Raw genomic sequence first — 115,343 nt, forward strand, 5'->3', positions numbered from 1 at the left:
CCGGTAGTTATCCCAAGAACAACCCGTGATGCTTTTTTGTCCTGTTGATAACTTGCCATTTTGATCTCAGCTTATACGGATCAGGATCACCGATCATTCACAGCAAACGATCCTGCCCAATCCTCTGTTGCCTAAGCGCTTTTTCGGGTTATCAACAGATAACGGCGATCCTAATAAGAGATCTAACAGGAAGATCATACAAAAGAATAAAGATCCTTTCTTTTAAACCTCAGGATCCCGCGGCTTTCACCGCAGACAGAATTTCAGTAGAATCCACCGCCCAGGGCAACGATCCCTGTCCGAACATTTAACGAGGTACCACTTCATGTTTTATCCAGATCCTTTTGACGTCATCGTAATTGGTGGTGGTCATGCGGGCACAGAAGCCGCGATGGCTGCTGCCCGAATGGGTCAGCAAACCCTGTTACTCACCCATAACATTGATACGCTTGGACAAATGTCCTGCAATCCGGCGATCGGTGGCATCGGTAAAGGACACCTGGTGAAGGAAGTGGATGCCCTCGGCGGTTTGATGGCAACGGCAATCGACCATGCGGGTATCCAGTTTAGGATACTAAACGCCAGCAAAGGCCCGGCCGTACGTGCCACCCGCGCTCAGGCTGACCGCGTGTTGTATCGTCAGGCGGTGCGTACCGCGCTGGAGAATCAGCCTAACCTGATGATCTTCCAGCAGGCGGTTGAAGATCTGATTGTGGAAAACGATCGGGTCGTGGGTGCCGTTACCCAGATGGGGCTGAAATTCCGCGCCAAAACCGTGGTTCTGACGGTCGGAACTTTCCTCGACGGAAAAATTCATATCGGTCTGGATAATTACAGCGGTGGCCGTGCGGGCGATCCGCCGTCCATTCCGCTGTCAAAACGCCTGCGTGCTCTGCCGCTGCGCGTCAGCCGTCTGAAGACCGGTACACCGCCGCGTATTGATGCGCGCACCATCGATTTCAGCCAGCTTAGTCCTCAGCATGGCGATACCCCGATGCCGGTGTTCTCGTTTATGGGCAATGTCGCGCAGCATCCGCAGCAGGTGCCTTGCTGGATTACCCATACCAACGAGCAAACGCATGAAGTGATCCGTAACAACCTCGATCGCAGCCCGATGTATGCCGGGATCATCGAAGGGATCGGCCCACGTTACTGCCCATCGATCGAAGACAAAGTGATGCGCTTTGCCGATCGTAATGCGCATCAGATCTTCCTCGAACCGGAAGGGCTGACCAGCAACGAAATTTACCCGAACGGCATCTCGACCAGCCTGCCATTTGATGTGCAGATGCAAATCGTCCGTTCGATGAAAGGACTGGAAAACGCCAGGATCGTGCGTCCCGGTTATGCCATTGAGTATGACTTCTTCGATCCGCGCGATCTGAAACCGACGCTGGAGAGCAAATATATCCACGGCCTGTTCTTCGCTGGGCAGATCAACGGCACCACCGGCTACGAAGAAGCGGCGGCGCAGGGATTGCTGGCGGGTCTGAACGCGGCCCGTCACTCAGCGGACAAAGAGGGCTGGGCGCCGCGTCGCGATCAGGCCTATATGGGTGTGCTGGTTGATGACCTGTGCACGCTGGGTACCAAAGAGCCGTACCGCATGTTTACCTCCCGCGCCGAATATCGCCTGATGCTGCGCGAAGACAACGCCGATCTGCGTCTGACGGAAACCGGTCGCGAGCTGGGTCTGGTGGATGATGCACGCTGGGCGCGCTACAACCAGAAACTGGAAGCGATTGAACAGGAACGTCAGCGCCTGCGCGATCTGTGGGTGCATCCGAAATCGGACAACGTGGCGGAAGTGAACGGCATTATCAGCGCGCCGCTGACCAAAGAAGCCAGCGGTGAAGATTTGCTGCGCCGCCCGGAAATGACCTACGCGCTGCTGACCTCGCTGAATAGCTACGGTCCGTCACTGACTGACGCACAGGCGGCTGAGCAGGTTGAGATTCAGGTGAAATACGAAGGTTATATTGCGCGCCAGCAGGAAGAGATTGATCGCCAGCTGCGTAATGAAAACACCCTGTTGCCGGTGGATCTTGATTATCGCCAGGTGAATGGTTTGTCGAACGAAGTGATCGCGAAACTTAACGATCACAAACCCAGCTCGATTGGCCAGGCATCGCGCATTTCTGGCATCACGCCAGCTGCGATCTCCATTTTGCTGATTTACCTGAAAAAACAGGGTCTGCTGCGTAAAAGCGCCTGATTGACCACGGGGCGGGTCCGCTCGCCCCCGTTAATGGAATTCTCGTCGTGATTAACAAACTCTCCGCGCTGCTGAAAGCGGCAAACATTTCCCTCTCCGATCAACAAAAACACCAGCTGGTTGGCTATGTTGAGCTGCTGCATAAATGGAATAAGGCTTATAACCTGACATCGGTGCGTGATCCGCAACAGATGCTGGTGCGCCATATTCTCGACAGCGTCGTGGTGGAACCGCACCTACAGGGTGAACGTTTTATTGATGTCGGCACCGGACCGGGATTGCCCGGCATTCCGCTGGCGATTGTCCGCCCACAGGCGCATTTCACGCTGCTGGATAGCCTGGGTAAACGCGTGCGTTTCCTGCGTCAGGTGCAGCATGAGTTAGGACTTACTAACGTTACACCGGTGCAGAGCCGGGTGGAAGAGTTCCCATCGGAACCGCCATTTGATGGCGTGATCAGCCGCGCCTTCGCTTCGCTTGAGGATATGGTGAACTGGTGCCATCATTTGCCATCGCCTCAGGGGCGCTTTTATGCCCTGAAAGGTGTTCGTCCGGATGATGAAATTACCGCCTTACCCGCCGGATTTGCCGTGGAGCAGATTTATCCGCTTCGGGTACCGGAACTGGATGGTGAACGTCATCTGGTGGTTATTCACCGCCAGTAACCCCTAAAAGGGTATGGATTAATACGGATTCATACCCTTTGCAACCGCGAATGGGATGAATAAAAAAACAGCAATTGAACCGCCGACGATAAAGAGATTTATTCAACAGGGCAGGGGAGGCGAGTTAACAATCCTGTTGGAAATTATCCGAAAAGCTCTGTTACATTTAACGTTTAGTTCACATTTTATTATCAGTTAGATCACTTCTCTGGGTGTATTTACGCGAAAGAATAGTCACGGCTGAAAATATAACTCTGCAATAAATCGGCGTGCGTAATATCAATTTTGCGATTTTATTGTGCTGTGAGATGTCAATAGAGTGTTTTTATCGTTAATCCCGTCGATGTTGCGTAAATGTAATTTTATCTTTCTGATAAATAGCGACTTTTGGCTGGTTTTAATTAGGTGTTTCTTTGTTCAAAACAAAATCACAGCAAGCCCACATGCTTATAATGTGATCTGAAGCACGCTTTAAAAGCAAGTCGCAGGCGCAATTTCACCTCATGAATCCACCAATCGCTTCTGTGAATCTTTTGAAAAATAGCCATCCGGAAAGAAATTTAAATAATTGTTCACCTTTTCGCTACTTACCGATTGAAATCGCAGGTGCGGCCCGTATAATTTGCACGGCTTTTGCTGCTTGACTCAAATGAGTAAAGGCAGTCTTATACGACACGCGACATACCCCGTTCGGGGCAGGAGAGTTCAGCGTCATGTCAGTGTCTCTTTACAGTGTGAAATTAGCCCGAACCGTGCTGCTTATTCAGCTGGTGACTTTTGTCGTAATCGGCGCGCTGTTTGCCCTGAAAGATGTCACCTGGGGCGCCTCCGCCATGGCGGGTGGGCTAGCCGCCTGGCTGCCGAATGTGTTGTTTATGTTTTTAGCCTGGCGCCTGCAGGGGCAAACACCGGCCAAAGGGCGTGTAGCCTGGAGCTTTGCCTTCGGTGAAGTGTTGAAGGTGTTCGCCACCATTATTTTTCTCATTGTGGCGTTGGGTGTGTTTGGAGCGGTCTTCTGGCCTCTCGCAATCACCTGGTTATCGGTGCTGGTGGTGCAGATCGTCGCACCGGCTGTAATTAACAACAAAGGGTAAGAGGCATCATGGCTGCAGGAGAAATCTCTACTCCGCAAGAATACATAGGTCACCACCTGAATAACCTTCAGCTGGACCTGCGTACTTTCGAGTTAGTGAATCCGCACGACGCTCCCGCGACGTTCTGGGTATTAAATATCGATTCCATGTTTTTCTCTCTGGTGCTGGGACTGATTTTCCTGGTGTTGTTCCGTAAAGTAGCGAAAAGCGCTACCAGCGGTGTGCCAGGGAAATTGCAAGCGGCTATCGAACTGGTTGTCGGTTTCGTTGATAACAACGTACGCGACATGTATCACGGTAAGAGCAAACTTATCGCCCCGCTGGCTCTGACGATTTTCGTCTGGGTCTTCCTGATGAACTTCATGGATCTGCTGCCTATCGACCTGCTGCCGTTTATCGGCGAGCACTATTTAGGCCTGCCGGCGCTGCGCGTCGTGCCGTCTGCGGACGTGAACATCACGCTGTCTATGGCGCTGGGCGTATTTATTTTGATTCTGTTCTACAGCATCAAAATGAAAGGTGTAGGTGGCTTCGCCAAAGAGCTGACGCTGCAGCCTTTTAATCACCCGATCTTCATCCCCATCAACCTGATTCTTGAAGGTGTTAGCCTGCTGTCCAAACCGGTTTCACTCGGTCTGCGACTGTTCGGCAACATGTATGCGGGTGAGCTGATCTTTATCCTGATTGCCGGTCTGCTGCCGTGGTGGTCGCAGTGGGTGCTGAATGTGCCATGGGCCATTTTCCACATCCTGATCATTTCGCTGCAGGCTTTCATTTTCATGGTCCTCACGATTGTCTATCTGTCGATGGCATCTGAAGAACATTGATTTTTTTATCTCAACACTAAGCGTTTAACTGAAACAAACTGGAGACTGTCATGGAAAACCTGAATATGGATCTGCTGTACATGGCTGCCGCTGTGATGATGGGCCTGGCGGCAATCGGTGCTGCGATCGGTATCGGCATCCTCGGAGGAAAATTCCTGGAAGGCGCAGCGCGTCAGCCGGACCTGATTCCTCTGCTGCGCACGCAGTTCTTTGTTGTAATGGGTCTGGTGGATGCAATCCCGATGATCGCTGTTGGTCTGGGTCTCTACGTGATGTTTGCTGTCGCCTAAAGCCTGGTAGCCTTTGTTTCTCCTGGCACCCGGTGTAGTGAGAAACGGATTCTGCCGCTTATCATCGATAACGGCAGAGCAAGTTAACTTAATAAGAGGCATTGTGCTGTGAACATTAATGCAACAATCCTCGGCCAGGCCATCGCGTTCATCCTGTTTGTCGCGTTCTGCATGAAGTACGTATGGCCGCCGATTATGGCTGCCATCGAAAAGCGCCAGAAAGAAATTGCTGAAGGCCTTGCTTCTGCTGAACGCGCGAAGAAAGATTTGGATCTCGCGCAGGCCAATGCGACCGACCAGCTGAAAAAAGCGAAAGAAGAAGCTCAGGTCATTATCGAGCAGGCGAACAAACGCCGCGCTCAGATTCTGGACGAAGCGAAAACTGAAGCTGAGACTGAACGTAACCGCATCGTGGCACAGGCGCAGGCAGAAATTGATGCCGAGCGTAAACGTGCGCGTGAGGAACTGCGTAAGCAAGTCGCGTTGCTGGCAATGGCTGGCGCCGAGAAGATCATCGAACGTTCCGTGGATGAAGCTGCTAACAGCGACATCGTTGATAAACTGGTCGCTGAACTGTAAGGAGGGAGGGGCTGATGTCTGAACTAATTACTGTAGCTCGCCCCTACGCCAAAGCAGCTTTTGACTTTGCTGTTGAGCATCAAAGCATCCAACGCTGGCAAGATATGCTGGCGTTTGCCGCAGAAGTGGCTCGCAACGAACAGATGGCAGATCTCCTTTCCGGTGCCTTAGCACCGGAAGCCTTATCTGCATCTTTCATCGCAGTCTGTGGTGATCAACTGGATGAACACGCCCAAAACCTGATCAAGGTGATGGCGGAAAACGGACGTTTGACAGCGCTTCCAGCTGTACTGGAACAGTTCATTCAACTGCGTGACGCGTATGACGCGACGGCCGAAGTTGATGTGATTTCTGCCAGTACGCTGAGTGACAGCCAGCTGACAAAAATCAGCGCCGCGATGGAAAAACGTCTGTCACGCAAAGTTAAGCTGAATTGCAAAATTGATAAGTCTGTAATGGCAGGCGTGGTCATCCGTGCGGGTGATCTTGTGATTGATGGCAGCGTGCGCGGCCGTCTTGAGCGTCTGGCAGACGCCTTGCAGTCTTAAGGGGACTGGAGCATATGCAACTGAATTCCACCGAAATCAGCGAACTGATCAAGCAGCGCATTGCTCAGTTCAATGTAGTGAGCGAAGCTCACAATGAAGGTACTATTGTTTCTGTAAGTGACGGTATCATCCGCGTACACGGCCTGGCCGATGTCATGCAGGGTGAGATGATTGCCCTGCCGGGCAACCGTTACGCTATCGCCCTGAACCTCGAGCGTGACTCGGTTGGTGCGGTGGTGATGGGTCCGTACGCTGACCTCGCCGAAGGCATGAAGGTGAAGTGTACTGGCCGTATCCTGGAAGTACCGGTTGGTCGTGGCCTGCTGGGTCGCGTTGTGAACACCCTGGGTGCTCCGATCGACGGTAAAGGCGCAATCGACAACGACGGCTTCTCGCCGGTTGAAGTGATTGCTCCGGGCGTTATCGATCGTCAGTCAGTAGACCAGCCTGTTCAGACCGGTTACAAATCTGTCGATGCGATGATTCCAATCGGCCGTGGCCAGCGTGAGCTGATCATCGGTGACCGTCAGACCGGTAAAACCGCGATGGCGATCGACGCCATCATCAACCAGCGCGATTCCGGCATCAAATGCGTGTACGTCGCGATCGGTCAGAAAGCCTCTACCATCTCTAACGTGGTACGTAAGCTGGAAGAGCACGGTGCGCTGTCTAACACCATCGTGGTTGTCGCTTCTGCTTCTGAGTCTGCTGCTCTGCAGTACCTGGCTCCGTATGCTGGTTGCGCCATGGGTGAATACTTCCGTGACCGCGGTGAAGACGCGCTGATCGTGTACGATGACCTGTCTAAGCAGGCTGTTGCTTACCGTCAGATTTCTCTGCTGCTGCGTCGTCCGCCGGGTCGTGAAGCATTCCCTGGCGACGTGTTCTACCTCCACTCTCGTCTGCTGGAGCGTGCATCACGCGTTAGCGCTGACTACGTTGAGCGCTTCACTAACGGTGAAGTGAAAGGCCAGACCGGTTCTCTGACCGCACTGCCGATCATCGAAACTCAGGCGGGTGACGTTTCTGCGTTCGTTCCGACCAACGTAATCTCGATTACCGATGGTCAGATCTTCCTGGAATCTAACCTGTTCAACTCCGGTATCCGTCCGGCCGTTAACCCGGGTATCTCCGTATCCCGTGTTGGTGGTGCAGCGCAGACCAAGATCATCAAGAAACTGTCCGGTGGTATCCGTACCGCTCTGGCACAGTACCGTGAACTGGCGGCGTTCTCGCAGTTCGCTTCTGATCTGGACGATGCAACCCGCAAACAGCTGAGCCACGGTCAGAAAGTGACCGAGCTGCTGAAACAGAAACAGTATGCGCCGATGTCCGTTGCGCAGCAGGGTCTGGTGCTGTTTGCTGCTGAGCGCGGCTTCCTGAACGACGTTGAGCTGGCTAAAATTGGTAGCTTCGAAGCAGCGCTGCTGGCGTTTGCAGACCGCGACCACGCCGAGCTGATGGCTGAAATCAATCAGGCTGGTAACTACAACAACGAAATCGAAGAGAAGCTGAAAGGCCTCCTCGAAACGTTCAAAGCAACCCAGTCCTGGTAATGTCTGGCGGCTTGTCTGAAAAGGCAGGCCGCAAGGCTTTGAGGAGAAGCTAATGGCCGGCGCAAAAGAGATACGTACCAAGATCGGAAGCGTGAAAAACACGCAGAAGATCACCAAAGCGATGGAAATGGTCGCCGCCTCCAAGATGCGTAAAACGCAGGAACGCATGGCGGCCAGCCGTCCGTATGCAGATACCATGCGCAAAGTGATTGGTCACCTTGCGTTAGGCAATCTGGAATACAAGCACCCTTACCTGGATGAGCGTGACGTTAAGCGCGTCGGCTACCTGGTCGTTTCGACTGACCGCGGGCTTTGTGGTGGTTTGAACATTAACCTGTTCAAAAAATTGCTGGCAGAGATGAAAGCCTGGTCCGATAAAGGCGTACAGAGCGATCTGGCGATTATCGGTTCTAAAGGGCTGTCATTCTTCGGCTCTGTGGGTGGCAACATCGTGGCTCAGGTTTCAGGCATGGGCGATAAGCCTTCACTGTCTGAACTGATTGGCCCGGTAAAAGTGATGTTGCAGGCTTATGATGAAGGCCGCATCGACAAGCTGTATGTCGTCAGCAACAAATTTAATAACACCATGTCTCAGACTCCGACCATTACCCAACTGCTGCCGTTACCGCCAGCGGAAGGTGAAGAAGAGATGAAGGCGAAGACCTGGGATTACCTGTACGAACCCGATCCGAAAGCGCTGCTGGATACCCTGCTGCGTCGTTATGTCGAATCGCAGGTTTATCAGGGTGTGGTGGAAAACCTGGCCAGTGAGCAGGCCGCACGTATGGTAGCGATGAAAGCCGCAACCGATAACGGCGGAAATCTGATCAAAGAGCTGCAGTTGGTTTACAACAAAGCTCGTCAGGCCAGCATCACCCAGGAACTTACCGAGATCGTCTCGGGAGCCTCCGCGGTTTAACCAGGTTTGGAATTAGGTAGAGGATTCAAGATGGCAGCTGGAAAGATTGTCCAGATTATCGGCGCCGTAGTTGACGTCGAATTCCCTCAGGATGCCGTACCGCAAGTGTACAGCGCTCTTGAGGTTAAGAATGGTGATGCTCGTCTGGTGCTGGAAGTTCAGCAGCAGCTGGGTGGTGGCGTGGTGCGTACCATCGCCATGGGTACTTCTGACGGCCTGAAGCGCGGTCTGGAAGTAGCCGACCTGAAAAAACCGATCCAGGTACCGGTTGGTAAAGCAACCCTCGGCCGTATCATGAACGTGCTGGGCGAGCCTATCGACATGAAAGGCGACCTGACAGAAGAAGACGGCAGCGCAGTAGAGGTTTCCTCTATTCACCGCGCAGCACCTTCTTATGAAGATCAGTCTAACTCGCAGGAACTGCTGGAAACCGGCATCAAGGTTATCGACCTGATGTGTCCGTTCGCTAAGGGCGGTAAAGTCGGTCTGTTCGGTGGTGCGGGTGTGGGTAAAACCGTAAACATGATGGAGCTGATCCGTAACATCGCGGCTGAGCACTCAGGTTACTCGGTATTTGCCGGTGTGGGTGAGCGTACTCGTGAGGGTAACGACTTCTACCACGAAATGACTGACTCCAACGTTATCGATAAAGTAGCGCTGGTGTATGGCCAGATGAACGAGCCGCCGGGTAACCGTCTGCGCGTAGCACTGACCGGTCTGACCATGGCGGAAAAATTCCGTGATGAAGGCCGTGACGTTCTGCTGTTCATCGACAACATCTATCGTTACACCCTGGCCGGTACGGAAGTATCCGCACTGCTGGGTCGTATGCCTTCAGCGGTAGGTTATCAGCCGACGCTGGCAGAAGAGATGGGTGTGTTGCAGGAGCGTATTACCTCCACCAAGACTGGCTCAATCACCTCCGTACAGGCCGTTTACGTACCTGCGGATGACTTGACTGACCCGTCTCCGGCGACCACCTTCGCCCACCTGGACTCAACTGTTACTCTGAGCCGTCAGATCGCGTCTCTGGGTATCTACCCGGCCGTTGACCCGCTGGATTCCACCAGCCGTCAGCTGGATCCGCTGATCGTTGGCCAGGAGCACTACGACGTAGCGCGTGGCGTGCAGTCTCTGCTGCAGCGTTACCAGGAACTGAAAGACATCATCGCCATCCTCGGTATGGACGAGCTGTCTGAAGACGACAAACTGCTGGTGGCACGCGCGCGTAAGATTCAGCGCTTCCTGTCTCAGCCGTTCTTCGTTGCTGAAGTCTTCACCGGTTCTCCAGGTAAATACGTAACGCTGAAAGACACCATCCGTGGCTTTAAAGGCATCATGGAAGGTGAATTCGACCATCTGCCTGAGCAGGCTTTCTACATGGTTGGTTCAATCGACGAAGCCGTAGAAAAAGCGAAGAAACTGTAATAACGGTTTCCCGGGAGGAATGATATGGCTATGACTTATCACCTGGATGTGGTCAGCGCGGAGCAACAAATGTTCTCCGGTCTGGTGCAGAAAATCCAGGTGTCAGGTAGCGAAGGTGAGCTGGGGATCTTCCCTGGCCACGCACCGCTCCTGACTGCCATTAAGCCTGGTATGATTCGCATCGTAAAACAGCACGGCGAAGAGGAGTATATCTACCTCTCTGGCGGCGTGCTGGAAGTACAGCCGGGCAGCACCACCGTTCTGGCCGACACCGCGATTCGTGGTGAAGACCTTGACGAGGCGCGCGCGCTGGAAGCGAAACGTAAAGCAGAAGAGCATATGAGCAGCAGCCACGGCGACGTGGACTACGCTCAGGCCTCTGCGGAACTGGCGAAAGCTATCGCGAAACTGCGTGTTATCGAGCTGACCAAAAAAGCGATGTAATCAGGCTTTATGCGTCACGAAATGCCAGCCCTTTGGGCTGGCATTTTTTTTATCTGCAATTCTGAAACAAAACAACGCGATGAGTCGCGTCGCTACGGCGTCGTGCGCTTTTGCACCTACCTCAGCGGCGCCATTTATTGCGCACTGACTTTCGTCATCCTCTAATTTCGATCCGAGAAAAATGTAGTAATCTCAGGGGTAAACCTTAAACTTTCGAAAGCTAAAACTGAGTCAGGATGGTTATGTCTACAAGTGCGATGAGTGTGGTGATTCTTGCAGCAGGCAAGGGCACCCGTATGTATTCCGATCTCCCCAAAGTTCTGCACACCCTGGCAGGAAAACCGATGGTTCAGCATGTGATCGACGCCGCCACCGGGCTGGGCGCACAGCAAATCCATCTGGTTTACGGCCACGGCGGCGATCAACTCAAAGCTGAGCTTTCCGGCAACACCCTGAACTGGGTGCTACAGGCGCAACAGCTGGGCACCGGCCATGCGATGCAGCAGGCGGCCCCCTATTTTGCGGATGACGAAGACATTCTGATGTTGTACGGCGACGTACCGCTGATTGCCGAAGCGACCTTGCAACGTCTGCGTGAAGCCAAACCGGCGGGCGGCATTGGCCTGCTAACCGTGGTGCTCGATAACCCGACCGGCTATGGCCGCATCGTGCGTGAAAATGACACCATCACCGGCATCGTTGAACAGAAAGATGCTTCGGCGGAGCAGCTGAAGATCCAGGAAATCAACACCGGCATCCTGATTGCCAACGGCGGCGATCTTAAACGCTGGCTGGCGCAGCTGAACAACAACAATGCCCAGGGCGAGTTTTATATCACCGACATCATCGCCATGGCGCATCAGGAAGGCCGCGTGGTTAATGCGGTCCATCCGGCACGCATCAGCGAAACCGATGGCGTGAATAACCGCCTGCAACTGGCGACCCTGGAGCGGACTTATCAGGCGGAACAGGCCGAAAAACTGCTGCTGGCGGGCGTGATGCTGCGCGATCCGGCGCGTTTCGATCTGCGTGGCTCGCTGCAACATGGTCGTGATGTGGAAATCGATAGCAACGTGATTATCGAGGGCAACGTCACCCTGGGCCATCGCGTGAAAATCGCGGCGGGCTGCATCATCAAAAACAGCGTGATTGGCGATGATTGCGAAATCAGCGCTTATTCGGTGATCGAAGATGCCCGGCTGGCGGCGGCCTGTACCGTCGGCCCGTTTGCCCGTCTGCGTCCCGGCAGCGAGCTGGGCGAAAAGGCGCATGTCGGCAACTTCGTTGAAATGAAAAAAGCCACGCTTGGCAAAGGCTCCAAAGCGGGCCATCTCTCTTATCTCGGGGATGCCGAGATTGGCGCTGATGTGAATATCGGCGCTGGCACCATCACCTGCAATTACGATGGTGCCAACAAATTCAAAACCATCATTGGCGACAACGTGTTTGTTGGCTCCGATACCCAGCTGGTGGCGCCGGTTAGCGTCGCCAGCGGCGCCACCATCGCGGCGGGCACCACGGTGATGAAAGACGTCACCGCCGCCGATCTGGTTTATAACCGTAAAGAACAGAACCAGAAAGCAGGCTGGCAGCGCCCGGTGAAGAAAAAGTAATTTTTAATGGCCGGCAAAGACCGGCCTTTTGCAGTGCAAATAATACTATCCCCACTCTCTACAAGGCTCGGGGAACCGGCAATGCCGGATATCAGGTCAGATGACAACGCAATGGCCGAAAGCCATGAAGTCAGGAAACTATTATGTGTGGAATTGTTGGTGCAGTAGCGCAACGCGACATCGCAGAGATTCTGCTGGAAGGTCTGCGTCGTCTGGAGTATCGCGGTTACGATTCGGCTGGTCTGGCCGTCGTTGACCGCCAGGGTCATGTGACGCGTCTGCGTCGTCTTGGCAAAGTACAGAATCTGTCGGAAGCGGCGGAACAGCAGCCGCTGATTGGTGGCACCGGTATCGCTCACACCCGCTGGGCAACGCACGGTGAACCTTCAGAAGCCAATGCGCATCCGCATATCTCTGAACACATCATCATTGTCCATAACGGCATCATTGAGAACCATGAACCGCTGCGTGCGCAGATGATTGAGCGCGGCTACCAGTTTGCCTCCGAAACCGACACCGAAGTGGTGGCGCATCTGGTGCACTGGGAGCAGAAGCAGGGCGGTTCGCTGCGTGATGTGGTGCTGCGCGTCATCCCGCAGCTGCGCGGTGCTTACGGCATGGTGATTATGGATAGCCGCGATCCGTCGCTGCTGGTGGCCGCCCGTTCCGGCAGCCCGCTGGTGGTGGGACGTGGCGTGGGCGAAAACTTTATCGCCTCCGATCAGCTGGCCTTGCTGCCGGTGACCCGCCGCTTCATTTATCTGGAAGAGGGCGATATCGCGGAGATCACCCGCCGCGAAGTGACCATTGTCGATCGCGCTGGCAACCCCGTTAACCGTGCTGAGATCGAATCCAATGTGCAGTACGACGCCGGTGATAAAGGCGTTTACCGTCACTACATGCAGAAAGAGATTTATGAACAGCCGATGGCGATCAAAAACACCTTAACCGGTCGTTTCAGCCACGGTGAAGTGGATCTCAGCGAGCTGGGGCCGCAGGCAGAAACCTTGCTGAGCCAGGTTGAGCATATCCAGATTATCGCCTGCGGTACGTCATACAACTCTGGCATGGTGTCGCGCTACTGGTTTGAGTCGCTGGCTAACATTCCCTGTGATGTCGAAATCGCCTCTGAATTCCGCTATCGCAAATCCGCGGTACGTAAAAACAGCCTGCTGATCACCCTGTCGCAGTCGGGCGAGACCGCCGATACGCTGGCTGCGCTGCGTCTGTCGAAAGAGCTGGGTTATCTTGGCTCGCTGGCGATCTGTAACGTGGCTGGCTCGTCGCTGGTGCGTGAGTCCGATCTGGCGTTGATGACCAAAGCGGGCACTGAAATTGGCGTGGCGTCCACCAAAGCGTTCACCACGCAGCTGACAGTTCTGCTGATGCTGGTGGCGAAGCTGGGGCGTCTGCACGGTATGTCTGCCGACACCGAGCACGAGATTGTGCATGGGTTGCAGGCGCTGCCGAGCCGTATTGAGCAGATGCTGGCGCAGGATAAAGTGATCGAAAACCTGGCGGAAGGTTTCTCCGACAAACATCATGCGCTGTTCCTTGGCCGTGGCGATCAGTATCCGATTGCGATGGAAGGAGCGCTGAAGCTGAAGGAGATCTCCTACATCCATGCTGAAGCTTACGCCGCAGGCGAGCTGAAACACGGCCCGCTGGCGCTGATTGATGCCGATATGCCGGTCATCGTGGTTGCGCCGAACAATGAGCTGCTGGAGAAGCTGAAATCCAATATTGAAGAGGTGCGCGCACGCGGCGGTCTGCTGTATGTGTTTGCCGATCAGGATGCGGGCTTCAGCGACAGCGATGGTATGAAAATCATCTCCCTGCCGCATGTCGAAGAGGTGATTGCGCCGATTTTCTATACCGTGCCGCTCCAGCTGCTTTCTTACCATGTTGCGTTGATCAAAGGCACCGATGTCGATCAGCCGCGTAACCTGGCGAAATCAGTTACTGTTGAATAATCAATAAAAAGCGGGGCCAACAGGGTCCCGCTTCATTTTTAAACGACGTCATAAAACTGTCATATTTCGTACATTTCGCTGTCATCAAACTGTCCTATTTTCCCTCCAGCAGCAATCACTGACTCCTACTAAACTGGCATAGAGCCTGAGATAAACTCCCCTGGAGGGAACATGACACTGATGCGTAGCACCGTAGCCCGAATCCTCGCCGCCACCTTCGCAGTAAGCGCGGTTTCTGCTTTCGCAGCCACCGACCTGACTGGTGCAGGCGGGACATTCCCGGCACCGGTTTATGCCAAGTGGGCAGCAGAATATCAGCAAGCCACCGGTAGCAAAGTAAACTATCAGGGTATTGGTTCTTCGGGCGGCGTGAAACAAATCATCGCCAAAACCGTTGATTTCGGTGCGTCAGATGCGCCAATGAAAGATGAAGATCTGCAAAAAAATGGCCTGTTCCAGTTCCCGACAGTGATCGGTGGCGTGGTGCTGGCGGTTAATATCCCTGGCGTGAAGTCTGGTGAGCTGGTCCTTGACGGTAAAACCGTTGGCGACATCTACCTGGGCAACATCAAAAAGTGGAACGATCCGGCAATCACCAAGCTGAACAAAGGCGTGAAACTGCCAGACACCAACATCAACGTGGTACGTCGCGCTGATGGTTCCGGTACCTCTTTCGTGTTCACCAGCTACCTGTCTAAAGTGAACGAAGAGTGGAACAGCAAAATCGGTAAAGGCAACACCGTTAACTGGCCGACCGGTCTGGGCGGTAAAGGTAACGACGGCGTGGCCGCCTTCGTACAGCGTCTGCCGGGTTCAATTGGCTACGTAGAGTACGCGTACGCGAAACAGAACAACCTGACCTACACCAAACTGATGGATGCGGACGGCAAAGCGGTATCGCCGAGCGAAACCAGCTTCAGCAACGCGGCAAAAGGTGCAAACTGGAGCGAGACATTCGCCCAGGACCTGACCTTCCAGAAAGGCAACGATGCATGGCCGATCTCCTCAACCACCTTCATCCTGGTTTATAAAGATCAGGCGAATGCGGAAAAAGGCAGCGAAGTGCTGAAATTCTTCGACTGGGCTTACAAAAATGGCGCTAAAACAGCGACCAGCCTGGATTACGCAGCACTGCCAGAAAGCGTAACTGCGCAGATCCGTGATGCCTGGAAAGCCAACATCAAAGACACTTCCGGTAAAGCGCTGTACAAGTAATTGCAGACCCGGCCTGCCAGATGTGCAGGCCACCCAATGGGCGGCGATGTTGCCGCCCTGACTTCCCCTGAGAACAGAGACTTCTATGGCTGCCACTAAGCCGACGTTTAAAGCCCCTGGCAAACAAGGTGACATGATCTTCGGCGCGCTGGTTAAACTGGCTGCGCTGATTGTGTTGTTGCTGCTGGGTGGCATCATCGTCTCCCTGATTTTCTCCTCATGGCCCAGCATCCAGAAATTTGGTTTCTCCTTTCTGTGGACCAAAACCTGGGATGCGCCTAACGAACAATTTGGTGCGCTGGTACCGATTTACGGCACTGTCGTCACCTCGCTGATTGCCCTGATTATCGCCGTCCCGGTGAGCTTTGGTATCGCCCTGTTCCTCACGGAGCTGGCGCCGAGCTGGCTGCGTCGTCCGCTCGGCACGGCAATTGAGCTGCTGGCAGCGATCCCCAGCATCGTTTACGGCATGTGGGGCCTGTTTATTTTCGCGCCACTGTTTGCCCAGTATTTCCAGACGCCGGTAGGCGATCTGATGTCGAACATCCCAATTGTCGGCGCGCTGTTTTCCGGTCCGGCATTCGGTATCGGCATTCTGGCCGCAGGCGTGATCCTCGCCATCATGATCATTCCGTACATCGCTTCGGTAATGCGTGATGTGTTTGAGCAAACGCCGGTGATGATGAAAGAGTCGGCCTACGGTATCGGCTGCACCACCTGGGAAGTGATCTGGCGCATCGTGCTGCCATTCACCAAAAACGGCGTGATCGGCGGCGTGATGCTCGGTCTGGGTCGCGCATTGGGCGAAACCATGGCGGTGACCTTTATCATCGGTAACACCTACCAGCTCGACAGCGCCTCGCTGTTTATGCCGGGCAACAGCATCACCTCGGCGCTGGCGAACGAATTCGCCGAAGCGGAATCTGGCGTGCACGTAGCGGCATTGATGGAGCTGGGTCTGATCCTGTTTGTTATCACCTTTATCGTGCTGGCGATCTCTAAGCTGATGATTCTGCGTCTGGCCAAGAGTGAAGGAGCCCGTTCATGACAACCATTGAATTGCAGGCTCGCGCCGAGCTGGAAGCCTCACGCCGTAAAATGCAGGCCTGGCGCAGCACCAAAAACAAAATCGCGCTGACGCTGTCGCTGCTGACCATGGCGTTTGGCCTGTTCTGGCTGGTGTGGATTCTGTTCACCACCGTATCACGCGGTATTGATGGCCTGTCATGGTCGCTGTTCACCGAATCGACCCCGCCGCCCAACACCGCAGGCGGTGGTCTGGCGAATGCGCTGGCCGGTAGCGGCTTACTGATTTTCTGGTCCACCTTCGTCGGCACTCCGCTGGGCATTATGGCGGGGATTTATCTGGCCGAATATGGTCGTAAGCACTGGCTGGCTGAAGTGATTCGTTTTATCAACGACATCCTGCTGTCGGCACCGTCGATTGTGGTCGGTCTGTTCGTTTACACCATCGTGGTGGCGCAGATGCAGCACTTCTCCGGCTGGGCTGGGGTGGTTGCGCTGGCGCTGTTGCAGATTCCGATTGTGATCCGCACCACCGAGAACATGCTGCGCCTGGTGCCTGACAGTATGCGCGAAGCGGCTTATGCGCTCGGCACGCCGAAGTGGAAGATGATTTCAGCTATCACGCTCAAGGCTTCAGTCTCCGGCATTATGACCGGTGTGCTGCTGGCGATTGCGCGTATTGCCGGTGAAACCGCGCCGCTGCTGTTTACTGCCCTGTCGAACCAGTTCTGGAGCACCGACATGATGCAGCCGATAGCTAACCTGCCGGTAACCATCTTTAAATTCGCCATGAGCCCGTTTGCCGAATGGCAAAGCCTGGCCTGGGCCGGTGTGCTGATCATTACCCTGTGCGTGTTGTTGCTGAACATCGCGGCGCGTGTGATTTTCGCAAAAAGTAAACACTAATTTCCCGGCGCGGCTTCGGCGGCGCGGTACATGAGAGACGAGCAATGAGTATGGCAACTTCATCTCCCGGCAAAATTCAGGTGCGCAATCTGAACTTCCACTACGGGAAATTCCATGCGCTAAAAAACATCAATCTGGATATCGCGAAAAACCAGGTTACCGCATTTATCGGGCCATCAGGCTGCGGTAAATCGACCCTGCTGCGTACCTTCAACAAAATGTATTCGCTCTACCCGGAGCAGCGTGCTGAAGGTGAAATTCTGCTGGATGGCGACAACATTCTGGCATCGAATCAGGATATCGCTCTGCTGCGCGCACGCGTTGGCATGGTGTTCCAGAAACCGACGCCATTCCCGATGTCGATTTACGACAACATCGCCTTTGGCGTCCGTCTGTTTGAAAAACTGTCGCGTGCCGATATGGATGAACGCGTGCAGTGGGCGCTGAGCAAAGCCGCACTCTGGAATGAAACCAAAGACAAGCTGCATCAGAGTGGTTACAGTCTCTCCGGTGGTCAGCAGCAGCGTCTGTGTATCGCGCGCGGTATTGCGATTCGCCCGGAAGTGCTGCTGCTGGATGAACCCTGCTCGGCGCTGGACCCGATCTCGACCGGTCGCATCGAAGAGTTGATCACCGAGCTGAAGCAGGACTATACCGTGGTGATTGTGACCCACAACATGCAGCAGGCGGCGCGCTGTTCCGACCACACCGCCTTTATGTATCTGGGCGAGCTGATTGAATTCAGCGATACCGATACCTTATTTACCAAGCCGGCGCAGAAGCAGACAGAAGACTACATTACCGGTCGTTACGGCTGATTTGACAGGAGACGCACATGGATAATTTAAATCTGAACAAACACATCTCCGGTCAGTTCAACGCGGAGCTGGAACACATTCGTACCCAGGTGATGATCATGGGTGGCATGGTTGAGCAACAGCTCACCGACGCCATTACCGCGATGCATAACCAGGACGGCGATCTGGCGCAGCGCGTTATCGACGGCGACCAGAAGGTCAACATGATGGAAGTGGAGATTGATGAAGCCTGCGTGCGCATCATCGCCAAACGCCAGCCTACCGCCAGCGATTTACGCCTGGTGATGGCCATCATCAAGACCATCTCTGAGCTGGAGCGCATTGGCGACGTTGCGGAAAAAATCAGCCGCACCGCGCTGGAGAAATTTGGTCAGCAACATTTGCCGCTGCTGGTGAGCCTTGAATCACTGGGCCACCATACGGTGCAGATGCTGCATGACGTGCTGGATGCCTTTGCGCGCATGGATCTCAATGCGGCGATCCAGATCTACCGTGAAGACAAGAAGGTGGATAAAGAGTACGAAGGCATTGTGCGTCAGCTGATGACCTACATGATGGAAGATCCGCGCACGATTCCCAGCGTGCTGACCGCGCTGTTCTGCGCCCGCGCCATTGAGCGTATCGGTGACCGCTGCCAGAACATCTGCGAAATCATCTTCTATTTCGTGAAGGGTCAGGATTTCCGTCATGTTGGCGGCGATAAGCTGGACGAACTGCTGTCCGGCGATGACGGCAGCAACAAACCTTCCTGATAGCCCGATGGCTGCCTGGTTCGCGGGCAGCCATCTTCTTTTCTGATTGGTCTCAATCCCTTCCGCTCTTTATACTTGGCGCACTTTTTACTGCAAGGTGCTGCTGCATGTCCCCCTCTTCGCACAACAAAAAACAGAGCGTAACCCCGGCGAAAGCGATGCTGGCTGCCGTTAGCGGCTATGCCATGGATGGATTCGATCTGCTTATTCTTGGCTTTATGTTACCGGCGATCAGCGTCTCGCTGGCGCTTAACCCGTCGCAGGCCGGTTCGCTGGTCACCTGGACGCTAATTGGCGCAGTGGTCGGCGGCATTGTGTTTGGCCATCTCAGCGATCGCTTTGGCCGCATTCGTATTCTGACCGTCACCATTCTGATGTTCTCGATTTTTACCGGGTTATGCGCCGTGGCGCAGGGCTATTGGGATCTGCTGGCGTATCGCACTCTGGCAGGGATGGGGCTGGGCGGCGAATTTGGTATCGGCATGGCGCTGATTGCCGAAGCCTGGCCGCAGGAGAAACGCAACCGCGCCTCGGCATGGGTGGGCATTGGCTGGCAGCTGGGCGTGCTGCTGGCGGCGTTTATCACCCCGCCGCTGCTGAGTGTGATTGGCTGGCGCGGCATGTTCCTGGTGGGCTTACTGCCTGCGCTGGTTTCATTTGTTATTCGCCGCAGCCTGGGCGAGCCGGAAGGCTTCACCCAACATGTGGCACAAGCGCCGCAACTGTCGTTTGCCGCACGCATTCGTTTGTTGTTTAGCGATCGCGCCACCAGCAAGGCCAGCCTTGGCATCTTTATTCTCTGCTCGGTACAGAACTTCGGCTATTACGGCCTGATGATCTGGATGCCGAGCTATCTCTCCTCCAGCTTCGGCTTCAGCCTGACCAAATCCGGCCTGTGGACGGCGGTCACGGTGGTGGGTATGACCTTCGGCATCTGGTTGTTTGGCGTGCTGGCGGACCGTTTTGCACGCTGGAAAATCTTCCTGCTGTATCAGTTTGGCGCGGTGGTGATGGTGGTGATTTACGCCCAGCTGCGCGATCCCACGGTGATGTTGTTTACCGGCGCGCTGATGGGGATGTTTGTGAATGGCATGATTGGCGGTTACGGTGCGCTGATTTCCGACACTTTCCCGCCGCAGGCGCGCGCCACGGCGCAGAACGTGTTGTTTAATCTCGGACGCGGCGTTGGCGGTTTTGGACCGCTGGTGATTGGATTGCTGGCGGCCAACATTTCGTTCGGTGCAGCGATTACCCTGCTGGCGCTGATTTATCTGCTGGATATTGTGGCGACGCTGTTTTTGCTACCGAAAAAGCAGGGGAATGAGGATTCGCTGGGGGCGATTGGCTGACGCGCTGAGGTCGCCATCAATGGCGACCCTACACCACCGTAGTCGTAAGGTCGCCATTGATGGCGACCGGACACTTATACCAAATCCCAACCGCGCGCTCGCCACAGTTCCGGCAGCTGCGCCATATCATCAAAACGCGTCACCAGCGGGTGATCCAAATCCGGGTTATGCGCATCCGCGCAGTAATAAAACACCGGAATGCCTGCTGCGATGCCGGCGCGCGCGCCCGCTTCAGAATCATCCACCAGAATGCACTTCTCAATCGGCACCTGCATCTGCTCCGCCGCGTGGTACATCAGCTCCGGGTCCGGCTTCCAGTGATTGATGTCATAACCGCTGTAGAGATGGTCGGCAAAGTAGGGCAACATGCCGGTTAGCCCAAGTGAATGCTGCATCTTTTTCACTGTGCCATTGGATACCACGCACATCGGCACGGTGACCTGCTCCACCAGCGCTTTTGCCCCGGCAATCGGCTGTAGCTGCAAATCAAACAGTCGCGCCACTTCGGCGCGATAGGCGGTTTCCACTTCGTCGATCGGTAAATCGACCTGATGTTCCGCCCCCACATCGCGGATGATGTCGTACAGTTTCACCCCTTTGTATTTTTCAAACATCTGCTGGAGTGAGAGTTCAATACCGTAGCGGGCAAAGGTGTTGACGTAAGATTGCGTACAGATCACTTCGCTATCGACCAGCGTGCCGTCACAATCAAAAAAAACACATTCAACTGACATTGCACATCATCCTTTTGGTAAACAATGAATAGTCACTCTAACGTACTGAGCGCGTCGAGCAAACGCTTGCGAAAAATCAGTGTGCTGAGCGGCTAAAATCTATAGGATACGCGCGTTAAATTTTTCAGCGGAATAATGCTATGAACAAGCAGGGTCTGTTGCAGCGCATCTTTAAGCTGCAGGAACACGGTACCACCGCGCGCACGGAAGTGATCGCCGGTTTCACCACTTTTCTGACGATGGTGTACATCGTCTTCGTTAACCCGCAGATTCTTGGCGCCGCGGGTATGGACACGCAGGCGGTGTTCGTCACCACCTGCCTGATTGCCGCGTTTGGCAGCATCCTGATGGGGCTGGTGGCGAACCTGCCGGTGGCGCTGGCACCCGCAATGGGCCTCAATGCCTTCTTCGCTTTTGTGGTCGTTGGTGCGATGGGGTATTCATGGCAGATCGGCATGGGAGCCATCTTCTGGGGGGCGCTTGGTTTGCTGATCCTCACGCTGCTGCGCGTGCGCTACTGGATGATCGCCAATATTCCGCTGAGCCTGCGCGTTGGCATCACCGCTGGCATCGGGCTGTTCATCGCCATGATGGGGCTGAAAAATGCCGGAATCATCGTGCCGAATGCTGACACGCTGGTGGCGGTTGGCAACCTGACGTCGCACAGCGTGCTGCTCGGCGCACTCGGCTTCTTTATCATCGCCATCCTGGCCTCGCGTAACATCCACGCGGCAGTGCTGGTGTCGATTGTGGTAACCACCGCGATTGGCCTGATGCTGGGTGATGTGAAATTCACCGGCGTGTTTGCCGCTCCGCCGTCGGTGGGGTCGGTCGTGGGTCAGGTTGATATCAAAGGCGCGCTGAATATCGGCATGGCCGGAGTGATTTTCTCCTTTATGCTGGTCAACCTGTTCGACTCGTCCGGTACGCTGATTGGCGTCACCGACAAAGCCGGGCTGACGGACGAGAAAGGCACCTTCCCACGCATGAAACAGGCGCTGTATGTCGATAGCATCAGTTCGGTTGCCGGTTCGCTGATCGGGACTTCCTCGGTCACTGCCTATATCGAAAGTTCCTCGGGCGTGGCGATTGGCGGCCGTACCGGCCTGATGGCGGTGATTACCGGCATCCTGTTCCTGCTGGTGATGTTCCTGTCGCCGCTGGCCGCGATGGTGCCGTCGTATGCGGCGGCGGGCGCATTAATTTACGTCGGCGTACTGATGACGGCGTCGTTGTCGCGCGTGCGCTGGGACGATCTCACCGAAGCGGTTCCGGCGTTTGTCACCGCCGCGATGATGCCATTCAGCTTCTCGATCACCGAAGGCATCGCGCTGGGCTTTATCGCTTACTGCGTAATGAAACTCGGCACCGGGCGCTGGCGGGAAATCAGCCCGTGCGTGGTAGTGGTGGCGCTGCTGTTTGTGTTGAAAATCGCGTTTGTGGATGCCCACTAAAAACTGAACAGGCCGCGTATGCGGCCTGTTTTGTCAGGAGTGTCCGATTTCCTGCGGCGCTACGCGCTCGCTCGGTAAGCTGGTCAGGCGCAGGGTACGCGGTCCGATATTTGGCTTACTGATCTCCACATCACGCAGTGGCTGCCACTGGTGGCCGGCGTCAATTTCCCACAACCGCAGCCGTTCTGTGCCTGGCGAAAGCGCGCAAGACCAGACCAGCGTAGGTTCAGCATCGCAGACTGCCTGGATATCGGGAAACACGCTGGAACGCAGGCGACCCGCCGCGGGATGCAGCCGCAGAGAATCAATACCGCCTTCCGCTTCACCGGTAAGTTTGAGGATGCTCTGGCGCAGTGTCCAGATTTGCGTCACCGCTTCCATAAAATCCTGCTGCGCGTTGATCCAGGCTTTCTCTCCGGAGGAGAGGTCCTGCGTCAGCGTATCCTGAGTCTGGCGGCTGTGAGCGCGGACAATTTCCATATCCAGCCCGGCGCGGCCTCCTTCTTCGGCCAGCAATACGCCCACCATATTTCCGGCGTAGGCAATGCTGAAATCAGGCAGGGCGGAATCGGCAAAGCAGGGACGACCGCTGCTGGTGGTAATCAGCGACGGCAGTTCATTGATACCGTAGACCCGTAACATTAGCTGTGCCAGCAGCTCACGTGCGGCAAGGAAACGGCCACGACGCTTGTCGGGCAGGCGCTGTGCGCTGCTAATCACATCCTGTGGAACCCGCATTGTCTCAGAGGAGAGGGGCGGGTTACCCATCCAACGAACAAAATGACTAGCCATCTGTCGCTCCGTGAAAATGGTCGGATAATCATCAGGGCTATTGTAAGAATTTTCTCATGGGTTTGCATCCGGCATTACATGGAATGTCTGAATTTCAGATAAGGCTGAAGTTAATGACAATCCGGCCAGTCCGCGACAATCGCCCTCTTCATAGTAGCAGTTTGCTGATTAATGCCTGAGCAGATGCTGAATGGTGCGATGTGGTGTAGGATTTGGACGGTAAAAAAAAGCAGGCTGACGAGAGAAAATGAATATTGCCTGATCTCAGCCGTGCTTCATCGCAGAATCATGCCCGTTGGAGTTTTTATGTCAGTTACTTCGCACCAGGAATCGATTTCACTTGATGACTTTCGTCATGGCATGCGCCGCCTTACCGCTGGCGTGTCACTGATCACTACGCAACTAGCGGGTGAAAAGCATGGGCTGATTGCCACCTCTGTCAGTTCGCTGGCGGCGGAACCGCCCAGCCTGCTGGTTTGTGTCAACCGGAGCGCGTCCAGCCATGATGTCTTGTTGCAGGCGGGCCATTTTGCCGTCAACGTGCTGCGCGAGCAGCATAGCGAACTTTGCGCCCAGTTCAGTCAGTCATCCCGTCGCGCTGAACGCTTCCAGCACGGTGACTGGCTGACGCTCAACACCGGAGCGCCGGTATTAGCCGATGCGCTGGTGAGTTTTGATTGCCAGCTGGAAAAGGTGGTGGAGTGGCATACGCACAGCGTGCTGCTGGCGCGGATCGTCGGCATCAGTCTGCCGGGTGAAGCGGCTGAGCCGATGATCTACTTCAACAGTGGTTTTCATTCGCTGGGGTAATCGCGCCGGAAAGAGGTGTGAAAAGGCGTCGCGCTTATGGCCCGACGCTTTTTTTTACTCAGGCGAATTTACAGGCTTCGTCAAAGCCGAGGCGTGACAGGCGCGGATGCAGTTTGCTGGCGTCGCCATAGCCGAGGTTGATCAGCAGGTTAACCTGCCATTTGCTGTCGCTGAAGAAGGCCTCGTTCACTTTCGCGGGATCGAAACCGGACATCGGGCCAGCGTCCAGTCCCAGCGAACGCGCCGCCAGGATCAGATAACCCGCTTGCAGGCTGCTGTTACGAAATGCTGTCTCTTTTACCAGTTCCGGATTGCTGGTGAACCAGCTACGGGCATCGCCGTGTGGGAACAGCTTGGGCAGATTTTCATAAAACTCGGGATCAGAAGCGACAATCACCGTGACCGGTGCCTTCATCGTTTTGTCGAGGTTGCCGGAGGAGAGCGCAGGCTTCAACTTCTCTTTCCCTTCCTGGGAGGTGACAAACACAAAGCGGCCCGGTGAGCAGTTGGCAGAAGTCGGACCCAGCGCAGTCATCTGGTAGAGCTGCTTTAACAGATCTTCTGAAATGGGTTTTTCCTGCCAGTAGCTATGGGTGCGAGCCTCATTGAACAGCGCTTTCAGGGCGAGGCTGTCGAGCAGTGTACTCATGTTTCTCTCCTTTTCAGGCATCAAATTGAGCCTAATGTTTAGCATGAATAGAGCAATTACCTGGATCAGTCAGTGCACTTTTGGCCCAGGCAGAGATCGTTATACTGCAAAGGCAAAAAGTAACCAAATAACAAAGCTGCATTCAGGTTATTACTATGCTAATCGCGCTGAACGTAACGCAGACCCGCAACCCACTATTTCCCGATACAAAAACTGGAAAAAATCCGCCCCAGCAGATCGTCAGAGGTGAACTCGCCGGTGATCTCGCTCAACGCCTGCTGCGCCAGACGCAGTTCCTCGGCCAGCAGCTCGCCAGCCCAGGCACCCAGTAGCTGAGCTTTACCTTGTTGTAAGTGCGTCGCTGCCAGCTCCAGCGCCTGCAAATGGCGGCGGCGGGCAAGGAAGCCGCCTTCCACATTGCCGCTGAAGCCCATGGTTTGTTTCAGATGGTCGCGCAGGGTATCCACCCCTTCGCCGGAGCGGGCCGACAGGCGAATGAGTGAGTGACCATTTACATCTGACAGACCCGGGATTTCACCGGTCATGTCGGCTTTATTACGCACCACGGTGATTGGCAGTTCGGCAGGCAGACGTGAGACAAAATCAGGCCAGATGGCCGTGGCTTCTGTGGCGTCGGTGGTGGTGCTATCCACCATAAACAGCACGCGATCGGCCTGCTCAATCTCCTGCCAGGCGCGTTCAATGCCGATACGCTCCACTTCGTCGCTGGCATCGCGTAAACCGGCGGTATCGATGATATGCAGCGGCATCCCGTCGATATGAATATGTTCGCGCAGCACGTCGCGCGTGGTACCGGCGATATCGGTGACGATGGCGGCTTCGCGCCCGGCCAGTGCATTGAGCAGGCTGGATTTCCCGGCGTTCGGTCGTCCGGCAATCACCACCTTCATCCCTTCACGCAGCAGGCTGCCCTGACGCGCTTCGGCACGCACGCCATTCAGGTCGCCGATCACCGCATTGAGCTGCGCTTCGATTTTGCCATCGGAGAGGAAGTCGATCTCTTCATCCGGGAAGTCGATAGCCGCTTCCACGTAGATGCGCAGGTGAGTGAGTGCTTCCACAAGGGCGTTAATCCGGATGGAGAACGCGCCCTGCAATGAGTTCACCGCGGAGCGTGCCGCCTGTTCGGAACTGGCATCAATCAGGTCGGCAATGGCTTCGGCCTGCGCCAGATCGAGTTTGTCATTGAGGAATGCGCGTTCAGAAAACTCGCCCGGCTGAGCGATGCGCACACCCGGCAGCGCCACAATGCGTTTGAGTAGCAGGTCGAGAATCACCGGGCCGCCGTGGCCCTGTAGCTCCAGCACATCTTCTCCGGTGAAGGAGTTCGGACCGGGGAACCACAGCGCAATCCCCTGATCCAGCACGCTGCCATCGGCATCGGTAAACGGCAGGTAGTCGGCATAGCGTGGTTTCGGCAGTTTACCCAGCACGCTTAGCGCGATATCGGCGGCTTTAGCGCCGGAGATACGCAGAATGCCGACGCCGCCGCGGCCGGGGGGCGTCGCCTGGGCGACAATGGTATCGCTGTGGCTCATAACTCTCTCTCATTTCAAAAAAATAGGGCGGCATAAATGCCGCCCTTCAAGTATACGCCTTGCTCTATGGAGCTGGACGTTACGCTTTCTTCTTGTCGCGGCTATGCAAACCTCGTTTTTCCAGGCCGCGATAAATCAGCTGCTGCTGGAGAATGGTGACCAGGTTGCTGACGATGTAGTACAGCACCAGACCTGACGGGAACCACAGGAAGAACACGGTAAAGATTACCGGCATGTAGGTCATGATCTTCTGCTGCATCGGATCGGTCACGGTGGTCGGTGACATCTTCTGGATGAAGAACATGGTGATACCCATGATGACCGGCAGAATGTAGTACGGGTCCTGCGCGGACAGGTCATGGATCCACAGAATAAACGGTGCATGACGCAGTTCAATCGAGCCAGACAGCATGTAGTACAGCGCAAGGAAGATTGGCATCTGAATCACCAGCGGCAGACAGCCGCCCAGCGGGTTCACTTTCTCCGCCTTGTACAGCGCCATCATCTCCTGGCTCATCTTCTGCTTATCATCGCCCAGACGCTCACGCATGGCCTGAATCTTCGGCTGCAGCATACGCATCTTCGCCATGGAGGTGTACTGCGCTCTGGTCAGCGGGTACATGATGCCACGAACGATAAAGGTGATAACGATAATGGAGAAGCCCCAGTTACCGATAAAGCTGTGAATGAACTTCAGCAGTTTAAACAGCGGCTGAGAGATGAACCACAGCCAGCCGTAATCGACGGTCAGGTCCAGGTGTGGCGCGATTGCCGCCATTTTGTCCTGAATTTCCGGGCCAACCCACAGGGTCGCGCCGAGGTTCTGCTGCGCGCCAGGTGCGACGGTAACCGGAGAAGATTTATAGCCGATTGCCGCCACGCCGTTACCCAGGTTGCTGGTGTAGAGCGTGTTGTTGCCTTCGGTACGCGGCACCCATGCAGTGGCAAAATATTGCTGCAGCATCGCTACCCAGCCATTGCTGGTGGTGGTGTTCAGGTTCTCGTTATCAGCGATGGTATCGAATTTATATTTTTCGTATTTGGAATCGCTGGTCGAGTACGCTGCGCCACGGAAGGTGTGCAGAGCAAAGTTGTTGCTGCCGGTGTCACGGTGCTTCGGCACTTCGATGGTCTGTTTCAGCTGACCAAACATCGACACTTCCAGCGGCTGCTGGCTGGTGTTGTTGATGTTGTAGTCAACATTCACGGCGAACTCACCGCGTTTGAACACGAAGGTTTTGGTGTAGACCACACCGTTTTCGCCAGTCCAGGTGAGCGGAACGCGCAGCTCAGTCTGGCCTTCAGCCATCTCAAAGTGGTCCTGAGTGGTGGTGAAAAGCGGGCGGGCGCCGTTGTTCGGGTTATCCGGACCGTTACGGCCGGTTAAGCCGCTCTGCGCCTGATAGATGAACGCCGGTGTCGTTTCAAGCAGCTGGAACGGGGTATCCGAACCCAGTTTGTCCGGGTAAGTCAGCAGTTGGGCCTGCTCGATATCACCACCGCGGGTATTGATGTTCAATGACAGGACATCGGTCTTAACGGTGATCGTTTGGCCCTGTCCGCTGCCCGGAACGCCCGAAGAGGCGGCATCACCCGCAGTGCTGTTGGTGGTCTGCGTGGTCTGGGTTTGCTGTGGCTGCGGAGCGTGGTCCGTCTGCCAGGCTTGCCAGATCATAAAAGACACGAACAGAAAAGCGATGAGAAAGAGATTGCGTTGCGAATCCATCGTTAATGTTCTCTGGTATCAAAGGTTTTTGGCGGCACAGGATCGTCGCCACCCGGGTTCAACGGGTGGCATTTTAATACGCGTTTTATCGTCAACCAACTGCCTTTTATTACGCCAAAGCGACGCAAGGCCTCAATCCCATACTGCGAACAGGTGGGATGGAACCGGCAATGAGGTCCCAGCAGTGGGCTGATGGCGCGTTGATAGACGCGTATCAGGGCGATCAGGAGCCGCGAGCCAGGCGACAGTGACGACGCCATAATTTCTCCAACGCTTCCGCCAGCGCACGGTTATCCAGATCAGCAACCCCTTTTTTAGCGACGACCACAAAATCCATCGCGGGCAGTTCATGCTGGCGCAGACGAAAGCTTTCGCGGGTCAATCGCTTGATCCGGTTGCGTTCATGGGCGCGTTTCACATGTTTTTTGGCGACGGTGAGACCGATGCGGGGATGCCCCAGCGAATTAAGGCGGCCGAGGATGGTGATTTGCGGCGTGCCAGCCCTTTGTGGCTGCTGGAAGACGAAAGTGAAATGAGTGGGAGTTAACAAACGTAACTCCCTGGGAAATGCGAGCTTAACCACGAGGGTTAGCTTTTATTACTTAGAAACGGTCAGACGAGAACGGCCTTTAGCACGACGACGTGCCAGAACCTGACGACCATTTTTAGTTGCCATACGTGCACGGAAGCCGTGAGAACGGTTGCGCTTCAGTACGGACGGTTGAAAAGTGCGTTTCATGGCGATTTCTACCTAAACTTGAAAATTTTCACTGGGTGACGCGTTTCGGGCCAGTAAATCGACCTACGCCTCAATGTGTCTTTAATAAAGAGGCGGGATTGTAATAATTGTACAGTCCGGAGTCAATTTACTTCGCTGGTCGCGGTACCTGGTAACCCGGATACAGCCCGCTGTTTCCGGGCATTGGGCTGTACGCGACAACGCCGGGGTGGAGAATTATACGGGCTATATATGAAAGCGCAAGGATCGAGCAGGATCTTATTGCGATCGCCCGATGTTTTTTTGCACGGAAAACGAGAGGCTGCCAGAAAATTTGCAGCTTTCATCCTGATCCTCGCTCGCTTTTCCGCCAGAAGGCGTAAACTCTTTAGCGCGCTGGCACCCTGTGGATAAATTGGATCAAAACTGTGTAGAAAGGGAAGATCTCTGTGCCGCTTTGCGCTATGATCCGCCCTTCCTCTGACGATCCACGCTGCGATCGCCGGGAAGACCACCGCGGATAGCGGTCGCAGGCGCTTTCTGACCGCCTGTGTCAAAAAACGAACGTTTCTATTATTAGCGCCTGAAATTCTTATCGATTTTGTACGAGTGGAGTCCGCCGTGTCACTTACGCTTTGGCAACAGTGTCTTGCCCGTTTGCAGGATGAGCTTCCTGCCACCGAATTCAGCATGTGGATTCGTCCGCTGCAGGCTGAATTGAACGACAATACGCTGGCCTTGTATGCACCAAATCGGTTTGTACTCGACTGGGTTCGGGATAAATATCTCAACAGTATTAATGGGCTGCTGAATGAATTCTGCGGAGCGGATGTGCCGTTGCTGCGTTTTGAAGTGGGCACACGCCCGGTAGCGCAGGTCGCTACCAGCCAGCCCGCGATGGCCAGCGTCAGTGCGCCGGCCCCGACGCAAAGCCGTCCGGCCCCGGCGCAAACCCTGCGTCCAAGCTGGGATTCGGTGCCTGCGCCGGCCGATGTGACCTACCGTTCCAATGTGAATAACCGCCATAACTTTGACAACTTCGTCGAAGGTAAATCGAACCAGCTGGCGCGCGCGGCGGCACGTCAGGTGGCCGACAATCCGGGCGGCGCTTATAACCCGTTATTCCTTTATGGCGGCACCGGTCTCGGTAAAACCCACCTGTTACACGCGGTCGGCAACGGCATCATGGCGCGCAAGCCCAATGCCAAAGTGGTGTATATGCACTCCGAGCGTTTTGTGCAGGACATGGTTAAAGCGCTGCAAAATAACGCCATTGAAGAGTTCAAACGTTATTACCGTTCTGTCGATGCCCTGCTGATCGATGACATCCAGTTCTTTGCCAACAAAGAGCGCTCGCAGGAAGAGTTTTTCCACACCTTCAATGCGCTGCTGGAAGGCAATCAGCAGATCATCCTGACCTCGGATCGTTATCCAAAAGAGATCAACGGCGTGGAAGATCGTCTCAAGTCGCGTTTTGGCTGGGGACTGACGGTCGCGATCGAACCGCCAGAGCTGGAAACGCGTGTGGCGATCCTGATGAAGAAAGCCGATGAAAACGACATCCGTCTGCCGGGTGAAGTGGCGTTCTTTATTGCCAAGCGTCTGCGTTCTAACGTCCGTGAGCTGGAAGGCGCGCTGAATCGCGTGATTGCCAATGCCAACTTTACCGGTCGCGCCATTACCATCGACTTCGTTCGCGAAGCGCTGCGCGATCTGCTGGCGTTGCAGGAAAAGCTGGTCACCATCGATAATATTCAGAAGACGGTGGCGGAGTACTACAAAATTAAAGTGGCCGATCTGCTCTCCAAGCGCCGTTCGCGCTCGGTAGCACGTCCGCGCCAGATGGCGATGGCGATGGCGAAAGAGTTAACCAACCATAGCCTGCCGGAAATTGGTGATGCGTTTGGTGGCCGCGACCATACCACCGTGCTTCACGCCTGCCGTAAAATCGAGCAGCTGCGTGAAGAGAGCCACGACATCAAAGAAGATTTCTCTAACCTCATTCGAACTTTATCTTCCTGACGCTATGAAATTTATTGTTGAACGTGAGCAGTTGCTGAAACCGCTGCAACAGGTCAGCGGCCCGCTCGGTGGGCGCCCGACGCTACCGATCCTCGGAAATTTACTGCTGCAGGTTAATGAAGGCACCCTGCTGCTGACCGGCACCGATCTGGAAATGGAGATGGTGGCCCGCGTTGCGTTAACGCAGCCGCACGAACCTGGCGCGACCACCGTACCGGCGCGTAAATTCCTCGATATTTGCCGTGGCTTGCCGGAAGGCGCAGAGATTAACCTCACGCTGGAAGGCGACAGAATGCTGGTGCGCTCTGGCCGCAGCCGTTTCTCGCTCTCCACATTGCCGGCCAGTGACTTCCCGAATCTGGATGACTGGCAGAGCGAAGTTGAATTCACGTTGCCGCAGGCCACGCTGAAACGTCTGATTGAAGCCACGCAGTTTTCGATGGCGCATCAGGACGTGCGTTACTACCTCAACGGCATGTTGTTTGAAACCGAAGGTGAAGAACTGCGCACCGTCGCCACCGATGGCCACCGTCTGGCGGTCTGCTCCATGCCGATTGGTCAGGCGCTGCCGAATCATTCGGTGATCGTGCCGCGTAAAGGGGTGATTGAGCTGGTACGTCTGCTCGATGGGGGTGAAACGCCGTTGCAGGTTCAGATTGGCAGCAGCAACATCCGCGCGCATGTGGGCGATTTTATCTTCACCTCAAAACTGGTGGATGGCCGCTTCCCGGATTACCGTCGCGTGCTGCCGAAAAACCCGGACAAAGCGCTGGAAGCGGGCTGCGATCTGCTGAAGCAGGCGTTCGCGCGCGCGGCGATTCTGTCTAACGAGAAATTCCGCGGCGTTCGCATCTATATCACCGAAAATCAGCTGAAGATCACCGCTAATAACCCGGAACAGGAAGAAGCGGAAGAGATGCTGGATGTCAGCTACAACGGCAGCGAGCTGGAGATCGGTTTTAACGTCAGCTACGTGCTGGATGTGCTGAACGCGCTGAAGTGCGAAAACGTACGTCTGCTGCTGACCGACTCGGTATCGAGTGTGCAGATTGAAGATGTCGCCAGCCCGGCAGCGGCTTATGTTGTGATGCCAATGAGATTGTAGGGTCGGCATTTATGCCGACGCGGCTGATATCTGCACCCTCACGGGAGCCGTTATGGCTCCCCTACGTTGATCCCCGGAACACTTCATGGCTTTAACCCGCCTCCTGATTAAAGATTTTCGCAATATCGAACAGGCCGATCTGGCCTTAGCGCCGGGTTTTAACTTCCTTGTCGGTGCTAACGGCAGCGGCAAAACCAGCGTGCTGGAGGCGATTTACACCCTGGGGCATGGGCGCGCCTTCCGCAGCCTGCAAGCCGGGCGCGTTATTCGTCACGATCAGCAGGCTTTTGTGTTGCATGGCCGTATCGAAGGCAGCGAACGCGAGCTGGCGGTCGGCCTGACCAAAAATCGTGCCGGTGAAAGCAAGGTGCGCATTGATGGCAGCGATGGACACAAAGTCGCTGAGCTGGCCCAGCTGCTGCCGATGCAGCTGATTACCCCCGAGGGGTTTACTTTGCTCAATGGCGGTCCCAAATACCGCAGAGCCTACATCGACTGGGGCTGTTTTCATGCCGCGCCCGGTTTTTTCAACGCCTGGAGCAACCTGCGTCGCCTGCTGAAGCAGCGCAATGCCGCCTTGCGCCAGGTATCGCGTTACAGCCAGATTCGCCCGTGGGATCAGGAGCTGGTGCCGCTGGCGGAGCAAATCAGCGCCTGGCGCGCCGAATACAGTGAGGCGATAGCCAGCGAAATCACGGCGACCTGCGCCCAATTTTTACCAGAGTTTGAACTGGCGTTCTCCTTCCAGCGCGGCTGGGACAAGGAGAGCGACTATGGCGAACTGCTGGAACGCAATTTCGAGCGCGATCGTGCGCTCACCTACACCGCTAGCGGTCCACATAAGGCGGATTTCCGCATTCGCGCGGAAAATACGCCGGTGGAAGATTTACTCTCACGCGGCCAGTTAAAACTGCTGATGTGTGCGCTGCGCCTGGCGCAGGGGGAATACCTGACGCGCAGCAGTGGACGCCGTTGCCTGTACCTGATTGATGACTTTGCTTCGGAGCTGGATGACGTGCGTCGCCGCTTGCTGGCAGAGCGTTTAAAAGCCACTCAGGCTCAGGTATTTGTCAGTGCCATTGGTGTCGAGCATGTAATCGACATGAGTGACGAAAAGGGCAAGATGTTCCGCGTGGAACAGGGTAAAATAGTGGTTCAACCTGAAGATTAAATGAGCGAGAAACGTTGATGTCGAATTCTTATGACTCCTCAAGTATCAAAGTTCTGAAAGGGCTTGATGCGGTACGCAAACGCCCGGGTATGTATATCGGCGATACGGATGACGGCACCGGTCTGCATCACATGGTATTCGAGGTCGTGGATAACGCCATCGACGAAGCGCTCGCCGGTCACTGTAGTGACATCATGGTCACCATTCATGCCGATAACTCGGTATCGGTGCAGGACGATGGTCGTGGTATCCCCACGGGCATTCACCCGGAAGAGGGCGTGTCGGCGGCTGAAGTCATCATGACCGTACTGCACGCTGGCGGTAAGTTCGACGATAACTCGTATAAAGTTTCCGGTGGTCTGCACGGCGTAGGTGTTTCCGTGGTTAACGCCCTGTCGCAGAAACTGGAGCTGACCATTCGTCGCGAAGGCAAAGTGCATCAGCAAACCTACGTCCACGGTGTGCCGCAGGCTCCGCTGGCGGTAGTGGGCGATACCGATGCCACCGGTACGCGCGTTCGTTTCTGGCCGAGCCACGACACCTTCACCAACGTTGTCGAATTCGAGTACGAAATCCTCGCCAAACGCCTGCGTGAGCTGTCGTTCCTTAACTCCGGCGTGTCGATCCGCCTGGAAGACAAGCGCGATGACAAAAAAGATCATTACCACTACGAAGGTGGTATCAAGGCGTTTGTTGAGTACCTGAACCGCAACAAAAACCCGATTCACCCCAATGTGTTCTATTTCTCCACTGAGAAGGACGGCATTGGCGTGGAAGTGGCATTGCAGTGGAATGATGGTTTCCAGGAAAACATCTACTGCTTTACCAACAATATTCCACAGCGCGACGGCGGTACGCACCTGGCGGGCTTCCGCGCCGCGATGACGCGTACCCTGAACGCCTATATGGACAAAGAAGGCTACAGCAAGAAAGCCAAAGTCAGCGCCACAGGCGATGACGCGCGTGAAGGTCTGGTGGCCGTGGTCTCGGTAAAAGTGCCGGACCCGAAGTTCTCCTCACAGACCAAAGACAAGCTGGTGTCTTCGGAAGTGAAATCCGCGGTAGAGCAGCAGATGAACGAACTGCTGAGCGAATACCTGCTGGAAAACCCGTCTGATGCCAAAATCGTCGTCGGCAAAATTATCGATGCTGCGCGTGCGCGTGAAGCCGCACGTCGCGCCCGTGAAATGACCCGCCGTAAAGGCGCGCTGGATCTGGCTGGCCTGCCGGGCAAGCTGGCGGATTGTCAGGAGCGCGATCCGGCGCTGTCTGAAATCTACCTGGTGGAGGGTGACTCCGCAGGCGGTTCGGCCAAACAGGGCCGTAACCGTAAAAACCAGGCGATTCTGCCGCTGAAAGGCAAAATCCTGAACGTTGAGAAAGCGCGCTTCGACAAAATGCTCTCTTCACAGGAAGTGGCGACGCTGATCACCGCGCTGGGCTGCGGCATTGGCCGTGACGAATACAACCCGGACAAACTGCGTTATCACAGCATCATCATCATGACCGATGCGGACGTCGACGGCTCGCACATCCGTACGCTGCTGTTGACCTTCTTCTATCGTCAGATGCCGGAAATCGTTGAACGTGGCCACGTCTACATTGCGCAGCCGCCGCTGTACAAAGTGAAGAAAGGCAAGCAGGAGCAGTACATCAAAGACGACGAAGCGATGGATCAGTATCAAATCGCTATCGCGCTGGATGGCGCGACCCTGCACACCAACGCCAGTGCACCGGCGCTGGGCGGCGAACCGCTGGAAAGTCTGGTGGCGAACTTCAACAGCACCCAGCGCATGATCAAACGTATGGAGCGCCGCTATCCGGTCGCGCTGCTGCGTGGTCTGATCTACCATCCGACCCTGAGCGATCTCAGCGATGAAGCGGCGGTGAAAAGCTGGCTGGATGGGCTGGTGGCCTATCTGACCGAGCGTGAAGCGCACGGCAGCAGCTATCTGGCGCAGGTGCGTGAGAACCGTGAACAGAATCTGTTCGAACCGGTGCTGCGCGTGCGTACCCACGGTGTGGATACCGATTACCCGCTGGACAGCGAATTTATCGACGGTCCTGAGTACCGCAAAATCTGTGGTCTGGGCGAGCAGCTGCGTGGCCTGGTGGAAGAAGACGCCTTTATCGAACGTGGCGATCGCCGTCAGCCGGTGACCAGCTTCGAGCAGGCCATTGAGTGGCTGGTGAAAGAGTCGCGTCGTGGTTTGTCAGTTCAGCGCTACAAAGGTCTGGGCGAGATGAACCCGGAGCAGCTGTGGGAAACCACCATGGACCCGGACAGCCGCCGCATGTTGCGCGTCACCATCAAAGACGCTATCGCCGCCGACCAGCTGTTCACCACGCTGATGGGCGATGCGGTTGAACCGCGCCGCGCCTTCATCGAAGAGAACGCGCTGAAAGCCGCCAACATCGACATCTGATATGCCAAAACCCTTCCCGACCGGGAAGGGTTTTTTGTTTCTGCCTCCGTTGTTACCCGCCTGACATTTCCCTTTTTGCTTAAAAAACATCTGCGTTAGCTTTTGTTTGCTTCCGTTTTTTCCCGTGCGCTGCGATCCGCGTCACTTTCATCAGCGGCCTGCTCCCTTACGCTTTTGGCGAAGCGGAGGGGATGACGCATGTTTCTGGAAGAACGACGCAATCAAATTCTTAAATGGCTGGATGAACAGGACCGCGTGACGGTGAACGGGCTGGCGAGTCAGCTTGGCGTGACGCGTGAAACCATTCGAACCGATCTCGGCGCGCTGGCGCGTCAGGGACTGGTGCAACGCTGCTACGGCGGCGCGATTGCGCTACGTCGCAACCTACAGGAAAAGCTGATCAGCGAGAGCGGCGGCAATTTTGAAGTGTTGCTCGAACGGCTTCAGGCGCGGCGAACTGCGGCGAAAACCCCGATAAAAAGCGGGAAAGTGTGCATTCTTGGCGCTTTCAATGTGGATATTGTGGCGAAGGTGGCACGCTTTCCACGTGGTGGGGAATCGCTGCTGGCGCTGGGCAGCACCCTTGGGCCAGGCGGTAAAGGCGCGAATCAGGCGATGGCGGCCAGCTGCGCCGGTACGCGGGTGCATTTTGTGGCGAAAGTCGGCACCGATCAGTTCAGCCAGTTTGCCTTTGACCATCTGTCCGCCTCCGGCATCCATTCGTTCCGTCTGTATCAAACCGACAGCGAGCCGACCGGCAGCGCCATCATTTATGTCTCGCAGGAGAATGGCGAGAACATGATCGCCATCTATTCCGGCGCGAACAAAACCTTCACCGATGACGAGATTGCTGAACTCACCCATGAGTTATCGGACGCCAGCGTGTTGCTGCTGCAACTGGAAAACAATTTTGACGCCACCCGCAGCGCGATCCGTCTGGCGCACACCCTTGGGGTGCGGGTGATCATGAACCCGGCGCCGTTCTCTGCCGAGGTGTTGAGCTGCCTGACGATGATCGATGTGCTGACGCCCAACGAAACCGAAGCCTCAAGGTTATCCGGCATTGAAATTGTCGATATAGCCAGCGCGCGTGCAGCGGCGCAGGCCATCGTTCAGCTTGGCGCGCGGCGCGTCATCATCACCATGGGTTCACGCGGTGCGTTACTGCTGGATAACCACCAGTTTCACCATATTCCGGCTTTCCCGGCGCTGAGCGTCGATACCACTGGCGCGGGAGATGCTTTTAACGGCGCGCTCGCCGCCGCGCTGGCGCAGGGGCAAAGCCTGTTACAGGCCGCAACCTGGGCCGCCGCGTTTGCCGCGCTGGCAGTGGAACGCGAAGGCGCCAGCAATATGCCGGATCGTCAACAGGTTATGGCCCGACTTAATCAACGATAACAATCACAGCGGCGGAGCCGCTGGCAGGAGAGACTATGAAAAAAATCGAAGGCATTGTGCCGGTTATGCTCACGCCGTTTACGGCAGACAATCAGGTTGATTATCCGGGGCTGGAGCGGCTGATTAGCTGGTATCTGGCGGAAGGCGTTGATGCGTTATTTGCCGTATGCCAGTCGAGCGAGATGCAGTTCCTCAGCCTTGAGGAGCGCGTGGCGCTGGCAGCCTTTGTGGTGGAGAAAGTGCAGGGCCGCGTGCCGGTGATCGCCTCGGGCCATATCAGCGACGATCTGGCGCAGCAAACCGCAGAACTCCAGGCCATGGCCACTACCGGCATTGATGCGCTGGTGCTGGTGACCAATCACCTCGATCCGAAAAACGAAGGCAGCGAAACTTTCTACGCGCACCTTAATCATCTGCTCGCGGCCTTGCCAGCCGAGATGCCGCTGGGATTGTACGAGTGTCCGGCGCCGTACCGCCGTTTGCTGAGCGATGACGAGTTCAGCTTCTGCGCCAACAGCGGACGCTTTGTGGTGCTGAAAGACGTGAGTTGCGATCTGCCGACCGTCACCCGCCGCGTGCAGCTGGCCGAAGGCACGCCGCTGGCGATCATCAACGCCAATGCCGCCATCGCCTGGCCCGCCATGCAGGCCGGTTCCAAAGGCTTTAGCGGCGTCTTCACCAACTTCCATCCGGGCCTGTATCACTGGCTCTACCATCATGGCGCGCAGCAGCCGGAACAAGCGCACGAGCTGTCGCTGTTCCTGTCGCTGAGCGCGGTGACGGAAACGCTCGGCTACCCGAAAAACGCCAAAATCTACCATCAGCGTCTTGGCACCTTTGCCAGCGAGCACTGCCGTGTCAACAAAGACAATGTGCTGGAGAAATTCTGGGGATTGGGCGTTCTGCTCGACCAGATCCGTGATGGCAGCCAGATTTGGCAGCAACGCCTCGGCCAGTAAACCCTCTGGGGAGGGCGTTTGCCCTCCCGCTGTACCTGAAAAACCCACTAACGATAACGACAGGGAAAACACCATGATTATCTGTGATAGCCAGGATTGGGCGCGCGAGCGCCATGCCTTCCACCCCATTGTCGACCAGGCGCTGCGCTGGATAGCCGACACCGATTTCAGCCAGCTTGCGACCGGCAAATATGATCTGCTGCCGGATAACCAGATGTTCTGTCTGGTGCAGGAGATGGATACCGAACCGGCCAGCGCGCGCCGTGCCGAGTCGCACTTCAGCTATGTCGATATTCAGTACCTGCTGGCCGGGCGCGAGAATATTGGCGTAGCACGCGCGCATCCGCAGCACGTCATCACCGAAGATCTGCGCGCCGAACGCGACGTGGTGTTTTATCAGGACACCATTGATGAATCGGTTATCACCCTGACGCCGGGCATGTTCGCGCTGTTTTTCCCGCACGATGTACATCGCCCGTGTTGCGCTGCGCCCGAAGCGCAGCACATCCGTAAAGCAGTGATCAAAATCCACCTCAGCCTGTTTAACGCAGCGGAGGTGGCCAAATGAAAACCTCTGTGAATACGCTGTCCGGGGCAGCGGTGGCACAGCCCACGCTTGTCGGCAAATTACGCTGGGGCATCATCACCATTCTGCTGCTGGCGGCGGTGGTCAACTACCTCGACCGCGCCAACCTGAGCATTGCCAACACCACCATCGCCGCCGAGTTCGGCTTCTCGCAAACGGAGATGGGTCTGCTGCTGTCGGCGTTTCTCTGGCCTTACGCGCTGGCGAACCTGCCCGCAGGCTGGCTGGTGGATAAGTTTGGCCCGAAGAAAATGTTTTCGTGGGCGCTGGGATTATGGTCCGGTTTTACCGTGCTGGCGGCGTTTGTGAATAGCTACAGCTTCTTCTATGGCCTGCGCATGATGCTGGGCATTTCAGAGTCCCCGTTCTTTACCTCGGGCATTAAAATTACCCATCGCTGGTTCGGTGATAACGAACGCGGCCTGCCGACAGCGATCATCAATACCGGTTCGCAAATCGCCAACGCCATTGCGCCGCCGATTCTCACCGTGTTGCTGCTGACGTTTGGCTGGCGCGGCATGTTTTTCGCCATCGGTCTGATGGGAATTCCGCTGCTGCTGGCGTGGTGGAAGTTCTATCGCGATCCGGATGCCCGCGAAGATGCGCTGCTGCACGCCGGCCAGCGCAGCGTGGCTGATCCAAAAGAGAAAGCACAGGCGAGCTGGGGCGCGCTGTTCCGCCAGAAAACCACCTGGTTTATGGTGATCGGTAACTTCTCCATCATGTTTACCATCTGGGTGTATCTCACCTGGTTGCCGGGTTATCTGGAAAAATCGCTCGGCTTTAGCCTGAAAGCCACCGGCTGGATCGCCTCGATTCCGTTCCTCTGCGGTATTCTCGGCGTGCTGGTGGGCGGTATGCTGTCGGATCGGCTGGTACGCCGCGGCGTTCGCGCTATCACCGCGCGCAAAATCCCGATTGTCACCGGTGCCGCGCTGGCTGCCTGCTTTGTCGCGCCAATCCCGTTCGTGGATAGCACGCCGCTGGCGATTACGCTGCTGGCACTCGGCTACTTCTGCTCTCAGATGCCGCAGGGCGCGCTCTGGACGCTGGCGACGGACATTGCGCCGAAATCGCAGGTGGCGTCGTTGGGGGCGATCCAGAACTTTGGGGGTTTCCTTGGCGCGGCGATGGCACCGATCGTCACCGGCATCATCCTGGATGTGACCGGCAAGTTCACCAACGTGTTTTTGCTGGGGGCGGCGCTGCTGATGATTGGCGCGCTGAGCTACGGTCTGTTTGTGCGTAAGCCACTCCAGATGAATTGATACGGAAGGTGCCGTCTGGCGTCGATAAACTGGTCAATGTGAGCTGAATCGCGCTAGCATGGAAGCAGACCCCCCGATTTAACGAGGACGTTATGGCGATAAAACTGATTGCGATCGATATGGACGGCACCCTGCTCAACCCGCAACATCTGATCACCCCGGCAGTAAAATCGGCGATTGGGCGTGCGCGCGATAAAGGTGTTTCTATCTTGCTGGCGACCGGTCGTCCCTTTGTTGGCGTCGAGCGCTACCTGATGGAGCTGGATTTACAGCAGCCCGGCCAGTATTGCATCAGCAATAACGGCGCGCTGGTACAACGCGCCGACAGCGGCGATAGCGTGGCGGAAGTGACCTTAGGGTTTGGTGATTATCTCTACATCGAGCAGCTGGCGCGTGAACTTGGCGTGCATTTTCAGGCGTTCGACAAGTCGCATCTCTACACGCCGAACAAAGACATCAGTGAATACACCATCCATGAGGCCAGCCTGACCGGCATTCCGGTGCGCTATCGCGCGGTGGAAGAGATGGACCCGGCCACGCGCTTCCCGAAACTGATGATGATCGACAAACCCGATCTGCTGGATAAGGCGATTGCGGCGTTGCCAGACCGCGCGCGCGACAGCTACACCGTGCTGAAAAGTGCGCCTTACTACCTCGAAATCCTCGATCCCCGCGTCAACAAAGGTTACGGCGTCAAAATGCTGGCGGAAAAACTGGGGCTGCAACAGTCGGAAGTGATGGCGATTGGCGATCAGGAAAACGACGTGGCGATGATTGAGTACGCCGGAACGGGCGTGGCGATGGGCAATGCGATTGATTCGGTCAAAAACATCGCGCAGTTTGTCACCAAAACCAATATGGAAGACGGCGTCGCTTACGCCATCGAAGAGTTAGTGCTGTAATTCGCCTCCCTGGGTCAGCATAAATGCTGACCCTACAAAACCTCAACCCGGTACCCGCAGGGTCGCCATTTATGGCGACCAGGCAAAATCCCAATCCGGCATCCTGCGGATCGGTGATATAAAGCGCGCAGCATGATCGCGCGAGGCCCTCCGGACCACTGGCCCGGCAGGGCAGAATCGCGTAGTTTGTCTGGCAACAGTTGGATGTAAGGTTGCCATATGTCAGAAAAACAACTCACCTTTGCAGAACGTCATCATCAGCTCACCAATATCAATGTCTGGACCGCCGACAGCCAATGGCTGGCGTTTGATGTCCGGCCTTCCGGTGCCTCCTTTACCAGCCTGACCATCGAACGGGTCAATGTCGCCAGCGGTGCCGTCGAGGTGCTGTATCAGGCGCGCGCAGGCGCGCACGTCGGGGTGGTTACCGTCAGCCCGGATCTGCCGCCGCGTTATGTGTGCATCCACGGCCCGGAACATCCTGATGCGCACTGGCATTACGATTTTCACCATCGCCGTGGAGTGATTGTGCAGCAGGGGATCGCGGAAAACCTCGATGCCTGCGACATCACCGCCCCTTTTACGGCCGGGGCGCTGCGTGGTGGTTCCCATGTCCATGTGTTCAGCCCGGATGGTTCGCGCCTGAGCTTTACCTATAACGATCATGTGATGCATGAAAAAGATGCGCGCGATGATCTGCGCAACGTTGGCGTTGCCGTGCCGCTGCATCCGGTGTGTCCGCCGAAGCAGCATCCGCGGGAATACGATGGCAGCCATTATTGTGTGCTGGTAAGCCACACGCAGCGCGATCCGCAACCCGGTAGCGACCAGATCGATCGCGCGTACGAAGAGTGCTGGATCGGTCATCGCGGCTATCAGAAACCGGACGGCAGCTGGCAGCGCTGGGCCATCGCGTTTATTGGCGATACGCGTGCACCCGATGGCGGGAAGGTACCTGAAGTATTTGTGGTTGATTTGCCGGAGGCGTTAGCGGATTACGCCAGGCCGGGCGCCGGGCCATTGCAGGGCACTTCGGATCAGTTGCCGTCACCACCGGCCGGTGTGCAGCAGCGCCGCATTACCCATACCCACGGGCTGGCGCTGCAACCGCGCCACTGGCTGCGGGCATCGCCGGATGGCAGCGCGATTGCTTTTCTGCTGACGGATGACAACGGCGTAGTGCAGCTGTGGACGGTATCGCCCAATGGCGGCGCGGCGCGTCAGGTGACGCAACTGACCCGCAGCATCCAGTCGGCCTTTAGCTGGCATCCCTCCGGCGAGGCGCTGGCGTTTATCTGCGATAACAGCGTAATGCGTTGTGAGCTGGCGAGCGGGGCGTGTCGTCGCCTGACGCAGCGCAGTGACCAGCCGCCATCAGGTGATGCGGTGGTCTGGTCGCCGGACGGAGCGAAGGTCGCTTATATGCGAGATGTTAACGGCTGGCGTCAGCTGTTCTGCGTCAGTTCGACGGCGCAGGCATAGACGCTGCTGTCGCGAGGCTGGCATCAGTACCGGCCAGCTTCTCGCTTTGCCGCACGCGCTCACGGGGTGAGTCGATTGATTTGTCGTCGTCGTGGTGGAAGTAGTCCCACGGCAGCAGAAGGGTATCCATCACGGCGGAGAACGGCAGATCCACCAGCGCCAGCGGTTTTATCGCCCAGCTGGTCTGGTCATCGGTTAGCATCTCTGCGCTGGCGCGGGTGCCGGGATAATAACCCTGGCTGGCGCCAGTATGAGACATGACGCTGGAACAACCGGAGGCCGTACAGGCGCAGCAGACCAACAGGCCTGGCAGCGAAAAGCGTTTCATCATCTTCATCATCTTCATCCCTTCAGTCATGGCCTGGCCCTGGCTGGAGTCTGTCACCTGATGTCGCATCATTCTGTGTTGATGTCTTTCAGTCCAGGTGAATAATTTCCTGAGTGTATGCCATTTCATCAGAATTGCTGCAAAAAAACACGCATCGACCCTTGAAAGTGCCTTGGCCGCACCCACTTTTAATGGACGGTCACGTTGCTGTCGCCGACAGGGACATCGACGGGCCATACAACCTGTCCATAGTGGAAGGTTGCCAAAACTTGCTGAATTTCAGGAGTCCTATTATGCGTAATTTTGATCTCTCTCCGCTTTATCGTTCTGCGATTGGTTTCGACCGTCTGTTTAACCTGCTGGAATCCAATCAGAACCAGGCCAATGGTGGCTATCCTCCGTATAACGTCGAGCTGGTGGATGAAAACCACTACCGTATCACCATTGCCGTTGCGGGCTTTGCCCAGAGCGAGTTAGATATCACTTCTCACGACAACATGCTGGTTGTGCGCGGCGCGCATCCCGAGGAACAACAGGAACGTAAATACCTGTACCAGGGCATCGCCGAGCGTAACTTTGAGCGAAAATTCCAGCTGGCTGACCATATCGTGGTGCGCGACGCCCGCCTCGAAAATGGCCTGTTAAGCATCGATCTGGAACGCATCGTCCCGGAAGAGGCGAAACCGCGTCGGATTGAAATCCTCAAATAATTGAGAAGAAAAAAGCCGCAGAAATGCGGCTTTTTTTATTGGCCCGTCCGGCATCGACCTTCAGGATGGCCGCTGCGGCGTTCAGTTATTTACGTCCTCACCAGAAATCGCTGGCTCACCATGCCGCCAAACACATTCACCAGCAGGCCGAGAATAATCACCGACGCCCCCAGCATCTGCTGCGCTGACAGGGTTTCACCCAGCATCAGCGCCGCGCTAAGAATCCCCACCACGGGCACCAATAATGACAGCGGCGCCACGCGCCAGGTTTCGTACCGGCTCAGCAGATTGCCCCAGATGGCGTAGCCGACAATGGTGGCGATAAACGCAAGATAGATCAGCGCCAGCACGGTTTGCAGCGAGATGTGCAGCAGGCTGGTGACGATAACCGCTTCTCCGTCGAACCACCATGCGCAGGCGAAAAACGGCCCGATGGGCACCAGCGCGCTCCACACCACCAGCGACATCACCGGCACTTTGCGGTTACGCAGGATAATCTTGTTGGTGATATTGCCCAGTCCCCACGACAGCGCCGCCGCCAGCGTCAGCATCATGGTCGTGAGGGTGATGCCTGCGGTGGTTTGCCCCTCCATACCTGCGGTCGCCAGCATAAACATGCCAAGCGTCGCCACCAGAATGCCGGCGATATGGTTCCAGCGCAGCTTTTCCGCCAGCAGCAGCGCGCCGAGCAGCAGGGTGAAAAACGCCTGTGCCTGCAACACCAGCGAGGCCAGCCCGGCGGGCATACCGAGCTTAATGGCGAGGAACAGAAAGGCAAACTGACCAAAACTGATGGTCATGCCGTACACCACTAACCAGCGCAGTGGGATCGCCGGTCGTTTGACGAAAAAGATGGCCGGGAAGGCCACAAGGGTAAAACGCAATCCCGCCAGCAGAAACGGTGGCATGTCATGCAAGCCCAGCTTAATCACCACAAAATTAACGCCCCAGGCCACCACGACGCAGAGGGCTAATAGCATATCTTTGACTGACATAAACATTCCTTCTGCCGCGATCAGGCGGTCGCCGTCACCGGAGTGGCGATCTCTGCACAACAGTCATCGCCAACAACGCGAAAATAATCATTTATATCCAGCGCCACCGAGCGTTCCAGCTCGCCAGCATTGAACCACAGCGTGCCGACATCACGCAGGCGCGCATCCACGCGCAGCGCCAGTCGATCATCAAAACTAAAGGGCGGAACCGCGCCCATTACGCACTGCGTCAGCTCCTGCGCTTTTTCCGCGGCGGCGAAGCTCGACTTCTTGCCGCCGATGGCGCGCGCCGCGCTTTTGAAGTTGATTTTGCAATCCCCTGGCACAATCGCCAGCAGATAACGCGCATCCGCGCCCTCCGGCATGGTGACTTCCAGCACCATCGCTTTCGCCGCCTGATTCAACGCGTTGCCGCGAATCTCGCTAATCACATCGGTCTGACCGATCGCCTCATGCTCGACCACGCGGTAATTCGCCTGATGGTTGTCCAGCTGGGCGATCAGTTTTTCGTAGGTTGTCATCTCTTTCTCCTCGTCTGACGGGCCACGGGTTAACTCCAGGCTATCGCGTGCTTCATCTTTTTGTCGGTCAGACCAAAGAAGAAGCCCATGGTGATGCGCGTATCGCCTTCCACCCGATCAATTTCATGATAAAAAGCAGGATTAAACAGATAGATATCGCCACTGCGCGGGGCAAACTCGCAGATCTCGCACTGATCAATCACGCCACTCTGGTAACCCAGTTCGCCTGGCGTTTTGAAACGCTCGTCCACCGGCTGCCATTTCTTATTGAAGATGCGTAATTCGCCGCCTGCGTTGCACTCCTGCAAACACACCACGCAGCTGAGCTGATGCAAAATGTCGGTCACGGCGAGGCCGCTGCCCGCCGCATCGCGCACGATATTGTCGTTATGCAGCGGATTGGCTACGCCGTTGGCGTGGAAGCGCACAATCGACCCGGCGTAATCACCGTGCTGCGGTTCGCTGGCGGTTTGCAGGCTCTCCAGCCGCAGCGCGTGCTGCACCCAGTTGTAGACCTGCGTGCGCAGGCAATGCAGTGATGGCGGCAATGCGGGCTGAATATCCCGCAGCTCGGTGAAATAGTTTTCCGGCGCGGCAGTGTGCTTCGCCAGATACGGCCCCAGCGTGGTTAACGCGCCATTGGGGTAGTGCGACACCCGTACTTTCTCGCGGCATTGCTGCAAATCGTCCACCACGGCCTGGCGCACTTGCGGCGTCAGGAAATCGCGCAGGACCAGCAGCGGAACGCGGGCGGTAACGATGTCATCCAGCCAGGCGCTTTCCACAAACATTTTGGGGTTAATGATGCGTATCTGATTAAAAATGGCCATGGTGTTCACTCCGACAAAGGAATTTCATGAAGTTCATGGTTGCTCATGCGGCGCCATTCCGACGCCGTGCCCAATATTGAAATAGGTTCTGAAGCGATATAGGTGCTGTTGTTTTGCTGACAGTGGTGCAGGGTGAAGTAATCGGGATAAGGCGTGTCATCGGGATGCCACTGCCATGCCCAGGCTTTCTCGCGGGTAATAAAAATGGCGTTGGCCGAGCTGCCACCCGGTGCTACCTGTGCCATCTTGTCGCGCAGGTAATCGCGGGTGAAATCGGCGGGAGTCACCCGGTCAACGATATATTCGAGGTACTCGGCGGAATCAAAACGGGATTCCGCCATGCCGAGCTGTTGATACACCGTCGGCAAAAAGCCGTTGTGCATCATGTACCACTGCGTCTCGCCGCTGGTGCGCCAGAGCGGGTGGGAAAATTCGATACCCTGATTTTTGCTCAGCGTGGCGTGGCGGACATGCACCGCCAGAAAACGGCTGCGCAGACGATCAATATCGATACCGGGCAGCGCATCAGCAAAGGTGCCGGTGCCGTGCAGGGTGCGAATTCGGCCCTGCTCCAGCCATAACATGCCCCAGCCGTTCGGGTGCTGTTTGATCGGACCATCATGGGTGGCGGATTCACCGCAGCTCATGATGCGCGCGGCCTCGAGAACCGCGGCGGCATCAAACTGACCGTGCGCCAGAATCATTCTGCACATAGTAAATCCCCTCTGGCGGCAAAAGACGGAACCGCGAGAATCTGATGGAAGATCGCCAGAATCTCGTCGCGACTGTTACCCGCCAGCCGGAAGGTGGCGAGAATACCGGCATGGCGGGTTAAATCGGCATACAGCGAGGAGCGCGGCGAGACGTCGAGCGGCGGCAGATTGAGCGGCGGCAGCAGTTGTCCACGATGCTGCTGTGCAATCCAGTTTTCCGCCTGGCTATATTGCTGACGCTGGCGCAGGCGCAGCCGACCTACCGCCTGCTCCTGCTGGCGGAAATGCAGCTCCGGCAGGCCGTGGCCCGCCTCGATGTGAAACGCCACCTCGGCCCAGTTAATCCCGGTGACCTCCTCGACCAGATTCACTACCCCCATGCCGGAGAGACGGAAGCCCATTTCGAGGAAATGCGGCTCGCCGTTCACCAAAATGAAATCGATGTGGAATGCGCCCTGGCGGTAGCCAAAAGTCTCACAGCAGAAACTCATCAGGCTGGAAAAGGCGGCAGGCAGCTGCTGCGCCGCTACCGCCACATGGCCGGATTCGTAAAAGCTGATGCAACCGTCCTCATCGCTATGGTGCTCAATCACCTTCTGGCAGCAGGTCAGCGCCAGCGCGTGGCCGTTCTCCACCACGCCCTGGAGCGAATACTCGTCCCCGGCCAGCCAGCTTTCGACGATAAAACCGGAGAAGCTACGGCCGCCGTAATTCATGGTATCGACCAGCTTGTCCACCACGCTATCCAGCTGGCAGGCCTCCTCCACCAGCCAGATGCCGAGGCCGCCGCCGCCATCAACCGGCTTGATCACACAGGGATACAGCAACGCCTCACGCGCATCGCGGATGCTGAGCGGCGAGGCAAAGAAGCGGAACTCCGGCTGCGGAAAACGCGGCCAGGCTTTGCGCAGTGCCATGCGTTGCGCGTATTTATCCGGCGCGATAAAACAGGGGCCGGCATCCGGGCCAGCCAACAATTCGCGTACCCGGCAGGCCGCTAAGTTGTAGGCTTCAAAGCCTGCCAGCACCACCTGCGGATGTTCCAGTAGCCCGGCATGAAGGCACGCCTGCAACACATCCCAGGGATTTTCCGGGCGATCAAGCCGAACAATCAGGTCGAACGGCAGCGTCATGCTCAGCGACTGGTAATCAACAAAATCGCCCATCTCGGCCAGTACGGTAAAATAGCCGTCGCGTTTCGCCACCGCGCAGTACGGGTTTTGTCCGTCGCGGGTGGCGCCAATCTGCAGGAAAATTTTTCTCATCGCTTCGCCTTATCCGGTCAGCGCCCGGAAATCACTTCTGTGACGATGTCCTGCAGGACACCATTGTTGACCTGAATCACCGCCTTATGCGGATCGAAGCGCAGCACGCGTGACAGAGCATCGCTGTGCTGGTTATCCAGCAGCGAACTCACCTGCGCGCTACGCCAGCAATGGCGCATCTGCGAAATTGTCAGGCCGGAAAGTTGCGCCAGCTGTTGCGCCAGCGGCAGATCGTCGCTATCGCCGGTCAGCAGCGCACGCACCGCCGCTTCTTCCGGCGCATCCGGCAGCTGTTGCAGCCAGGCTTTCAGCTGGCTGCCGCCCGCGATAAACGGCGAATAAATCATGCACACCAGCTGGGTTTCATTCAGGCCAAACGCCTGTTCGGCGAAGCGCGCAGCACGCTGGCGCGCCCGTTCTATGGCGTCATCGTCCTGATAACGCGCCGCCATTTCCGCTATCAGCTGCGGCGGAAAATCCTTCTGCTCCATCAACCCCAGGGCAAAGCGCGCATATTCGCGAATGCCTTCGGCGTAGCTACGCTGCAACAGCGTCTCCGCACGCAGACCGCGAATATGTGCCATTAACGTGGGATTGCCGCAGTCCGATTCGGAAAAGCTGAACATCAGTTCGTCGAAGCGGAAATGCATAAACTCGGTGAGCAGCGCCCAGTGCGCGCCCGCCTCATAGGCGGTGTCCTGATAGATATTGAAGAACAACGGATCGCGCGCCAGCTGCCAGGTGATGCGGTGCGCGGGCGTCACCTGATCAGCGCCGTAGACATCGGCAAAATAGCGTGCCGCTACTCCATCCAGGGTTTGCAGAAAGCCGCTGAAGCCGCGTGATTTGTCCGCTACTGGCGCATCGAACAGCCGCGACAGATGACGTGCCCAGGCAAGGTACGCGGTTTGTTCCTGCGGCGAATCGCCGGTGATGATCATGTCCACGCCGCCATCGTAGTGCGCCGCGAGGCCAAAGGAGTTCACCATGCTGAGGTTGCAGGCGTTGCAGAAGGTGGAGCGGGCATCGGCGCGGAAGCGGTGGCCGTTCATCAGCACATCATTGCGATTTTGCTGACGCACCGCTTCCGGCATCGGTAAATGGCGTTCAAAATGGCGGATCTGTAATCCGTCAGTCACCAGGCATTCGGTAAAATCATCGTTATGAATATGCAGTGCGCGATAAACGCGATCGATGTTCTCCATCACGCTGTCGTTCATTGCGGCATGGCGGTTGGTGCTGATACGTAGCTGAAAGGTGGTGCCGCGCTGTTGCCAGATCAGCCCCTGAATGTAGCGTACGTACGCCACCATATAGCTGCTGTCTTTGCCGCCGCCATAGGCGAGCAGCACACGGTTATTTTCGGGATGATGCGTATCGGGAAGTGCGGCGAGCAAACGTTGGGAGCAGGACTGGGCTGATTCGAGAATGGCGGTGGACAGGTATCCTTCAATTTCTCTCATCATGGTGGACAGATTATTCATTTTTCACTTTTTCCTTTGGCTAATAAAATCGCAATCGCCTTGAACACGACAACATTGCGGCAAACGGGCCTTGAAGGTGCTACGGAATGAATGTCTCAGTCTTCTTATGCTTGTGCGATTGTCGGCCAGCCACCGATACGCATCGTTAGAATTTAAGAGATGCAGCCTAAACTACTTTGAATGTAATCTGATGGATACGCACAGATCAGCACGATATGGGGTGGAACAGATGACGGGTGAGACGGAAGAACAGGAGAGTCAGAGCAGTCGTTACCGTCAGATAGCAGAACAGATCAAACTGGCGATTCACAGCGGATCGCTGCCGCCGGACAGCCGTTTACCCTCGGTGCGCACCCTGGCCACGCAGTACAGTGTCAGCATGACCACGGCGCTAAAAACATTACGGACCCTTGAGGATGAACACTATGCGGTGGCGCGTCCTAAGTCCGGTTTTTTTGTCGCGCCGCGTAAAGCCGACAAAAAATTGCCGGTGGTCAGCAACGAGCAACCGCGTGAAATCGCCCCGCTGGATGAACAGACCGAGCTGCACCTGGCGATGGTGGGGTCGGATTGTCGCGTCCGTCTGGACCTGGCGAACGGCGATATCTCGCTATATCCGGTGAAAAAAATTGGTCTGCTGATGCGTCAGATGGGGTACAGCAAACCGGCGCTGCTCGGCAATACGGTGAAGGGCACTGGCTATGCGCCGCTGAAAGCGGAAATTGCCCGCCGGGCGGTGGATTATGGCTGCAATATCAACGCCGATGACATCCTGATCACCAACGGCTGCATTGAGGCGATCTCGCTGTCGCTGCGCGCGACCACCCGCCCCGGCGATATTGTGGCGGTGGAATCGCCATGCTATTTCGTGCTGCTGCAAATGTTGCATAACCTCAATCTGCGGGTGATTGAAGTGGAAGCGGGCGCGGAAGGCTACGTCAATGTGGAGAAGCTGACCTCGCTGTTCCAGCGCAAGGCGGTGCAGGCCTATCTCAGCATCAACAACATCAATAACCCGCTGGGGAAAAGCATCCCCAACGAGCAGAAGGCGTACATTGCGCGCCAGGCTGACGAAAACGACGTGGTGATTATTGAGGATGATATCTTCGGTGACACCGCGTTTGGCGAACGCCGACCGTTTCCCATGCGCGCGTTTAGCCCGAACGTGATTCTGTGTAGCGGCTTCTCCAAAACCGTTGCGCCAGGCATTCGCATCGGCTGGGTGCACAGCGTGAATTACATGCGCAAAATCGCCTCGCTGAAATACACCTCGACCATGGGCACTTCGGTGCTGTCACAGGCGGCGATTGCCGAACTGCTGCGCAGCGGCGGCTATGATGCCCACCTGCGTAAACTGCGGCGTGAACTGGCGAATCAGATTCGCCATATGCGGCAGGCGGTGCTGCGCTACTTCCCGCCGGGTACGCGGGTGTCCGATCCGGAAGGCGGTTATGTGCTGTGGGTGGAGATGCCGATTCAGGCGCTGAATGTGCGGGCGTTGTTTCTTAAGGCGCGCAACGCCGGGATTGGCATCGCGCCGGGGCATATTTTCGCCACCGATCACCGCTACGATCACTGCTTCCGGCTAAACGCCGGGTTTGGCTGGAATGCGGAAGTGGAGCAGGCGATTCGCCAGCTGGCACAGTGGTGCCAGCTGTCATTAATCGAAGCCCGGCCGGACTAAGCGCGCCAGGCGTCTTCGATCTCTTCCGCCAGAATCTGCACCGCACGCTCAATGTTTTCCGCGTCCGGGACATAGTTCATGCGCATACATTGATGGGTATGCGGCCACGCCTGCTCCAGGCCTGGGAAGAAGAAGTGGCCTGGCACCATCAGTACGCCACGCGCTTTGAGACGCTGATACAGCGCTTCGGTGCTGATCGGCAGATCGCGGAACCACAGCCAGAGAAAAATCGCCCCTTCGGGTTTATGGATCAGGCAGCGTTCTTCCGGCAAATAGCGACGAATAATGGCGATGGTTTCGCTCACCTTCTGCTGATAAAACGGCTTAATTACCTGCTCAGACAGACGCAGCAAATCGCCGCGCGCGATCATCTCGTTGGCGATAGCCGGGCCGATGCTGCCAGGCGCCAGGCTGATAATGCCATTCATGTTGCCAATGGCGCTGATCGTGCCTTCATCGGCGATGATAATGCCGCAACGTGCCCCCGGCAGGCCGAGTTTCGACAGGCTCATGCACAGGATAATGTTGGGATTCCACAACGGACGCGCTTCGCTGAAGATAATGCCAGGGAACGGCACGCCATAGGCGTTATCAATCAGCAGCGGTACGCCGTGCTGCTGCGCCAGCGCATCCAGCTGCAACAGCTCATCATCGGTGATCACGTTGCCGGTGGGGTTGGTCGGGCGCGATACGCAAATCAGACCGACCTCATCATTTAGCGGCAGATGATCGAAATCGACGTGGTATTTGAACTGGCCTTCCGGCAGCAGCTCAATGTTCGGTTTGGCCGAAACAAACAACCCTTCTTCGAGGCCCGCATCGGCGTAGCCGAGATATTCCGGCGCCAGCGGGAACAGCACGCGCTTTTTGCTGCCGTCGGCGCGATGACCGGCGAACAGGTTAAACAGATAGAAAAAAGCGCTCTGGCTGCCATTGGTCAGCGCGATGTTTTGCGCTGTTAACGGCCAGCCGAACTCTTCGCGCAGCATGTCAGCCAGCGCTTCGAGCAACAAGGTTTTGCCACGCGGGCCATCGTAATTACACAGCGCTTCGCTCAGCTTGCCTTCCTGATGCATCTGCTGCAAAAGCTGGTGGAAATAGTCGTTCATTGCCGGGATCTGCGCCGGATTACCGCCGCCGAGCATGATGGTGCCTGGGGTGCGCAGGCCTTCGCCCATGTCTTCCATCAGACGTGAGATGCCGGAATGTTGCGTAAATTTGTCGCCGAACTGAGAAAAGGACATAAGAGGTTAAAACATTGTAATGGCAGATTGGGGACACCATAGCGCCCGCGACAGGCAGGCGCAATGGTCAGGCGGGGAAAAGGTGCAAAGCCTTATTTCACAACCTCAGGATTGACACAATTCTTCTCGATTTTGCCGGTTAATGCGGCGATCAGGTTGTCCACGGCATCACTCATCATGCCGTCGCGGGTTTCATGCGTGGCGGAACCGATATGCGGCAGCGTCACCACATTGGGCAGCTTCAGCAGCGCGGAATCGGCAGGCACCGGCTCTTTCTCAAACACGTCCAGGCCCGCAGCGTGGATCGTTCCGTCTTGCAGGGCGGCGATCAGCGCCTGCTCGTCCACCACCGGGCCACGTCCGGCGTTGATCAGAATGGCGCTCGGCTTCATCAGCTTCAGCTGCGCGCTGCCTATCATATGGTGCGTCTGCTCGGTCAGCGGCAGGCTGATGCAGACAAAATCGCTCTCTTTCAGCAGCGTTTCCAGATCGCAGGCGCGAGCGCCAAAACGGGTTTCCGCTTCGCTATGCTGGCGGCGCGCGTTGTAGAGGATGTTCATGCCGAAGCCGAAGTGCGCGCGCTGTGCCAGCGCCAGGCCGATACGGCCCATACCGAGAATGCCGAGGGTTTTATGGTGCACGTCGACGCCGTAGTATTCCGGCCCGATGCTTTTCTGCCATTGACCGGCTTTGACCCAGGCATCCAGTTCGGTGACACGGCGCGCGCTGCTCAGCACCAGCGCCATCATGGTGTCAGCCACGGTTTCCGTCAGCACCGTTGGCGTGTGCATCAGCACCACACCGTGCTGGTTCAGCGCCGCAACATCAAAATTGTCATAGCCGACAGACACGGTGGAACAGGCGCGCAGGGCCGGCATCTGTGCCAGCAAATCCGCATTCACCTTGCCGCCGGAACCCAGCAGCCCTTGTGCCTGCTGAAACTGTGCCGCGTGTTGTTTAACGCTTTCGGGCGAAATGTCGCTGACTTCGGTCACGGTGAAATGCGCGTCCAGTTTTGCGCGCAGGTCATCCGGCAGGCTCTTGTAAAGAATCACAGCAGGTTTCATCTTTTGCTCCCTGTAGAACGAGTGACGGGCGACAGCGTCGCCCGGAAAAGTCATTTCAGCTTACGCTTTCAGGCGTGTTTTGCCCCATGCAGCGGCGGCGCTTTGTTTTCGGCGGGTTTGACGATCAACGTCAGCCATACCGACGCCAGCAAGGCTGCACCCATAAAGATGTAAGAAGCCGCCGGGCTGCCGGTTGCGCCATTAAGATAGCCTACTATCCATGAGCCGACGAATGATCCGAGCGCACCCATGCTATTAATCAGCGCCATCGCGCCGCCCGAGACATTGCGCGGCAGCATCTCAGGGATGATGGCGAAGAACGGGCCGTACGGCGCATACATCGCCCCACCGGCAATCACCAGCAGCGCATAGGAGAGCCAGAAATTGCTGGAGCCAGCCAGGTACGAGCCGAGAAACGCCAGCGCGCCAATCAGCAGCAGCGGCCAGACAAACAGTTTGCGGTTCTGCATTTTATCGGAGGCCCACGAGACCACGATCATCGCAATGGTCGCCACCAGATAGGGCACCGCCGACAGCCAGCCCGCTTCCACCATCCCCATCTGCGTGCCGTTACGCAGAATGGATGGCAGCCACAGTACGAAGCCATACACACCGATGCTCCAGGCAAAATATTGCAGGCACAGCAGGATCACGTTGCGATTACGGAAGGCTTCGCCGTAGTTACGTACCGCTTTGATGCCTTCCTGCTCTTTCTGTAACTGCGCCTGCAACGCGGCTTTCTCGGCCTCGTTCATCCAGCGCGCCTGCGCGGGTTTGTCCTGCACCAAAAACCACCAGGCTACCGCCCAGATCACCGCCGGGATGCCCTCGAAGATAAACATCTCGCGCCAGCCAAAGGAATTAATCAGATAGCCCGATACCACCGACATCCACAGCACCGTCACCGGGTTGCCAAGGATCAGAAAGGTATTGGCGCGCGAACGTTCGGATTTGGTGAACCAGTTGCTGATGTAGATCAGCATGGCGGGCATCACCGCCGCTTCCACCACGCCGAGCACGAAGCGGATCGCCGCCAGCATCGGAATGTTGCTGACCACCCCGGTCAGCGAGGCGCACACCCCCCACAGCAGCAGGCAGCAGAAAATCAGTTTTTTCACGCTGCGGCGTTCGGCATACACCGCGCCGGGGATCTGGAAGAAGAAGTAGCCGAGAAAGAACAGGGCGCCCAGCAGCGATGACATGCCTTTGGTGATGCCGAGATCGTCGTTTATCCCTGCGGCAGAGGCGAAGCTGAAGTTCGCCCGGTCCAGATACGCCAGACTGTAGGTGATAAACACGATGGGCATGATAAACCACCAGCGTTTTGGCGCGATTGTCTGCGTTTTCATGATGATATCCTCTGGTTGAGGGAGGGCGTATTCGGTGGATGCGCCTTTTTTTGTGAAACGGTCGCCATTAATGGCGACCCTACATCCGTGTAGGGTGCGCATTTATGCGCACCGGGTATAAATGATTCGCGATCAATAATCGCCAAGCGCGTCGCGCGTTGGCAGTCCTTCACTGTCGCCTGCGACCTGAATCGCCAGCGAGCCAATCTTGTTGCCGCGCAGGATTGCCTGCGGCAGCGTTTTCCCGGCCAGCAGCGCGCTGATCAGGCCGACGGCAAAGCCATCACCGGCGCCCACGGTATCGACCACCTTGTCGACGCGAATCGGCGCCACCAGACCTTTATCGCCATCGGCGGTTTTGAACCAGGCGCCGTCGCTGCCGGTTTTAATCACCACCGCACGCACCCCTTTATCGAGGTAGAAATCAGCGATGGCTTCCGGCTGACGGTAGCCCGTCAGAATCAATCCTTCTTTCTCGCCCGGCAGCACCCAGTCGGCGTACTCTGCCAGCAGATTCAACTGCTTACGCATAACCTCTTCGCTGCGCCACAGTACCGGCCGCAGGTTGGGATCGAAGGAGATGGTTTTACCGCGCGCGCGCATCTCTTTGGCGGCGTGCTTACTCAGCGCCAGCGAGCTGTCGGAAAGGGCCGCGGCGACGCCACTCAGGTGCAGATGGCGCGCATTGCCGAAGTAGCTGGCATTGAAATCTTCTGGCGACAGATGGCTGGCCGCCGAGCCGCTGCGGAAATATTCCACTTCCGGATCGGAGCCGTCATCGACGCGTGACTTGAGCTGAAAACCGGTGCGATAACGCGCGTCAATGGTGACGCAGCGGTGGTCGACACCCTCTTTTTCCAGCTGTTGCAGGGTAAAACGGCCAAAACTGTCATCGCCTACGCGGCTGACCCAACCCACCTGCAATCCGAGGCGCGCCAGGCCGATGGCGACATTGAGTTCGGCACCGGCAATGCGTTTGATAAAATGATCCGCCGCTGCCAGGTCGCCGCTTTGCTGCGCGATAAACATCGCCATTGCTTCGCCAATGGTTACCACATCAAGCTGGGTTGGGGTTGTCATCAGCGACTCCTTACACGGCACGCAGCAGGTCAACGTAATGACGGGTGACCGCCAGCAGGTTCTCGCCTTCAAGCGGGAACTCAATGCCGCGCGGGGCATCGTCGGGCAGGGCAGCCAGCAGGCCGCGCCAGTCTTCGCGGCTGTCATCCAGCGCGATGGCGCGGAAACTGTCGCGATGCGGCACCGCCGTTTTGACGTGTACATAGCTGACGTAGCGGCTCAATTGCTGCGCGGCCTGTAAGGCGTCTTCGCCGGTCCAGTGCCAGTTGGCCATATCAAAGGTCATATCCAGCGGCAGCGCGGCATCGCTGGCCTGGTGGAAAAAGCGCTGCATCGGAGCCAGCTTGCAGTCGGCGGTTTGATCGTTCTCCACCACCAGGGTGACCGGAGAAGCGGCCAGCACGGCGGCTAAGGTGTTGTTACTCAGATCCACGTAATGGCCGAGCGACAGTTTCAGACGCTTTGCCCCCAGCTGTTGCGCTTCGTGCATAAACTGCGCCAGATGCGGGTTCAGCGCGCCGTCAGCCAGATACAGCGTCTCCGGCACGGAATAGCAGGCGCTCAAGCCATGCAGGGCGATGGCATCGGCCAGCGCGGGTAGCTGGCGCAGCTCGTTGGCGCTAAAGAGTTCGCGGCGGATTTCTACGCCATCGGCCCCGGATTGTTTAATCAGTGGCAACAACGCGGCCTGGCCGCCCAGTTCTGCCACTTTGGTGGTGCCATAAGCGGCGGTTACAACAATAATTTCAGGTTTCATCTCTTCTCTCCGGGCACTGACATCACTCCCAAACGTTATAAAAACGTTAGATGGAACCGGTTCCAAAGAAAAGTCGCAAAGGTCGAAATTATGATCATGCTCACGAAGTGAGCCATCAATCGGGGGGATGAGGGCGGAAAATTAATGCAATCGCTGGCTGGAGCCGCGCACGATTAACTCGCCAGAGAATACCTGTTCCGTGACGGGCTGATCGTCGCCGTCAATACGCGCAATCACCCGTTCCAGCGCGGCATAACCAATCTGCCAGGTCGGTTGTTTTAAGGTGGTGATGCCCACGCCCGCCAGCGCCGCCCACTCCAGTTCATCAAAACCCAGCAGGCCAATGGATTCGCCCCAGCGCAGATCGAGACGTTGCAGCGCGCGGGCGACCTGGAGGGTCAATGCGCCGTTGGCGGCCATTACCGCACAGCGCTTACCGGCATGGCGCTGATGGAATTCGCGCAGCACTGCATCCATCTGGGCAGGCTGTTGCAGCGCGACTTCGGCGTTTTCCGCCTGCACGGCGGACGGCACTGTGCTGAAGAAGGAGGTCAGACGCTCGCGGCGCGTGTTCACGCTGCCGAGCGGTTCGCTGAGAAAGAGCAGCGCCTCGTAACCGTTGTCCAGCAGATGCCGGGTGGCGAGCTGTGCCGCTTCCGGGTTGTTCAGGCCCACCACGTCACAGGCGAAATCGGGGATTTTGCGGTCAATCAGCACCATCGGCAGCATCGACTGTTGCAGATGTTTAAGTACGTCTTCGTGCATACCCACGGCATTCACCACAATGCCTTCTACCTGATAGCTGCTCAGCAGTTGCAGGTAATGCTGCTCCAGATCCACTTCGTTGTTGGTGTTACACATCAACAGGGTAAAGCCGTGAGCGCGGCAGGCGGCTTCAATACCGCTCAGCACGTCGACTGAATAGGGGTTGGTGATATCGGCAATGATCAGGCCAATCAGGCGGGTACGCCCGCGCTTCAATCCGCGCGCCATCTGGCTCGGACGATAGTCGAGGTCGGCAATGGCCTGTTCGATGCGGCCTTTCAGATCGGGTGACAGCAGATGCTGCTCACCATTCAGATAGCGGGAAACGCTGGTTTTACCGGTTTTTGCCGAACGGGCAACATCGCTGATAGTCGCACGAGGCGGCCTGGTTTTCATTGCGTACACCTGGATCAAAAGAAACAGGCGAAGACTACCACAGCAACGCCGCTCTGCAAGGACCGGCTAGTCAGAAGTGAGGTGCAGGCGCGGTTGCCACAGGGTTTGCAGCTGAGTGAGCGGTGCGCCGTCCAGCAGTTGCAACACCATCTCCGCCACCTGTTCGCCGACATGCTGTTGCGTGGATTGCAAAATCGCGTTGATCGGCTGGTCGATGATCGAGTCATGCGGCAACCCATCATAGACATACAGCGGTATTGCCTGCGGGCCACTCAGCCGACCGGCCTGTTGCAACGCAATCGCCGCCCCTTCACCAATCGGGCTGCAATCAGTGATGATTGCCTGCGGGGGATGCTCGCCAGCCAGCCAGGCGGTGGTTTGCTGATAACCCGCGCGACGCGACGGCGGCACGGCGGCCAGCAGCGGCGTCGGAACCGGCGATTGATGTAGCGCGAGCGCATCGAGAAAGCCCTCGCGGCGATCGCGTACAAATGTGCAGGATTCATTGCCGCCAATCCACGCCAGCCGCGTCAGTCCCTGCGCCAGGCAGTGCTCTGCCGCCAGCTTCGCCCCGGCGTGGTTATCGAAATCAAACCAGGCATAGGGTTGCGCCAGCTGGCTGCGACCCAGCGCCAGAAAGCGAAAGCCTTTCTGTTGCAGACGTTGCAGACGAATATCCTGCGGCGTGGTGTGGGTGACGATCAACGCATCAACAGCGCGGCTGCGCAGCATACGCATCAGGGTGCGCTGCTGATCCTGGGGCTTATCGGCGACCAGCAGCAGATCAATTTCGTGGTGGGCAAGGCGTTGATCGAGCGTTAGCAGCATTTCGCTGAAATGGCCGTCGCTCAATGGCGGGGCGCTGACCGGGAAGACCAGCCCAACGGCATTGGCGCGTCCGGTCTTCAGGCGACGTGCCGCCGCATTCGGACGGTAGCCACGGCGGGTGGCCTCTTCTTCAATTCGCTTACGGGTGGCTTCCGCCACATCATCGTAGCCGTTCAGGGCACGACTGACGGTAGTAACAGAAAGCCCGAGGGCAGCAGCGATGGCTTTCAGCGACATGATGGGCTTCCACTGATCAATTTTTGATCACGCTAACATAAAGAATTTAACGGCTCTACGGCCTGGCTATTTTTAGGCGCTTTTGAGGCAGTAAGCGTCAAAAGTGGCGTAAAAACACACGAAAAAAGGGCCTGATAGTACAGGCCCCTGGCCTTTAGCCCAGCGGGCTAAGGGTAATTTCAACGCGGCGGTTTTGCGCCTTGCCCGCTTCGGTGCTGTTGCTGGCAATCGGGTTATCCGGTCCCATCCCCTGGGTACGCAGGCGGTTGGTGTCGACACCCTGGAGAATCAGCGCGCTGGCAACGCTCTCAGCACGCTGCTGGGACAGGCGCATATTCAGGGCGCGCGTGCCGGTGCTATCGGTAAAGCCGATCACGTTAACCGCCGTTTTCGGATACTCTTTCAGCACCATCGCGACGCCGGTCAGAGTATTGGCGCCAGCCGGTTTCAGGTTGCTGCTGTTGGAATCAAAGGTGACATTGTTCGGCATATTCAACACGATATTGTCGCCCTGACGCGTCACGCTGACGCCGGTGCCACGCATTTTATCGCGCAGTTTGGCTTCCTGCACATCCATGTAATAACCAATGCCGCCGCCCAGCGCCGCGCCAGATGCTGCGCCAATCAGCGCACCTTTACCGCGATCTTTTTTCGACGACGACAACATACCAACACCCGCGCCCAGCGCGGCACCCAGGCCCGCACCAATGCCGGATTTACCGGCCTGTGACTCGCCGGTATAGGGATTGGTGGTACAGCCAGCCAATGCCAGGCTGCCGCTCAGTAACAAGGCCAGTGCAACAGTGTGCTTATTCATTGAAAATCCCTCACAATATAAACGGGCAAAATAGTCCCATAGCGTCACTATTATGCCGTTCGAACGTGGGGAAAAGCGTGAGAAAAAGTCTTAAATTGTAAAGATTCGCCTCACAGGTTATCAGGATGGCAGAAACAGTCGGTTTGATGGTCGTTGATCAGCCCACAGGCCTGCATATAAGAGTGACAAATAGTAGGGCCGATGAATTTAAAACCACGCTTCTTCAACGCTTTAGACAGCGCTATAGCTGGCTCGGAGGTGGTAGGGGCCAGTTTATAATCGGGGAAATGGTGTAAAATCGGCGTGTTGTCGACAAATTCCCAGATAAAGCGTGAAAAGTCTTCACCGTTGGCTTCCATTGCCAGCAAAGCGCGCGCGTTGACCAGAATGGCGGCCAGCTTGGCACGGTGACGAATCAGACCGCTGTCCTGCATCAGACGATCGAGATCCGCTTCATCCATCAGCGCCACGGCCTGGGGATCAAACTGATGAAAGGCGCGCTGATAGTTTTCCCGTTTTTTCAGCACGGTAATCCACGATAATCCCGCCTGCTGCCCTTCCAGACACAGCATTTCAAATAAGACGCGCTTATCAGTTTGCGGGACGCCCCATTCTGAATCGTGGTACGCCAGATACAGCGGATCCTGAGTTACCCAGCCACATCGTTGCATTGCATCACTCCCTTAGCAGAGGAAAATACTTCGCTTCCCTTGACGTATTAAAGAATCGGTTAATAGTTAATCTATGGGCGCCGATAACTGCTTTATCTAATACCTATCGCCCGATTCCTATCTGGCTCGTCAGGAGTCTTTCATGTTGCAGAAAAGTCAGCGGTCAGGCCAGCACAATCTTGCGCTGGCTTTGGGTGGTATGTGGCTATTCGTTCTGGCCTGGCCTGCTAGCGCCTGGGATACAGGCAGCCAGCAAAAAGACGCGAGTTCACCGGATTACAACGCCATACTTGCCGAAAAAATTTCCCAAAACCATCTGACGTTGACTGAAGACAGCGATATTGACCTGCTGGACGCGGCGCTTAACTCATCGAATAACGCCATCATCAATATGCACACTGAAGGTGCCAGCGTGGGTGCCAATCCGTTTACTAACCGGTTCTCTGCCGGCTGGCAAATGCCGATGAGCAAGGGGATCACCACCGGGCCAGTGGCGCAATATGCCGTCAATCAATCCACCCTGAATTGCCCGCAATGCGAATTTGTCGATCGCAACAACGATGACCAGATCGCGTCGCTCGGCTGGCGTGTTGATTCCACTCTTGGCTGGATTGCGCCCTATGCACAGATTAGTTATAGCCATCAATTAAATGACATGAATTTTACCCCGCATAATGATGATGGCCTTGGGCGGGAAAACAGCTGGATGGATGTCAGCGTCGGGGCCAATCTGCCGCTGGGCCAGAATCTGTCAGCATTTGCTTCGTTCTCGCAAAACGGCGCGATGAGCACTGGCGAGCAATTTATTTATAGCCTTGGCCTCAGCGCCAGCTTTTAACGGCGGCTGCTGGCAACGCATCCTTTTTGACGATCCGCAGCGCTAAAACAGGTACACTGCAACCTTAGCGTCGGCCAGGATAAGCCGTCCGGCGCACTGGGCTAGTCAACGTCAGGTTTCTTCATGTCAGTCAAAATCTTAACTTCAACGCTGGTCGGGCTGGATGGTTTTTGCCAGGATCCGATCGCGGTCCTGCAACAGGCAGAAAACGGCACGCTGGCGGTGTTGCAGCACAACGCACCGGCGTTTTATGCGCTGACGCCGCAGCGGCTGGCGCACTTGCTGGCGCTCGAAGCGGCGGCCCGGCAACCGAATGATGTCACGCTGGATGACAGCCTGTTTGATACCCCGAGCGCGCCCATCGCTGCGCCAGTGGGGAAATTTGCCATGTATCAGGGCTGGCAGCCGGATAACGATTTTCAGCGTCAGGCCGCTATCTGGGGCGTGGCGCTTAGCGAGTCGGTAACCGCAGCCGAGCTGGCGACCTTTGTCGCTTACTGGCAGGCCGAGGGACGTTTGTTCCACCATGTGCAGTGGCAGCAGAAGCTGGCGCGTAGCGTGCAAATGAACCGCGCCGCCAATGGCGGCCAGCCGAAGCGCGATATCACCCAGGTCAGCAATACTGATTACGATATTCCCGATGGTTTCCGAGGTGAATGATGAAAACGCCGAACGATCTTTTCAATCGCCTGAAAAAATTCATGCCGGCTGATGTAAAGCCGAAATTCACCAGCGGTGAAGAGCTGCTGGCGTGGAATCAGGAGCAGGGTCGTTTGCGATCCGAAGCGATTGTGCGCGAGAACCGCGCCATGAAAATGCAGCGCATTATGGGCCGTTCCGGTATCCGCGAGCTGCACATGAACTGCTCGTTCGACAACTATCGGGTAGAAAATGAGGGGCAGCGCAAGGCGCTAAACATGGCGCGGGAATATGCCGCAGGTTTTGAAAACAGCATCTCCAGCTTTGTGTTTTCCGGCCGCCCCGGCACCGGTAAAAACCATCTGGCCGCCGCCATCGGCAACGACCTGATTCTGCGTGGTAAAAGCGTGTTGATTGTTACCGTGGCGGATTTGATGTCGAGCATGAAAGGCACCTTCAGCGGCGGCAGCGATATTACCGAAGAACGTCTGCTGAACGATCTGAGCCATGTCGATCTGCTGGTGATCGACGAGATCGGTATGCAGAGCGAATCCCGCTATGAAAAAGTGATCATCAACCAGATTGTCGATCGTCGCTCCTCGTCCAAACGTCCAACCGGCATGTTGTCGAATCTGGACCCGGCGGGGATGAACACCCTGCTGGGCGAGCGTGTGATGGATCGTATGCGCCTCGGCAACAGCCTGTGGGTTCGCTTCGACTGGGAAAGTTACCGCAGCCGCGTGCGCGGCGATGAGTATTAATCCGCCTTCCTTCTTCTATCCGGTGCGCCACGTCAAAAATGACAACAAAGTCTAAGATAAAGCGCACCCGGAGGCTGCTACACTGAAACCCATCCATTCTGCCGGGTGAGCAAGGTATGAAAGCGACGGGCAAAGGGCCAGCGTTACTACGATTGAACAACCTGAAGCGGGTAATGACGCAGCTGCGCCATACCCGTATCACCTCCCGCCAGGATTTAGCTCTGGCATTGGCGCTCAGCAAAAATACCGTTTCGCTGATTGTGGATGATCTGCTGGAACAGGGGTTAATCACCGAGCTGGGGCCGGTCAGCGTGGCCGCCGCCGGACGACCCAAAATTGAGATATCGCTGCGGCCGGAAAAGCTGAAAAGCGCTGGCATCATGGTGGAGCGTCAGGCGATTCACTGGCGCGTGTGTGACTATTTCTCGCAGATCGTTGCCGAGCAAACCTGGCGTACCGATACCGACGATCCCGCCACCCTGTTGCAGGAGCTGGTGGAGTGCTGCCAGACGCTGCGTGCAGTCCATCCTGAATTAATTGGCGTAGCGCTGGGCTTTCCTGGCATCGTCGATCCGCATCGCGGCTGGATGCATTTCTCTTCCCACCTCGGCTGGCAAAATGTTGACCTGCTGACGCCGCTCCGGCGTGAGATTAAACTGCCACTGCGCATTATGAACAACGTCAAAGCCGCGGCATTGTTGTCGGTGCAGCAGCTGGGGCTGAATAAGAGTCAAAGCCATTTTTACCTGCGCATTGCCGAGGGAATTGGTGGCGCGCTGGTGCAGCAGGGCGAAGTGTTTACCGGCAGCAGCTGGACCGCAGGCGAAGTCGGGCATCTGACGGTGCAGCCGAAGGGGCCGCGCTGTAGCTGTGGTCGTCTGGGGTGCCTGGAAGCGTTGGTCAGCCAACCTGCTATTCAGCAGCAGCTGGCGCGGCGTAAACCGGGGCTGCGCTGGCAAAATCGCGACAGCGAACCCGCGCTGCTGGGAGAGGTGATGCGTGAAGCGGGCGCCCAACTGGGCAGTGCGCTGAGCCAGGTGATGTTGCTGCTCAATCCGGCCAGCATTATGGTCGATAGTCCCTGCAATGCTTATCCGGCGTTTGTCGAGGCGGTACGGCAGGCGGCACAGGCCAGCACGCTGGCATTTACCTTTACGCACACCTCGCTGCATTTTTTACCGCAGCGCATCGATCCCGCCAACGGTCTGGCGCTGGCGGTGATTGAGCAGTATGAGCAGCGGATGGGATAAGCGGCGCGATAGTTCGCGCCGCCAGTACCTGAGTTTAATGGCGCGGAATATTCAGCGATTCTGCGGTGTCGGCGCTGCGGGTAGTGGCTGGCAGCTCCGCATCAACATTGAACTTCTCCAGCACCAGGCCGTGGATTTTCTCCAGTGATACCCCAGCGGTTTCCGGCAGGTAGCGGAAGGTGAAGAAGTACATAACGAGTGAGAAAATCGCGAACAGCAACAGCGGGAAACCACCGTGGAACATATCGATCAGCAGTGGGTTGCTGTTCATGATCGGGAAGGTGGTGCTGATGACAAAGTTCGCCATCGACATGGCGCAGATAGAGATCCCCACGCAGACCGAACGAATTTCTGTCGGGAAGATTTCGCCCAGCACCGTCCAGACAATCTGACCCCAGGTCATGCCGAAGAAGATCATATAGGCAAACAGACCGACCACAGGCCACAGGCCGGGCAGATGGTAGTAGAAGGCGATAAACGAGTAAGCGAGGAAGATGCAGGAGGTGATAGCCCCGAGCAGCAGCAGCTTACGACGGCCCACTTTATCGATCAGCGTCATCCCCGCCAGCACACCGATAAACTGACACACCGACAGCCAGAAGGTTTGCAGCAGCGCCGAATCGACATTGCTGGAGACATTTTTCAGCAGCGTTGGACCGAAATACTGAATCACGTTGATGCCGCTGATCTGGTTACCTACCGCCAGACCAATCCCGATCACCAGTAAAGGCACGGTGGTTTTATCAAGGCGGAAGCGGGCTTTATGCTGGCGCGCCGCTTCACCGGAGAATGAGTGTTTGATTTCGTTAAACACGCTCTCGGCATGTTCACGGTTGGAGATTTTGGTCAGCGTATCCAGCGCCGCATCGTATTTCCCCTTCAGCACGTTCCAGCGCGGCGACTCCGGGATAAAGGCGATAAAGAAGATAAACAGCGCGCACGGCACCAGAGCGGTGGCCAGGATATAGCGCCAGCCCATGGCGATCATCACGTCCGGCAGCAGCGATTTGGTGATGAAGTAGTTAGTCAGCAGCACCACCGATTGCCCGCCAACGCAGCACACCGCATACAACGCCGTGGTGCGCCCGCGAAACTTCGAAGGTGACAGTTCCGCCAGATAGATCGGCGAAATCACCGACGCCAGCCCGATCGCCAGCCCACCGATGATGCGGAACAGCACAAACACCGTGAAGGTATGGGCGACGGCGGTGCCGATCACCGAAACGGTGAACAGCAACGCGGTGATGGCGAGTGATTTTTTTCGCCCCAGCACGTCGCTCAGGCGCGGTGCGATAAAGCAACCGACCAGACTGCCGAGCAGAATGTTAGAGACCGCCCAGCCAGTTTCAGCAGGCGTCAGTTGGAAATATTCACTTAACGGTTCGATGGCACCGGAGATGATTGAAGAGTCATAACCCATCAGCAGGCCGCCGAAAGCGGCGACAGTGCAGCAGAGAATGACATACTTCATGTTGTAGCGTTTTTGCCTGGTATCCATTTTTATAGCCCCTTGTCTCTACGGCCTGGACGTCGCTTGTCCAGAAAGAGGAGTGTTGTAGGTTGTCGATGTTCCGCTTTTCACGCAGGGTACTCATGATGGAATATATTTTCTAAATGGCTATTTTTGGATCATTTTTTCCGAAAAGTGTGAGCAGGGTTGCGAAAATTGCGGTTTAGTCATCAATCGCGTGGCGTATATACCGATGAAATGATGGGTTTTTTATTCGGCGAAGTGTCAGGCTATATCGTAATTCTTGTTTTTTAATGAAATTTATCTGAAATTTTTATTCTGAAACGTGGCGACAATCACGGCTTTATTCCGCTGGGTAAATCCCGGCAGCCGTGGTTTCATTTTTTGCCGGGCAGCAGGCATAATACATTGATTGAAAGGCCGTCTTTGCGGACATCGCAATGAAAACGCAGCGCATAACTCTGGACGATATTGCCACCCTGGCGGGGGTCACCAAGATGACGGTGAGCCGGTATTTACGCACGCCAGAAAAAGTGAAAACGGAAACGGCCGACAAAATTGCCAGCGTGATTGCGGAAATTGGCTACACGCCCGATCCAGACAATCTTGCACTGAGCAGTTCCAGTCAACCACGCATCGGCGTGTTGATCCCTTCCTTTAATAATCAAATCTTTGCCGACTTACTGGCCGGCATCGAATCCGTGACCAGTGCGCATGGCTACCAGACGCTGGTGGTCAATTATGATTACAACCCGCAGCGTGAAGAGGAGCAGATCGCTACGGTGCTGGCCTTCAACATCAAGGGGCTGATTCTGACTGAATCGGTGCATACCGTGCGTGCGGAAAAGTATCTGAAAGCCGCCAGCATTCCGGTGGCCGAGGTGATGGGGCTGACCGAGGCGCGCGATCGCATCAATGTTGGCTTCGACAACTATCGCGCAGGCTACGATATGACGGCGATGCTGCTGGCGAGCGGAAAACAGCGGGTGATCTATTTTGGCTCGATGTCGGACCGACGCGATGAGCAACGCTATGCCGGTTACTGTGATGCGGTGACGGCGGCAGGACTGCCCGCCGGACGCATCGTTCCCAACAAGGTCTCCTCGGTCTCGATTGGCACGGGCATGATGACGCTGGCGCGCCAGCTCTACCCGGATATGGACGCGATTCTGTGTACCAATGACGATCTGGCGGTGGGGGTGTTGCAGGAGTGCCATGCGGCAGGCATTGCGGTGCCGCAGTCGATGGCGATTGCCGGTTTCCATGGGCTGGAGATTGGCCAGGTGACTACGCCACGGCTGGCCAGCGTGATCACGCCACGCTTTGAAATGGGCAAAGTCGCCACCGAAATCGTCATCAAAAAGATTAACCGCCAGCCGACCATCGAACAGGTCAACCTGCACTATCGCTTATCGATGGGCGCCACCATCTGAATCAACAAAAAACCCCGTTCATCTCTGAACGGGGTTTTTTCTGAACCGTTAATCGCGAGCTGTGCTGCTGGCGATGGGCGGCGGCGTATGATGCGCACGCTTGAGGAAGCGACTTTCCAGCAGATTCCACGAGGTATAGGCCAGCGCCAGAGTGATGACAATCGTCAGCAACAGGCCAGCAAAGGCATTGGCATTGAAGACGCCGAAGTGTTGCAGCAGCTGAATAATCGGCCAGTGATAGAGATACATGCCGTACGACAGGTCACCGTACTGGCTGATTTTGACCTCTTTACACAGATTGGTGCAGAACAAAATCACCACCGAAGAGAAGGCGACGGGTTCGACAATGAACGAGTAGTCGGTGTTTTTGAACAGCAGGAACACCACCAGCGAAATAATCGCGATCTCTTTTAAGCGGTCAAACGTGGGCTGATGCGTGGCCAGCAGACTGCCAAAGAAGAAGTAGGAGGAGAGCGAAATGAACTGCTTCGCTAAGGTGTCAGCTTTTGCCCCGGTATACACAGACGTGAAGTAGAAGAACCACGCACAGGAGATAACGAAGATAGCGCCCCAGACCTTCAGCGGGCTTTTCTTCATCAGCGGCAGCACGAATGGCAGCAGAACGTAGAGGGTCAGCTCGGCCTTGATCGTCCACAGAGAACCGTCCATCGGCTGGTTAGGGTTGGTGGTGAACACCCCCGGCAGTGAAGGCTGAATGAAGTTCAGGAACGAGAAGTTGGCAATCAGATACTTGACGGTTTCTTTGTTCTTCAGGAAATCGACAATCGGCAGGGTGGTGACGCACAGGCCAATCACAAAACACATAATTACAACGAATATATACGCCGGTAAAATTCGTTGCGCACGTTTAATAAAATATGAGGTGAGTGATTTACTTCTTAAGTAACTTTTCGCAATAAGAAAACCACTTATTGCGAAAAATCCTTTTACGGCAAAATCACTATTCAGAAAGTGTGCGAGGAAACGAATATCAGCATTTCTCGTCACTTCTGCCGAATGCACCAGTAACACGATAAAGGCGAGGGAGAGTCGGACGATGTCGAAGTTATTTTTTTCGTTCATATCTGCATTCTTTCATTGAGTGACGGTGCGCCAGTGAAATCATTAATAAACTTCACGTGAGATGTTAAGAATATTCCGACTACTGCTGACGCAGATGTTCTGTTATTAGAGAATCAAAAGAATCAAAAAGCAAGCGATGCCCAAAATGGAAAGGATATTCAGACTTTCCTTATGTGTCTATCAGCTTACTCTGAGAATTAAAGCGAGACGCTGACGGTTAACGTCAGCGTCTTTTTCGCTAGCGGAAAAGCTGGAAGGTTTGGGAAACTTCATAACCTGTGATGGATTGCTTGCTTGAAATCGTATTGTAATAAAGGTAGTAGAGAACCATTAATATGGTCACCGCTACGGCCAGCACCTTCATTAATTTCTTCGATTCCCAGATGCAAAGAGAAATAAGCACTGGCTCCACCTGAAGTAAATAGTTTGCCAGGCGTCCGCCAGAGGCATAATCCTGCAACGCCATCCTCAGGCCACTACCGATGGCGAAGGTGATAACCAGAATGTAATAGAGGCGGAATTTCTCTTCGTCGAAATTCTTAATTTTGTCGCTCAGCAGCATAAAGCTGAAGATAAAGACGAAGCCGATGTTCTTCAGGTTAGACAGGGTGACAATCCCCTGTTCCTGCGCAGAATCCTGGTTGGCATAGCCCATGGCCCTGTCGCCTAATGAACCAAGATGGCTGGAGAGCAAGGCAATCAGCGCCGAGCTGCCCATAAAGGCGAGAGGCAGGCTGGCGACAACGATAAGTATCGGGATGTACTTATTTTTTCTCACAATCAGCGCCATCGGTACCAATAGCGCCACAATACCGGTGGCGTGGCTCATAAACGACAGAAGAAAGGTGGTGATGGTACCGGATCGACTTCTGCGCGCGAGATGATAAACAAAGCCCATTAAAAACGCCGAACATAAACCAAAGCGAATCTGGTTCATGTCTTTATTGATAAACAGGTGCGCAGAATAAACCGCTAACGCAACTAAGGGGAGCGGCGTCAATTTACGGAAGTAGTGGGCGTTAATGCAGACGGCAATCACGGTAAAGACATAAATAAAGATGTCTGGATTGGCCGTAAACATACGAGTGAAACCGGCGATAGCAAAAATACCCGGTTCGTAGCGGAATTCAATTACCGCATTCCAGAAACCTTCGACAATAATTTTATCGACGAACTGCGTAAAGAACTGGCGATACTGGAAATCATCCAGGCCGGTTCCGAGGCCACGAATTCCACCAAAAGTAAAAAGCACGACCACGGCAACAAAATAAAGATATAATCTGATTCGCGCTGTGTTTTCATCTTTACTAAGCATGACTTCAATTATCGCAACGAAGGTCAAACTCAGGCTTATGATCCAGTAAATTCCCATGGTCACAGATTCTTATAGTTTAAAATTTACTTATAACATATGGCCTTGTTAACGTAAACATGAGAAAAGTCTAATTTTTTCTGGCCCGGTATTATATTGGGTGAAAGATAACATCATTATTTGCTACCTTTCTCTTCAGGCTATGTTGGTCTCATTTTTGCGACAGATTTACTCTCTGGGACAGCGTTATTGCTCAGGATGCCGCGGCTTCCGGGCGCGAGCATTTTACGTTTCTCATTGTTTTTTATCAGGATTTGGAGTCAGAGAGATGAAGTTTACTTTTTTGCCTGCATTGATTTTCCTGCTTTATCTTCCCAGCGCATTTGCCAATAAGGAAATTCCGATCTGGCCAAATGAAGTGTCAGGAAATAATAAAGTTATTAATTTTAGTAAGAACCCGGCAGATAATAATCGTGCTGTAACAAATGTGAATTCTCCAGAAATGATTTATGTTCCGCCGTCCGGGAAAAATAATCATTCTGCGGTGCTTATCATTCCGGGTGGGGGATTTTCTTACATTATGGAAGATCTCGAAGGGCTGGATGTCGCGAAGGTCCTGAGTAAAAAAGGGTATTCCTCATTTGTGCTGCTTTATCGGATGCCGCACGGGGGAACTGAGGTTAATCGTAATAATGCTTTTGCTGATGTGCAGCGCGCGATGCGCCTGATTCGCGCCAGCGCGGCTAACTATCGCATTGCCCCTAATCAGATTGGCGTGATGGGTTTTTCAGCCGGTGCTTTTCTGGCGGCGAACGTCAGCAACGATCCTGATGCCGCCAATTATCCGGCGCGGGATGACCAGGACAAAGTATCTGCCCGCCCTGATTTTGCTGCGTTGATTTACCCGGTGCTATCGCTGAAAGATGGCGTCACCCACAACGGCACGCGCGCGGCGATGTATGGCAAAGATATCAGTGATGACATCAAGCAGCGTTTTTCACAGGAAGATCGCGTTAGCGCCAACACGCCACCGACGTTCCTTGCTCAGGCGCTGAATGACGGCACGGCCTCACCGCAAAACTCGCTGCGCATGTTTGAGGCGCTGCGTAAGAATAAGGTTGCTGTTGAACTGCATCTGTTCCAGCAGGGCGGCCATGGCTTTGGCATCGTGAAAAAGCAGGATATTCCCGCCAAAAACTGGCCCACGCTGTTCAGCGACTGGCAGGCAAACCTGGTGAAGTAATGCGATGCGGCCTGCGAGTAAATCCGCGCCCTACAGAAAAACGTAGGGGCGGCTTTTATGCCGACCAGGCCAATAACTGCAAGATTTCATAGCGGCGTGATTTGCCGGAGGTGCAGTGGCGGAAGATCACAGGAGTCGAACCTGCCCGGGACCGCTGGCGGCCCCAACCGGATTTGAAATCCGGCCGCCTCACCGGAGACGACGATCTTCCTTTAGCGCAGCCGCAGGAGTATAGCGGCAAATGGGCAGGAATTCTTGATCCTGACCATGCGTCACAACACGTTTTCGCCGTGATGTTGCCGGTATTCCTTCGGCGTGCTGGCATAACTCTTTTTGAACACCGAATAGAAATACTGCAACGACGGATAGCCGCACATCTGCGAGATCTCATTGATACTGAGGGATGAGCAGGCCAGCAGCTCGCGCGCTTTCTCCAGTTTTTCCCGATGAATCATGGCGTGGATGGTATCGCCGGTTTCATCACGAAAGCGTTTTTCCAGATTGGATCGTGAGATGCCGATGGCATCCAGCACCTGCTCCACCTTGATGCCTTTGCAGGCGTTAAAGCGGATGTAATGCATCGCCTGAATCACCGCCGGATCGCGCAGGGAACGGAAATCCGTGGAGCGGCGTGCAATCACTTTTACCGGCGGCACCAGGATGCGTTGCAGCGGCAGAGATTGCTGGTCCAGCAGGCGATGCAGCAGTTTGGCGGCCTGATAACCCATCTGGCGGGTGCCCTGCGCCACCGAAGAGAGCGCCACGCGCGACAAATAACGCGTCAGCTCCTCATTATCGATACCGATCACCGTGAGCTTTTCCGGCACCGGAATCTTCAGATACTCGCAGGCCTGCAACAGATGACGCGCACGCGCATCGGTGACGGCGATAATCCCCGTTTGCTGGGGCAGCGTTTGCAGCCAGTCCGCCAGACGGTTCTGCGCGTGCTGCCAGTTTTCCGGGGCAGTTTCCATGCCCTGATACACCACGCCCTGATAACGTTCGCGCGCCACCAACTGACGAAACGCATGTTCGCGCTCCTGCGCCCAGCGTTTGCCGCTGGAGGCGGGCAGGCCATAAAAGGCGAAGCGGTTGATGCCTTTTTCTTTCAGATGCAAAAAGGCGCTCTCCACCAGCGCGGCGTTGTCGGTGGCGATGTAATGCACCGGTGGATAGTCCTGCGGCTGATGGTAGGAGCCGCCCACCCCGACGATCGGCACCGACACATTCGCCAGCAGCTTTTCAATCGAGCTGTCGTCGTAATCGGCAATCACTCCGTCGCCCAGCCACTCGCGAATGTTGTCGATACGGCAGCGAAAATCCTCTTCGATAAAGATGTCCCAGTCAGTCTGGGACGCCTGTAAATATTCGCCGACGCCTTCAACGACCTGGCGGTCATACACCTTATTTGCGTTGAATAACAACGTAATGCGAAACCGTTTCTCATGCATAATGGCGCGTTCCCCTAAACCCTCAGCGCATTGCATAGCATGGCTGGACGGGCAGCAGAAAGAATTTGCGCCACAGTGTGATCGGCCACGCGATTACACCCGACGCCGGGTCGCGGTATCCATCCACACCGCCAGCAGCAGAATCGCGCCCTTCACGATGTACTGCCAGAAGGTTGGCACATCCATCATGCTCATGCCGTTATCCAGCGACGCCATAATAAATGCGCCCATCACCGCGCCAGCGACCGAACCGACACCGCCTGCCAGGCTGGTGCCGCCGATCACGCAGGCGGCGATGGCATCCAGTTCAGCGATGTTGCCTGCCGAAGGCGAACCCGCGCCGAGGCGTGAGCTAAGGATCAGACCGGCAATCGCCACCATCACGCCATTAATCGCAAACACCGCCAGCTTGGTGCGCGCGACGTTAATCCCGGAGAGACGCGCCGCATCAAGGTTGCCGCCGATGGCGTAAATGCGTCGGCCAAAGGCGGTACGGCTAGCCATAAACATCCCGCCCAGCAACAGCAGCGCCAGCAGCAACACCGGGGTTGGCACGCCGCGATAGTCGTTCAGCAGCCAGATCGCCCCCAGCACCAGCACGGCGGTGATCGCCTGACGTGCCACTGCACCACCCGCCGCAGGTTGCGCCAGCCCAAGGCTTTGGCGGCGCAGACGTAAACGCCATTGCCAGAGGATAAACAGCGCCAGACCGGCAAAGCCGAAGCCAAAACCGACCCCGCCGGGCAGGTAGCTTTGTCCAATCTGTGACATCGCCGGACTGGTCGGTGCGACCGTGGTGCCGTCGGTGATGCCGACCAGGATGCCGCGAAATGCCAGCATCCCCGCCAGCGTGACAATAAACGAAGGGACTTTGCGATAGGCCACCCACCAGCCGTTCCAGGTACCGAGCAGCAACCCCATCACCAGCGTCACTGCGATGGTTAACGGCAGCGGCCAGCCGAGCCAGACATCGAAGATCGCCGCCGCGCCGCCGAGCAGGCCCATCATCGAACCGACCGAAAGGTCGATCTCCGCTGAAATAATGACAAACACCATGCCGACGGCAAGGATGCCGGTGATGGCTGTCTGGCGCAGCAGGTTAGAGACGTTACGCGGGCTGAGCCAGGCACCGTCGGTGGTCCAGGTGAAGAACAGGGCAATCAACACAATCGCCCCCAGCATCACCAGCACCTGCAAATTGGGCAGCAGGAATTTGCCCGGCGCACCTTTACCCGGCGCCGCGAGGCTGCGCTGCGTACTTTCGGTCTTAAGCATAGTGTTCACTCCGCAGGGCGGCTTCCATCACCTGCTCCTGAGTCAGGTTATCGTTAATCAGATCGGCTTTGATTTGTCCCTCATGCATCACCAAAACCCGATCGCTCAGGCCCAGCACTTCGGGCAGCTCGGACGAAATGACAATCACGGCAATTCCTTGCTGCACCAGCGCATTGATCAGCAGATAAATCTCCTGACGCGCGCCGACATCGATGCCACGCGTCGGCTCATCGAGAATTAAAATCTGTGGGTTAAGCAGCAGGCATCTGGCGAGGATCGCTTTTTGCTGATTACCGCCGCTCAGGCGTCCAATCGGCAATTCCGCTGACGAGGTTTTTACCCGCAGACGGGCAATGGCGTCGTTGATCGCCTGCTGCTCCTGCGCTTCATCCAGCGTGGAAAGGCGCTTACTGAACTGGTCCAGTCCGGCGAGGGTGATGTTTTTACCCACCCCCATCAGCGGCACGATGCCATCTTTTTTGCGGTCTTCCGGCACCATGGCGATGCCGTGCGCAATGGCGGTGCGACAGTCGTGGATCTGAACTTTCTCACCGTTGATACGGATATCGCCCTGCCAGCGTCCCGGCCAGACGCCAAACAGGCACTGCACGGTTTCGGTCCGGCCTGCGCCCACCAATCCGGCAATGCCGAGAATCTCGCCGCGCTTCAGGCTGAAGGAGACGTTATTCACGCGGCGAATCTGGCGGTTGATTGGATGCCAGGCGGTGAGGTTATCCACCTGCAACACCGTTTCGCCAATCTCGTGCGGGGTATGCGGATAAAGCGCGGTCAGTTCACGTCCCACCATCATGGTGATGATGTCATCTTCGCTCAGCCCGGCAGCGGCGCGCGTAGCGATATGCTGGCCGTCGCGGATGACGCAGATGGTGTCCGAAATCGCTTTCACCTCGTTGAGTTTGTGCGAGATGTAAATGCAGGCGATGCCGTGTTCGCGCAGGTTTTTGATGATGCTGAGCAGCACCTCGGTTTCCTGCTCGGTGAGTGACGAAGTCGGTTCATCGAGGATCAGCAGACGCACCTGTTTATTCAGCGCGCGCGCAATCTCCACCAGCTGCTGCTGGCCCAGACCCAGCTCGCCGACGCGGGTGTCGGGCGAGACATTAAGTTTGACCCGCTCCAGCAGCTGCTGACAGCGCAGCGTCATGGTTTCGTTGTCCACCATGCCGAAACGCCCCAGCTCGGCCCCGAGGAAAATGTTTTCCATCACCGTCAATTGCCGCACCAGCGCCAGCTCCTGATGGATAATCACAATCCCTTTGCGTTCGGTATCGCGGATGGTTTGCGCCTGAATTTCGTCACCGGAAAAATGGATCGTGCCGTCAAAATCCCCGTGCGGGTACAACCCGCACAGGATCTTCATCAGTGTCGACTTTCCCGAGCCGTTTTCGCCGCACAGCGACATGACTTCACCCGCTTCCAGCCGCAGGCTAACGTCATCCAGCGCTTTCACCGCGCCAAAACGTTTGGTGATATGGTTCATTTCCAGCAACATCGACATCTCTCCTTCGCGGGTGTGCGCTTAGAGTTCGCTCTGCTTGTGGAAGCCATCTTTGATGACGGTGCTTTCGATATTGCCTTTGTTGACCTGGATCGGCGTCAGCAGGCGTGACGGCACATCTTTCAGGCCATTATTGAGTTTGCCGTTGCTGGCAGGTTGCTGGCCGTTGCCCAGTTCCACGGCGATTTTGGCCGCTTCGGTGGCGAGCTGCGTGATAGGTTTGTACACCGTCATGGTTTGCGTGCCATTCATGATGCGTTTGATGGCGGCGAGATCGGCATCCTGGCCGGAGATCGCCACTTTGCCCGCCAGACCCTGGGCGCTCAGCGCCTGAATGGCGCCGCCTGCGGTGGCATCATTCGAGGCGACCACGGCATCGATATGGTTGCTGTTGGCGGTTAAGGCGTTTTCCATAATTTTCAGGGCATTTTCCGGCAGCCAGGCATCAACCCACTGATCGCCGACCACTTTGATGCTGCCATTATCAATATAGGGTTTTAAGACTTTCATCTGACCGGCGCGGAACAGGCGGGCGTTATTATCGACCGGTGAACCCCCCATCAGAAAATAATTTCCTTTTGGCACCTGCTGCACAATACTTTCGGCCTGCAATTCACCGACTTTTTCATTATCAAACGAGATGTAAAAATCAATATCTGCGTTATTTATCATACGGTCATAGGCCAGAACTTTAATGCCTTCACGCTTCGCTTCAGCCACCACGTTACTTAACACCTGGCCGTTATAGGGGATAATCACCAATACGTCGACGCCGCGGTTGATCATATTTTCGATTTGCGACATCTGGGTTTCTTCGTTGCCATTGGCCGATTGAACGAACACTTTAGCGCCCTGAGATTCCGCCTGTTTAACAAAGATATCGCGGTCTTTTTGCCAGCGCTCCAGACGTAAATCATCCATCGATAAACCGATTTTTACTTCTTTCGCCACGCCAGCGTGGCTGATCATTGCCAGTGCCGCGCAGGCGGCTAACAGCGTTTTCTTCATGTTCATGAGGTTATCCTGTAGGTGAAGGCTTTTGTCGTTGTGTTGTAAGGCTATGAACAAGGCGGATGAATTGTTGACCCAGGCTTCCGGCAACATCAATTACTGATTTTTATCCGGCTATTACGTTTTTTGGTTTATTTGTGATTTTTTGAGCGCGATCGATATTTGGCGATTTTCAGAAAAAAGAATTGCAGAGCAGCTGTGAGAAGGGCTGCAATGAAAATAACGACATTGTTTTGCGAGCTGACGCACAAATAATAATTATCTTAAGTTGAGTGTGAAATATCGTAATTGAGAAGCGACAGATCACATAACCACAATAACGGCTCACAGCTGACCATTCGGGTCTTCATGCTAAGGAGCAAAACATGCACGCCTATTTCGACCAGCTTGAACGCGTTCGTTATGAAGGGACCACTACCCGTAATCCTCTGGCGTTCCGCCATTACAATCCGGACGAAGTCATCCTCGGCAAAACCATGGCTGAGCATCTGCGTTTTGCCGCCTGTTACTGGCACACCTTCTGCTGGAACGGTGCGGATATGTTCGGTGTCGGCGCCTTCGATCGCCCCTGGCAGAAGAATGGTGATGCGCTCGAGCGGGCGAAGCAGAAGGCCGATGTCGCGTTTGAGTTCTTCCACAAGCTGAACGTGCCGTACTACTGCTTTCATGATGTGGATGTCTCACCGGAAGGTGATTCGCTGAAAAGCTACCGCGAAAACTTTGCCGTGATGACCGATAAATTGCTGCAAAAACAGCAGGAAACCGGCGTAAAACTGCTGTGGGGCACCGCCAACTGTTTCACCCATCCCCGCTACGGCGCAGGGGCGGCAACCAACCCGGACCCGGAAATTTTTGCCTGGGCAGCCAGCCAGGTATGCAGCGCGATGCAGGCGACGCAAACCCTCGGCGGCGAAAACTATGTGCTGTGGGGCGGCCGCGAAGGTTATGAAACCCTGCTGAATACCGACCTGCGTCAGGAGCGCGAGCAGATTGGCCGCTTTATGCAGATGGTGGTGGAGCATAAACACAAAATCGGTTTCCAGGGCATGTTGCTGATTGAGCCGAAGCCGCAGGAGCCGACTAAACATCAATATGACTATGATGTGGCAACGGTTTATGGCTTCCTGAAGCAGTTCGGGCTGGAGAAAGAGATCAAGGTCAACGTGGAAGCCAACCACGCCACGCTGGCGGGCCACTCGTTCCATCATGAGATCGCCACCGCCATCGCGCTGGGCATTTTCGGCTCGGTGGATGCCAATCGTGGCGATATCCAGTGCGGCTGGGATACCGATCAGTTCCCGGTCAGCGTCGAAGAGAATGCGCTGGTGCTGTACGAAATCATCAAAGCGGGCGGGTTTACCACCGGCGGCTTAAACTTTGATGCCAAAGTGCGACGTCAGAGCACGGACAAATATGACCTGTTCTACGGCCATATCGGGGCGATGGATACGATGGCGCTGGCATTGAAAGTCGCAGCGCGAATGGTCGCGGATGGCGAGCTGGATAAGCGCGTGGCGCAACGCTACAGCGGCTGGAACGGCGAATTTGGCCAGCAGATCCTGAAAGGGGAATTTTCTCTGGCGGCACTGGCGCAACAGGCGCAGCAGCAGCAATTTAATCCGCAGCACCGCAGCGGACGCCAGGAGCAGCTGGAAAATCTGGTGAACCACTATCTTTTTGATTTTTAACCCTTCGGGAGAGCAGCATGGTTATCGGGATCGATTTAGGCACCTCCGGCGTTAAAGTCGTGTTGCTGGATGCGCAGGGGCAGGTGATTGCGGTGGAAAGTGCGCCGCTCCAGGTATCGCGCCCGCAGCCATTGTGGAGCGAGCAGGATCCCGAAAGCTGGTGGCTGGCGACCGATCAGGCTATGCAGGCGCTGGCACAGCAGCACGATTTACGCGGCGTGCGGGCCATTGGCCTGACGGGGCAGATGCACGGCGCCACGCTGCTGGACGCACAGCAGCGGGTGCTGCGTCCGGCGATTTTATGGAACGATGGGCGCAGCAGCGAGCAGTGCCGTCAGCTGGAGCAACAGGTGCCGGACTCGCGCACCATCACCGGCAACCTGATGATGCCAGGTTTTACTGCGCCCAAGCTGCTGTGGGTGCAGCAGCATGAGCCGAAGATTTTCGCCCAGGTCGATAAGGTATTGTTGCCGAAAGATTATCTGCGCTGGCGTTTAAGTGGCGATTTCGCCAGTGATATGTCCGATGCCGCAGGGACGATGTGGCTCGACGTGGCGCAGCGCGACTGGAGCGACAAACTGCTCAGCGCCTGTGGACTGGATCGCCGCCAGATGCCGCAGCTGTTTGAAGGCAACCAGATCACCGGCACGCTGCGTTCGGATATCGCCGAACGCTGGCAAATGCCGCCGGTGCCGCTGGTGGCCGGAGGAGGAGATAACGCTGCCGGTGCGGTCGGCGTGGGCATGGTTGAGCCGGGGCAGGGGATGCTGTCGCTTGGCACCTCGGGCGTTTATTTCCTGGTAAGCGAGGGGTATCTCAGCAACCCCCAGCGCGCGGTGCATAGCTTTTGTCATGCGCTGCCGCAGCGCTGGCATTTGATGTCGGTGATCCTCAGCGCCGCTTCCTGTCTGGATTGGGCCGCGAAACTGACCGGCTGCGACGATGTGCCGCAACTGCTGGCCGCAGCGGAACAGGCGCGCAGCGATGTTTCACCGGTGTGGTTTTTGCCTTATCTCTCGGGTGAGCGCACGCCGCATAACAACCCGCAGGCCCAGGGCGCGTTTTTCGGTCTGACGCATCAGCATGGCAGGCCGGAACTGGCACGGGCGGTGCTGGAGGGGGTTGGATTTGCGCTGGCGCAGGGGATGGATGCGGTGCATGAATGTGGCGTCCAGCCGAAAGCGGTGATGCTGATTGGCGGTGGCGCGCGCAGCGCTTACTGGCGGCAGATGCTGGCGGATATCAGCGGGCTGACGCTGGATTATTGCCACGGCGGCGACGTGGGGCCAGCGCTCGGCGCGGCACGCCTGGCGCAGCTGGCGATCGATCCCGACAGCGCGTTGCCAACGCCGGAACTGGCGCAACGCCATCAGCCCGATATGGTACGGCACCGCGCCTACCAGCCACAGCGCGAGGTGTTTGCCCGCCTGTATCAGCAGCTGCTGCCGTTGATGTCCTGACGCGAAGTGGAGATGTCCTGAATTGGCATAGGATTGGCGGTGGGGTCAGGTATGATGTAGCGCGGTCGCCATACATGGCGACCCTGCAATGACCACGTATAACCTGTCGGCCCTAACCGGAGCGCACCATGCCACAACCCGTCTTCTTCCTGACTTTGCCTGGCGTGATGGTGCTCGATCTCACCGGTCCGGCAGAAACCTTCCAGCTGGCAGGGGGCCACTTCAGCCTGCACTACATCGGCCCGCAGCCCAGCGTCGTGGGGTCCACCCACATGACCATCAGCGACATTGCCCCGCTGCCTGCACAGCTACCGGCCAACAGCCTGCTGGTGATACCTGGCGTGCACGACTCACGGACCTGCTACGACACACCAGCCGCCGCTCAGGCGCGTGACTGGCTGCGTCAGCAGCAGGCCGATATCCGTTCACAGCGCATCACGCTGGTGTGCGTCTGCTCCGGTTCATTACTGGCGGCGCAGGCGGGTTTGCTGGATGGCGTGCAATGCACCACCCATCACGAGGTGCTGTCGCGTTTGCAGGCCGCCGCGCCAGCCGCGCTGGTCAAAGAAAATCGCGTATTTATTGAAGACGGCGGCATCTGGACCAGCGCCGGGATCACCGCAGGCATCGATCTGACGCTGCACCTGATTAACCGCTTATGCGGCGCGCGTCTGGCGCTGGCGGTGGCGCGTGAAATGGTGGTGTGGTTCCGCCGCTCTGGCGATGATCCTCAGCTGTCGCCGTGGCTGCGTTACCGTAACCACCTGCATCCGGCGATCCATCGCGCGCAGGATGTGATGATTGCCCACCCGGAGTACGACTGGTCGCTGCCTGCGCTGGCAGAGCGCGCCCACGTCAGCCCGCGTCATCTGACGCGCCTGTTTCGCCAGCATCTTGGTATCAGCGTGCGCGAATACCATGAACAGCTGCGGCTGGTGATTGCCCGCCAGCGCCAGCAGCAGGGTGAAGCGGCAGAAAAGGCCGCGCTGGCGGCGGGTTTCTCCTCGGCGCGTCAGCTGCGGCGCGCGCTCCAGCGCTGGGACGATCAGCTCACCAGATGATGTTTATCCACGCGTTTCAGCAGCATGGCCAGCAGCAGGCTGCCGATCAGCGTTACGCCAAATACCCAGGGTAAATCGATCCACGGGTTAGCCATGTCGTCGTAATGGTTGGTGCGCAGATAATGGATAAACAGCGCGTGAAAACCGTAAATCGGCAGGGAATAGCGTGAAATGGTCGCCAGCAGCGGCAACGGGCGCTGGTTGAGGGCGTTTTTACACAGCACCAGCAAACTGATGGCGGCGATAAACACCAGCGGCCCGCAGTAGAGATACCAGGTGTCGTTGAACGCGCCATTGATTTTCAGCATCTGTTTGGTGCCGAGCGCAATGCCCGCCACGCAGACGATAAAGCCCAGCGCCGCCAGCGGGGTTACGCCACGCCGGTCAGTCGTCATACAGCCAATCGCCCGCCCCAGCAGCGCATACAGCAGGTAATAAATGCTGTCGCCGCTGACATATAAATTCACCGGCAGCCAGTGAAACGGCCCGACAGACTGGCTGACGGTGTTGGGGTTCGCCAGCACGGCCAGCACCACCACCAGCAACGCCACGAAGCGCGGCGGCACGTTTTTTACCTGAATCAGCGGCGAAAGCAGGTAGATGCCGATAATCGCGAAGAAGAACCACAGATGATAGAACACCGGTTTCTGTAACAGCTTCAGCAGCGAGCGACCCTCGCTGATCGGCGTCAGCCAGGTGATGTAGGCCAGCGCCACTGCACTGTAGAACAGCAGGCACAGCACGATGCGCAGCATATGCCGCCCCTGCGCGCTGCGTTCGCCGAAGAACAGATAACCTGAGATCATAAAGAACAGCGGCACACAGACGCGTGAGGCTGAATTGAGCAGGTTAGCGACATCCCAGCTGATGCCGTTTACCGCCAGCGGCCCGGTGATGTACCAGGTGGTGGTATGAATGACGATCACCATCAGGCAGGCGATCGCACGTAAGTTGTCGATCCAGTTGATTTTTTGCGACATGGCTTCCCCGAGCGCCGAACGTCCATGCGGAGAAGGGTAGTCAGTGGCGGGCGCGCCAACAACCTTTGGACCTGGAATTCAGAGCCGTCTGGCTGCGGGCGCGTGGCGCGTTAATCACGCACGAGGAATTTTTCGATCACCGCTTCGTTGGGTTCAACGCCCAGTCCCGGCTCGCACGGCAGCCAGGCGTAACCATCGGCGATACGCACCGGCTTTTTCGCCAGCGAACGGCTGATCTCGCCCGGCTCGACGCAATACTCCATCACCAGCGCGTTCTCAATGGCGCACAGGAAATGCAGCGAGGCGGCGGTGTTGATGTCGGTGGTGAAGTTGTGGTTGCACACCTTGCGGCCACGGCTGTGGGCATAGCTGGCAATCTCCATCGCCTGGGTAAAGCCGGTACGCGTCAGGTCGATCTGCACGATATCGATGCCGCCTTCGTCGATCAGCCGCTGGAAGCCCACCACCGAACACTCCTGCTCACCGGCGGCGATATGCTGCTGGCAGGCGGCGGAGACCTGGCCGTAACCGGCGTAGTTATCCGGGTGCAGCGGTTCTTCAATCCAGAACAGATTCAGATGTTCATAGCGCTGGCCGCGGCGAATGGTGGTTTTGGCGTCCCAAACGTGGCCGACATCCAGCATCAGATCGACGCTGTCGCCCATCGCGCTGCGCAGCGCTTCCAGATAACGCAAATCCAGCGCTTCGTCGGTGCCGAATGGCTCCCAGCCAAATTTCACCCCGCTATGGCCGGTGTCGATCGCGTGTTTCGCTCGCGCCACCGTCTCTTCCACGCTGAACTGGAACATATTGGAGGAGTAGACGCGCATTTTGTCGCGCAGCGCACCGCCCAGCAGTTCAACAATCGGTTTGCCCAGCGCTTTGCCTTTGATATCCCACAGCGCGATATCAATGCCCGCCATCGCCTGCAACACCGCACCGCTGCGGCCGTAATAAATGGTGGCGCGATGCATTTTTTTCCACAGACGTCCGGTTTCCAGCGGGTTTTCGCCCATCAGCAGCGACTTGAGGCCTGTGACCATGGTGTGGGAATAGGGCGCTTCAATGATGGCTTTGGTGACGTACGGACTGCCATCCACTTCGCCCCAGCCGGTGATGCCCGCATCAGTGGTGATTTTAATCAGCAGCGCATCCTGAGAGCTGTCGGTGCGCTGCTCAATTACCGGCAGGCGCAGGTAAAACGCCTCAACGTTGGTGATCTTCATCGTGGTTATCCTGGTGTAAAGACAAGAAAAAAGTGTCAGCTGACGCTGGAGCGTTGCGCCCGGCGCTGCGTAATAATGGTTTCGTAATCCACATCCAGCGCCTGAATGCGGATATGGTTTTCAATCTCGTCGGTCATTTTGGCGATATCGCCTTCGGCGAAAACGTTAATCAGCCGCTGATGCTCCTCAATGATGTCGCTCATCGATTTGCCCATGGTGGAGAGGCCGAAAATCACCGTCAGCTGGCGCGCAATCGACTCCCACAAATTGCTCAGCACCGGGTTGTGCGCAAAGCTGCACAGCGTGCGGTGAAAATCGGTGTCGGCTGAGGCAAAACCGTAAACATCGTCGCGCTGCATCATCATCTGCATATCAGCCACCCCCTGATACAGCTGGTTCAGCTGAGGTGCGCCATTGCGTCCGGCTTCGATGGCGCGACGGCAGGCCAGGGTTTCCAGCGGGATGCGTACGTCGATAATCTGCTCCAGCCGCTGGTGGGAGATCTCCATCAGGCGAATGCCTTTATAGGGTTCGCTGGTGACGATGCCCTGGCTTTCGAGGATGCGCAGCGCTTCGCGAATGGGGACGCGGCTCATCCCCAGCTTTGCCACCAGATCCGGTTCAGCGACGCGGTCGCCGGGCAGAATCAGTCCGCGCGAGGCGGCGCTGAGAATGGCGTCAACCGCGTGATCGACCAGCGTGCGCGGTCGCGCCGCGCTCCAGCTGTTCTGCTCCTGGTCATCCAGCGCCAGCGGGGCGCTGCTTTTTTTGCTGCGAGGGGTCGACTTTCCAGCCATGGTTATTGTCCTGTCTATGCCTGCCGGGTCACGAACTGACCAAAGCCAGGGGCAACCTGCATTTGATCATCCTGGTAAACCGTGACGCCACGAATAAGAGTTCGCACCACTTTACCCTGACAGCGCATCCCTTCAAATGCGCTCCACTTGCCGAGGCCGTGGAAATTTGCGCCCTGCACCGTCCAGCTCTGGCTGGGGTCGTAAAACACCAGGTCGGCATCGAAACCGGGGGCGATGGCCCCTTTTTTGCCCCACAGCTGGAAGGCTTTCGCCGGGCCGCTGGCGGTCATCCGGGCGAATTCGGTCAGCCGCAGGCCGCGGTCGATATGGGCCGCGCTAAAGAACATCGGGCTGAGGGTTTCCACCCCGGTCAGCCCCATCCCGGCATCCCAGATGCTGGCTTCACCCGCCTGTTTCTGCGCGGGCGTGTAGGGGCAGTGGTCGGAGGCGATCATGTCGATGTCGCCGCGCAGCAGCACCTGCCACAGCGCATCCACTACCGGACGCGGGCGAATCGGCGGACCGCAGCGGGCGTTGGGACCGATGCGCACCAGATCTTCTTCGTCGAGAATCAGGTAATGCGGGCAGGTTTCGAAGCTGGCGCGCACCTTCGTTTTGGCGGCGACGATGGTTTCGGCGGCGCGCGCGGAGCTGACGTGCACGATATGGCAGCGCGCGCCGGTCTCTTCAGCAATCGCCAGTACGCGACCCACCGCTTCAATCTCGGCAATTTCCGGCCCGGCCAGCGCGTGCGCGCGGATATCTTTACGCCCGGCGCGGCGCAGTTCGCTGCCTGCCCCGATCAGAATGTCGTGGTTTTCGGCGTGCACGCCAATCAGGCCATCAAAGGTGGCCAGCTCGCGCATGGCGCGCAGCAGACCGTCATCGTCGAGGCGCGGCAGCCCTTTTTCATCCGTGGCCTCACCGTTCGGCGCGCCGCTGCACAGAAAGGCTTTAAAGGCTATCGCTCCGGCCTGATCCAGCGCCGCCAGCTCATGAACGTTGCGGCCATCCAGTCCGGCCCACATGGCGTAATCCACCGAACAGTTGGCGGCCAGCCAGCCGCGCTTGGCGGTGAAGTTCGCCAGCGAGGTCGCGGGCGGCAGCGAATGCGGCATTTCGACGATGGTGGTGACGCCATGCGCCGCCGCGCCGCGCGACCCTTCGCGCAGCTCCTGCTCGGGGAAGTCGTGTGAGCCGGTGAAGTGGGTATGCACGTCAATCGCGCCGGGCAACACAATCAGGCCGCGGGCGTCGATCACGCTATCCACCCCGCTGGTGACGGCGCCTGGCGTCAGAATGCCGCTGATTTTGCCGTCTTCAATTAGCAAATCTGCTGGCGCGGCGCGGGTTTCGCTGACCACCTGGCCATTGATAATTAATAGTTTCATCACTCTGCTCCTGCCTGCGTAACCAGCGCCGCATAAGGTACCGGCTGAGAAGGGTCCAGCCAGCCGATGGCGCTGAGCAGCTGGCTAAAGTGGTCAAATTCGGCGCGCGGAATCTGGCTGCCGGGGGCAAACACGCCCGCCTGTTGGTAAGCCGCCAGGCCGGTAACCAGCGCGTCAAAGGGATAGCCGGGATACCAGCGCTGCACCTGGTCGGCGAGGCTAATGGCATCATGCTGGGCAATCCACGCCAGCGCCTGCCGGGTGCCGCGCGCGAAGGCGGCAAAAGCCTCTGCTTTTTCCCGCAGCACATCGGCACGGGCGATATAGGCGCTCCAGGGCACGTTGCCGCACAGCCCCGCCAGGCTACTGACGCTGACCAGTTGCCCGGCGGCAATCGCCGGTGCCAGCGCGTGCATGGCGTGCAGCGCGTAATCGGCCTCGCCACGCGCCACGGCGTGAAAGTCCTGCGCCGCATCGCCGCTGCCGGGGATCAGGCTGACCTCATCCAGCAGGCCGTGTTGCGCCAGCAGCCAGCGGAAGGTCAGGGTGGCGGTGCCGACGTTGCCGACATCGCGCACCCGTTTGCCGCGCAGGTCGCTGAGCTGGAACGTGGGTTGCGCTTGAGCGGCGGCAAGAAACCACGGATTGGCCGCCACCGAGGCACAGAAGCACTGCAATTCGGCACCGTGCTGCTGATAATGCTTCATCACCACCATCGGGCCGCCGAGCGTCAGATCGGCCTCGCGACTGAGCACCGCCGGAACCTGACCGCCCTGAATGGTGTGTCCCCCGGAGGCGCTGGTGGTGAAACTGACGTTAAGGCCCTGAGCGGCATACAGGCCGAGGCTCTCGGCCAGGTAGTGCGCGCAGTAATAAATGCGCGATTCGCTGGCGTCGCCCTGGTTGAAAATTAACTGATGCATCAGGCGCGCGCCTCCGTGACAAAACTGCCGTTGAGCGCGCTCATCTCGCTGACGCCGCACCAGTGGCTGATGGCGCTGATGGCGTTGATCCAGCCGGAGAGCAGGTCAAACACCGCGCTTTCGCCGCCCGCGACCAGCGCGGTGATGATCGGTCGTACGCTGAGGGAGAGGGACGCACCGAGACAGCGGGCCACCACCGCATCGCTGCCGCTGCGAATACCGCCATCCAGCAGCAGCGGCAGGCGCGTCACGGCCAGCAAATCGGGTAGCTGATCGACCGGCGTTGCCCAGCGCGCGCTCTGGCGCAGGCCGATATTCGAGGCAATTAAACCGCTTACGCCATGCGTCGCTGCCGGGGCGGCATCATCATGATGCAGCACGCCTTTTAACAGCAGCGGCAGGCCGCGATCGGCGCAGTGCGCCGCGATGGCATCAATCTGCTGCCAGCGCCACACCGGAAACGCCGACAGGGCTTCGACGCCCGGCTGGCTGCCACCGATGGTATGCCAGCCACGCTGTTTCAGCGCGTCGCCGACCGAGAAACCGCCCGGTTGCAGGCCCGCCACCGGATGCACCGGCGCCAGCACCGTCAGCACGATGGCGCTGAACTGGCTGGCCGCCGCCTGGTCGATCAAATCTTTAATCCGCGCCACGTCGCCCGCCGCACGCAGTTGCAACCAGCAGCGCGCATACTCCGCGCCGATCTGCTCCAGCGGTGTCACCGTCTCTTCGGAGATCACCAGCGGCAGTTGCAGGCGTTTGCAGGCGCGGGCAATGGGTAGCAATCCCTCTTCGTGGAAGAGGCGATCGCCGGCAAAGGCGCCGACGCCAATCGGCGCGGCCCACGTCTGATTCATCAGCGTGACCTGGGTATCGATGGCGTCGTTGCCCTGCAATACGCGCGGCAACAGACGATAGCGGCGCAGCGCCAGATGGTTGGCGTCATTGCTGTCGCCAAAGGCATCGGCGGGCAGACCCTGCATATAACGGAACAAGGGTTCACCCAGGCGCTCGCGCGCCGCCAGTTCAAACGGCAATTCAGGCGTTAACATGCTGCGCCTCCGTGGCATTTTCGTGTTCGAGAAAAGTGGCAAAAGCGGGTGTGGTTGGGTTTTTCAGAATCGCCGGTGGCCCTTCTTCTATCAGCGCACCGTTTTGCAGAAACACCACGCGATCGGCCACCCCTGCGGCAAAGGCGATATCGTGGGTACTGATGATCATGGTGATACCGGTCTGCGCCAGGCTGCGCATGGTCTGGTTCACTTCGCGCACCAGCTCGGGATCGAGCGCCGAGGTGGGTTCATCAAACAACAGGATTTGTGGCTCCGCTGCCAGCGCACGCGCAATGCCGACGCGCTGTTTCTGGCCGCCGGACAACTCATGCGGCAGCGAAGCGGCGAAATCACCGAGGCCGACCATCTTCAGCGCGCGCATCGCTTTGGCGCGCGCCACTTCCGGCTGGGCGCCCTGCACGCGCAGCAGAATGCTCATCACGTTTTCCAGCGCGGTGAGATGATCGAACAACGCGAAGTGCTGGAACACGATGCCGATGCCGGATTTGGCGCGGTTAACCGGCAGATGACGCTGCGCCAGCGGCTTACCGTTGGCGTCGGTGCCCATAAAATGGCCTTCGGTCTGGATGGTGCCCGCGCTGCGCGGCGTCAGGGCCAGAATCGATTTCAGCAGCGTGCTTTTGCCCGAGCCGGAGCGGCCCAGCAGCACCACCACTTCGCCACGGCGCACCGTGAGCGACAGCGATTTCAGCACCGCTTTTCCGGCGTATTCGACGCACAGATTATCGACTTCCAGCACCGGCGCGGCGGTTTGCGTGTCCCAGCGACGCTTCGGCAAATGCATCGGCATAATATCGGCGTCCAGCGGTAGCGTCGCCAGACGGGCGCGGGCGCGGCGGGCGCGTTCATCAAGATTGTAGAATTTCTCCATCCACCACTGGCCCCCGGCCAGCAGCGTGGAGAGGATCAGATAGATGCCGCCGGAAGCGACCAGTACCGGGATAAACAGGAAGTTTTGCGACACGATGGCCTGGCCGCGCATCGTTAACTCGTTGACGCCCACCACCGACGCCAGCGACGTGGATTTCAGCAGACCGACGGTCTCGTTACCCATGGTGGGCAGGATGGCGCGCAGGGCCTGCGGGATCACTACGTGGATCATCTCTTTGGTGCGCGAGTAGCCAAAGGCCTGCGCGGCCATGCTCTGATCGCGATCGGTTGCCATAATGCCGCCGCGGATGATTTCGGCGCAGAAGGCGGTTTCGTTAATCATCAGCGCCAGCAGCGCACTGGTAAACGGGCTGAAGCGCAGGCCAAATTCCGGCAGCACGTTGTAGAGCAGAATCAGTTGCAGCAGCACCGGGGTGCCGCGCAGGGTGTAGATGTAAATCTTCACCGGTAAACGAATAAACAGATATTTTGAGGTGCTGGCCAGCGCCAGGAAAAAACCAATCACTATGCCGCCCGCTAACGCGCCGACCAGCAGTTCAACTGCGATCACGGCGCCCTGCCAGAGATAAGGCAGGGTTAAATATTTTACGAAATCATCCACCACATTATCTCCGGCAGGCTTTCAGGATAGGAATTAACCGCGTGCGACCACCGGACGCTCGGCGCTACCGCCCTGGCCCCAGTAATCCAGCAGTTTTTTCTGCGCGCCGCTCTCCTGAATCACCTTCATGGCATCCAGTACCGCACCGCGCAGCGTGGCGTTGTCTTTGGCAATCGGGAAGCCGACCATGATGGGCAGGTCAACGGTGAAGGCGCTGTCCAGCGTGCCGTCCGCTTTGGCGATGGCGCGGGCGGAACCGGCTTCGGTCAGGTAAACGTCGGCACGACCACTTTTCACCGCCTGGATGCTGTTGTCGGTGTTCTGCACCATCAGCATACTGACTTCAGGCTTACCGGCAGCGGTGCATTTGGCGCTCTGCTCTGGCACCAGTTTGTTGGCTTCGTAAGTACCGGCGGCGGCAGCGACAGTTTTGCCGCACAGATCATCCACGCTGTTGATTTTCTTCGGATTGCCTTTGGCGACTACCGAGCCGTCCTGCACCTGTACCGAGGCAACGAAGGCGATCTGTTTCAGACGCTCGTCGGTGACGTACAGCATCGGGCCGATATCAGCACGACCGCTGGCGATGGAGGTGAGCAGCACGTTGAACGAGCCGTTCTGGTAGCTGTGCTTCGCGCCGAGGCAGCTGCTGATACGTTCGAACAGCGACGGGTCGAGACCTTCAATGATGCCAGGGTCGTTTTCTGACGGCGCTTCAAAACCTTTGGTGTAACCGCCGAGGCCTACCACCAGATCTTTGCCTTTCAGCGACGGATATTTCGCCTGTAGCGTTTTGCACTGCGCCATCGCGGCAAAGTCGCTGGCGGTGGGTTTGATAGGGTCGGTGGCGGCAGCATGGGCGCTGGCGAGGCCAGCCAGCAGCGTGCCGGTGATGCCGGATAACAACAAAGCGAGGCGTGCAAATTTCATAATAAGGTTCCCCTGGTGCTGGTGAATGAGTAAGCGATGACCTTGTGACTTATGAACTTCCTGGTGCTTTTTATTGGTCGCCATAAATGGCGACCCTACGGTTAAATCGGCGTGCGTTGCTGGTCGCCATAAATGGCGACCCTCCGGTTAAATCGGCGTGCGTTGTTGGTCGCCATAAATGGCGCCCCTGGCGACCGGGCTAACGCGAAGGCCATCAATACCCACGCGCCACATCCACCTGGTTGCGCAGCGCCCGACTGCTGCGGAAGCGCACCAGGTTATCGATAAATAAATCGAGGCAGCCTTCGAGGTACGCGCCGTGATCGTCGAGGCTACAGTGCGGCGTCATCACCACGCCCGGCGTGTGCCACAGCGGGTCGTCGGCCGGCAGCGGCTCCTGCGGATAAACATCCAGCACCGCGCCTGCCAGCTCGCCTGCGTTGAGCTTTTCGCGCATCGCGGTGTAATCAAACACATCCGCACGGCCAACAATCACAATCCCCGCCTCCTTCGGCAGCAGATCGAGACGGCGACGGTCAAACAAACGCTGGGTTTGCGGCGTCAGCGGCAGCGTCGATACCAGCACATCGGTCTGCGGCAGCCATTCGTCGAGGGCTTCGATGCTGATGCAGTGCGCTACCGGGGCATCACACTGGCCGCTGCGCGTCACGCCAATCACGCGATAACCCTGCGCGGTTAACAACCGGACTGCCGCCGAACCAATACCGCCCACCCCCAGCAACAGCACGGTTTTGCCCCGTGCACAGCCGCCGAAACTTGGCCGCCACAGCCGCTGTGCCTGATCCTGCAAAAATCCAGGAATGCCGAAGTTGAACATCAGCGCCGCCATCAGAATGAACTCCGCGCCTTTATCGCCGTGCACGCCGGAGGCATTGGTCAGCGTCACGCCCGTCGGCCAGTGCGCGAGCCACTGCTCAACGCCAGCTGACATCACCTGCACCCAGCCGAGGTGGGGGGCTGCGAACTGATCCAGCGCCAGCTTGCGTCCGGCCCACAGGATGTCGCAGCGGTTGAGAAAATGGGCGCTGTGCGCCGGATCGCTGTTTTCGCTCAGCGTGAAGTGGCTGCGCAGCTGCGGATGCGCCTCCAGCCGCTGACGCAGCAGTTCGGACGGGAGTTGCAGCGCGGCCGGGCCGCTGGCGTCGTTTTCGATATGAATATGCATGACCATCCCCTAGCGCATCGCCGTGACTTCCATCTCGACCAGCAGGTCAGGATGGTTGAGCTGAATACCGACGGTGGCGCGTGCCGGAAACGGAAACTGGAAGAATTCGCTGTAGGCATCGTTCATCGCCGCAAAGTTGCTGAGATCGGTCAGGTAGAGGGTGACGCGTACCACGTTGTCGAAGGTCATCTGCGCTTCGCTCAGCAGATCGCCGACGTTTTTTAGTACCTGGCGGGTCTGGCTGGCGATGTCGTTGCCGACAATCTGGCCGCTGTAGGGATCGATAGCGACCTGGCCGGAGATGAACAGCATCGGTTCGCGCAGCACCGCTGCGCTGAGCGGTGCCGGGCCGAGCGGGCGGTCACTGGCATTCATTCCGGGGTAGGCAATGGCGGTTTTCATGGTTAAATTCCAGACAAAACTGTTTCACCGCAATTTCGTATACGATTATACAAGTGTCAATGTGTGATTTTTGACCATAGGGTCAGAAAGGTGATTTGCATCACAAAATCAGGCTGGGTGTTTTGGTGTATATTTATCTGAAATTAAGAGAAAAAATGATTTTAATTTGCTCGCTTTACGATGACTGGTTTAATCGTATACGATTTTCTTATCGTTGCATTTCACCGCTGCCAGCCGTCAGGATTTCCGGCTGCACATTGCGCGGTCAAAGGGTATACTGTCGCACTCTTTTTTAATCCACCCGTATCGCGTGCGAATTCAACATGCAAAAGTTTGATACCAAGACCTTTCAGGGCCTGATCCTGACCTTGCAGGATTACTGGGCGCGTCAGGGCTGCACCATCGTCCAACCGCTGGACATGGAAGTGGGCGCTGGCACTTCTCACCCGATGACCTGCCTGCGCGCATTAGGGCCAGAGCCAATCGCTGCCGCCTATGTGCAGCCGTCACGTCGTCCCACCGATGGACGCTACGGTGAAAACCCGAACCGTTTACAGCACTACTACCAGTTCCAGGTGATCATCAAGCCATCGCCGGACAACATTCAGGAGCTGTACCTTGGGTCGCTGAAAGAGCTGGGTATCGATCCGACCGTTCACGACATCCGCTTCGTGGAAGACAACTGGGAAAACCCGACGCTGGGTGCCTGGGGTCTCGGCTGGGAAGTGTGGCTGAACGGCATGGAAGTGACGCAGTTCACCTACTTCCAGCAGGTGGGCGGCCTTGAGTGTAAGCCGGTAACGGGCGAGATCACTTACGGTCTGGAGCGTCTGGCGATGTACATCCAAAGCGTGGACAGCGTCTACGATCTCACCTGGAGTGACGGTCCGCTGGGCAAAACCACCTACGGTGATGTGTTCCACCAGAACGAGGTGGAGCAGTCGACCTACAACTTCGAATACGCCGATGTGGATTTCCTCTTCACCTGCTTCGAGCAGTACGAGAAAGAAGCGCAGCACCTGCTGGCGCTGGAAAAGCCGCTGCCGCTGCCTGCGTATGAGCGCATCCTGAAAGCCGCGCACAGCTTTAACCTGCTGGACGCGCGCAAGGCGATCTCGGTGACCGAGCGTCAGCGCTACATTCTGCGCATTCGCACCCTGACCAAAGCCGTGGCTGAAGCGTATTATGCCTCGCGCGAGGCGATGGGCTTCCCGATGTGCAATAACAACAAGTAAGAGGCAGCCATGACCGATAAAACTTTCCTGGTGGAAATTGGCACCGAAGAGTTGCCTCCGAAAGCGCTGCGCAGCCTGGCGGAAGCCTTCGCTGCGCATGTCACCGCTGAACTGGATACCGCTGGCCTGGCGCACGGTGATGTCAGCTGGTTTGCCGCGCCGCGCCGCCTGGCGCTGAAAGTGGCTAACCTTGCCGCTGCACAGCCCGATCGCGAAGTGGAAAAACGTGGCCCGGCGATTGCCGCTGCTTTTGATGCTGACGGCAACGCCACCAAAGCGGCGGAAGGCTGGGCGCGCGGTAACGGCATCACTGTCGATCAGGCCGAGCGTCTGAATACCGATAAAGGCGAATGGCTGGTCTATCGCGCCCAGGTGAAAGGCGAAAGCGCCCAGGCCCTGCTGCCCGCGATGATCGCGACGTCGCTCAGCAAACTGCCGATCCCGAAACTGATGCGCTGGGGCGCCAGCGACGTGCAGTTTGTGCGTCCGGTGCATACCGTAACCCTGCTGCTGGGCGCGGAGTTGATTCCGGCCACTATCCTGGGCATTCAGTCTGACCGGGTGATCCGCGGCCATCGCTTTATGGGCGAGCCGGAAATCACCCTCGACAATGCCGATCAGTACCCGCAGCTGCTGCTGGAACGCGGCAAAGTTGTCGCCGACTATGAAGCGCGTAAAGCGCAGATCAAAGCCGATGCAGAACAAGCGGCGCTGAAGCTGGGCGGCAATGCCGACCTGAGCGATAGCCTGCTGGAAGAAGTCACCTCGCTGGTGGAATGGCCGGTGGTGCTGACCGCGACCTTCGAAGAGAAATTCCTCGCGGTACCGGCAGAAGCGCTGGTGTACACCATGAAAGGTGACCAGAAATACTTCCCGGTTTACAGCAACGACGGCAAGCTGCTGCCGAACTTCATCTTTGTTGCCAACATTGAGTCGAGCGATCCGCAGCAGATTATCTCCGGTAACGAGAAGGTCGTCCGCCCGCGTCTCGCCGATGCGGAATTCTTCTTCAACACCGACCGCAAAAAACGTCTGGAAGATCATCTGCCGCGTCTGGAAACCGTGCTGTTCCAGAAGGAACTGGGCACGCTGCGCGATAAAACCGATCGTATTCAGGCGCTGGCGGGCTGGATTGCTGCGCAGATCGGTGCTGACGTGAATCACGCCACCCGCGCTGGCCTGCTGTCCAAATGTGATCTGATGACCAACATGGTATTCGAGTTCACCGACACCCAGGGCGTGATGGGGATGCACTACGCACGCCATGATGGCGAAGCGGAAGATGTCGCGGTGGCCCTGAATGAGCAGTATCAGCCGCGTTTTGCCGGTGATGAGCTGCCGTCCAACCCGGTAGCCTGTGCCGTGGCGATTGCCGACAAAATGGATACCCTGGCGGGCATCTTCGGCATCGGTCAGCATCCGAAAGGCGATAAAGACCCGTTCGCGCTGCGCCGTGCCGCGCTGGGCGTGCTGCGTATTATCGTCGAGAAGAACCTGCCGCTCGATCTGCAAACCCTGACCGAAGAGGCCGTGCGCCTGTACGGCAGCAAGCTGAGCAATGCCAGGGTCGTGGATGACGTTATCGACTTTATGCTGGGCCGTTTCCGTACCTGGTATCAGGAAGAGGGCCACACCGTTGATACCATTCAGGCGGTGCTGGCACGTCGTCCGACGCGTCCGGCTGATTTCGATGCGCGCATGAAGGCGGTGTCGCACTTCCGCAGCCTGGAAGAAGCCGCTGCGCTGGCCGCCGCCAACAAGCGTGTGTCCAACATCCTGGCGAAATCGACCGAAACCCTGAACGACAGCGTGCAGGCTTCGTTGCTGAAAGAGAACGAAGAGATCAAGCTGGCGACTTTCGTCACCGCGCTGAGCAGCAAACTGCAACCCTACTTCGCAGAGGGCCGCTATCAGGATGCGCTGATCGAACTGGCGCAGCTGCGTGAGTCGGTAGATAACTTCTTCGACAAAGTAATGGTGAATGCGGATGATCAGGCGGTACGTATTAACCGTCTGACGCTGCTGGCCCAGCTGCGCGAGCTGTTCCTGCAAGTGGCGGATATTTCGCTGTTGCAGTAAGTCAGAGCCGGTTGAACAGCAAGGGACGAGAAATCGTCCCTTTTGTTTTCATTGAGCGGGAGTGCTGAGAAAGTTTCCCTGTCCCATTCCATCGGCTCACCACTCTCCAGGCCCTCCTGAATGAGCCTGTTAAGATTCTCCGCCTGCTTCTCTACCCAAATCTATCGTCATCGTCCGTGCCATAGCGGTTACCTGATGTAAGAAATATTCTTACGTCCTGGCACATTTTTGTTCAACGATGAATCGGAGTTACATCAGCAATTGCGGGATAAGGCGAAAATCAGGCGTCAAACAAGCGGGCATCGCGCAGCAGATGTTCATTGCCACGACGACGGGTAAAGCCGCTGCGATCAAAAAATTCGAGGATTTGCACCGCAACTTTGCGCCCGGTGCCGAGCTGGTTGCGGAAATCCGCCGCCGAGGTGCTGCCACCGAGCAGGGCGCGCTGGCGGATGAGATCGGCGAAGATCTGGATCTGGTCGCTGCGGTAGTAGCGATCGCGCACGATCGCCGTGATATGCCCCAGGCGTCCGGCGGTGAGTAGCAGGGCGCGCACCTGCTGTTCATCCTGTTGCAGCGCGCTGGCGATATCACGCACCCACAGCGGCTGGTCTGCAAACAGCGGATGTACCTGCAACCACAGCGCTTCCTCCTGCGCATTAAAGCGCGGTTCGAAATCGGGCAGGTGCAGCCAGCCCTGACGCTGTTGAATGCTGCCCTGCGCCAGCGCCTGTTCAGTCAGCGCCACAACTAACTCTGCCGGTGCATGGGGTAGTGCGATGCGGCGCAGGCGATCGTGACCCAGGCCCGGTTGTTCCGGGTGTTGCTGATGAAAACAGGCCAACGCGTCGAGTAGCTGCTGCTGCCAGCGCGTAGCCTGCGTCGGCTGCATCAGCGCAGGCGCCAGACGCACGGGGGCGATGGCGGCCAGCAGGGTTTCCAGCGCCTCGGGCGTGAGCTGGCGCGCCCATGCCAGTTCGCGTTCATCGCCCGGCTGATGATCAAGGTAAGCCGTCACGCTGCCCGCATCATCAGCCGCCTGCGCCAGCTGTTGCAGCCAGGCAAGATAGTCAGGGTGCCGCTTACCGCGCTTTTTGCTGTTCAGCAAAATCACCCGGCCACCCCCCAGCGTATGCTGCGCATTGCTGTCGCGGATGATCAGACGATCGTTGTCCGCCAGCCACAATGGGCTGCTCAGCACCAGTTCGCCAAGCCGATCGCTAAGCGGCGTTAACCGCCCGGTGACGTGGCTGGCGGCATGATGGATATGTACCGGCTGCGAGGCGCTTTTCAGCGGTTGCAGCAGCGTTAACGCCACCGTCAGACGGGTGGTGCCGCTCTCCTGCTGCTGGCTCAGCAGCCAGTCTCCCCGATTGATCTGGGCTTTTTCCACCATACCGGCGATGTTCAGCGCAATACGCTGCCCGGCCTGCGCGCGGCTGACGGATTGATTCTGCGCATGAAGGGCGCGCACGCGCACCGGCTGGTTGACGCCGGTGAGCCACAGGCTGTCGCCGACCTTAACGTCTCCCGCCAGCGCGGTGCCGGTCACCACCAGGCCGGTGCCTTTCAGGGTAAAAGCGCGGTCAATGGCGAGGCGAAAGCGACGCCGGGGATCGAAAGGGGTTTCGCGCAGGCTAAGCAGATGCTGGCGCAGAGGCTCGATACCCTGCTGCGTGGTGGTGCTGGTGATAAAGGGCGGGGCGGAGGGGAAGCCCATTTCCTGCGTAAGCTGCGCCACCTGCTGCTGCACGGCGTGGATGCGTGCGGTATCGACCCGATCCGCTTTTGTCAGTACAACGCTTAACGGCGGCTGCCCGGCCAGGCTAAGCAGTTGCAGATGCTCGCGGGTTTGCGGCATCACGCCATCATCACAGGCCACCACCAGCAGCGCATGATGGATGCCGCCAATCCCCGCCAGCATGTTGGCGAGAAACTTCTCATGGCCCGGCACATCGATAAACCCAATTACCCGGCCATCAGGCTGCGGCCAGTAGGCGTAGCCGAGGTCGATGGTCATTCCCCGGCGTTGTTCTTCCGGCAGCCGGTCGGCGTTGACGCCGGTCAGCGCCTGCAACAGCGCGGTTTTGCCGTGATCGACATGCCCGGCGGTGGCGATAATCATGCGACCAGGGTCCTGATTAAGGCGCTTTCATCGCTGAGACAGCGCAGATCGAGCCACAACTTGCCTTCCTGCAAGCGGCCAAGCACCGGCTGCGGCAGGGCGCGCCAGCGTTGCGCTAAAGCTGTCAGGGTGCCGCCCTGGCCGTCACGCGGACTCAGGGTGATAGCGAAGCTGGGCAGACGCTCAACCGGAAGCGATCCGCTGCCGATTTGCGACGAACAGGGGGCTATCGCCAGTGAAAAATCGTTGCCATAGGCACTTTCCAGCGCAGGCATCAGCCGCTCGGCCTGTTGCAGAATTTCCTGTGGCGGACGAGTCAGCAGGTGCAGGGTGGGGAGCGTCTCGCGCAGTTTTTCCGGGTGACGATAGAGTTGCAGCGTGGCTTCCAGCGCCGCCAGCGTCATTTTATCGACGCGCAGCGCACGCTTCAGCGGATGCTGTTGCAGCTGATTAATCAGCGCTTTTTTGCCGACGATAATGCCGGCCTGCGGCCCGCCCAGCAGCTTGTCGCCGGAAAAACTCACCAGACTGACGCCGTCGGCAATCAGCTGCTGTGGCATCGGCTCGGCGGGTAAACCCCAGGCCGACATATCAATCAGTGAACCGCTGCCGAGATCGGTGATGACCGGCAGCTGATATTCATTGCCCAGCGCCACCAGTTGCGCTTCGGGCACCGCGTGGGTGAAGCCCTGAATCTGGTAGTTGCTGGTGTGAACTTTCATTAACAGGCCGCTATCGTCGCTGATCGCCGCACGATAATCCTTTAAATGGGTGCGATTGGTGGTGCCGACCTCGACCAGACGACAACCCGCCTGGCGCATCACATCGGGAATGCGAAACGCACCGCCAATCTCCACCAGTTCGCCGCGTGAAACGACCACCTCGCGACCGGGGGCCAGGGTAGCGAGCATCAGCAGCACCGCGGCGGCGTTGTTATTGACGATGCAGGCATCCTCCGCGCCGGTCAGTTCACACAGCAGCGCGGCGACGGCGCGATCGCGATGGCCGCGTGCGGCATCATCCAGCGCATACTCCAGTGTCACCGGCTGGCGCAGGCTGGCAGCCACCGCGTCGATGGCGGCAGCGCTTAATTGGGCGCGGCCCAGATTGGTATGCAGCACCGTGCCGGTAAGATTAAACACCGGACGCAGCGCGCTCTGACGCTGCTGCCCGGATCGGCGCAGCGCTTCATCCGGCCAGCTGGCGTGCCAGGCGGGCAACGCCTGGTGCTGCTGAATATGTTCGCGCGCTTCCTGCTGCATAGCACGCAGCTGGCGCGTGGTAAACGCCGTGCCCGCTTCATTGACCAGCGGCTGCAACGCGGGGTCGCGCAGCAGGCTATCGATGGCAGGCAGCTGACTAAACAGGGTTTTCATTGAGCAAAACTTTTAGCTGGAGGGCGGAACGGTACGGGCAAAACTCTCCCGCTGGAACAGGTTCTCCGCCAGTTTGATCAGGGCGGGGCGATTAACGCACCAGTTCGGCACCACGCGACGGAAATTGAGGTAGCCAATCATGCAGCCGGTGGCGATATCGGCCAGATTGAGGGTGTCGTTGTTGAGCAGCTCGCGCTGGGCGGCAGCGGTTTCCAGCGCATCAAGGCCGCGCAGGATTTTTTCCCGCTGGCGCAGCAGCACCTCTTCGGATTGCTGATCTCCCGGACGCATTTGTTCACGCACAATCACCAGCGCCGCATCGCTGACGCCATCGGCCAGTTTTTCCAGCTGGCGGATTTGCAGGGCGCGCAGCCGATCGTCAGGCAGCAGGGCCGGGGCATCGCCACGCAGTTCGATGGCTTCGGCAATCAGTGCCGAATCAAACCAGGTGTGTTTGTTGTCATCGACCAGCGCCGGGACTTTGCCCAGCGGATTGTAGTGCGGCACATGGCTCTCTGCGGTCCACGGCGATTCGTTGACGAATTCGAAGACGATGCCTTTTTCCAGCAGGATCACCGAAATTTTACGCACAAAAGGGCTGGTGTAGCTGCCAATCAGTTTCATCGAACGCCTCCGTGGTTATGTGAAATATGCGTGTGGTGCGGCCATCAATGGCGTTAAATCCCGTGTGTCCATCGTAGGGTCCGGATTTATCCGGACCGTATAAATGGTCGCACGTCAGGTTATGGATTTATCCGGACCGTATAAATGGCCGCAGTTATCACCCTTCGCCCGGAAATAAAAATGGATTCAGGCTGCTGCGGGCAAAACCTTCCTGCTCCATGCGCGCATCCAGCACCAGCGAGGCCAGGTCATCGGCCACCGGTTCCACCGCCGGGTCTTTCTCCTGATACAGCATCTTCAGGTAAGTGCCGCAATCGCCGCAGCTTTCGGCTTTGATTGCCGCCTGCTCGCTATCCAGCGACCAGTAGTGCAAATCACGCGTTTGTTCGCAATTAGAACATTTACTCCGCACCACATACCATTCGCTTTCGCACAGATTGCAATGCAGGTAACGCAAACCCTGATGGCCGACATCCATATGCACCACGCTGGTCACCGGCACGCTGGCGCATACCGGACAGAACTGGCGCTGCTCGCCATATTCAGCGCGCGCTTTGCCCGGAATTAACGCCGCCATCTGCGCCCAGTAAATCGACAGCGCCGCCCAGATAAAGGGCGATTTGTCGTTACTGACCTGGGCGAAGTTGCCCTCAAGCAACGCGCTGGCCAGGGTTTCCAGCTCGGTGGCGGAGGCTTTTTCCAGGTTCTCCAGCACCGCCAGCGCCTGGCCGCTCATCTCCGGCTTCAGCTCGGCGATCAGCGAATGCAGCAGCCGCTGCCAGTGCCCATCGCGGGGATAAGTGTGAATATCCAGCGGCGGAATGCCCTGCTCGGCGGTTTGCACCAGTCGCGCATGAAGATCGAGATGCAGCGGATGGTCATACAGCACGATCTCCTGTGCCTGGGCGATCACCGCGGCAAAACGCAGATAATCGCCGAGCGGATTTTTCGCTGCCAGCTCACGTAAGCGGGCTGCCCGACGGCTATATAAATTTTTCAGCCGGGGGAAAAGTAACGGCGGAATTTTATCCGCCGTATTCTTATCGCCTTTCTCCAGCTGGTCCTGCGGGATAATGCGAATACTCATCAGGGGCGTTTTTCCTGTTGTGTTTGGCGTTGGCGCTGCTCGCGATACCAGCGTGGATGATGTTTCTTCGCCCACGCGGCGGGTACCCAGCCTTCAACCATCGCGGTAATGGTGCCTTTGACCCACAGGGCCGCATAGATATGCACCATGATCACAATGATCAGCGCCACGGCTGAGACCGAATGCACCACCAGCGCGGCGCGAATCAGCGGAATGGAGAAGGCGCCAGCAAAGTACGGTCGCCAAATCACAATTCCACTCACCAGCAGCATGACTAAGCTGATGATAGCAGCCCAGAACACACACTTCTGCCCGAAGTTGTATTTGCCGGTATCGCCGACCTCCTCATTGCGCACGATTTTATGGATGTTCTTCGCCCACAGCAGATCTTCACGATTGATCAGATTTTGCCGCCAATAGCGTAAGAACATGATGAGAAAGGCGGCGAACATGATCACGCCGACAAAGGGATGCAGGATACGCGCCAGCTGCGGCGTACCCAGCACATGCATCAGCCAGTTGAACGAAGGAAAAAAGAAGCCCAGCCCGCTCAACGCGGCGAAGACAAAGCAAAACGCCACAATCCAGTGATTGATGCGTTCCGGCGCGCTGTAGCGCACCAGGCGATCGCGCTTTTTCATCATTTGCGCTCCTCAGGATCGTCGTGCAGATTGTCGTCTTCATCGTCCACCCGGTTTGGCCCGACGCCGACATAGTGAAATATCGACGCGGCGAAGGTGGCGGCAAACCCAATCGCCGCCAGCGGCTTCCAGATGCCTTTCCAGAAGGTGACCGCGTGGCTGATGCTGGGGTTCTCCGGCAAACCGTGGTACAGCTGCGGCTTGTTGGCGTGGTGCAACACATACATCACATGGGTGCCGCCGACACCGGCCGGATCGTACAGGCCGGCGTTGTCATAGCCGCGTGTTTTCAGCTCCTCCACGCGCTCGCCGGCGAGGGTTTGCATATCGGCTTTGCTGCCGAAATGAATCGCCCCGGTCGGACAGGTTTTCACGCAGGCCGGTTCCTGGCCCACGGTGACGCGATCGACGCACAGCGTGCATTTATATACGCGGTTGTCGTCTTTATTGAGGCGCGGCACGTCGAACGGGCAACCGGCGATACAGTAACCGCAGCCGATGCACTGCTCGGACTGAAAATCGACGATGCCATTGGCGTACTGAATAATGGCGCCTTCCGAAGGACACGCCTTCAGGCAGCCGGGATCGGCGCAGTGCATACAGCCATCTTTGCGGATCAGCCACTCCAGTTTGCCGTTCTCCTCCACCTCGGAGAAGCGCATCACCGTCCAGGATTTCGCGGTCAAATCCGCCGGGTTGTCGTACACCCCGACGTTATGACCGACCTCATCGCGGATATCGTTCCATTCCGAACAGGCCACCTGGCAGGCTTTGCAGCCAATGCAGGTGGTGACGTCGATCAGCTTCGCTACCTCCTGCTGATGGTTGCGCGCCTGCGGCGGCGGCGTCACGCCGTTGGTGGCGGAGCGGCGGATAATGTCCTGAGATTGATAAGCCATTGCGTTCTCCTACACCTTCTCGACGTTGACGAGGAACGCCTTAAACTCCGGCGTTTGCGTGTTGGCGTCGCCGACAAACGGCGTCAGGGTATTGGCGATAAAGCCTTTTTTCGCCACCCCCTGATAACCCCAGTGAATCGGAATACCGATGGTATCCACCGTTTTGCCATCCACCTGTAGCGGGCGCAGACGTTTGGTCACCACCGCTTTGGCTTTGATGTAGCCACGGTTCGAACTGACCTTCACCGTGTCGCCCTGCGCAATGCCCAGCTTGCCCGCCAGCACTTCGCCAATCTCCACAAACTGTTCCGGCTGCGCGATGGCGTTCAGCCGCGCGTGTTTGGTCCAGAAGTGGAAATGCTCGGTGAGGCGATAGGTGGTGCCGACATACGGGAACTGCTCCGCTTTGCCCATCGCCGCCAGATCGTCCTTAAACACGCGCGCCGCCGGGTTCGATACCACGTTGGGATGCAGCGGGTTGGTGCCGATCGGCGTTTCAAACGGCTCGTAATGTTCCGGGAACGGACCTTCCGCCATTTTGTCGAGCGCGAACAGGTGGCCCATGCCGTCGGGCTGCATAATAAACGGCCCGACGTTGCTGTCTGGCGCGGCGGTACTGTAGTCCGGGATATCCATTCCGGCCCACTTGCTGCCGTCCCACTTCAGCAACTGACGTCCGGCATCCCACGGCTTGCCTTGCGGGTCAGCCGAGGCTCGGTTGTAGAGGATGCGGCGATTGAGCGGCCACGCCCAGCTCCAGTTCAGCGTGTTGCCGAGACCGGACGGATCGCTATTATCGCGCCGCGCCATCTGGTTGCCGTCTGGCGTCCAGCTGCCTGCGAATATCCAGCAGCCGCTGCTGGTGCTGCCGTCATCTTTCAGCGTGGCAAAGGTGCTGAGCTGCTGGCCTTTTTTCACCAGCACGTTGCCTTTGTCATCGACGATATCCGCCAGCGCCTTGCCGTTGCTCTCCATCGCCACCTCTTCTGACGCCGGATTGTCTGGCGTCTGGTAGTTCCAGGTCATATTCAGCACCGGTTCCGGCGTCGCGCCGCCGTCGCGCGCATACATCTCGCGCAACCGCAGGTAGATACCGGCAAGGATTTCTCCGTCATTGCGCGATTCGCCCGGCCCATCCTGGCCTTTCCAGTGCCACTGCAACCAGCGGCCGGAGTTGACGATCGACCCGTTCTCCTCGGCAAAGCAGGTGGAGGGCAGACGGAATACCTCGGTCTGAATCTGCGCCGGATCGACGTCGTTGAACTCGCCATGATGCTGCCAGAAGGTCGAGGTTTCGGTGTTCAGCGGGTCGATGGTGACGAGGAACTTCAGCTTCGACAGCGAATCGATCACCTTGCGCTTGTTCGGGAAGGAGGCCACCGGGTTGAAGCCCTGGCACAGATAACCGTTCACCTTGCCCTGCGCCATCAGCTCGAAGTACTGCAACACGTCATAGCTGATGTCCCACTTCGGCAGCCAGTCAAAGCCCCAGCTGTTCTCCGCCTGCGCTTTGTCGCCATAGAAGGCTTTCATCATGCTGACGAAGAATTTCGGGTAGTTGCTCCAGTAGTTCACCTGGCCGGGCAGCGCCGCTTTGGGCGTGTTGGCGGCGAGGTAGGTTTGCAGATTGGTTTGCTTCTCGGACGGCAGCGTCATATAGCCCGGCAGGCTTTGCGACAGCAGACCGAGGTCGGTCAGGCCCTGAATATTGGAGTGGCCGCGCAGCGCATTCACGCCGCCGCCCGCCATGCCCATATTGCCGAGCATCAGCTGAATCATCGCCATGGTGCGAATGTTTTGCGCGCCGATGGAGTGCTGGGTCCAGCCGAGGGCATAGAGGAACGAGGTGGTGCGATCGGGCGCGCTGGTCTCGCCAATCAATTCGCAGACGTGCAGGAAATCCGCCTTCGGCGTACCGCAGACGCGCTCGACAATTTCCGGCGTGTAGCGGCTGACATGGTGTTTCAGCAGGTTCCACACGCAGCGTGGATGGCTGAGACTGTCGTCGCGTTTGGCAAAGCCGTCTTCGCCCAGCTCGTAGTTCCAGCTGGTTTTGTCGTATTTGCGGTGATCGGCGTCGTAGCCGCTGAACAGGCCATCTTCGAAGGTAAAATCTTCGCGCACGATCAGGCTGGCGTTGGTGTACGCGCGCACATATTCATGCTGGATTTTGTCGTTTTCCATCAGCCAGCGCAGCACGCCCGAAAGGAAAGCGATATCGGAGCCGGAGCGAATTGGCGTATAGAAATCCGCCACCGATGCGGTGCGCGTAAAGCGCGGATCGATGACAATCAGTTTGGCTTTGTTGAAGATTTTGGCTTCCATCGCCCAGCGGAAACCGACGGGATGCGCTTCAGCCGCATTACCGCCCATCACCACGATCAGGTTGGCATTACGGATGTCGACCCAGTGGTTGGTCATCGCACCGCGACCAAATGTTGGAGCAAGACTTGCTACCGTTGGTCCGTGTCAGACGCGTGCCTGGTTGTCGACCGCCAGCATACCGAGCGATCGGGTCATTTTCTGGGTGAGATACCCGGTTTCATTGCTGGAGGCCGAGGCACACAGCATCCCGGTGGTCAGCCAGCGGTTGACGGTTACGCCATCCGCGTTCTGCGCCACAAAGTGCGCATCACGGTCCGCTTTCATCAGCTTCGCGATGCGAGTGAAGGCATCGTCCCAGCTGATGCGCTGCCAGCGATCAGAACCGGGCGCGCGATATTCCGGGTAGTGCAGGCGGCTGTCGCTATGCACAAAATCGAGCAGGCCCGCGCCTTTCGGGCAGAGCGCTCCGCGGCTGACCGGATGATCCGGATCGCCTTCAATGTGGAAGATAGTCTCTTTGGCGTTTCTCGCGCCATCGCCGAGGCTGTACATCAACAGGCCACAGCCGACTGAGCAGTAGGTGCAGGTATTACGGGTCTCACGGGCGCGCAATAACTTATATTGTCGCGTTTCCGCCAGCGCGGTCTCGGGGGTAAAGCCGAGCAGCGCAGCCGTTGTCCCTGCCATACCGCCCGCGCAGATTTTGAAGAATTTTCTTCTGCTGACGTTCATGGAGGATAATCCTTGATTCGACATTGCTACATTTAATGTTTTGCGGAGCGTTGGGCGGCGTTCACAATGACCCAACGAAGAATGTGAGTATAGCGGCTAAATAATACCACTGCTTTTGTAAGGTTGCTGCGGAGAGCGAAGAAAGTGAAAGGCAAAGGGCAGGAAAGTCAGATTAATGTGAGTGAGATCTCAGGCGCCCGCCAGGCGCAGGTGTGGCAGCGACGCGATATCACCCATGCGCAACCTGACTGGCTGGCGCAGGAAGTGCCGGTGGCGCTGGTGTACAACGGGGTTTCCCATGTGGTGATGATGGCGACGCCTAACGATCTGGCAGCCTTTGCCCTCGGCTTCTCTCTGTCTGAAGGCATCATCGATGCGCCACAGGAGATTTATGGCCTGGATGTGGTGCCAGGCTGCAACGGCATCGAAGTGCAAATTGAACTCTCCAGCCGTCGTTTTATGGCGCTGAAAGCGCAACGGCGCGCGATGGCGGGGCGGACCGGCTGCGGCGTATGCGGCGTGGAGCAGCTGGAGCAAATCGGCAAGCCAATTACGCCGTTGCCCTTTACTCAGACCTTCGACCTCAACCATCTGGATGCGGGCTTAGCGCGTCTGCGCGACTTCCAGCCGGTGGGCGAACTGACCGGTTGCACCCACGCGGCGGCGTGGATGTCGCCTGACGGTGAACTGCGCGGCGGTTGTGAAGATGTGGGACGTCATGTGGCGCTGGATAAGCTGCTGGGCTATCGCAGCAAGGCCGACTGGCAGCAGGGCGCCGTGCTGGTCTCCAGTCGCGCCAGTTATGAAATGGTGCAGAAGTCGGCGATGTGCGGCGTGGAGATCCTGTTTGCGGTGTCGGCGGCAACCCAGCTGGCAGTGGAGGTGGCCGAGCGCAGCAACCTGACGCTGGTTGGTTTCAGCAAACCTGGGCGCGCCACCATCTATACCCATCCGCAGCGGCTGCGTTAAACCACCTGCACCTTCGGCAACGCCTGTTGCAGGGCGCTGAGCGCTCCCGCTTTTGCCTGGCCTGCGTCGCAAATCAGCAAATCTACCTCGGCAATCGGCGCGTACTGGGTGCGGCTCACCACGCCGAGTTTGCTGTGATCCGCCAGCAGAATGGTGCGGCTGGCCTGCTGCACCATGGCGCGCGCAATCGCCGCTTCGTGGGGATGAAAGCTGGTGGCGCCTTGCTTCGCTTCAATCCCCACCGGGGAGAGCAGTGCCACGTCTGCCCGATAGCGATAGATCTCGCCCACCGTCATTTCGCCACGCGTCTGCTGCGCACCGGCGCTCATCATGCCGCCGAGCAAAATCACCTGATTATTCAGCGTTTCATGTTCTTCGGCGGCGCTTAACGCCAGCGCGGCTTGCAGGCTATTGGTAATGATGGTCAGCCCGGACATGGTGCGCAGTTCTTCCGCCAGCATGGTGGTGGTGGTGCCGGAATCGAGAAACAGCGTCTGGCCCGGTTGCAGATGCTGCACCGCAGCGGCCGCGATGGCGCGTTTCTCTTTGGCCTGCGCGCTGCGACGTACGCGCAGCGGCGGCTCCGGCTGGCTATCCACGGCCACTAAGCCACCGTGTACCCGCCGCGCCAGTCCCTGCGCTTCCAGTTCGATAATGTCGCGTCGCGCCGTTTCCCGCGAAATGCCCAGCTCTTTGATGATGCGCTCGGTGCTGATCTGATGATGGGTGGTCAGCAGCGCGCGAATGCGGTGTAAACGGGTTTCCTGCAACATGACATTTCCCTGTAGCGAGTTCAGCGTGGGCCTAAGCTTACCTGAGCGTCATCGTTCCGTCATGTGTATTTGGTTGTATTTGTGTATTTGGTTGCATTTCTCCGCAAAACCGGCATGATGTCATCAGACGGTTATTAATCATGCACCCCTTTCACCTTCGCAACGGGAGTTACCATGGCCACACGTTCCACCATCATGGATACCAACAGTTTTCGTGCTGAGCACGCCGACGGTCTGGATGCCGATACGCGCCAGCTGACGGATAAACGCAGCAAAGTGCTGGGCGAGTCATATCGCCTGTTCTACCGTAAGCCGGTCCATCTGGTACGCGGTGAAGGGCAGTATCTGTGGGACGCCGCAGGGAATAAATATCTTGATGTGTATAACAACGTGGCGAGTATCGGGCACTGCCATCCGGCCGTGATTGAGGCGGTGAACCAGCAGATGAAGATGCTGAACACCCACACCCGTTATCTGCATGAACGTATCCTGGATTACAGCGAAGAACTGCTGGCGACCACGCCGGATGCGATCGATCGCGCAATGTATATGTGCACCGGCTCCGAAGCCAATGACCTGGCGATCCGCGTGGCGCGCGCTTTTAGCGGCGGCACCGGGATTATCGTGTCGCAGGAGGCTTATCACGGCACCAGCGATCTGACCTCCGGTGCTTCCCCGGCGCTCGGTACCGGCCAGCCGCTGGCGCCGACCACGCGTCTGGTCCCACCGCCGGATCACTACCGCGTTAATGCCCCGGATCTTGGCGAGTGGTTTGCCAATGAAATCCAGAAGCAAATCGACGATATGAAAGCGCACGGCATCAAGTTTGCCGGCTTCCTTGCTGATTCGATTTTCTCCTCCGACGGCGTGCTGCCGAATCCGCGCGGCTTCCTGCAGAAAGCGGTGGATGTGGTCCATGCCAACGGCGGTATCTTTATCGCCGACGAAGTGCAGCCTGGCTTTGCGCGTACTGGCGATGCGTTCTGGGGTTTTGCCCGTCACGGCGTGGTGCCGGATGTGGTGACCACCGGCAAACCGATGGGCAACGGCATTCCGGTGTCTGGCCTGCTGGCGAAAAGCGATGTGCTGGCGGCGTTCAGTGACGAGATCCCTTACTTCAACACCTTTGGCGGCAACCCGGTGGCGATGGCCGCCGCGCAGGCGGTGCTGAAAGTGATCAAAGAAGAAGGTTTGCAGGAGCACAGCCGTGTGGTGGGGGCGAAGTTGCAGGCGGAGCTGACGAAACTGATGGATCGCCATGAAGCGATTGGCGATGTGCGTGGCGCCGGTCTGTTTATCGGCTTCGAACTGGTCGCCGATCGCAGCAGCAAAACGCCGGATAAGGCGCTGGCGCTGGATTTGATCGAGAAACTGCGTGACCACCACGTACTGACCTCGGTGGCCGGTCCATACGGTAACGTGCTGAAACTGCGCCCGCCGTTGGCGTTCCAGGAAAGCGATATCGACTGGCTGGTGGGCGCGCTGGATAAGTCGCTGACCGAGTTAGGCCGCTAATCCGTTATTGCACCCCGGCCCTCTCCCTCATGGGAGGCGGCCGGGGTGAGGGTCTCAGACAATGCCATAACCGCGCGATAACTCGCGCGCTACGTTCAGCTTCCTCACCCTTCGTGCTCTCCTTTTGCCAGATTCATCAAATCCTTATCATTACTAAGGCATTGATAACCCTTTTCCGGATCATGAATTTAACTATAATGATCCGACTGCTTACGCGGCACGCCAGCGAGGTTGTGCTGCTCAAACACTAATGGAGAGGAAGAACATGAGTTACTCACTGCCATCCCTGCCTTACGCATACGACGCACTGGAACCGCACTTCGACAAGCAGACGATGGAAATCCATCACACTAAACACCACCAGACCTACGTTAACAACGCGAACGCAGCGCTGGAAGGCACCGAATTCGCTGACCTGCCGGTTGACGAACTGATCACCAAACTGGATCAGCTGCCAGCAGACAAAAAAGGCCCACTGCGTAACAACGCAGGCGGTCACGCTAACCACAGCCTGTTCTGGAAAGGTCTGAAAACCGGCACCACCCTGCAAGGCGACCTGAAAGCCGCTATCGAAAAAGATTTCGGCAGCGTGGAAAAATTCCAGGAAGAGTTTGAGAAAGCCGCTGCGACCCGTTTCGGTTCTGGCTGGGCGTGGCTGGTGAAAAAAGGCGACAAACTGGCTGTGGTTTCTACCGCTAACCAGGACAACCCGCTGATGGGCGAAGCGATCGCTGGCGTCTCTGGCTTCCCGATCATTGGTCTGGATGTGTGGGAACACGCTTACTACCTGAAGTATCAGAACAAACGTCCTGATTACATCAAAGCGTTCTGGAACGTTGTGAACTGGGACGAAGCGGCTGCACGTTTCGCTTCTGCGAAGTAAGCCTTAGCTTAACCCAGCCTTAACCGGTGAGCTTTTTCACCGGTTTTTTTTAAACAAATTCTAAACAATCCTTTTATTCCCGCCGCTGGACCGATCGCCCGCTGCTGTATTAACCTGTCGTTGATAATTTGGGGCATATAGTGTCGCTAATTTATCCTGCATAGCTAAAAATAACCATGTCTACGATAATGACAACTGAGACGAATAATGATTCGTCAGCATCGCTTTTTCTGCAATTAATTAGCGGAAAGTTTGTGCCAAATAAATTATGGCGTAGCAAAAGTTTCCGCCTTAAATTTGCTTTAAGATCGCTTATTTATCCTGTTACCACGCGTCGTTACCTGCATCAGCTGGCGGCATTGCCGCAGCTGCCACAAATGTTGACGACACAGGGGTTGCTGCCTGCTAAACCGCACCGTCCTTATCTGCGGGCAGGTTTCAGCGTGGCCCAGCGGGCGCAGGCGATCCTCGATCACTACAGTCTGATGTCGACGCTGGAAAATGCCCGGCTGCGTCAACTGCTGCAAAGCCCTGGCGATAATTTACTGGCCAGCTTTACCGGGAAAAATGACGAGGCTTTTATCATTCAATGCTGTCCGGGTCGCTTTGATCGCGAAGGCGAAATTACGCTGGAATTACGCTATGAGCAAAAATTAATTGCTTCGCTTTCATTTTCTATCATTAATGAAAACCAGCAGCGAAATTTATTAATTGGGGGATTGCAGGGACCACGCAAACATATTTCCAATGACGTGATTCGCGATGCCACTAAAGCCGCTCACGGCTTATTTCCCAAGCGTCTGCTGATGGAAGCAGTATTTATTCTGGCTGAGCAGTGCGGCGTGCAAAGCATTAGCGCGGTGGGCGACAGCACCCATGTTTTCCGCAGCCTGCGTTATCGTCACAGCAAAGGCGATCACTTCTTTGCCAGCTACAGTGAATTCTGGCTGTCGCTGGGCGCGGAAGCGCGCGCGGATGGGTTGTTTACTCTGCCGTTGCAGATGGCGCGTAAGTCACTGGAAGAGATTGCCAGCAAGAAGCGTGCGGAGTATCGCCGCCGCTATGAGTTGCTGGATAACCTGACGCAGCAGGTGCTGCGTGCGGCAGGGAACGAGGTAGTACGCGACGTCTCTCACGCCGCGTAAGGGAGCATCAGAACGGCTGCTTCGCGTAGCCGGTCATCACTGTCAGCCCCATTTCACGTCCGAGCGCGGTCATAGGATGAACCACCACCAGGCCGCGCGCGCTTTTCTTCAGCGCACCCATATTAGCCTGCTCTTTTTTGGTGATCTCACGGCTGAACGGCAGCTTTTGCAGCTGCTGTGCTTCTTTGCTCAGCTTCTCTTCACGCACGTTGCGCAGGCGTTCAATCTCCACCACCAGCGCTTCTTTTTCTTTCAGCAGCGCACCGAGCTTCTCGGCATCACCGGATTCCAGCAATTGCGGCTCTTTGCGGTTCAGGGCATCCAGCTGATCGCTCAGGCGTTTGATCTCAGCTTTTTCTTGTTCTTTCATCGGGGAAACTCGTTAAGGAAAACAGGGAAAGGATACACCAAATTGCCATTGCTGTGCACCGGGCCTGGTACTGCGCGATAAATCGCGTCGCTACGGTATATGCAATGTTCTGTAGCGGCAGGCATCAATGCGTCATATTAATTGTGCGGTCCATGGGACGGTGCGCATTAATGCGCACCCTACGGTGTAGGGTCGCCATTAATGGCGACCTGGCCGACTCAAACGGCGGGCTTTTTAAACGCCTGCTTATGAGAAATACGTGAAATCAGTTCGGTAAGCGACAGCACCATGGTGGAGCGTACCATCTGCAAATAACGTTGCTGCTGCATCGCGCGCAGCTCATCATCGTCACGGGTAAAATCCGGTTTCGGCGGCCACGCCACCACGCAGTGCAGCTCACCAAAAGGGCCGAGGATCTCATCGTCGGTAAAGCGGTAGTCGCTGGTGTCGTGGTTCAGTTCTTCGCGCAGCGCCAGCAGCAGCTCGCAATCTTCATACTCGTGGCGACTGATCACCCCGAGGCCGTAAATCAGTTTCAGGCGCACCGACATCTCGCCCAATGGACCATTGCCGAGCAGCAGAGGCTCCACGGCATATTTCACGGCGTAATCATCCTTGCGGAAAACCTGCAATACCAGCAGGTTAACCGCTTCGGTCAACAGTTCAACGGCGGCGATCAGAAAGCTTCTCACCGAACGACCGGCGTTCAGGCGCTCAAGCACCCGGTTTTCAAAAGCTTGCTTCTCTTCCATTATTGCCTGCATCGTTCAGATACCGCCGTCGGGCGCAGCCTGGCCGCGCCCGGTATGAGCCGTTAAGTGGCGCGCATTATGCCATAGCGTTGTAAGCACTCACCACTGATGCGACCACTTCACTGTTGGCATCCAGCCCGGACACCTGCGCCAGCGCGGCCTGCGGTCCTTTTTCTGCCAGCAGCGCTTCCAGTTCCTGCGCCTGTGGATCCTGCGCGCTGCGATAATGCATCGCGGCGGCAATGCCCTGCACCAGGTTGGCGTGCGGCAGCTGATATTCGAGTGTGCCCAGCGTAGGTTTGATCAGGCGATCGCCCGCGCTCAGCTTACGCAGCGGCTGACGGCCAACGCGCTCCACGTCATCTTTCAGGTAGGGGTTTTCAAAGCGGCTGAGGATTTTCTGGATGTAGGCAGCATGTTTATCTGCTGCAAAGCCGTAACGCTTGATCAGCACCGCGCCGCTCTCTTCCATCGCGCCTTGCACCACCGCACGGATTTTCTGATCGAGAATCGCATCACGAATGGTGGCGTGACCGGCCAGCTGGCCGAGGTAAGCGGTGATCGCGTGGCCGGTGTTCAGGGTGAACAGCTTACGCTCAACAAACGCCATCAGGTTGTCGGTCAGTTCCATGCCCGGAATGTTCGGCAGCTCGCCTTTAAACTGGGTTTTATCGACGATCCACTCGCTGAAGGTTTCCACCGTCACTTCCAGCGGATCGTTGCTGCCAGCTTCTGACGGCGGCACGATGCGGTCTACCGCGGAATCGACAAAGCCAACATGCTGCTCAACCCAGGCGTGATACTGCTCCGGCAGCGCCTTCAGCACATGCTGCTTCAGCTGGCTGGTGCCGCGTACCATATTTTCACAGGCGATGATGTTCAGCGGACGGACATTACCGTTATCGCTGCGTTTGGCCAGACCTTTAGCGACGCCACCGGCGATGCGCTCCAGAATCTGCGGACCAACCGCCGTGGTAACGATATCAACCTCAGCAATCAGCGTGACGATATCGTCGCTGGTGCTGTTAACTGCGCTAACGCCTTTTACGATTTCGACTTTTGCCTGCTCGCCAACCACATGAACCGGATACTCATGACGGGCGTTAAGGGCATCAAGCACGACCTGATTAACATCCGCGAACACCAGTTCGATACCGGCATCTGCCAGCAGTTTACCGATAAAACCACGGCCGATATTGCCTGCTCCAAAATGTAACGCTTTCATAATTTGACCCATATCAAATGACGAAGGGGCGGGCATATCCGCCCCGGAAATTGGGGACGGGCATGCCCGCCCCAGGGAAGAGTAACGCTGTATCAGGCGGTGGCTTTGCTGCCAGACAGCAGATCCAGCACATCCTGCACGCTGGTGGTATTCGCCAGCTTCTCAATCACGCTGTCATCATCCAGCGCGTTGGTCAGGCTGGTGATCACCTGGATGTGTTCGTTATTGCGTGCGGCAATACCAATCACCAGGCGAGCCACTTTGTCAGACTCTTCGCCGAACTGCACGCCTGCCGGATACTGGCAGAACACCACGCCGGTTTTCAGCACGCGGTCTTTGGCTTCCACGGTGCCATGCGGTACGGCAATCGACTCACCGAGGTAGGTCGGCGTCAGCTTTTCACGCTCCAGCATCGCTTCCACGTATTCCGGCTGCACATAGCCGCCTTTCACCAGCTGCTCACCGGCGAAGCGAATCGCCTGCTCTTTGTTGCTGGCGCTCAGGCCGAGGAACACGTTATCAGCGCCCAGTTTGAACAGGTGCGCGTTGCCGGAATCAAAGCTGTCGGCCAGCGTGGTCTTGACGGTTTCGCGATGCGCTTCACTACGGTTCGCCGCCACCAGACGCTCGGTCAGGTTGCTGTACAGCGCGCTGTCGAGGAAGTTGTTCAGCGAAATGTGCTGCGCCTGCGGCGCCTGACGCATGGCGCGTTCAGTCAGGTCACGGTGGGTAATCACCAGATCCACATCACCCGGCAGGGCGTTGATGGCGCTGTTGGTCACCGAAATGTTGCTCAGACCCGCATCCTGCACTTTCTTACGCAGTACGCCCGCACCCATGGCGCTGGAACCCATACCGGCGTCACAGGCAACGATGATTTTGCGTACATGGTTCAGGTCAACGCTCATGGCGTCACCGGCAACCGGCGCACCCGCTACGGTCTGGCCTTTTGACTGGGCTTTCATGTCCTGCATACGTTTGGTTGCGGCTTCGATGTCATCATCTTCTTTCACTTTGCTGGTTTTCAGCAGGATGGAAGAGATGACGAATGAGACGGCAAACGCGGCAACGATAGCAGCAATGTTGGCGAAGTAGGTGCCTTTAGGCGTCATCGCCAGCACCGCCAGGATGGAACCCGGAGACGCCGGAGAAACCAGGCCGCCATGCAGTACGGTCAGGGTGAACACGCCAGTCATACCGCCGAGGATGACCGCCAGCAGCAGACGCGGCGCCATCAGCACGTACGGGAAGTAAATTTCGTGGATACCACCGAGGAAGTGGATGATCGCAGCACCACCGGCTGATTGTTTGGCGCTACCGCGACCAAAAATCATATATGCCACCAGCACACCCATACCGGGGCCTGGGTTGGCTTCGATCAGGAAGAAAATAGACTTACCGGCTTCGCTCGCCTGCTGGATACCCAGCGGAGAGAAGATGCCGTGGTTGATGGCGTTATTGAGGAACAGGATTTTCGCCGGTTCAACAAAGATCGAGGTCAGCGGCAGCAGGTTGTTCTGCACCATCAGGTTTACGCCGGCGGCGAGAATGTGCGACAGACCTTCAACCAGTGGACCGATGCCAAGGAACGCCAGCAGCGCCAGCAGCATACCGATGATACCGGCTGAGAAGTTGTTAACCAGCATCTCGAAGCCGCTTTTGATCTTGCCATCAACGGCGCGGTCAAAGTTTTTAATCGCCCAGCCACCCAGCGGACCGGCAATCATGGAACCGAGGAACATCGGCATATCAGCACCGACAATCACACCCATGGTGGTGATTGCGCCGACCACGCCACCGCGATCGCCACCCACCAGACGACCACCGGTAAAACCGATCAGCAGCGGCAGCAGGTAAGTGATCATCGGGCCAACGAGTTTCGCCAGCGTCGCGTTCGGGATCCACCCGGTCGGAATGAACAGTGCAGTGATGATACCCCAGGCGATAAACGCACCGATGTTAGGCATCACCATATTACTCAGAAAGCGACCAAAGCTCTGAACTTTGACCTTCACTGATGAGGACATAAACCCACCCCTTATTGAGACGCGCTGCAATAAGAGAGCGCGTTTGTTTTTGTTAAGACGTTACGGCGGGGGCCGTGGCATTACTGTATGCAGGCGGACTCTAGCACTTGTTTATGACGCTGCGTAGAGCTCGCGGTAAGTGTGATGCAGATCACGCTAATCTGGGGTGGTCAGGGTGCTATTAGGTGACTCAGATCACAAAATTACCCTGTAAGAAAAGTACGGTGCCGAATATTTAAGCAAATCAGTGGACTAAATGTGACGGTAATCACTTTATTCATGGTGCTGTTTGTTCGATAAATGTGATTGAGATCACAAAGTATTTTTGGTCGAAAATGCGCCAGATCACACTATGTCATCGCTGGGGGGAGGCAGAAAAGGGGCGTGTAAGGAAGTGACAAAAATCTGAAAAGCGGGCAACACAATATTGCCCGCCTGAAATTTTACTGAAAACCACCCTGAACGGCGTTCTGCGCCTGGGTCAGCGCCTGGGCGTTGCTGGAGAGGTTGCTCATCAGCTGGTTGTACTGCGTTGCCTGATCCTGAGTCGGGAACTGCACGCCACCATCGTTAAAGGACACGCGCGCACCCTGCGATTGCAGGAAGTCGCCAGCCTGGATTGCCGCCTGGCTCAGCGCCTGAAGATTAGGTAACAGCGGGATCAGCGTACTGGCCGGTTGTGTCACCACTTTGGCATACACGCTGTCGTAGACTTTCTTCAGATCGTCCGGCTGTTTCAGCGCGGCTTTGCTGCTGTCGGCCTGCATTTTGGCGCTCTGAATTTGCTGCGTCAGCACGCTCAGATTGCCGCTGGCCTGGCGCAGCGTGTCGCGGCGCGTCAGGTAATCCTGGGGGACGCGAATCGCGCCCAGTTCGTCGACCACCGGGCGCATACCCTGCTCAACAGCCTGATTAACCTGCTGGGAGAAGCCATACAGAATGGCGTAATCGCTGGCATAGTTACCGAAGGTTTGCTTCTGGTTTTCGCTCAGGCTGGGCAGGTGCTCGCCGCTGCGCATCACGGTGTTCTGGAGAAAATCTGTGAAGGCTTTGCGTTGATCGCCCTCTTTGTCGCCACAGGCGGTGAGTTGCATCACCGTGAGCAGCGTAACCATCAGCATGCCGGTACGCATCCAGATGCGGGAAATTCCTGACGCCATATATTCAACTCCTGTCAGTGACACAATGGCTAAATTCAATTCGATGAGAAAGGTCCTAAAGGATAGAACAATGGCCTGGTGCATACAACGGGCGTGAAAGGGGACGGTGTGGTCGTTATCAGCAGGGTGCGTATTGATGCGCGCCTGAGGTCGGGATGGTCGCCATAAATGGCGACCCTGGTAGGGTGCGCATTACTGCGCACCTGGAGATCGAAATGGTCGCCATAAATGGCGACCCTACACACCCCGGCAATCAATACACCAACGCCTGCCCATCCTTGCGGCTTTCCGTGGCGGCGATATAAAAGCCCTGCGGGTCGCGCACAATCGCCTGGGCGCCGCCGAAGTTGTAGCCCAGCAGCGGATCTTCCAGTACCAGCTGATGCCCCATGGCGCGTAGCGCCGCCAGCACGTTGCGATCGATACCCTGCTCGACAATCACCTCACGCCCCTGCACCACGCGCCAGCGCGGCGCATCGATCGCCGCCTGCGGGTTCTGCTTATGCAACATAATGCGCAGCGCCATTTGCAGATGCCCCTGCGCCTGCATCGGTCCCCCCATCACGCCGAACGACATCAGCGGCTGGCCGTCGCCATCCAGCGCAAACGCCGGAATAATGGTGTGGAACGGGCGTTTGCCGCCAGCCACCACGTTTGGATGCTGCGGATCGAGTGAAAAGCCTGCGCCGCGGTTTTGCAGGCTGATGCCGGTGTCAGGCACCACCACGCCAGAGCCGAAACCCATAAAGTTGGACTGAATAAACGACACCATCATGCCGCTGGCATCGGCGGTGGAGAGATACACCGTGCCGCTTTGCTGCGGCGAACCGAAGGTAAAATCGCCAGCTTTATCCGGGTCGATAAGCGCCGCGCGCTGCTTCAGGTAGCTGTCGCTCAGCAGCCGATCCGCCGGAAATTCCAGATGGTCTTCATCGGTGACGTAGCGTTCCAGATCAACCAGCGCCAGCTTCATCGCCTCAATCGACAGATGCAGCCAGGGCACGCTATCCGGCGTATGGCGGCCAATATCCCAATGCTCAAGAATGCCAAGCGCGATCAGCGTCGCGATGCCCTGGCCGTTCGGCGGTAATTCCTGTACCGAACCTCCGGCAAACGGGCGCGACAGCAGCGACACCCAGTCGGCACGATGGTTGTTGAGATCGTCGAGCGTCAGCGCTGCGCCATGTTCAGCCGCAAACGCCGCCATTTTCTGCGCCAGCTCGCCGCGATAGAAGGCTTCGCCATTGGTTTCGGCGATTTTTTGCAGGGTGGCGGCCTGCGCCGGGTTGCGGAACAGCTCGCCCGCGCGCGGCGGACGGCCATGCGGCGCGAAGCAGGCGCTGAAGCCCGGCTGATCTTTCAGCTTGTTATAGCCGCGCTGCCACAGCTGGCCAATCAGCGGCGATACCGGAAAACCGTCGCGCGCGTATTCAATCGCCGGTTGCGCCAGCGTGGTGAGCGGCAGGGTGCCGAAGCGTTCCGCCAGCGCCACCCAGGCCGAGACCGCGCCAGGCACGGTCACCGCTTCCCAGCCAATTTCCGGCATGGCGGGCTGACCGGCAAAACGCGCCGGATTCCACGCCGCCGGGGCGCGCCCGGAGGCATTCAGACCGTGCAGCTGTTTGCCGTCCCAGATAATCGCGAAGGCATCGCTGCCGAGGCCGTTGCCGGTCGGCTCCAGCACCGTCAGCGCCATCGCCGTAGCAATCGCCGCATCAACGGCGTTGCCGCCCAGCTGCAACATACGAATCCCGGCCTGCGCCGCCAGCGGCTGCGAGGTGGCGACC

At 57.2% G+C, this 115,343-nt stretch carries 103 protein-coding genes and 1 tRNA gene (1 of these 104 running past the window's edge); 48 read left to right on the forward strand and 56 right to left on the reverse strand.

What is annotated here, in order from left to right; genetic code table 11:
• Positions 1–325 precede the first annotated feature (325 nt).
• The 19 genes from mnmG (at position 326) to AC6I8V_RS00095 (ending at position 20,217) form a co-directional block, all read left to right on the forward strand.
• A complete protein-coding gene (mnmG, locus tag AC6I8V_RS00005) occupies positions 326–2,215 on the forward strand; it encodes a tRNA uridine-5-carboxymethylaminomethyl(34) synthesis enzyme MnmG (protein ID WP_497843921.1) in 1,890 nt (629 codons plus the stop codon).
• Positions 2,216–2,262: 47 nt separating this feature from the next.
• Positions 2,263–2,880 (forward strand): 16S rRNA (guanine(527)-N(7))-methyltransferase RsmG, encoded by a 618-nt coding sequence (gene rsmG, locus AC6I8V_RS00010; protein WP_497843922.1) that lies wholly within the window; start codon positions 2,263–2,265, stop codon positions 2,878–2,880.
• 713 nt (positions 2,881–3,593) lie between these two features.
• Complete coding sequence (gene atpI, locus AC6I8V_RS00015) at positions 3,594–3,974, forward strand: F0F1 ATP synthase subunit I (protein ID WP_497843923.1); 381 nt, start codon at positions 3,594–3,596, stop codon at positions 3,972–3,974.
• 8 nt (positions 3,975–3,982) lie between these two features.
• Positions 3,983–4,801 carry a F0F1 ATP synthase subunit A gene (gene atpB, locus AC6I8V_RS00020; protein ID WP_013511097.1) on the forward strand — a complete coding sequence of 273 codons (819 nt, stop codon included), beginning with the start codon at positions 3,983–3,985 and terminating at the stop codon, positions 4,799–4,801.
• Between the two features lie 50 nt (positions 4,802–4,851).
• Entirely contained in the window at positions 4,852–5,091 is a 240-nt protein-coding gene (gene atpE, locus AC6I8V_RS00025; RefSeq protein ID WP_003849523.1) for a F0F1 ATP synthase subunit C, read from the forward strand.
• Positions 5,092–5,199: 108 nt separating this feature from the next.
• Positions 5,200–5,670 carry a F0F1 ATP synthase subunit B gene (gene atpF, locus AC6I8V_RS00030; protein ID WP_497843924.1) on the forward strand — a complete coding sequence of 157 codons (471 nt, stop codon included), beginning with the start codon at positions 5,200–5,202 and terminating at the stop codon, positions 5,668–5,670.
• A gap of 14 nt (positions 5,671–5,684) precedes the next feature.
• On the forward strand, positions 5,685–6,218 hold the full coding sequence (gene atpH, locus AC6I8V_RS00035; RefSeq protein WP_497843925.1) for a F0F1 ATP synthase subunit delta: 534 nt from the start codon (positions 5,685–5,687) through the stop codon (positions 6,216–6,218).
• Between the two features lie 14 nt (positions 6,219–6,232).
• On the forward strand, positions 6,233–7,774 hold the full coding sequence (atpA, locus tag AC6I8V_RS00040; RefSeq protein ID WP_497843926.1) for a F0F1 ATP synthase subunit alpha: 1,542 nt from the start codon (positions 6,233–6,235) through the stop codon (positions 7,772–7,774).
• A 52-nt stretch (positions 7,775–7,826) separates the two neighbouring features.
• A complete protein-coding gene (gene atpG, locus AC6I8V_RS00045; protein ID WP_497843927.1) occupies positions 7,827–8,693 on the forward strand; it encodes a F0F1 ATP synthase subunit gamma in 867 nt (288 codons plus the stop codon).
• A gap of 30 nt (positions 8,694–8,723) precedes the next feature.
• Positions 8,724–10,121 carry a F0F1 ATP synthase subunit beta gene (atpD, locus tag AC6I8V_RS00050; RefSeq protein WP_497843928.1) on the forward strand — a complete coding sequence of 466 codons (1,398 nt, stop codon included), beginning with the start codon at positions 8,724–8,726 and terminating at the stop codon, positions 10,119–10,121.
• A gap of 24 nt (positions 10,122–10,145) precedes the next feature.
• Positions 10,146–10,565, forward strand: a complete 420-nt coding sequence (locus tag AC6I8V_RS00055) for a F0F1 ATP synthase subunit epsilon (RefSeq protein WP_208716977.1) — start codon at positions 10,146–10,148, stop codon at positions 10,563–10,565.
• Between the two features lie 242 nt (positions 10,566–10,807).
• Positions 10,808–12,178 carry a bifunctional UDP-N-acetylglucosamine diphosphorylase/glucosamine-1-phosphate N-acetyltransferase GlmU gene (gene glmU / locus AC6I8V_RS00060; RefSeq protein WP_497843929.1) on the forward strand — a complete coding sequence of 457 codons (1,371 nt, stop codon included), beginning with the start codon at positions 10,808–10,810 and terminating at the stop codon, positions 12,176–12,178.
• Between the two features lie 143 nt (positions 12,179–12,321).
• Entirely contained in the window at positions 12,322–14,151 is a 1,830-nt protein-coding gene (gene glmS / locus AC6I8V_RS00065; protein WP_497843930.1) for a glutamine--fructose-6-phosphate transaminase (isomerizing), read from the forward strand.
• A 171-nt stretch (positions 14,152–14,322) separates the two neighbouring features.
• Positions 14,323–15,366: a phosphate ABC transporter substrate-binding protein PstS gene (pstS, locus tag AC6I8V_RS00070; protein WP_497843931.1), complete on the forward strand. Its 1,044-nt coding sequence runs from the start codon at positions 14,323–14,325 to the stop codon at positions 15,364–15,366.
• Positions 15,367–15,451: 85 nt separating this feature from the next.
• Entirely contained in the window at positions 15,452–16,414 is a 963-nt protein-coding gene (pstC, locus tag AC6I8V_RS00075; protein ID WP_497843932.1) for a phosphate ABC transporter permease PstC, read from the forward strand.
• Positions 16,411–17,298: a phosphate ABC transporter permease PstA gene (gene pstA / locus AC6I8V_RS00080; protein ID WP_497843933.1), complete on the forward strand. Its 888-nt coding sequence runs from the start codon at positions 16,411–16,413 to the stop codon at positions 17,296–17,298. The genes pstC and pstA overlap by 4 nt, the downstream gene beginning before the upstream one ends.
• Before the next feature lie 44 nt (positions 17,299–17,342).
• Positions 17,343–18,116 (forward strand): phosphate ABC transporter ATP-binding protein PstB, encoded by a 774-nt coding sequence (gene pstB / locus AC6I8V_RS00085; RefSeq protein WP_497843934.1) that lies wholly within the window; start codon positions 17,343–17,345, stop codon positions 18,114–18,116.
• Positions 18,117–18,133: 17 nt separating this feature from the next.
• A complete protein-coding gene (phoU, locus tag AC6I8V_RS00090; protein WP_497843935.1) occupies positions 18,134–18,868 on the forward strand; it encodes a phosphate signaling complex protein PhoU in 735 nt (244 codons plus the stop codon).
• Between the two features lie 107 nt (positions 18,869–18,975).
• Entirely contained in the window at positions 18,976–20,217 is a 1,242-nt protein-coding gene (locus AC6I8V_RS00095) for an MFS transporter (protein WP_497843936.1), read from the forward strand.
• Between the two features lie 74 nt (positions 20,218–20,291).
• Here the strand turns inward: AC6I8V_RS00095 and yieH are convergent, their stop codons facing one another.
• Positions 20,292–20,951, reverse strand: a complete 660-nt coding sequence (yieH, locus tag AC6I8V_RS00100; protein WP_497843937.1) for a 6-phosphogluconate phosphatase — start codon at positions 20,949–20,951, stop codon at positions 20,292–20,294.
• A 140-nt stretch (positions 20,952–21,091) separates the two neighbouring features.
• On the opposite strand from yieH, the gene AC6I8V_RS00105 reads away from it, so the two are divergent.
• Positions 21,092–22,405 carry an NCS2 family permease gene (locus AC6I8V_RS00105; RefSeq protein ID WP_497843938.1) on the forward strand — a complete coding sequence of 438 codons (1,314 nt, stop codon included), beginning with the start codon at positions 21,092–21,094 and terminating at the stop codon, positions 22,403–22,405.
• A gap of 33 nt (positions 22,406–22,438) precedes the next feature.
• On the opposite strand, the gene AC6I8V_RS00110 is transcribed toward AC6I8V_RS00105, so the two are convergent.
• Complete coding sequence (locus tag AC6I8V_RS00110) at positions 22,439–23,197, reverse strand: 4'-phosphopantetheinyl transferase family protein (RefSeq protein WP_497843939.1); 759 nt, start codon at positions 23,195–23,197, stop codon at positions 22,439–22,441.
• 306 nt (positions 23,198–23,503) lie between these two features.
• On the opposite strand from AC6I8V_RS00110, the gene AC6I8V_RS00115 reads away from it, so the two are divergent.
• Entirely contained in the window at positions 23,504–24,007 is a 504-nt protein-coding gene (locus AC6I8V_RS00115) for a flavin reductase family protein (RefSeq protein WP_497843940.1), read from the forward strand.
• A 58-nt stretch (positions 24,008–24,065) separates the two neighbouring features.
• Here AC6I8V_RS00115 and AC6I8V_RS00120 read toward each other — a convergent pair whose 3' ends face one another.
• The 6 genes from AC6I8V_RS00120 to rpmH form a co-directional block, all read right to left on the reverse strand.
• Positions 24,066–24,656 carry a malonic semialdehyde reductase gene (locus AC6I8V_RS00120; RefSeq protein WP_497843941.1) on the reverse strand — a complete coding sequence of 197 codons (591 nt, stop codon included), beginning with the start codon at positions 24,654–24,656 and terminating at the stop codon, positions 24,066–24,068.
• A gap of 194 nt (positions 24,657–24,850) precedes the next feature.
• Positions 24,851–26,215, reverse strand: coding sequence for a tRNA uridine-5-carboxymethylaminomethyl(34) synthesis GTPase MnmE (gene mnmE, locus AC6I8V_RS00125; RefSeq protein WP_497843942.1), 1,365 nt, complete (start codon positions 26,213–26,215; stop codon positions 24,851–24,853).
• Between the two features lie 79 nt (positions 26,216–26,294).
• Positions 26,295–27,941 carry a membrane protein insertase YidC gene (gene yidC, locus AC6I8V_RS00130; RefSeq protein WP_497843943.1) on the reverse strand — a complete coding sequence of 549 codons (1,647 nt, stop codon included), beginning with the start codon at positions 27,939–27,941 and terminating at the stop codon, positions 26,295–26,297.
• 2 nt (positions 27,942–27,943) lie between these two features.
• Positions 27,944–28,201 (reverse strand): membrane protein insertion efficiency factor YidD, encoded by a 258-nt coding sequence (gene yidD, locus AC6I8V_RS00135; RefSeq protein ID WP_071668252.1) that lies wholly within the window; start codon positions 28,199–28,201, stop codon positions 27,944–27,946.
• A complete protein-coding gene (gene rnpA, locus AC6I8V_RS00140; protein WP_036625704.1) occupies positions 28,165–28,524 on the reverse strand; it encodes a ribonuclease P protein component in 360 nt (119 codons plus the stop codon). Before rnpA ends, yidD begins: the two co-directional genes overlap by 37 nt.
• Before the next feature lie 15 nt (positions 28,525–28,539).
• Complete coding sequence (gene rpmH, locus AC6I8V_RS00145) at positions 28,540–28,680, reverse strand: 50S ribosomal protein L34 (RefSeq protein ID WP_003849659.1); 141 nt, start codon at positions 28,678–28,680, stop codon at positions 28,540–28,542.
• Positions 28,681–29,280: 600 nt separating this feature from the next.
• On the opposite strand from rpmH, the gene dnaA reads away from it, so the two are divergent.
• The 10 genes from dnaA (at position 29,281) to AC6I8V_RS00195 (ending at position 41,978) form a co-directional block, all read left to right on the forward strand.
• Positions 29,281–30,681: a chromosomal replication initiator protein DnaA gene (gene dnaA, locus AC6I8V_RS00150; protein ID WP_497843944.1), complete on the forward strand. Its 1,401-nt coding sequence runs from the start codon at positions 29,281–29,283 to the stop codon at positions 30,679–30,681.
• A gap of 4 nt (positions 30,682–30,685) precedes the next feature.
• The gene (gene dnaN, locus AC6I8V_RS00155; RefSeq protein ID WP_497843945.1) at positions 30,686–31,786 is read left to right on the forward strand and encodes a DNA polymerase III subunit beta; all 1,101 of its coding nucleotides are present in this window, start codon (positions 30,686–30,688) and stop codon (positions 31,784–31,786) included.
• Between the two features lie 85 nt (positions 31,787–31,871).
• Positions 31,872–32,957, forward strand: coding sequence for a DNA replication/repair protein RecF (recF, locus tag AC6I8V_RS00160; protein WP_497843946.1), 1,086 nt, complete (start codon positions 31,872–31,874; stop codon positions 32,955–32,957).
• A gap of 17 nt (positions 32,958–32,974) precedes the next feature.
• Positions 32,975–35,383 carry a DNA topoisomerase (ATP-hydrolyzing) subunit B gene (gyrB, locus tag AC6I8V_RS00165; RefSeq protein ID WP_497843947.1) on the forward strand — a complete coding sequence of 803 codons (2,409 nt, stop codon included), beginning with the start codon at positions 32,975–32,977 and terminating at the stop codon, positions 35,381–35,383.
• A 198-nt stretch (positions 35,384–35,581) separates the two neighbouring features.
• The gene (locus AC6I8V_RS00170; protein WP_497843948.1) at positions 35,582–36,781 is read left to right on the forward strand and encodes a ribokinase; all 1,200 of its coding nucleotides are present in this window, start codon (positions 35,582–35,584) and stop codon (positions 36,779–36,781) included.
• Between the two features lie 35 nt (positions 36,782–36,816).
• Complete coding sequence (locus tag AC6I8V_RS00175) at positions 36,817–37,740, forward strand: dihydrodipicolinate synthase family protein (RefSeq protein ID WP_497843949.1); 924 nt, start codon at positions 36,817–36,819, stop codon at positions 37,738–37,740.
• A gap of 73 nt (positions 37,741–37,813) precedes the next feature.
• Positions 37,814–38,308, forward strand: coding sequence for a NanQ anomerase/TabA/YiaL family protein (locus AC6I8V_RS00180; RefSeq protein WP_497843950.1), 495 nt, complete (start codon positions 37,814–37,816; stop codon positions 38,306–38,308).
• Positions 38,305–39,594: an MFS transporter gene (locus AC6I8V_RS00185; protein WP_497843951.1), complete on the forward strand. Its 1,290-nt coding sequence runs from the start codon at positions 38,305–38,307 to the stop codon at positions 39,592–39,594. Before AC6I8V_RS00180 ends, AC6I8V_RS00185 begins: the two co-directional genes overlap by 4 nt.
• Positions 39,595–39,686: 92 nt before the next feature.
• Positions 39,687–40,496 (forward strand): sugar-phosphatase, encoded by an 810-nt coding sequence (gene yidA, locus AC6I8V_RS00190; RefSeq protein WP_497843952.1) that lies wholly within the window; start codon positions 39,687–39,689, stop codon positions 40,494–40,496.
• A 219-nt stretch (positions 40,497–40,715) separates the two neighbouring features.
• On the forward strand, positions 40,716–41,978 hold the full coding sequence (locus tag AC6I8V_RS00195) for a YidR family protein (protein ID WP_497843953.1): 1,263 nt from the start codon (positions 40,716–40,718) through the stop codon (positions 41,976–41,978).
• On the opposite strand, the gene AC6I8V_RS00200 is transcribed toward AC6I8V_RS00195, so the two are convergent.
• Positions 41,956–42,315 (reverse strand): YceK/YidQ family lipoprotein, encoded by a 360-nt coding sequence (locus AC6I8V_RS00200; RefSeq protein ID WP_497845895.1) that lies wholly within the window; start codon positions 42,313–42,315, stop codon positions 41,956–41,958. The genes AC6I8V_RS00195 and AC6I8V_RS00200 overlap by 23 nt on opposite strands.
• 284 nt (positions 42,316–42,599) lie before the next feature.
• Between AC6I8V_RS00200 and ibpA the strand changes: the two genes are divergently transcribed.
• Positions 42,600–43,016 carry a small heat shock chaperone IbpA gene (gene ibpA, locus AC6I8V_RS00205; protein WP_013507211.1) on the forward strand — a complete coding sequence of 139 codons (417 nt, stop codon included), beginning with the start codon at positions 42,600–42,602 and terminating at the stop codon, positions 43,014–43,016.
• Positions 43,017–43,105: 89 nt separating this feature from the next.
• On the opposite strand, the gene AC6I8V_RS00210 is transcribed toward ibpA, so the two are convergent.
• From AC6I8V_RS00210 to AC6I8V_RS00235, 6 genes are read right to left on the reverse strand one after another with little or no spacing between them, the layout of a single operon-like run.
• Entirely contained in the window at positions 43,106–44,011 is a 906-nt protein-coding gene (locus tag AC6I8V_RS00210; RefSeq protein ID WP_497843954.1) for an EamA family transporter, read from the reverse strand.
• A 20-nt stretch (positions 44,012–44,031) separates the two neighbouring features.
• Complete coding sequence (locus AC6I8V_RS00215) at positions 44,032–44,532, reverse strand: YbaK/EbsC family protein (protein ID WP_497843955.1); 501 nt, start codon at positions 44,530–44,532, stop codon at positions 44,032–44,034.
• A 29-nt stretch (positions 44,533–44,561) separates the two neighbouring features.
• The gene (locus tag AC6I8V_RS00220; protein ID WP_497843956.1) at positions 44,562–45,362 is read right to left on the reverse strand and encodes a 2OG-Fe(II)-dependent halogenase WelO5 family protein; all 801 of its coding nucleotides are present in this window, start codon (positions 45,360–45,362) and stop codon (positions 44,562–44,564) included.
• Positions 45,363–45,367: 5 nt separating this feature from the next.
• A complete protein-coding gene (locus AC6I8V_RS00225) occupies positions 45,368–46,075 on the reverse strand; it encodes a class II glutamine amidotransferase (RefSeq protein WP_497843957.1) in 708 nt (235 codons plus the stop codon).
• Positions 46,063–47,340, reverse strand: coding sequence for an ATP-grasp domain-containing protein (locus AC6I8V_RS00230; RefSeq protein WP_497843958.1), 1,278 nt, complete (start codon positions 47,338–47,340; stop codon positions 46,063–46,065). Before AC6I8V_RS00230 ends, AC6I8V_RS00225 begins: the two co-directional genes overlap by 13 nt.
• 17 nt (positions 47,341–47,357) lie before the next feature.
• On the reverse strand, positions 47,358–48,824 hold the full coding sequence (locus AC6I8V_RS00235; RefSeq protein WP_497843959.1) for a hypothetical protein: 1,467 nt from the start codon (positions 48,822–48,824) through the stop codon (positions 47,358–47,360).
• Positions 48,825–49,053: 229 nt separating this feature from the next.
• On the opposite strand from AC6I8V_RS00235, the gene AC6I8V_RS00240 reads away from it, so the two are divergent.
• Complete coding sequence (locus AC6I8V_RS00240) at positions 49,054–50,508, forward strand: aminotransferase-like domain-containing protein (protein WP_497843960.1); 1,455 nt, start codon at positions 49,054–49,056, stop codon at positions 50,506–50,508.
• Here AC6I8V_RS00240 and AC6I8V_RS00245 read toward each other — a convergent pair.
• The 9 genes from AC6I8V_RS00245 to AC6I8V_RS00285 form a co-directional block, all read right to left on the reverse strand.
• A complete protein-coding gene (locus AC6I8V_RS00245) occupies positions 50,505–51,752 on the reverse strand; it encodes a valine--pyruvate transaminase (RefSeq protein ID WP_497843961.1) in 1,248 nt (415 codons plus the stop codon). The two genes, AC6I8V_RS00240 and AC6I8V_RS00245, sit on opposite strands and share 4 nt — an antisense overlap.
• Before the next feature lie 92 nt (positions 51,753–51,844).
• Complete coding sequence (ghrB, locus tag AC6I8V_RS00250) at positions 51,845–52,819, reverse strand: glyoxylate/hydroxypyruvate reductase GhrB (protein WP_497843962.1); 975 nt, start codon at positions 52,817–52,819, stop codon at positions 51,845–51,847.
• Between the two features lie 68 nt (positions 52,820–52,887).
• Entirely contained in the window at positions 52,888–54,168 is a 1,281-nt protein-coding gene (locus AC6I8V_RS00255; RefSeq protein WP_497843963.1) for an MFS transporter, read from the reverse strand.
• Positions 54,169–54,300: 132 nt separating this feature from the next.
• Entirely contained in the window at positions 54,301–55,248 is a 948-nt protein-coding gene (locus tag AC6I8V_RS00260; RefSeq protein WP_497843964.1) for a sugar kinase, read from the reverse strand.
• Positions 55,249–55,258: 10 nt separating this feature from the next.
• A complete protein-coding gene (locus tag AC6I8V_RS00265; RefSeq protein ID WP_497843965.1) occupies positions 55,259–56,005 on the reverse strand; it encodes a sugar phosphate isomerase/epimerase family protein in 747 nt (248 codons plus the stop codon).
• A 141-nt stretch (positions 56,006–56,146) separates the two neighbouring features.
• Complete coding sequence (locus AC6I8V_RS00270; RefSeq protein WP_497843966.1) at positions 56,147–57,166, reverse strand: LacI family DNA-binding transcriptional regulator; 1,020 nt, start codon at positions 57,164–57,166, stop codon at positions 56,147–56,149.
• Between the two features lie 66 nt (positions 57,167–57,232).
• Positions 57,233–58,231: a LacI family DNA-binding transcriptional regulator gene (locus AC6I8V_RS00275; RefSeq protein WP_497843967.1), complete on the reverse strand. Its 999-nt coding sequence runs from the start codon at positions 58,229–58,231 to the stop codon at positions 57,233–57,235.
• A gap of 154 nt (positions 58,232–58,385) precedes the next feature.
• Complete coding sequence (locus tag AC6I8V_RS00280) at positions 58,386–59,048, reverse strand: OmpA family lipoprotein (protein ID WP_497843968.1); 663 nt, start codon at positions 59,046–59,048, stop codon at positions 58,386–58,388.
• Between the two features lie 110 nt (positions 59,049–59,158).
• On the reverse strand, positions 59,159–59,719 hold the full coding sequence (locus AC6I8V_RS00285) for a DNA-3-methyladenine glycosylase I (protein WP_497843969.1): 561 nt from the start codon (positions 59,717–59,719) through the stop codon (positions 59,159–59,161).
• A gap of 142 nt (positions 59,720–59,861) precedes the next feature.
• Here AC6I8V_RS00285 and AC6I8V_RS00290 point away from each other — a divergent pair, with 142 nt between their 5' ends.
• The 4 genes from AC6I8V_RS00290 to AC6I8V_RS00305 all read left to right on the forward strand — a co-directional run bounded on the left by AC6I8V_RS00290 (position 59,862) and on the right by AC6I8V_RS00305 (position 63,207).
• Positions 59,862–60,557 (forward strand): autotransporter domain-containing protein, encoded by a 696-nt coding sequence (locus AC6I8V_RS00290; RefSeq protein ID WP_497843970.1) that lies wholly within the window; start codon positions 59,862–59,864, stop codon positions 60,555–60,557.
• 123 nt (positions 60,558–60,680) lie between these two features.
• Positions 60,681–61,217 (forward strand): primosomal protein DnaT, encoded by a 537-nt coding sequence (dnaT, locus tag AC6I8V_RS00295; protein WP_497843971.1) that lies wholly within the window; start codon positions 60,681–60,683, stop codon positions 61,215–61,217.
• Positions 61,217–61,957 carry a replicative helicase loader DnaC gene (dnaC, locus tag AC6I8V_RS00300; protein ID WP_497845896.1) on the forward strand — a complete coding sequence of 247 codons (741 nt, stop codon included), beginning with the start codon at positions 61,217–61,219 and terminating at the stop codon, positions 61,955–61,957. Before dnaT ends, dnaC begins: the two co-directional genes overlap by 1 nt.
• A 116-nt stretch (positions 61,958–62,073) precedes the next feature.
• Positions 62,074–63,207: an ROK family transcriptional regulator gene (locus AC6I8V_RS00305; RefSeq protein WP_497843972.1), complete on the forward strand. Its 1,134-nt coding sequence runs from the start codon at positions 62,074–62,076 to the stop codon at positions 63,205–63,207.
• Between the two features lie 34 nt (positions 63,208–63,241).
• Here the strand turns inward: AC6I8V_RS00305 and AC6I8V_RS00310 are convergent, their stop codons facing one another.
• The gene (locus AC6I8V_RS00310; protein ID WP_497843973.1) at positions 63,242–64,705 is read right to left on the reverse strand and encodes a sugar porter family MFS transporter; all 1,464 of its coding nucleotides are present in this window, start codon (positions 64,703–64,705) and stop codon (positions 63,242–63,244) included.
• A 413-nt stretch (positions 64,706–65,118) separates the two neighbouring features.
• Between AC6I8V_RS00310 and AC6I8V_RS00315 the strand changes: the two genes are divergently transcribed.
• Entirely contained in the window at positions 65,119–66,111 is a 993-nt protein-coding gene (locus tag AC6I8V_RS00315) for a LacI family DNA-binding transcriptional regulator (protein WP_497843974.1), read from the forward strand.
• Between the two features lie 48 nt (positions 66,112–66,159).
• Here the strand turns inward: AC6I8V_RS00315 and AC6I8V_RS00320 are convergent, their stop codons facing one another.
• Positions 66,160–67,194 carry an acyltransferase family protein gene (locus AC6I8V_RS00320; RefSeq protein WP_497843975.1) on the reverse strand — a complete coding sequence of 345 codons (1,035 nt, stop codon included), beginning with the start codon at positions 67,192–67,194 and terminating at the stop codon, positions 66,160–66,162.
• A gap of 238 nt (positions 67,195–67,432) precedes the next feature.
• Positions 67,433–68,566: an EpsG family protein gene (locus AC6I8V_RS00325; RefSeq protein ID WP_497843976.1), complete on the reverse strand. Its 1,134-nt coding sequence runs from the start codon at positions 68,564–68,566 to the stop codon at positions 67,433–67,435.
• Between the two features lie 100 nt (positions 68,567–68,666).
• On the opposite strand from AC6I8V_RS00325, the gene AC6I8V_RS00330 reads away from it, so the two are divergent.
• Positions 68,667–69,749, forward strand: coding sequence for an alpha/beta hydrolase (locus tag AC6I8V_RS00330; protein WP_497843977.1), 1,083 nt, complete (start codon positions 68,667–68,669; stop codon positions 69,747–69,749).
• A gap of 116 nt (positions 69,750–69,865) precedes the next feature.
• On the opposite strand, the gene AC6I8V_RS00335 is transcribed toward AC6I8V_RS00330, so the two are convergent.
• From AC6I8V_RS00335 to xylF, 5 genes are all read right to left on the reverse strand, one after another.
• Positions 69,866–69,960: transfer RNA gene (locus tag AC6I8V_RS00335), tRNA-Sec, on the reverse strand.
• Between the two features lie 61 nt (positions 69,961–70,021).
• On the reverse strand, positions 70,022–71,200 hold the full coding sequence (xylR, locus tag AC6I8V_RS00340) for a D-xylose utilization transcriptional activator XylR (protein WP_497843978.1): 1,179 nt from the start codon (positions 71,198–71,200) through the stop codon (positions 70,022–70,024).
• Positions 71,201–71,293: 93 nt separating this feature from the next.
• Positions 71,294–72,475 carry a xylose ABC transporter permease XylH gene (gene xylH, locus AC6I8V_RS00345; RefSeq protein WP_497843979.1) on the reverse strand — a complete coding sequence of 394 codons (1,182 nt, stop codon included), beginning with the start codon at positions 72,473–72,475 and terminating at the stop codon, positions 71,294–71,296.
• Positions 72,468–73,994 (reverse strand): xylose ABC transporter ATP-binding protein, encoded by a 1,527-nt coding sequence (locus tag AC6I8V_RS00350; protein ID WP_497843980.1) that lies wholly within the window; start codon positions 73,992–73,994, stop codon positions 72,468–72,470. The genes xylH and AC6I8V_RS00350 overlap by 8 nt, the downstream gene beginning before the upstream one ends.
• Positions 73,995–74,015: 21 nt before the next feature.
• Positions 74,016–75,008, reverse strand: coding sequence for a D-xylose ABC transporter substrate-binding protein (gene xylF, locus AC6I8V_RS00355; protein ID WP_497843981.1), 993 nt, complete (start codon positions 75,006–75,008; stop codon positions 74,016–74,018).
• A 362-nt stretch (positions 75,009–75,370) separates the two neighbouring features.
• Here xylF and xylA point away from each other — a divergent pair, with 362 nt between their 5' ends.
• The 3 genes from xylA to AC6I8V_RS00370 all read left to right on the forward strand — a co-directional run bounded on the left by xylA (position 75,371) and on the right by AC6I8V_RS00370 (position 79,214).
• A complete protein-coding gene (xylA, locus tag AC6I8V_RS00360; protein ID WP_497843982.1) occupies positions 75,371–76,693 on the forward strand; it encodes a xylose isomerase in 1,323 nt (440 codons plus the stop codon).
• 17 nt (positions 76,694–76,710) lie between these two features.
• Positions 76,711–78,153 carry a xylulokinase gene (xylB, locus tag AC6I8V_RS00365; RefSeq protein ID WP_497843983.1) on the forward strand — a complete coding sequence of 481 codons (1,443 nt, stop codon included), beginning with the start codon at positions 76,711–76,713 and terminating at the stop codon, positions 78,151–78,153.
• Between the two features lie 128 nt (positions 78,154–78,281).
• On the forward strand, positions 78,282–79,214 hold the full coding sequence (locus AC6I8V_RS00370; protein WP_497843984.1) for a GlxA family transcriptional regulator: 933 nt from the start codon (positions 78,282–78,284) through the stop codon (positions 79,212–79,214).
• Here the strand turns inward: AC6I8V_RS00370 and AC6I8V_RS00375 are convergent.
• From AC6I8V_RS00375 to AC6I8V_RS00420, 10 genes are all read right to left on the reverse strand, one after another.
• The gene (locus AC6I8V_RS00375; RefSeq protein WP_497843985.1) at positions 79,199–80,194 is read right to left on the reverse strand and encodes an acyltransferase; all 996 of its coding nucleotides are present in this window, start codon (positions 80,192–80,194) and stop codon (positions 79,199–79,201) included. The two genes, AC6I8V_RS00370 and AC6I8V_RS00375, sit on opposite strands and share 16 nt — an antisense overlap.
• A gap of 110 nt (positions 80,195–80,304) precedes the next feature.
• On the reverse strand, positions 80,305–81,420 hold the full coding sequence (locus tag AC6I8V_RS00380; RefSeq protein WP_497843986.1) for a mandelate racemase/muconate lactonizing enzyme family protein: 1,116 nt from the start codon (positions 81,418–81,420) through the stop codon (positions 80,305–80,307).
• A gap of 35 nt (positions 81,421–81,455) precedes the next feature.
• On the reverse strand, positions 81,456–82,217 hold the full coding sequence (locus tag AC6I8V_RS00385) for a GntR family transcriptional regulator (RefSeq protein ID WP_497843987.1): 762 nt from the start codon (positions 82,215–82,217) through the stop codon (positions 81,456–81,458).
• 14 nt (positions 82,218–82,231) lie between these two features.
• On the reverse strand, positions 82,232–83,608 hold the full coding sequence (locus AC6I8V_RS00390; RefSeq protein ID WP_497843989.1) for a dihydroorotase: 1,377 nt from the start codon (positions 83,606–83,608) through the stop codon (positions 82,232–82,234).
• Positions 83,608–84,531 (reverse strand): ABC transporter substrate-binding protein, encoded by a 924-nt coding sequence (locus AC6I8V_RS00395; RefSeq protein ID WP_497843990.1) that lies wholly within the window; start codon positions 84,529–84,531, stop codon positions 83,608–83,610. Before AC6I8V_RS00395 ends, AC6I8V_RS00390 begins: the two co-directional genes overlap by 1 nt.
• Entirely contained in the window at positions 84,531–85,583 is a 1,053-nt protein-coding gene (locus tag AC6I8V_RS00400; protein ID WP_497843991.1) for an alpha-hydroxy acid oxidase, read from the reverse strand. The genes AC6I8V_RS00395 and AC6I8V_RS00400 overlap by 1 nt, the downstream gene beginning before the upstream one ends.
• A complete protein-coding gene (locus AC6I8V_RS00405; protein ID WP_497843992.1) occupies positions 85,570–87,096 on the reverse strand; it encodes an amino acid ABC transporter permease/ATP-binding protein in 1,527 nt (508 codons plus the stop codon). Before AC6I8V_RS00405 ends, AC6I8V_RS00400 begins: the two co-directional genes overlap by 14 nt.
• Positions 87,097–87,129: 33 nt before the next feature.
• The gene (locus AC6I8V_RS00410) at positions 87,130–88,026 is read right to left on the reverse strand and encodes a transporter substrate-binding domain-containing protein (protein ID WP_497843993.1); all 897 of its coding nucleotides are present in this window, start codon (positions 88,024–88,026) and stop codon (positions 87,130–87,132) included.
• A 214-nt stretch (positions 88,027–88,240) separates the two neighbouring features.
• Positions 88,241–89,212, reverse strand: a complete 972-nt coding sequence (locus AC6I8V_RS00415) for a D-2-hydroxyacid dehydrogenase (protein WP_497843994.1) — start codon at positions 89,210–89,212, stop codon at positions 88,241–88,243.
• 9 nt (positions 89,213–89,221) lie between these two features.
• Complete coding sequence (locus AC6I8V_RS00420) at positions 89,222–89,614, reverse strand: Rid family detoxifying hydrolase (protein WP_497843995.1); 393 nt, start codon at positions 89,612–89,614, stop codon at positions 89,222–89,224.
• Positions 89,615–89,937: 323 nt separating this feature from the next.
• On the opposite strand from AC6I8V_RS00420, the gene glyQ reads away from it, so the two are divergent.
• Positions 89,938–90,849: a glycine--tRNA ligase subunit alpha gene (gene glyQ, locus AC6I8V_RS00425; protein ID WP_084871630.1), complete on the forward strand. Its 912-nt coding sequence runs from the start codon at positions 89,938–89,940 to the stop codon at positions 90,847–90,849.
• 9 nt (positions 90,850–90,858) lie between these two features.
• Positions 90,859–92,928 (forward strand): glycine--tRNA ligase subunit beta, encoded by a 2,070-nt coding sequence (gene glyS / locus AC6I8V_RS00430; protein WP_497843996.1) that lies wholly within the window; start codon positions 90,859–90,861, stop codon positions 92,926–92,928.
• A gap of 280 nt (positions 92,929–93,208) precedes the next feature.
• Here the strand turns inward: glyS and selB are convergent, their stop codons facing one another.
• From selB to fdnG, 7 genes are all read right to left on the reverse strand, one after another.
• Entirely contained in the window at positions 93,209–95,053 is a 1,845-nt protein-coding gene (selB, locus tag AC6I8V_RS00435) for a selenocysteine-specific translation elongation factor (protein WP_497843997.1), read from the reverse strand.
• Positions 95,050–96,429, reverse strand: coding sequence for an L-seryl-tRNA(Sec) selenium transferase (selA, locus tag AC6I8V_RS00440; RefSeq protein WP_497843998.1), 1,380 nt, complete (start codon positions 96,427–96,429; stop codon positions 95,050–95,052). The genes selB and selA overlap by 4 nt, the downstream gene beginning before the upstream one ends.
• 12 nt (positions 96,430–96,441) lie before the next feature.
• A complete protein-coding gene (locus tag AC6I8V_RS00445; protein ID WP_497843999.1) occupies positions 96,442–97,053 on the reverse strand; it encodes a glutathione S-transferase in 612 nt (203 codons plus the stop codon).
• A 157-nt stretch (positions 97,054–97,210) separates the two neighbouring features.
• On the reverse strand, positions 97,211–98,140 hold the full coding sequence (gene fdhE, locus AC6I8V_RS00450) for a formate dehydrogenase accessory protein FdhE (protein WP_497844000.1): 930 nt from the start codon (positions 98,138–98,140) through the stop codon (positions 97,211–97,213).
• Complete coding sequence (fdoI, locus tag AC6I8V_RS00455) at positions 98,140–98,781, reverse strand: formate dehydrogenase cytochrome b556 subunit (protein ID WP_497845897.1); 642 nt, start codon at positions 98,779–98,781, stop codon at positions 98,140–98,142. The genes fdhE and fdoI overlap by 1 nt, the downstream gene beginning before the upstream one ends.
• Complete coding sequence (gene fdxH / locus AC6I8V_RS00460; protein WP_497844001.1) at positions 98,781–99,680, reverse strand: formate dehydrogenase subunit beta; 900 nt, start codon at positions 99,678–99,680, stop codon at positions 98,781–98,783. The genes fdoI and fdxH overlap by 1 nt, the downstream gene beginning before the upstream one ends.
• A 9-nt stretch (positions 99,681–99,689) precedes the next feature.
• A complete protein-coding gene (gene fdnG, locus AC6I8V_RS00465; protein WP_497844002.1) occupies positions 99,690–102,737 on the reverse strand; it encodes a formate dehydrogenase-N subunit alpha in 3,048 nt (1,015 codons plus the stop codon).
• Positions 102,738–102,914: 177 nt separating this feature from the next.
• Between fdnG and fdhD the strand changes: the two genes are divergently transcribed.
• On the forward strand, positions 102,915–103,706 hold the full coding sequence (fdhD, locus tag AC6I8V_RS00470) for a formate dehydrogenase accessory sulfurtransferase FdhD (protein WP_497844003.1): 792 nt from the start codon (positions 102,915–102,917) through the stop codon (positions 103,704–103,706).
• Here the strand turns inward: fdhD and AC6I8V_RS00475 are convergent.
• Complete coding sequence (locus AC6I8V_RS00475; RefSeq protein ID WP_497844004.1) at positions 103,703–104,479, reverse strand: DeoR/GlpR family DNA-binding transcription regulator; 777 nt, start codon at positions 104,477–104,479, stop codon at positions 103,703–103,705. The genes fdhD and AC6I8V_RS00475 overlap by 4 nt on opposite strands.
• A gap of 174 nt (positions 104,480–104,653) precedes the next feature.
• Here AC6I8V_RS00475 and AC6I8V_RS00480 point away from each other — a divergent pair, with 174 nt between their 5' ends.
• From AC6I8V_RS00480 to AC6I8V_RS00490, 3 genes are all read left to right on the forward strand, one after another.
• On the forward strand, positions 104,654–105,994 hold the full coding sequence (locus AC6I8V_RS00480; protein WP_497844005.1) for an aspartate aminotransferase family protein: 1,341 nt from the start codon (positions 104,654–104,656) through the stop codon (positions 105,992–105,994).
• 265 nt (positions 105,995–106,259) lie between these two features.
• Positions 106,260–106,877: a superoxide dismutase [Mn] gene (gene sodA / locus AC6I8V_RS00485; RefSeq protein WP_325971146.1), complete on the forward strand. Its 618-nt coding sequence runs from the start codon at positions 106,260–106,262 to the stop codon at positions 106,875–106,877.
• Between the two features lie 176 nt (positions 106,878–107,053).
• A complete protein-coding gene (locus AC6I8V_RS00490; RefSeq protein WP_497844006.1) occupies positions 107,054–108,022 on the forward strand; it encodes a VirK/YbjX family protein in 969 nt (322 codons plus the stop codon).
• Between the two features lie 7 nt (positions 108,023–108,029).
• Here AC6I8V_RS00490 and AC6I8V_RS00495 read toward each other — a convergent pair whose 3' ends face one another.
• The 6 genes from AC6I8V_RS00495 to AC6I8V_RS00520 all read right to left on the reverse strand — a co-directional run.
• Positions 108,030–108,392, reverse strand: a complete 363-nt coding sequence (locus AC6I8V_RS00495; protein WP_497844007.1) for a YibL family ribosome-associated protein — start codon at positions 108,390–108,392, stop codon at positions 108,030–108,032.
• A 218-nt stretch (positions 108,393–108,610) separates the two neighbouring features.
• Positions 108,611–109,156 carry a mannitol operon repressor MtlR gene (gene mtlR, locus AC6I8V_RS00500; protein WP_497844008.1) on the reverse strand — a complete coding sequence of 182 codons (546 nt, stop codon included), beginning with the start codon at positions 109,154–109,156 and terminating at the stop codon, positions 108,611–108,613.
• A 64-nt stretch (positions 109,157–109,220) separates the two neighbouring features.
• On the reverse strand, positions 109,221–110,369 hold the full coding sequence (mtlD, locus tag AC6I8V_RS00505; protein ID WP_497844009.1) for a mannitol-1-phosphate 5-dehydrogenase: 1,149 nt from the start codon (positions 110,367–110,369) through the stop codon (positions 109,221–109,223).
• Between the two features lie 92 nt (positions 110,370–110,461).
• Positions 110,462–112,396 (reverse strand): PTS mannitol transporter subunit IICBA, encoded by a 1,935-nt coding sequence (locus tag AC6I8V_RS00510; protein ID WP_497844010.1) that lies wholly within the window; start codon positions 112,394–112,396, stop codon positions 110,462–110,464.
• 443 nt (positions 112,397–112,839) lie between these two features.
• Positions 112,840–113,556 (reverse strand): DUF3053 domain-containing protein, encoded by a 717-nt coding sequence (locus AC6I8V_RS00515; RefSeq protein ID WP_497844011.1) that lies wholly within the window; start codon positions 113,554–113,556, stop codon positions 112,840–112,842.
• A 253-nt stretch (positions 113,557–113,809) separates the two neighbouring features.
• On the reverse strand, positions 113,810–115,343 hold the 3' portion of the coding sequence (locus AC6I8V_RS00520; RefSeq protein WP_497844012.1) for a gamma-glutamyltransferase family protein. Its footprint extends 65 nt past the window's final position; 1,534 of the gene's 1,599 nt are visible here — the last part of the coding sequence; its start codon lies off the right edge, out of view; its stop codon occupies positions 113,810–113,812.

The sequence above is a fragment of the Pantoea sp. X-Soil-TKNS-1207 genome, from assembly GCF_059730485.1.

Coding starts and splice junctions, on each gene's coding strand:
- AC6I8V_RS00490 (WP_497844006.1), top strand. CDS start 107,054: ATGTCTACGATAATGACAACTGAGACGAATAATGATTCGTCAGCATCG.
- pstS (WP_497843931.1), top strand. CDS start 14,323: ATGACACTGATGCGTAGCACCGTAGCCCGAATCCTCGCCGCCACCTTC.
- pstC (WP_497843932.1), top strand. CDS start 15,452: ATGGCTGCCACTAAGCCGACGTTTAAAGCCCCTGGCAAACAAGGTGAC.
- AC6I8V_RS00370 (WP_497843984.1), top strand. CDS start 78,282: ATGCCACAACCCGTCTTCTTCCTGACTTTGCCTGGCGTGATGGTGCTC.
- yidC (WP_497843943.1), bottom strand. CDS start 27,941: ATGGATTCGCAACGCAATCTCTTTCTCATCGCTTTTCTGTTCGTGTCT.
- glmS (WP_497843930.1), top strand. CDS start 12,322: ATGTGTGGAATTGTTGGTGCAGTAGCGCAACGCGACATCGCAGAGATT.
- AC6I8V_RS00280 (WP_497843968.1), bottom strand. CDS start 59,048: ATGAATAAGCACACTGTTGCACTGGCCTTGTTACTGAGCGGCAGCCTG.
- AC6I8V_RS00120 (WP_497843941.1), bottom strand. CDS start 24,656: ATGAGTACACTGCTCGACAGCCTCGCCCTGAAAGCGCTGTTCAATGAG.
- AC6I8V_RS00315 (WP_497843974.1), top strand. CDS start 65,119: ATGAAAACGCAGCGCATAACTCTGGACGATATTGCCACCCTGGCGGGG.
- AC6I8V_RS00480 (WP_497844005.1), top strand. CDS start 104,654: ATGGCCACACGTTCCACCATCATGGATACCAACAGTTTTCGTGCTGAG.
- AC6I8V_RS00240 (WP_497843960.1), top strand. CDS start 49,054: ATGACGGGTGAGACGGAAGAACAGGAGAGTCAGAGCAGTCGTTACCGT.
- AC6I8V_RS00395 (WP_497843990.1), bottom strand. CDS start 84,531: ATGCATCAGTTAATTTTCAACCAGGGCGACGCCAGCGAATCGCGCATT.
- AC6I8V_RS00105 (WP_497843938.1), top strand. CDS start 21,092: ATGAACAAGCAGGGTCTGTTGCAGCGCATCTTTAAGCTGCAGGAACAC.
- atpH (WP_497843925.1), top strand. CDS start 5,685: ATGTCTGAACTAATTACTGTAGCTCGCCCCTACGCCAAAGCAGCTTTT.
- AC6I8V_RS00400 (WP_497843991.1), bottom strand. CDS start 85,583: ATGTTAACGCCTGAATTGCCGTTTGAACTGGCGGCGCGCGAGCGCCTG.
- pstA (WP_497843933.1), top strand. CDS start 16,411: ATGACAACCATTGAATTGCAGGCTCGCGCCGAGCTGGAAGCCTCACGC.
- mtlR (WP_497844008.1), bottom strand. CDS start 109,156: ATGCAGGCAATAATGGAAGAGAAGCAAGCTTTTGAAAACCGGGTGCTT.
- glmU (WP_497843929.1), top strand. CDS start 10,808: ATGTCTACAAGTGCGATGAGTGTGGTGATTCTTGCAGCAGGCAAGGGC.
- mnmG (WP_497843921.1), top strand. CDS start 326: ATGTTTTATCCAGATCCTTTTGACGTCATCGTAATTGGTGGTGGTCAT.
- AC6I8V_RS00420 (WP_497843995.1), bottom strand. CDS start 89,614: ATGAAAACCGCCATTGCCTACCCCGGAATGAATGCCAGTGACCGCCCG.
- xylH (WP_497843979.1), bottom strand. CDS start 72,475: ATGCTTAAGACCGAAAGTACGCAGCGCAGCCTCGCGGCGCCGGGTAAA.
- AC6I8V_RS00055 (WP_208716977.1), top strand. CDS start 10,146: ATGGCTATGACTTATCACCTGGATGTGGTCAGCGCGGAGCAACAAATG.
- AC6I8V_RS00185 (WP_497843951.1), top strand. CDS start 38,305: ATGAAAACCTCTGTGAATACGCTGTCCGGGGCAGCGGTGGCACAGCCC.
- AC6I8V_RS00175 (WP_497843949.1), top strand. CDS start 36,817: ATGAAAAAAATCGAAGGCATTGTGCCGGTTATGCTCACGCCGTTTACG.
- mnmE (WP_497843942.1), bottom strand. CDS start 26,215: ATGAGCCACAGCGATACCATTGTCGCCCAGGCGACGCCCCCCGGCCGC.
- AC6I8V_RS00445 (WP_497843999.1), bottom strand. CDS start 97,053: ATGAAACTGATTGGCAGCTACACCAGCCCTTTTGTGCGTAAAATTTCG.
- AC6I8V_RS00115 (WP_497843940.1), top strand. CDS start 23,504: ATGTCAGTTACTTCGCACCAGGAATCGATTTCACTTGATGACTTTCGT.
- AC6I8V_RS00515 (WP_497844011.1), bottom strand. CDS start 113,556: ATGGCGTCAGGAATTTCCCGCATCTGGATGCGTACCGGCATGCTGATG.
- AC6I8V_RS00510 (WP_497844010.1), bottom strand. CDS start 112,396: ATGTCCTCATCAGTGAAGGTCAAAGTTCAGAGCTTTGGTCGCTTTCTG.
- yidD (WP_071668252.1), bottom strand. CDS start 28,201: ATGGCGTCGTCACTGTCGCCTGGCTCGCGGCTCCTGATCGCCCTGATA.
- AC6I8V_RS00385 (WP_497843987.1), bottom strand. CDS start 82,217: ATGGCTGGAAAGTCGACCCCTCGCAGCAAAAAAAGCAGCGCCCCGCTG.
- AC6I8V_RS00110 (WP_497843939.1), bottom strand. CDS start 23,197: ATGGCTAGTCATTTTGTTCGTTGGATGGGTAACCCGCCCCTCTCCTCT.
- AC6I8V_RS00225 (WP_497843957.1), bottom strand. CDS start 46,075: ATGTGCAGAATGATTCTGGCGCACGGTCAGTTTGATGCCGCCGCGGTT.
- AC6I8V_RS00375 (WP_497843985.1), bottom strand. CDS start 80,194: ATGTCGCAAAAAATCAACTGGATCGACAACTTACGTGCGATCGCCTGC.
- xylR (WP_497843978.1), bottom strand. CDS start 71,200: ATGCATGAGAAACGGTTTCGCATTACGTTGTTATTCAACGCAAATAAG.
- yieH (WP_497843937.1), bottom strand. CDS start 20,951: ATGTCAGTTGAATGTGTTTTTTTTGATTGTGACGGCACGCTGGTCGAT.
- recF (WP_497843946.1), top strand. CDS start 31,872: ATGGCTTTAACCCGCCTCCTGATTAAAGATTTTCGCAATATCGAACAG.
- fdhE (WP_497844000.1), bottom strand. CDS start 98,140: ATGAGTATTCGCATTATCCCGCAGGACCAGCTGGAGAAAGGCGATAAG.
- selA (WP_497843998.1), bottom strand. CDS start 96,429: ATGAAAACCCTGTTTAGTCAGCTGCCTGCCATCGATAGCCTGCTGCGC.
- AC6I8V_RS00265 (WP_497843965.1), bottom strand. CDS start 56,005: ATGAAACCTGAAATTATTGTTGTAACCGCCGCTTATGGCACCACCAAA.
- AC6I8V_RS00305 (WP_497843972.1), top strand. CDS start 62,074: ATGAAAGCGACGGGCAAAGGGCCAGCGTTACTACGATTGAACAACCTG.
- sodA (WP_325971146.1), top strand. CDS start 106,260: ATGAGTTACTCACTGCCATCCCTGCCTTACGCATACGACGCACTGGAA.
- yidA (WP_497843952.1), top strand. CDS start 39,687: ATGGCGATAAAACTGATTGCGATCGATATGGACGGCACCCTGCTCAAC.
- AC6I8V_RS00235 (WP_497843959.1), bottom strand. CDS start 48,824: ATGAATAATCTGTCCACCATGATGAGAGAAATTGAAGGATACCTGTCC.
- AC6I8V_RS00290 (WP_497843970.1), top strand. CDS start 59,862: ATGTTGCAGAAAAGTCAGCGGTCAGGCCAGCACAATCTTGCGCTGGCT.
- glyQ (WP_084871630.1), top strand. CDS start 89,938: ATGCAAAAGTTTGATACCAAGACCTTTCAGGGCCTGATCCTGACCTTG.
- atpB (WP_013511097.1), top strand. CDS start 3,983: ATGGCTGCAGGAGAAATCTCTACTCCGCAAGAATACATAGGTCACCAC.
- AC6I8V_RS00200 (WP_497845895.1), bottom strand. CDS start 42,315: ATGAAGATGATGAAACGCTTTTCGCTGCCAGGCCTGTTGGTCTGCTGC.
- AC6I8V_RS00320 (WP_497843975.1), bottom strand. CDS start 67,194: ATGAACGAAAAAAATAACTTCGACATCGTCCGACTCTCCCTCGCCTTT.
- AC6I8V_RS00215 (WP_497843955.1), bottom strand. CDS start 44,532: ATGACAACCTACGAAAAACTGATCGCCCAGCTGGACAACCATCAGGCG.
- xylF (WP_497843981.1), bottom strand. CDS start 75,008: ATGAACATGAAGAAAACGCTGTTAGCCGCCTGCGCGGCACTGGCAATG.
- atpD (WP_497843928.1), top strand. CDS start 8,724: ATGGCAGCTGGAAAGATTGTCCAGATTATCGGCGCCGTAGTTGACGTC.
- AC6I8V_RS00195 (WP_497843953.1), top strand. CDS start 40,716: ATGTCAGAAAAACAACTCACCTTTGCAGAACGTCATCATCAGCTCACC.
- mtlD (WP_497844009.1), bottom strand. CDS start 110,369: ATGAAAGCGTTACATTTTGGAGCAGGCAATATCGGCCGTGGTTTTATC.
- AC6I8V_RS00095 (WP_497843936.1), top strand. CDS start 18,976: ATGTCCCCCTCTTCGCACAACAAAAAACAGAGCGTAACCCCGGCGAAA.
- glyS (WP_497843996.1), top strand. CDS start 90,859: ATGACCGATAAAACTTTCCTGGTGGAAATTGGCACCGAAGAGTTGCCT.
- xylB (WP_497843983.1), top strand. CDS start 76,711: ATGGTTATCGGGATCGATTTAGGCACCTCCGGCGTTAAAGTCGTGTTG.
- fdxH (WP_497844001.1), bottom strand. CDS start 99,680: ATGGCTTATCAATCTCAGGACATTATCCGCCGCTCCGCCACCAACGGC.
- atpI (WP_497843923.1), top strand. CDS start 3,594: ATGTCAGTGTCTCTTTACAGTGTGAAATTAGCCCGAACCGTGCTGCTT.
- AC6I8V_RS00220 (WP_497843956.1), bottom strand. CDS start 45,362: ATGGCCATTTTTAATCAGATACGCATCATTAACCCCAAAATGTTTGTG.
- atpG (WP_497843927.1), top strand. CDS start 7,827: ATGGCCGGCGCAAAAGAGATACGTACCAAGATCGGAAGCGTGAAAAAC.
- AC6I8V_RS00180 (WP_497843950.1), top strand. CDS start 37,814: ATGATTATCTGTGATAGCCAGGATTGGGCGCGCGAGCGCCATGCCTTC.
- AC6I8V_RS00390 (WP_497843989.1), bottom strand. CDS start 83,608: ATGAAACTATTAATTATCAATGGCCAGGTGGTCAGCGAAACCCGCGCC.
- dnaT (WP_497843971.1), top strand. CDS start 60,681: ATGTCAGTCAAAATCTTAACTTCAACGCTGGTCGGGCTGGATGGTTTT.
- rpmH (WP_003849659.1), bottom strand. CDS start 28,680: ATGAAACGCACTTTTCAACCGTCCGTACTGAAGCGCAACCGTTCTCAC.
- AC6I8V_RS00310 (WP_497843973.1), bottom strand. CDS start 64,705: ATGGATACCAGGCAAAAACGCTACAACATGAAGTATGTCATTCTCTGC.
- AC6I8V_RS00380 (WP_497843986.1), bottom strand. CDS start 81,420: ATGAAGATCACCAACGTTGAGGCGTTTTACCTGCGCCTGCCGGTAATT.
- AC6I8V_RS00255 (WP_497843963.1), bottom strand. CDS start 54,168: ATGAAAACGCAGACAATCGCGCCAAAACGCTGGTGGTTTATCATGCCC.
- selB (WP_497843997.1), bottom strand. CDS start 95,053: ATGATTATCGCCACCGCCGGGCATGTCGATCACGGCAAAACCGCGCTG.
- atpA (WP_497843926.1), top strand. CDS start 6,233: ATGCAACTGAATTCCACCGAAATCAGCGAACTGATCAAGCAGCGCATT.
- pstB (WP_497843934.1), top strand. CDS start 17,343: ATGAGTATGGCAACTTCATCTCCCGGCAAAATTCAGGTGCGCAATCTG.
- AC6I8V_RS00415 (WP_497843994.1), bottom strand. CDS start 89,212: ATGCATATTCATATCGAAAACGACGCCAGCGGCCCGGCCGCGCTGCAA.
- AC6I8V_RS00245 (WP_497843961.1), bottom strand. CDS start 51,752: ATGTCCTTTTCTCAGTTCGGCGACAAATTTACGCAACATTCCGGCATC.
- AC6I8V_RS00325 (WP_497843976.1), bottom strand. CDS start 68,566: ATGGGAATTTACTGGATCATAAGCCTGAGTTTGACCTTCGTTGCGATA.
- AC6I8V_RS00270 (WP_497843966.1), bottom strand. CDS start 57,166: ATGAAAACCAGGCCGCCTCGTGCGACTATCAGCGATGTTGCCCGTTCG.
- xylA (WP_497843982.1), top strand. CDS start 75,371: ATGCACGCCTATTTCGACCAGCTTGAACGCGTTCGTTATGAAGGGACC.
- atpE (WP_003849523.1), top strand. CDS start 4,852: ATGGAAAACCTGAATATGGATCTGCTGTACATGGCTGCCGCTGTGATG.
- AC6I8V_RS00260 (WP_497843964.1), bottom strand. CDS start 55,248: ATGACAACCCCAACCCAGCTTGATGTGGTAACCATTGGCGAAGCAATG.
- AC6I8V_RS00230 (WP_497843958.1), bottom strand. CDS start 47,340: ATGAGAAAAATTTTCCTGCAGATTGGCGCCACCCGCGACGGACAAAAC.
- fdoI (WP_497845897.1), bottom strand. CDS start 98,781: ATGAAAAAGCGCGATCGCCTGGTGCGCTACAGCGCGCCGGAACGCATC.
- AC6I8V_RS00410 (WP_497843993.1), bottom strand. CDS start 88,026: ATGAAATTTGCACGCCTCGCTTTGTTGTTATCCGGCATCACCGGCACG.
- AC6I8V_RS00475 (WP_497844004.1), bottom strand. CDS start 104,479: ATGTTGCAGGAAACCCGTTTACACCGCATTCGCGCGCTGCTGACCACC.
- ghrB (WP_497843962.1), bottom strand. CDS start 52,819: ATGAAACCTGCTGTGATTCTTTACAAGAGCCTGCCGGATGACCTGCGC.
- AC6I8V_RS00170 (WP_497843948.1), top strand. CDS start 35,582: ATGTTTCTGGAAGAACGACGCAATCAAATTCTTAAATGGCTGGATGAA.
- phoU (WP_497843935.1), top strand. CDS start 18,134: ATGGATAATTTAAATCTGAACAAACACATCTCCGGTCAGTTCAACGCG.
- dnaN (WP_497843945.1), top strand. CDS start 30,686: ATGAAATTTATTGTTGAACGTGAGCAGTTGCTGAAACCGCTGCAACAG.
- AC6I8V_RS00350 (WP_497843980.1), bottom strand. CDS start 73,994: ATGTCGATGTTGCTGGAAATGAACCATATCACCAAACGTTTTGGCGCG.
- AC6I8V_RS00210 (WP_497843954.1), bottom strand. CDS start 44,011: ATGTCAGTCAAAGATATGCTATTAGCCCTCTGCGTCGTGGTGGCCTGG.
- ibpA (WP_013507211.1), top strand. CDS start 42,600: ATGCGTAATTTTGATCTCTCTCCGCTTTATCGTTCTGCGATTGGTTTC.
- AC6I8V_RS00285 (WP_497843969.1), bottom strand. CDS start 59,719: ATGCAACGATGTGGCTGGGTAACTCAGGATCCGCTGTATCTGGCGTAC.
- AC6I8V_RS00275 (WP_497843967.1), bottom strand. CDS start 58,231: ATGTCGCTGAAAGCCATCGCTGCTGCCCTCGGGCTTTCTGTTACTACC.
- AC6I8V_RS00495 (WP_497844007.1), bottom strand. CDS start 108,392: ATGAAAGAACAAGAAAAAGCTGAGATCAAACGCCTGAGCGATCAGCTG.
- gyrB (WP_497843947.1), top strand. CDS start 32,975: ATGTCGAATTCTTATGACTCCTCAAGTATCAAAGTTCTGAAAGGGCTT.
- dnaC (WP_497845896.1), top strand. CDS start 61,217: ATGAAAACGCCGAACGATCTTTTCAATCGCCTGAAAAAATTCATGCCG.